Source organism: Vibrio sp. 1580 (assembly GCF_033340055.1).
Map to the genome: position 1 here is coordinate 115,344 of NZ_JAWOVT010000010.1, position 102,044 is coordinate 217,387.

At 43.4% G+C, this 102,044-nt stretch carries 84 protein-coding genes (1 of these 84 only partly in view); 40 read left to right on the top strand and 44 right to left on the bottom strand.

What is annotated here, in order from left to right:
* The 4 genes in view from mobA to R7093_RS16805 are tightly spaced (at most 50 nt apart) and all read right to left on the bottom strand, a layout consistent with a single transcriptional unit that may run on beyond the window.
* Positions 1 to 459 carry the 5' portion of a molybdenum cofactor guanylyltransferase MobA gene (gene mobA / locus R7093_RS16790; RefSeq protein ID WP_005377572.1) on the bottom strand. Its footprint begins 129 nt before the window's first position, so only the first 459 of its 588 coding nucleotides appear in the window; its start codon is at positions 457 to 459; its stop codon lies off the left edge, out of view.
* Positions 437 to 1,156, bottom strand: coding sequence for an energy-coupling factor ABC transporter ATP-binding protein (locus R7093_RS16795; protein WP_025766658.1), 720 nt, complete (start codon positions 1,154 to 1,156; stop codon positions 437 to 439). The genes mobA and R7093_RS16795 overlap by 23 nt, the downstream gene beginning before the upstream one ends.
* Before the next feature lie 50 nt (positions 1,157 to 1,206).
* Positions 1,207 to 1,905: an ABC transporter permease gene (locus R7093_RS16800; RefSeq protein ID WP_005389524.1), complete on the bottom strand. Its 699-nt coding sequence runs from the start codon at positions 1,903 to 1,905 to the stop codon at positions 1,207 to 1,209.
* Positions 1,906 to 1,911: 6 nt separating this feature from the next.
* Positions 1,912 to 2,730 (bottom strand): substrate-binding domain-containing protein, encoded by an 819-nt coding sequence (locus tag R7093_RS16805; protein ID WP_005389522.1) that lies wholly within the window; start codon positions 2,728 to 2,730, stop codon positions 1,912 to 1,914.
* 334 nt (positions 2,731 to 3,064) lie between these two features.
* Between R7093_RS16805 and R7093_RS16810 the strand changes: the two genes are divergently transcribed.
* The 3 genes from R7093_RS16810 (at position 3,065) to R7093_RS16820 (ending at position 8,354) form a co-directional block, all read left to right on the top strand.
* Complete coding sequence (locus tag R7093_RS16810) at positions 3,065 to 4,516, top strand: sigma-54-dependent transcriptional regulator (protein ID WP_017820677.1); 1,452 nt, start codon at positions 3,065 to 3,067, stop codon at positions 4,514 to 4,516.
* Positions 4,506 to 6,545 (top strand): cache domain-containing protein, encoded by a 2,040-nt coding sequence (locus R7093_RS16815; RefSeq protein WP_318146747.1) that lies wholly within the window; start codon positions 4,506 to 4,508, stop codon positions 6,543 to 6,545. Before R7093_RS16810 ends, R7093_RS16815 begins: the two co-directional genes overlap by 11 nt.
* 216 nt (positions 6,546 to 6,761) lie before the next feature.
* The gene (locus tag R7093_RS16820; RefSeq protein ID WP_025766654.1) at positions 6,762 to 8,354 is read left to right on the top strand and encodes an ABC-F family ATPase; all 1,593 of its coding nucleotides are present in this window, start codon (positions 6,762 to 6,764) and stop codon (positions 8,352 to 8,354) included.
* Between the two features lie 240 nt (positions 8,355 to 8,594).
* Here R7093_RS16820 and R7093_RS16825 read toward each other — a convergent pair whose 3' ends face one another.
* Positions 8,595 to 9,419 (bottom strand): formate dehydrogenase accessory sulfurtransferase FdhD, encoded by an 825-nt coding sequence (locus tag R7093_RS16825; RefSeq protein ID WP_005377552.1) that lies wholly within the window; start codon positions 9,417 to 9,419, stop codon positions 8,595 to 8,597.
* Between the two features lie 323 nt (positions 9,420 to 9,742).
* On the opposite strand from R7093_RS16825, the gene R7093_RS16830 reads away from it, so the two are divergent.
* The 12 genes from R7093_RS16830 to R7093_RS16885 all read left to right on the top strand — a co-directional run bounded on the left by R7093_RS16830 (position 9,743) and on the right by R7093_RS16885 (position 25,933).
* Complete coding sequence (locus R7093_RS16830; RefSeq protein WP_033905271.1) at positions 9,743 to 10,207, top strand: DUF3305 domain-containing protein; 465 nt, start codon at positions 9,743 to 9,745, stop codon at positions 10,205 to 10,207.
* Positions 10,197 to 10,823, top strand: coding sequence for a DUF3306 domain-containing protein (locus R7093_RS16835; protein WP_238844448.1), 627 nt, complete (start codon positions 10,197 to 10,199; stop codon positions 10,821 to 10,823). The genes R7093_RS16830 and R7093_RS16835 overlap by 11 nt, the downstream gene beginning before the upstream one ends.
* Before the next feature lie 311 nt (positions 10,824 to 11,134).
* Complete coding sequence (locus R7093_RS16840) at positions 11,135 to 12,796, top strand: 4Fe-4S dicluster domain-containing protein (protein WP_318146748.1); 1,662 nt, start codon at positions 11,135 to 11,137, stop codon at positions 12,794 to 12,796.
* Between the two features lie 9 nt (positions 12,797 to 12,805).
* Positions 12,806 to 13,432: a molecular chaperone gene (locus R7093_RS16845; protein ID WP_033905274.1), complete on the top strand. Its 627-nt coding sequence runs from the start codon at positions 12,806 to 12,808 to the stop codon at positions 13,430 to 13,432.
* A gap of 73 nt (positions 13,433 to 13,505) precedes the next feature.
* Complete coding sequence (locus tag R7093_RS16850; protein WP_005377542.1) at positions 13,506 to 13,706, top strand: twin-arginine translocation signal domain-containing protein; 201 nt, start codon at positions 13,506 to 13,508, stop codon at positions 13,704 to 13,706.
* A 10-nt stretch (positions 13,707 to 13,716) separates the two neighbouring features.
* Entirely contained in the window at positions 13,717 to 16,572 is a 2,856-nt protein-coding gene (locus tag R7093_RS16855) for a formate dehydrogenase subunit alpha (protein ID WP_005377539.1), read from the top strand.
* Positions 16,573 to 16,583: 11 nt separating this feature from the next.
* Positions 16,584 to 17,192: a formate dehydrogenase FDH3 subunit beta gene (gene fdh3B / locus R7093_RS16860; RefSeq protein WP_005377536.1), complete on the top strand. Its 609-nt coding sequence runs from the start codon at positions 16,584 to 16,586 to the stop codon at positions 17,190 to 17,192.
* A 14-nt stretch (positions 17,193 to 17,206) separates the two neighbouring features.
* Complete coding sequence (locus tag R7093_RS16865) at positions 17,207 to 18,259, top strand: formate dehydrogenase subunit gamma (protein WP_005377534.1); 1,053 nt, start codon at positions 17,207 to 17,209, stop codon at positions 18,257 to 18,259.
* Positions 18,243 to 18,659 carry a membrane protein gene (locus R7093_RS16870; protein WP_005377532.1) on the top strand — a complete coding sequence of 139 codons (417 nt, stop codon included), beginning with the start codon at positions 18,243 to 18,245 and terminating at the stop codon, positions 18,657 to 18,659. Before R7093_RS16865 ends, R7093_RS16870 begins: the two co-directional genes overlap by 17 nt.
* A 423-nt stretch (positions 18,660 to 19,082) precedes the next feature.
* A complete protein-coding gene (locus tag R7093_RS16875; RefSeq protein WP_047102283.1) occupies positions 19,083 to 23,453 on the top strand; it encodes an RHS repeat-associated core domain-containing protein in 4,371 nt (1,456 codons plus the stop codon).
* Positions 23,454 to 23,470: 17 nt separating this feature from the next.
* Positions 23,471 to 24,370, top strand: coding sequence for an immunity 49 family protein (locus tag R7093_RS16880; protein ID WP_047102285.1), 900 nt, complete (start codon positions 23,471 to 23,473; stop codon positions 24,368 to 24,370).
* Positions 24,371 to 24,712: 342 nt separating this feature from the next.
* Entirely contained in the window at positions 24,713 to 25,933 is a 1,221-nt protein-coding gene (locus R7093_RS16885; protein ID WP_318146749.1) for an ammonium transporter, read from the top strand.
* Between the two features lie 32 nt (positions 25,934 to 25,965).
* Here R7093_RS16885 and R7093_RS16890 read toward each other — a convergent pair whose 3' ends face one another.
* Complete coding sequence (locus R7093_RS16890) at positions 25,966 to 26,139, bottom strand: hypothetical protein (protein ID WP_005377524.1); 174 nt, start codon at positions 26,137 to 26,139, stop codon at positions 25,966 to 25,968.
* A 118-nt stretch (positions 26,140 to 26,257) separates the two neighbouring features.
* Between R7093_RS16890 and cobB the strand changes: the two genes are divergently transcribed.
* Entirely contained in the window at positions 26,258 to 26,989 is a 732-nt protein-coding gene (gene cobB / locus R7093_RS16895) for a Sir2 family NAD+-dependent deacetylase (RefSeq protein WP_005377522.1), read from the top strand.
* Positions 26,990 to 27,077: 88 nt separating this feature from the next.
* Here the strand turns inward: cobB and R7093_RS16900 are convergent, their stop codons facing one another.
* The 5 genes from R7093_RS16900 to potA all read right to left on the bottom strand — a co-directional run bounded on the left by R7093_RS16900 (position 27,078) and on the right by potA (position 32,225).
* Complete coding sequence (locus R7093_RS16900; RefSeq protein WP_025766646.1) at positions 27,078 to 28,115, bottom strand: extracellular solute-binding protein; 1,038 nt, start codon at positions 28,113 to 28,115, stop codon at positions 27,078 to 27,080.
* A 249-nt stretch (positions 28,116 to 28,364) separates the two neighbouring features.
* Positions 28,365 to 29,396, bottom strand: a complete 1,032-nt coding sequence (locus R7093_RS16905; protein WP_047102288.1) for an extracellular solute-binding protein — start codon at positions 29,394 to 29,396, stop codon at positions 28,365 to 28,367.
* Between the two features lie 102 nt (positions 29,397 to 29,498).
* Positions 29,499 to 30,269, bottom strand: coding sequence for a spermidine/putrescine ABC transporter permease PotC (potC, locus tag R7093_RS16910; RefSeq protein ID WP_318146750.1), 771 nt, complete (start codon positions 30,267 to 30,269; stop codon positions 29,499 to 29,501).
* The gene (gene potB / locus R7093_RS16915; RefSeq protein ID WP_005377512.1) at positions 30,269 to 31,129 is read right to left on the bottom strand and encodes a spermidine/putrescine ABC transporter permease PotB; all 861 of its coding nucleotides are present in this window, start codon (positions 31,127 to 31,129) and stop codon (positions 30,269 to 30,271) included. Before potB ends, potC begins: the two co-directional genes overlap by 1 nt.
* Positions 31,110 to 32,225 carry a spermidine/putrescine ABC transporter ATP-binding protein PotA gene (potA, locus tag R7093_RS16920; protein WP_047102297.1) on the bottom strand — a complete coding sequence of 372 codons (1,116 nt, stop codon included), beginning with the start codon at positions 32,223 to 32,225 and terminating at the stop codon, positions 31,110 to 31,112. The genes potB and potA overlap by 20 nt, the downstream gene beginning before the upstream one ends.
* A gap of 400 nt (positions 32,226 to 32,625) precedes the next feature.
* Between potA and R7093_RS16925 the strand changes: the two genes are divergently transcribed.
* The 4 genes from R7093_RS16925 (at position 32,626) to ttcA (ending at position 36,020) form a co-directional block, all read left to right on the top strand.
* Complete coding sequence (locus R7093_RS16925; protein WP_005377508.1) at positions 32,626 to 33,423, top strand: hypothetical protein; 798 nt, start codon at positions 32,626 to 32,628, stop codon at positions 33,421 to 33,423.
* Positions 33,416 to 34,252, top strand: a complete 837-nt coding sequence (locus R7093_RS16930; RefSeq protein WP_017634900.1) for a glucosaminidase domain-containing protein — start codon at positions 33,416 to 33,418, stop codon at positions 34,250 to 34,252. Before R7093_RS16925 ends, R7093_RS16930 begins: the two co-directional genes overlap by 8 nt.
* Before the next feature lie 13 nt (positions 34,253 to 34,265).
* A complete protein-coding gene (locus tag R7093_RS16935; RefSeq protein WP_025766641.1) occupies positions 34,266 to 34,928 on the top strand; it encodes a DUF2987 domain-containing protein in 663 nt (220 codons plus the stop codon).
* Positions 34,929 to 35,126: 198 nt separating this feature from the next.
* Entirely contained in the window at positions 35,127 to 36,020 is an 894-nt protein-coding gene (ttcA, locus tag R7093_RS16940; RefSeq protein WP_005377502.1) for a tRNA 2-thiocytidine(32) synthetase TtcA, read from the top strand.
* Positions 36,021 to 36,160: 140 nt separating this feature from the next.
* On the opposite strand, the gene uspE is transcribed toward ttcA, so the two are convergent.
* From uspE to ccoN, 10 genes are all read right to left on the bottom strand, one after another.
* Positions 36,161 to 37,108: a universal stress protein UspE gene (uspE, locus tag R7093_RS16945; protein ID WP_005377500.1), complete on the bottom strand. Its 948-nt coding sequence runs from the start codon at positions 37,106 to 37,108 to the stop codon at positions 36,161 to 36,163.
* Between the two features lie 180 nt (positions 37,109 to 37,288).
* Positions 37,289 to 38,035: an FNR family transcription factor gene (locus R7093_RS16950; RefSeq protein ID WP_005377497.1), complete on the bottom strand. Its 747-nt coding sequence runs from the start codon at positions 38,033 to 38,035 to the stop codon at positions 37,289 to 37,291.
* A 90-nt stretch (positions 38,036 to 38,125) separates the two neighbouring features.
* Positions 38,126 to 38,806 (bottom strand): sulfite exporter TauE/SafE family protein, encoded by a 681-nt coding sequence (locus R7093_RS16955; protein WP_318146751.1) that lies wholly within the window; start codon positions 38,804 to 38,806, stop codon positions 38,126 to 38,128.
* Between the two features lie 8 nt (positions 38,807 to 38,814).
* The gene (gene ccoS, locus R7093_RS16960; RefSeq protein WP_005377493.1) at positions 38,815 to 38,979 is read right to left on the bottom strand and encodes a cbb3-type cytochrome oxidase assembly protein CcoS; all 165 of its coding nucleotides are present in this window, start codon (positions 38,977 to 38,979) and stop codon (positions 38,815 to 38,817) included.
* 15 nt (positions 38,980 to 38,994) lie between these two features.
* Positions 38,995 to 41,358 carry a heavy metal translocating P-type ATPase gene (locus R7093_RS16965; RefSeq protein ID WP_047102300.1) on the bottom strand — a complete coding sequence of 788 codons (2,364 nt, stop codon included), beginning with the start codon at positions 41,356 to 41,358 and terminating at the stop codon, positions 38,995 to 38,997.
* 4 nt (positions 41,359 to 41,362) lie between these two features.
* Positions 41,363 to 41,839, bottom strand: a complete 477-nt coding sequence (locus R7093_RS16970; protein WP_005377489.1) for a FixH family protein — start codon at positions 41,837 to 41,839, stop codon at positions 41,363 to 41,365.
* A 105-nt stretch (positions 41,840 to 41,944) separates the two neighbouring features.
* Positions 41,945 to 42,919: a cytochrome-c oxidase, cbb3-type subunit III gene (gene ccoP, locus R7093_RS16975; RefSeq protein WP_005377487.1), complete on the bottom strand. Its 975-nt coding sequence runs from the start codon at positions 42,917 to 42,919 to the stop codon at positions 41,945 to 41,947.
* A complete protein-coding gene (locus tag R7093_RS16980; RefSeq protein WP_005377485.1) occupies positions 42,919 to 43,092 on the bottom strand; it encodes a cbb3-type cytochrome oxidase subunit 3 in 174 nt (57 codons plus the stop codon). Before R7093_RS16980 ends, ccoP begins: the two co-directional genes overlap by 1 nt.
* A 9-nt stretch (positions 43,093 to 43,101) precedes the next feature.
* Positions 43,102 to 43,722, bottom strand: a complete 621-nt coding sequence (gene ccoO / locus R7093_RS16985) for a cytochrome-c oxidase, cbb3-type subunit II (protein WP_318146752.1) — start codon at positions 43,720 to 43,722, stop codon at positions 43,102 to 43,104.
* A gap of 12 nt (positions 43,723 to 43,734) precedes the next feature.
* Positions 43,735 to 45,162 (bottom strand): cytochrome-c oxidase, cbb3-type subunit I, encoded by a 1,428-nt coding sequence (gene ccoN / locus R7093_RS16990; RefSeq protein ID WP_005396488.1) that lies wholly within the window; start codon positions 45,160 to 45,162, stop codon positions 43,735 to 43,737.
* Positions 45,163 to 45,419: 257 nt separating this feature from the next.
* On the opposite strand from ccoN, the gene R7093_RS16995 reads away from it, so the two are divergent.
* The 3 genes from R7093_RS16995 to R7093_RS17005 all read left to right on the top strand — a co-directional run bounded on the left by R7093_RS16995 (position 45,420) and on the right by R7093_RS17005 (position 48,782).
* Positions 45,420 to 45,776 carry a hypothetical protein gene (locus tag R7093_RS16995; protein WP_005377473.1) on the top strand — a complete coding sequence of 119 codons (357 nt, stop codon included), beginning with the start codon at positions 45,420 to 45,422 and terminating at the stop codon, positions 45,774 to 45,776.
* Positions 45,777 to 45,889: 113 nt separating this feature from the next.
* A complete protein-coding gene (locus tag R7093_RS17000) occupies positions 45,890 to 47,071 on the top strand; it encodes an FIST signal transduction protein (RefSeq protein WP_017634895.1) in 1,182 nt (393 codons plus the stop codon).
* Positions 47,061 to 48,782 (top strand): ATP-binding protein, encoded by a 1,722-nt coding sequence (locus tag R7093_RS17005; RefSeq protein ID WP_047102304.1) that lies wholly within the window; start codon positions 47,061 to 47,063, stop codon positions 48,780 to 48,782. The genes R7093_RS17000 and R7093_RS17005 overlap by 11 nt, the downstream gene beginning before the upstream one ends.
* Positions 48,783 to 49,135: 353 nt before the next feature.
* On the opposite strand, the gene R7093_RS17010 is transcribed toward R7093_RS17005, so the two are convergent.
* The 3 genes from R7093_RS17010 to matP all read right to left on the bottom strand — a co-directional run bounded on the left by R7093_RS17010 (position 49,136) and on the right by matP (position 50,350).
* Positions 49,136 to 49,459, bottom strand: coding sequence for a hypothetical protein (locus R7093_RS17010; protein WP_065274540.1), 324 nt, complete (start codon positions 49,457 to 49,459; stop codon positions 49,136 to 49,138).
* Between the two features lie 114 nt (positions 49,460 to 49,573).
* Positions 49,574 to 49,885 (bottom strand): DUF3634 family protein, encoded by a 312-nt coding sequence (locus R7093_RS17015; RefSeq protein ID WP_005377468.1) that lies wholly within the window; start codon positions 49,883 to 49,885, stop codon positions 49,574 to 49,576.
* Between the two features lie 15 nt (positions 49,886 to 49,900).
* Positions 49,901 to 50,350 carry a macrodomain Ter protein MatP gene (gene matP, locus R7093_RS17020; RefSeq protein ID WP_005396497.1) on the bottom strand — a complete coding sequence of 150 codons (450 nt, stop codon included), beginning with the start codon at positions 50,348 to 50,350 and terminating at the stop codon, positions 49,901 to 49,903.
* Positions 50,351 to 50,560: 210 nt separating this feature from the next.
* On the opposite strand from matP, the gene R7093_RS17025 reads away from it, so the two are divergent.
* Entirely contained in the window at positions 50,561 to 52,201 is a 1,641-nt protein-coding gene (locus R7093_RS17025; protein WP_005377458.1) for a Lon protease family protein, read from the top strand.
* Between the two features lie 70 nt (positions 52,202 to 52,271).
* The gene (gene fabA, locus R7093_RS17030) at positions 52,272 to 52,790 is read left to right on the top strand and encodes a bifunctional 3-hydroxydecanoyl-ACP dehydratase/trans-2-decenoyl-ACP isomerase (RefSeq protein WP_005390081.1); all 519 of its coding nucleotides are present in this window, start codon (positions 52,272 to 52,274) and stop codon (positions 52,788 to 52,790) included.
* A 140-nt stretch (positions 52,791 to 52,930) separates the two neighbouring features.
* On the opposite strand, the gene rmf is transcribed toward fabA, so the two are convergent.
* The 14 genes from rmf to R7093_RS17100 form a co-directional block, all read right to left on the bottom strand.
* The gene (rmf, locus tag R7093_RS17035) at positions 52,931 to 53,104 is read right to left on the bottom strand and encodes a ribosome modulation factor (protein WP_318146753.1); all 174 of its coding nucleotides are present in this window, start codon (positions 53,102 to 53,104) and stop codon (positions 52,931 to 52,933) included.
* Between the two features lie 181 nt (positions 53,105 to 53,285).
* Positions 53,286 to 55,019 (bottom strand): DUF3466 family protein, encoded by a 1,734-nt coding sequence (locus tag R7093_RS17040; protein ID WP_005390080.1) that lies wholly within the window; start codon positions 55,017 to 55,019, stop codon positions 53,286 to 53,288.
* Between the two features lie 7 nt (positions 55,020 to 55,026).
* Positions 55,027 to 56,946 carry an ABC transporter ATP-binding protein gene (locus R7093_RS17045; RefSeq protein ID WP_005377449.1) on the bottom strand — a complete coding sequence of 640 codons (1,920 nt, stop codon included), beginning with the start codon at positions 56,944 to 56,946 and terminating at the stop codon, positions 55,027 to 55,029.
* A complete protein-coding gene (locus R7093_RS17050) occupies positions 56,924 to 57,166 on the bottom strand; it encodes a glutaredoxin family protein (protein WP_017821808.1) in 243 nt (80 codons plus the stop codon). The genes R7093_RS17045 and R7093_RS17050 overlap by 23 nt, the downstream gene beginning before the upstream one ends.
* A gap of 21 nt (positions 57,167 to 57,187) precedes the next feature.
* Positions 57,188 to 59,308 carry a bifunctional 23S rRNA (guanine(2069)-N(7))-methyltransferase RlmK/23S rRNA (guanine(2445)-N(2))-methyltransferase RlmL gene (rlmKL, locus tag R7093_RS17055; RefSeq protein ID WP_053350765.1) on the bottom strand — a complete coding sequence of 707 codons (2,121 nt, stop codon included), beginning with the start codon at positions 59,306 to 59,308 and terminating at the stop codon, positions 57,188 to 57,190.
* 486 nt (positions 59,309 to 59,794) lie between these two features.
* On the bottom strand, positions 59,795 to 60,337 hold the full coding sequence (locus R7093_RS17060; protein ID WP_005377444.1) for a cell division protein ZapC: 543 nt from the start codon (positions 60,335 to 60,337) through the stop codon (positions 59,795 to 59,797).
* Between the two features lie 168 nt (positions 60,338 to 60,505).
* A complete protein-coding gene (gene pyrD / locus R7093_RS17065; protein ID WP_017634281.1) occupies positions 60,506 to 61,516 on the bottom strand; it encodes a quinone-dependent dihydroorotate dehydrogenase in 1,011 nt (336 codons plus the stop codon).
* Positions 61,517 to 61,827: 311 nt separating this feature from the next.
* Complete coding sequence (locus R7093_RS17070; protein WP_047102322.1) at positions 61,828 to 66,669, bottom strand: NAD-glutamate dehydrogenase; 4,842 nt, start codon at positions 66,667 to 66,669, stop codon at positions 61,828 to 61,830.
* Positions 66,670 to 66,870: 201 nt separating this feature from the next.
* Entirely contained in the window at positions 66,871 to 67,089 is a 219-nt protein-coding gene (locus R7093_RS17075) for a DUF2835 domain-containing protein (protein ID WP_005377440.1), read from the bottom strand.
* Between the two features lie 65 nt (positions 67,090 to 67,154).
* Positions 67,155 to 69,761, bottom strand: coding sequence for an aminopeptidase N (pepN, locus tag R7093_RS17080; protein ID WP_047102324.1), 2,607 nt, complete (start codon positions 69,759 to 69,761; stop codon positions 67,155 to 67,157).
* Positions 69,762 to 69,987: 226 nt separating this feature from the next.
* Positions 69,988 to 70,653 carry a hypothetical protein gene (locus tag R7093_RS17085; protein ID WP_005377438.1) on the bottom strand — a complete coding sequence of 222 codons (666 nt, stop codon included), beginning with the start codon at positions 70,651 to 70,653 and terminating at the stop codon, positions 69,988 to 69,990.
* A gap of 194 nt (positions 70,654 to 70,847) precedes the next feature.
* Complete coding sequence (prc, locus tag R7093_RS17090; protein ID WP_017634279.1) at positions 70,848 to 72,854, bottom strand: carboxy terminal-processing peptidase; 2,007 nt, start codon at positions 72,852 to 72,854, stop codon at positions 70,848 to 70,850.
* 17 nt (positions 72,855 to 72,871) lie between these two features.
* Complete coding sequence (gene proQ / locus R7093_RS17095) at positions 72,872 to 73,498, bottom strand: RNA chaperone ProQ (RefSeq protein WP_005377435.1); 627 nt, start codon at positions 73,496 to 73,498, stop codon at positions 72,872 to 72,874.
* Positions 73,499 to 73,595: 97 nt separating this feature from the next.
* Positions 73,596 to 74,069 (bottom strand): GAF domain-containing protein, encoded by a 474-nt coding sequence (locus R7093_RS17100; RefSeq protein ID WP_005377433.1) that lies wholly within the window; start codon positions 74,067 to 74,069, stop codon positions 73,596 to 73,598.
* Between the two features lie 92 nt (positions 74,070 to 74,161).
* Between R7093_RS17100 and R7093_RS17105 the strand changes: the two genes are divergently transcribed.
* The 4 genes from R7093_RS17105 (at position 74,162) to rsmF (ending at position 81,461) form a co-directional block, all read left to right on the top strand.
* Positions 74,162 to 75,958 carry an ABC transporter ATP-binding protein gene (locus R7093_RS17105; RefSeq protein WP_005377431.1) on the top strand — a complete coding sequence of 599 codons (1,797 nt, stop codon included), beginning with the start codon at positions 74,162 to 74,164 and terminating at the stop codon, positions 75,956 to 75,958.
* A gap of 24 nt (positions 75,959 to 75,982) precedes the next feature.
* Entirely contained in the window at positions 75,983 to 77,233 is a 1,251-nt protein-coding gene (locus R7093_RS17110) for a paraquat-inducible protein A (protein WP_005377429.1), read from the top strand.
* Positions 77,226 to 79,874: an MlaD family protein gene (locus tag R7093_RS17115; protein ID WP_047102327.1), complete on the top strand. Its 2,649-nt coding sequence runs from the start codon at positions 77,226 to 77,228 to the stop codon at positions 79,872 to 79,874. The genes R7093_RS17110 and R7093_RS17115 overlap by 8 nt, the downstream gene beginning before the upstream one ends.
* 150 nt (positions 79,875 to 80,024) lie before the next feature.
* On the top strand, positions 80,025 to 81,461 hold the full coding sequence (gene rsmF, locus R7093_RS17120) for a 16S rRNA (cytosine(1407)-C(5))-methyltransferase RsmF (protein ID WP_047102329.1): 1,437 nt from the start codon (positions 80,025 to 80,027) through the stop codon (positions 81,459 to 81,461).
* A 283-nt stretch (positions 81,462 to 81,744) separates the two neighbouring features.
* On the opposite strand, the gene R7093_RS17125 is transcribed toward rsmF, so the two are convergent.
* On the bottom strand, positions 81,745 to 82,578 hold the full coding sequence (locus R7093_RS17125; RefSeq protein WP_017633794.1) for a S1 RNA-binding domain-containing protein: 834 nt from the start codon (positions 82,576 to 82,578) through the stop codon (positions 81,745 to 81,747).
* A gap of 192 nt (positions 82,579 to 82,770) precedes the next feature.
* On the opposite strand from R7093_RS17125, the gene R7093_RS17130 reads away from it, so the two are divergent.
* Positions 82,771 to 84,123 carry a hypothetical protein gene (locus R7093_RS17130; protein WP_318146754.1) on the top strand — a complete coding sequence of 451 codons (1,353 nt, stop codon included), beginning with the start codon at positions 82,771 to 82,773 and terminating at the stop codon, positions 84,121 to 84,123.
* Positions 84,124 to 84,156: 33 nt separating this feature from the next.
* Here R7093_RS17130 and R7093_RS17135 read toward each other — a convergent pair whose 3' ends face one another.
* Positions 84,157 to 84,654 (bottom strand): DUF4442 domain-containing protein, encoded by a 498-nt coding sequence (locus tag R7093_RS17135; RefSeq protein WP_005377418.1) that lies wholly within the window; start codon positions 84,652 to 84,654, stop codon positions 84,157 to 84,159.
* Positions 84,655 to 85,026: 372 nt separating this feature from the next.
* Between R7093_RS17135 and R7093_RS17140 the strand changes: the two genes are divergently transcribed.
* Positions 85,027 to 86,085: a 3-deoxy-7-phosphoheptulonate synthase gene (locus R7093_RS17140; protein WP_005390197.1), complete on the top strand. Its 1,059-nt coding sequence runs from the start codon at positions 85,027 to 85,029 to the stop codon at positions 86,083 to 86,085.
* Between the two features lie 21 nt (positions 86,086 to 86,106).
* A complete protein-coding gene (locus R7093_RS17145; protein WP_005377415.1) occupies positions 86,107 to 86,589 on the top strand; it encodes a YajQ family cyclic di-GMP-binding protein in 483 nt (160 codons plus the stop codon).
* 102 nt (positions 86,590 to 86,691) lie between these two features.
* On the opposite strand, the gene R7093_RS17150 is transcribed toward R7093_RS17145, so the two are convergent.
* Positions 86,692 to 87,612, bottom strand: a complete 921-nt coding sequence (locus R7093_RS17150) for a bifunctional precorrin-2 dehydrogenase/sirohydrochlorin ferrochelatase (RefSeq protein ID WP_206970814.1) — start codon at positions 87,610 to 87,612, stop codon at positions 86,692 to 86,694.
* A gap of 460 nt (positions 87,613 to 88,072) precedes the next feature.
* On the opposite strand from R7093_RS17150, the gene R7093_RS17155 reads away from it, so the two are divergent.
* The 5 genes from R7093_RS17155 to R7093_RS17175 all read left to right on the top strand — a co-directional run bounded on the left by R7093_RS17155 (position 88,073) and on the right by R7093_RS17175 (position 93,309).
* Positions 88,073 to 89,101 carry an amino acid ABC transporter substrate-binding protein gene (locus R7093_RS17155; RefSeq protein ID WP_047102335.1) on the top strand — a complete coding sequence of 343 codons (1,029 nt, stop codon included), beginning with the start codon at positions 88,073 to 88,075 and terminating at the stop codon, positions 89,099 to 89,101.
* Between the two features lie 218 nt (positions 89,102 to 89,319).
* The gene (locus tag R7093_RS17160; RefSeq protein ID WP_005377402.1) at positions 89,320 to 90,525 is read left to right on the top strand and encodes an amino acid ABC transporter permease; all 1,206 of its coding nucleotides are present in this window, start codon (positions 89,320 to 89,322) and stop codon (positions 90,523 to 90,525) included.
* 1 nt (position 90,526) lies between these two features.
* Positions 90,527 to 91,624, top strand: a complete 1,098-nt coding sequence (locus R7093_RS17165; protein ID WP_318146755.1) for an amino acid ABC transporter permease — start codon at positions 90,527 to 90,529, stop codon at positions 91,622 to 91,624.
* A gap of 23 nt (positions 91,625 to 91,647) precedes the next feature.
* On the top strand, positions 91,648 to 92,397 hold the full coding sequence (locus R7093_RS17170) for an amino acid ABC transporter ATP-binding protein (protein WP_005377400.1): 750 nt from the start codon (positions 91,648 to 91,650) through the stop codon (positions 92,395 to 92,397).
* 249 nt (positions 92,398 to 92,646) lie between these two features.
* Positions 92,647 to 93,309: a Bax inhibitor-1/YccA family protein gene (locus R7093_RS17175; RefSeq protein ID WP_025766607.1), complete on the top strand. Its 663-nt coding sequence runs from the start codon at positions 92,647 to 92,649 to the stop codon at positions 93,307 to 93,309.
* 76 nt (positions 93,310 to 93,385) lie between these two features.
* Here the strand turns inward: R7093_RS17175 and R7093_RS17180 are convergent, their stop codons facing one another.
* Positions 93,386 to 93,760: a chromosome partitioning protein ParB gene (locus R7093_RS17180; RefSeq protein ID WP_047102337.1), complete on the bottom strand. Its 375-nt coding sequence runs from the start codon at positions 93,758 to 93,760 to the stop codon at positions 93,386 to 93,388.
* Between the two features lie 908 nt (positions 93,761 to 94,668).
* Here R7093_RS17180 and R7093_RS17185 point away from each other — a divergent pair.
* Positions 94,669 to 94,998 (top strand): TusE/DsrC/DsvC family sulfur relay protein, encoded by a 330-nt coding sequence (locus R7093_RS17185; protein WP_005377396.1) that lies wholly within the window; start codon positions 94,669 to 94,671, stop codon positions 94,996 to 94,998.
* A 2-nt stretch (positions 94,999 to 95,000) separates the two neighbouring features.
* Here the strand turns inward: R7093_RS17185 and yccX are convergent, their stop codons facing one another.
* On the bottom strand, positions 95,001 to 95,273 hold the full coding sequence (yccX, locus tag R7093_RS17190) for an acylphosphatase (RefSeq protein ID WP_017634611.1): 273 nt from the start codon (positions 95,271 to 95,273) through the stop codon (positions 95,001 to 95,003).
* Between the two features lie 90 nt (positions 95,274 to 95,363).
* On the opposite strand from yccX, the gene R7093_RS17195 reads away from it, so the two are divergent.
* Both R7093_RS17195 and R7093_RS17200 read left to right on the top strand, forming a co-directional pair.
* Positions 95,364 to 96,767 (top strand): methyl-accepting chemotaxis protein, encoded by a 1,404-nt coding sequence (locus R7093_RS17195; RefSeq protein ID WP_033905337.1) that lies wholly within the window; start codon positions 95,364 to 95,366, stop codon positions 96,765 to 96,767.
* A 161-nt stretch (positions 96,768 to 96,928) separates the two neighbouring features.
* Positions 96,929 to 98,122: a class I SAM-dependent methyltransferase gene (locus tag R7093_RS17200; RefSeq protein WP_047102342.1), complete on the top strand. Its 1,194-nt coding sequence runs from the start codon at positions 96,929 to 96,931 to the stop codon at positions 98,120 to 98,122.
* 52 nt (positions 98,123 to 98,174) lie between these two features.
* Here the strand turns inward: R7093_RS17200 and R7093_RS17205 are convergent.
* Positions 98,175 to 102,044: VWA domain-containing protein (locus tag R7093_RS17205; protein ID WP_318146756.1), on the bottom strand; the 3,870-nt coding region annotated here is incomplete at its 5' end.

The window sequence follows — 102,044 nt, forward strand, 5'->3', positions numbered from 1 at the left end:
GCCACGTTCTAAAAATGCGGTGAGTTTTGGCAGTACGCGCTTGTGGTAGAGCGTAAAAACAGGTTGCTGATGGTCACCATCATGCGCGACCAAAATATCGCTGTCTTCTTTGACGAACTGGCAGAAACGCTCGACAAGGTCGGTGTTGATTTGTGGGCTATCGCAAGGTACAAATCCGACCCAGTCAGTTTCAGCATGCATCAAACCCGCGTGAATACCGCCCATAGGCCCAGGGAAATCTTTGAATTGATCACTAAATACGAAACCAAATTTGCTGTACGCATCTTGGTTTCGGTTGGCATTAATTAAAATGCGTGGAGTTTGTGGAGATAAACGTTCAATAACGTGCTCGATGAGTGGCTTCTGATTTAACTCAATCAGACCTTTATCTTTTCCACCCATACGGCTGGCTTGGCCACCAGCCAAAATGACCCAACTAGTTTGTGTTGGTTGAAGCATATGCATTCTCTTGGGATGTTTCTTTTGGTATGACATACAACAGAGGAGACTCTATCAAAGTCTTGTCTTTAATCCACCACTGTTTTTTACATAAGTCGGTCAGTGCGTTGGCCTGATGGCTTGTCACCACGATACTGGAACCACGATCCAAAAGATCTTTCGCCATCACCACCAATCGTTCAATGGATTCTTGGTCTAAAGACGCACTTGGCTCATCCATCAACAAAATCGACGGTTTTAAGATCCAAGCCCTTGCCATGGCAACGCGCTGTTTTTCACCGCCGGACAACACGGAAATATGTTCGTCCGCTAAGGTTTCTAAACCTACCATGCGCAGCGCGTGAATAACTTGAGCTCGCTTATCTTTTTGCGTGTCTTGTTGATATTTCACTCCATAGACTACGTTTTCATATACAGTGCCGTCAAAAAGGTAAGGGGATTGGTGGAGATAAATCACATCGACACGACCATTGCGACGCGTCAGTCTTTTTAGCCACGTATCTTTTGGCGCAACAACATCACCAGTAGAGGGTTTGAGCAAGCCAGCAAGGATTTTGAGTAGGGTAGTTTTGCCCACACCATTGTCACCCTTGAGATAAATGGCATCATTTGGGCCGATGGCTAACTCAGGGATGTGGAAAAGCACACGCTCTTTAAAGCGCATGGATAACTGTTCGGCGGTGATTTTTATAGTCATAATTCGCCTCGACATGGGGTTAATGGTGAGTCGTTTGTTTGCTTCATGTTCTATGTTCTGAGGTAGCCTTTGCCTCTCATGCTTGATAAGAAGAAGTTTAGAGCCAACGCTAAAGATAGTAATACAATTCCTAATGCAACTCCTTGCGCAAAAGCACCTTTACTGCTTTCCATTGCGATAGCCGTGGGAATATTTCGCGTCACGCCCATAATGTTCCCACCAACCATCATTGAGCAGCCCACCTCGGTCACGATACGTGAAAACCCTGCAATGATAGCCGCAAGTAGAGGAAAGCGGGTTTCCCAAATCATCGTAGCTGCCAAGCGCGGAATGGAGACGCCCAGCGTGATGGCAGTTTCCACTGCACGACGGTCGCTAGATTGTAATGCACCATGCATCATCGATACCAAAACAGGGAAGCAGATCACCATTTGGCCGAAGATCATTGCCTTCTGAGTGAACAGCATTTGCCAGTCTCCCCAAGGGCCAGCACGCGACAGCAACATGTACAGCAACAGGCCAATCACCACGGTAGGGACCGCTTGCAGCGTATTTACGATCGACAACAAAAACCATTTACCGCGAAAGTCGGTATACGCCAGTACAAAGGACATCAAAATAGCCGGCAATACCACTAGGGATATTGCCGTGATAGAAACACTAAAGGAGACCGCAACGATCTCCCATAGGTCTGCATCAAAATTCACCAGTAAGCGAAGCGCTTCCAGTGTTGTATCAGCAAGATTCATATTGCGTTATTTGCTCTCAGCATTCGCAACAAACAGTTGTTTACCGTTTAGGCGGAAACCATTGATAAGTTCCTGTCCGCGAGGGTTTACCAACCAATCACTGAATGCCTTCGCACCTTGGTAGTTAATCGTTGGGTAACGCTCAGGGTTAACAAGAATAACTTGGTACGGGTTAAACAGTTTTTCATCGCCTTGGAACAGAATTTCTAGATCCAATTTGTTTTGGTAAGCCAGCCATGTGCCGCGATCCGTCATGGTGTAGCCTTGCATTTCAGACGCCATGTTTAGAGTTGGGCCCATACCTTGACCTACGCTACGGTAGCCACCAAAGTTCGGTTCGATTTTAGTTTGAGCCCAGAAGCCCATTTCTTTTTTGTGTGTACCAGAATCATCGCCGCGAGAGATGAACGTTGCGTTTTTGTTTGCGATCTCTTTGAATACATCTAACACGCCTTCGTCATTTTTGATTGTTGCTGGGTCAGCTTTCGGGCCTACAATCACAAAGTCGTTGTACATTAGCTTGCGAGGTAAAACGCCGTAGCCTTTCTCAACAAATGCGCCTTCAGCTTTTGGTGCATGTGTCATCACCAAATCTACGTCACCGTTTTCGCCCATTTTTAAGGCTTTACCAGTACCTGCAGCAATAACATCGACTTTGTAGCCCGTGTCTTTTTCAAATTGTGGAAGCAGGTAATCAAGTAAACCTGAATGGTAAGTACTGGTTGTGGTTGCAAGGCGAACGTGTTCTCCGTCTTGAGCAGAAAACGCAGAGTAACTTACAAGCGTGATTGACGTTGCAGCCAGAGTTAGCGCAATTTTTTTCATTTTTATGTGTTCCTTTCCAATGATTCTTTGGAATCTCTCCAGGTTTTAGGGAGAAGCCTTTTTGGACGAGAGCGATTAGCGTAATACGCAAGTTGTCTCAGGGTGTTGGAATAAGCAAACATCAACATCCTGAGATCACTTAAATGCGCTCCGTATCCACCTTATAGCAAACAAGATGCCAACCTTTTACAAGCTTAAAGTGCTTGGTTTATGCACTAAATCATGGGGTTATTTGCATAAAAGTTTGCGTTGGTACAAAATGTCGCACTTTTTGTAGGGTATCTCTGTTTAAACTTGGTACACTCTGTCCCATCGAAATCCATCTGGGGTAAATATGTCTACTCAATCCCATCTTAGTACAAACCAACAATATAGCGCCTTTTCCGTACTGGTCGTCGATGATGAATTAGGCATGCAAGCCATCTTGAAAAAGGCATTGGGTAAGCTTTTTTCACATGTCGATACAGCTGGTAGCATCGAAGAAGCAGAACAACTGCGTAATTCTCGACATTATGATCTGATCTTACTGGATATTAATCTGCCAGGGCGTTCTGGAATTGAGTGGGAAGAAGCGTTTGAAGATGATGACAAACGTGCCGATGTGATTTTTATGACGGGTTATGCGGATTTAGAAATTGCCATTCGAGCGCTACAGCTCGGTGCTTCCGACTTTATCCTCAAACCATTCAACCTTGAGCAGATGTTAAAAGCGGTCAGTCGCTGTATGGATCGCCGTTTGAACGAACGCATGCAGTACGCCATGACACGCGATTACCAACGTCACAATACCTCAGAGATCATCGGCGGCTCAGAAAAAACGCGCCTGCTTAAGCAACTTATTAACCAATTTGCACCATCACGCGCTTCTGTTTTGGTGGAAGGTGAGTCGGGTACGGGTAAAGAGCTAGTTGCACGAGGTATCCACCAGGCGAGTGGGAGAACGGGCCCGTTTGTGCCAATCAACTGCGGCGCGATTGCACCTGAGCTTTTAGAGAGTGAGTTGTTTGGTCATACATCGGGCGCGTTTACCGGTGCAAAAAAATCGCGTGAAGGTTTGTTCCGTGTTGCTAACGGTGGCACCTTATTTCTTGACGAAATCGGGGAGATGCCACTTGCAATGCAGGCATCATTATTACGTGTGTTAGAGCAGCGTACGATTCGCCCTGTCGGTTCAGAAAGAGAGATCAGTATTGATGTCCGTATCGTAGCGGCAACCAACCGAAACCTGCAAGAAGAGGTCAATCAAGGTAATTTCCGCAGTGACCTCTATTACCGTTTAAACGTTCTGAAAATTGAAGTGTGTCCGCTGCGAGAGCGCAAAACCGACTTATTTGAGTTGGTGCCATTTTTCAGCAACATGCTGACGCGCGAGCTCGGTATGCCTGCGCCCAAATGGGCGCACGAGGACATGGAAGCCATGAGTGAGTACGATTGGCCGGGAAACATTCGTGAGCTGAAAAACTTGATTGAGCGTTGTATCTTGCTTGGCAAACCACCTGCACACTATTGGCGAGAGCTGAATGGCGGGCATTCACTGCCTAATGTATCGATTACTGTTTCTCACTCTGCTGAGTTACCAACCTTTAGAGAAGGCAAAGAATTTACTGGCGAAGGCTATCCAAACAGCTGGACGTTAAAAGAAGTCGAGAAAGCACATATTAAACAAGTCGTTAACTTGCATGAAGGCAATAAGTCTGCTGCTGCTCGTGACTTGGGCGTAGCTCGCAAGACCTTAGAACGTAAATACAAAGAATGGGATTCTGAGGATGAGGAATATGCCGACTAACGGCCCACAGTACAAAGGATTGTCAAAATGGACGCACCGTTTTAAAACCATGGTGCGTTATCGCTTGTTATTCTTAACCTCTGCGCCGATTTTCCTCACATTGTTAGCTCTGATCGGCATTACCATTTATTGGTCTATTCATTACACGTGGCAAAATGCGCTGCTTGATGTCTCGGAGCGTCTTGGTGTTGCAAATAACAGCGTAACGTTGTTACAGCAAAAGCAAGCCAATTACGTGCGGGCGTTTGCCGATTCGTACGATTTCCGTATTCGCATTAATCAAGGAACGCCACAAGGTGACCTGCAAAAGTGGGTCACAGAGCAGAAGAAAAGATATGCTTTAGATTTTCTCTCTTTCCAACGCGTTAATTCCATGGAAAACAAATTCCGCTTTATGGATCTCACCAAGCGCGAATCGTTTTTTGATGTACTTAATAAAGAAGAACTCGAACGCCTCGATCCTGAACTCGCCAAACGAGCAGAAGTGCCTATTCTTGCTGATGGTGACAGGGAGGCGCGTGGGTTAGTCAGTCGAACCGTGATTCCGGTATACAGCCAAGCGAACGATTTGATCGGCTTTCTTGATGGTGGTTTGCTCCTTAACAACAGCACAGTGCTGGTGGATCAAATCCGCGATCTCATTTACTTAAGTGATAATGACCGCCTTCGCCCTGTGGGTACGTTGACGGTATTTCTCGATGATTTGCGTGTGAGCACCAACGTTCCTTTAGACAGCGATCATAGACTAGGGCGCGCTATAGGCACTCGCGTGAGCGCCGAAGTGTATAACCAAGTACTTTCTAAGGGTGAACAGTGGGTTGATCGCGCTTATGTGTATGACGCTTGGTATATTACGGCGTATCAACCAATCAAAGACCAATACGACAATGTTATTGGTATGCTTTATACCGGTTACCTCATGTGGCCATTCGTTAAAGCCTACATGACCAACATTGCCGAAATCAGCTTGATTACGGTTATGTTATTGCTGGTTTCTGGCGTGATGGTATATCGCGGTTCTTATGATCTGTTTCGACCGATCGAACGCATTCACAAAGTGGTGAAGCAGGTCCAACAAGGTAAAGAAAAACGGATTGGCCCGTTAGGATTAGATGCCGATCATGAACTTGCGCAGTTAGCCAGACAGTTTGATGATATGTTAGACGCGCTAGAAGAGCGCAAAATTGAACTGAAAAACTCCGCAGCTCAACTTGAATGCAAAGTTCAAGAGCGTACGGCAAGCCTGAGAGAAAAAACCCAAGATCTTGAACTGCATATTCAATTGCTCAACCAAACCCGCGACAAACTCGTTGTTCATGAAAAACTGGCAGCGCTGGGAGAACTCACCGCGGGGATTGCTCACGAAATTAATAACCCAACCGCCGTGATTCTTGGCAACGTAGAATTGATCCATTTTGAATTGGGTGACGATGCAAGTCGAGTACAAGAAGAAATTGATGCGATTCACGCGCAAATTGATCGTATCCGCAATATCACACGCAGTTTATTGCAATACAGTCGCCAAGGCGGTGTTCAAGATGAAATCACTTGGCAACATGTCAATCCTATTATTGATGAAAGCATCACCTTGGTTAAAACTGGCACCAAGAAACGCGACGTTGAGTTTGTGACTGACCTACAAGCGCATACGTCCGTTGAGATAAACCGTCACCACTTGCTACAAATCTTAGTTAATTTGCAAATGAACGCCATTCACGCAATGAGCGGTAAAGGAACTTTAACAGTAGTCAGTGAAGACTGGATTGAAGAGGGTGAAGTGAAAGGAGCTGCGATTCATGTTATCGATGAGGGCTGCGGTATTAAACCAGAAAACTTGAGTCGAATCTTCTCGCCATTTTACACAACGAAACGAGAAGGCACAGGGTTAGGGCTATCGGTCTCCCAAAGTATTCTCAGCCAAACGGGTGGTGAGTTAAAAGCTGAGTCTGAATGGGGAACAGGCAGTAAATTCAGTATTTATTTACCTAAAAAAGCCGAACTGATCCTAGAGGTGACGAACATCGCTTAGTCACTTTTTTGAAGCATTAATGGAAAAAGAGCCACTGACGATAGTGGCTCTTTTTTGTATTTAATGACGCATTTATGTTTACGCTTTTGCTTCTTAGAAACCTTACAATGATTTCACTTGGAGTGAATTAATAAAAACAACACTTGCAGTATGTAGCATGAACAAGTACCGTTGCCCGGTTTTTCTAAATACACCCCAATTGCTAAGGTAAAGGTTTTGATCTCCACAGCGAATATTACTCAACAATTCGGCGCTAAGCCGCTATTCGAAAACATTTCAGTTAAGTTCGGCGAAGGCAATCGCTATGGCTTAATTGGAGCTAACGGTTGTGGTAAATCAACCTTTATGAAGATCCTCAGCGGCGAGCTTGAGCAAACCAGCGGTAACGTAAGCTACGATCCAAACGAGCGCGTTGCAAAACTGAACCAGGACCAGTTCGCTTACGAAGAATTTACGGTAATCGATACCGTCATCATGGGCCATAAAGAGCTATGGGAAGTGAAGAAAGAGCGTGACCGCATCTACTCACTTGCTGAGATGAGCGAAGAAGACGGCATGAAAGTGGCTGACTTAGAAGTTCAGTTTGCTGAAATGGACGGCTACATGGCAGAAGCCAAAGCGGGCGAGCTTCTTCTTGCTGTAGGTATCCCAATGGAGCAACATTTCGGTCTAATGAGTGAAGTAGCACCAGGCTGGAAACTTCGTGTGCTTCTAGCGCAGGTTCTATTCGCAGACCCAGATGTGATGCTTCTTGACGAACCTACCAACAACTTGGACATGGACACAATCCGTTGGTTGGAAGACACGCTAAACGCGCGTAACTGCACAATGATCATCATTTCGCACGACCGTCACTTCCTAAACTCAGTATGTACACACATGGCTGACTTGGACTACGGTGAGCTACGCGTTTACCCAGGTAACTACGACGAGTACATGACGGCGGCTTCTCAAGCTCGCGAACGTCTACTAAACGACAACGCGAAGAAGAAAGCACAAATCGCTGAGCTACAAACGTTCGTTGCTCGTTTCTCTGCAAACGCATCGAAAGCAAAACAAGCGACATCTCGTGCTAAGCAAATCGACAAGATCAAACTGGATGAAGTTAAAGCGTCTAGCCGTCAAAACCCATTCATTCGTTTCGAACAGTCGAAAGAGCTGTTCCGTAATGCTCTGATTGTTGAAAACCTAAGCCAAGGATTCGAAGAGGACTTGTTCTCAGACTTCAATGCAATTTTTGAAGTGGGTGAGCGCGTTGCGATCATCGGTGAGAACGGTGTGGGTAAAACAACACTTCTAAACACGCTTGCTGGTGTACTTGAACCGCGTGCTGGTGAGTTCAAATGGTCTGAAAATGCAAACATCGGTTACTACGCGCAAGACCACGCGCATGACTTTGCAGAAGATATGAATCTAACGGATTGGATGGGTCAATGGCGTCAAGAAGGTGATGACGAGCAAGTCGTTCGTGGTTTCCTTGGTCGTATGCTGTTTGGTCAAGATGACATTAAGAAGTCAGTAAAAGTACTGTCTGGTGGTGAGCAAGGTCGTATGCTGCTTGGTAAGCTAATGATGCACAAGCCAAACATGCTGCTAATGGACGAACCAACCAACCACATGGACATGGAATCAATTGAATCTTTGAACACGGCGCTTGAGCAATACAAAGGCACGTTGTTCTTCGTCTCTCACGACCGTGTATTCGTAGACTCGCTAGCAACGCGTATTATCGAAATCCGCGATGGTAAAATCACAGACTTTAAAGGCACTTACTCTGAGTTCCTAAAATCGCGTGGCGTTGACGCGTAATTACTCGCAAAGCGTTTAAAAAGCAAAAGCCTCGCTATTTAGCGAGGCTTTTTTAATATTTGGCCTTAATCCTTAAACTGACCGGTTATATACGCATAGATTCCGACTACGCCAAAGGTAATAATCATAGAAAGCATGATACCGCTGGGCGTAAGCAGAAAATTCCACAATTGGTCATTATTCATAGTCCACATCCTCTGTGAATCCGCATTATTGGTTTTAGTTTACACTGAAAAGGTGTTATTGGTTGCCTTTTACATCAAATTCAACCTTGTCGGCTCCTGTAAACACTTGGAAGCGCAAACCTTTCGCACGTGCAATGGTCGTAATACCAAATTGCTTCGCTAGATCTAACCCCATTTGAGTAACGCCAGAGCGAGAAAGCAGAACAGGAATGCCCATTTGAGCCACTTTAATCACCATCTCTGATGTAAGGCGACCAGTTGTGTAGAAAATTTTATCTTCACCTGTTTCTTCTTTGAGCCACATCTCACCTGCAAGTGTATCCACTGCGTTGTGACGGCCGACATCTTCCACAAATGACAACACTTCATTACCTTTGCAAACCGCACAGCCGTGTACTGCGCCCGCTTTTTTGTAGGTGTCGTTGTAATGAGTTAACGCTTCCAGCGCAGAATAAATTTCTGACTGCTTAAGAGAAACTTGAGGCACTTGATAATTTTCAAGCTGCTTCATCACGTTGCCATACATAGTGCCTTGGCCACAACCTGAGGTGACGGTTTTCTTTTTCAGGGCGCCTTCTAAGTGTTCAGTGTTTTCTTTAGTAATCACCGCTGCGGAATGCGTTTCCCAGTCAATAATAACGGATTCAATCGCGGCTGGATCGGACAGGAAGCTTTGGTTTTTTAAATAACCCAGTACTAGTGCTTCTGGACGCGAACCTAGCGTCATGAGCGTGACCACTTCTTTCCAGTTCAGCATGACCGTAAGAGGACGCTCGCAAGCGATTTGCTTCGTGAGCTTTTCGCCGTACTCGTCGTACACATCGACTTCAATGGTTTGCAGGGGATTTTCACTGGTTTTAATAATATTTGGTTTCAGCACAGTCGTGTCCTAGTGATTAAGAGCGTTAGGTTGCTACGCATTTTAGCTTGTTAAGTGGCTAGCAAATCTCATTCCAAAATAGCGGTTCCCACAGAAATTGCGAGGTTTTATGTCAACAATGCATTAAAACTGCGAGTTCGCAGTAATGACACATCAATACATTTGAGTTTCGTCTAGTTTGGTACTTATAGCCTGAGGGAGTATATAGACTAAGTTATATCAGCTTGGCGCGTTTATTGCTTCGAAGACAATAAAAATGGTCGAAAACGGGGGCAAAATCTCTTGTGTGTTTTCAGGCCAAAAATAGAAAGACTGGGTGAGTTATGTCGGATAAGAAAGATTTCGAAAAAAATTACGAAAAGACTGAGGATACATGGCCAATCGGCGTAGAGCTTGTTGAGCATGAGATCAGTACAGGGATTTGGGTGACAACCCAATGGCAGTTGACAGGATTTGCGCTGAATCCGACGGAAGAGACTCCAGATGTTTGTCCGTTGCAATTACATAAAGATGAACGTACAGACTACCGCTTTAACTTAAGCTCTCAGAAACCTAAACTCTTTTTAGTGATGGATAACGTCGAGTCTGGTGAAAAACCAGCGATACAGTTACTGACGGCTTCACAATCTGTTGCGGCGCAATATATGGATGGTGATAACCTTGTACTATCTAACGATATGCCGTTAGCCGTTCAGGCTTGGATGGAAGCCTTTATTGGTCGTCACGGTGAGTTGTTAGAAGTAAGACGCAAGAAACGCAAAGGAGCAGGCAGAGCAAATGGCAACTAGTTTTTTAAGCCGTTGGTCGAAACGTAAATTAGAAGAATCTTCCCAATATGATGAAGAGATCACGCCGATAGCAGAGACGGAGCAATCCGAAGATAGTGTCACAGCGCTTTCAAACGCTGACGAAAGCTCAGATGCTTTGAACGTCAATGAGGATAGTCAGTCTCCAGACATTACCGCGAGTGTAGAGGCTGAAAAAACCGAAGAAATGTCTGTGGCGCAACTGCTGGTTTCTGAAGCTTCAGAAAGTGTTAAGAAAGCCGCGCTGCGCAAAATGTTCTTGTCCGAAGAATTTAACGTGCGTGACGGCCTAGACGATTACGATGATGATTACAGTAACTTAAAGTCACTTTCTCAAGACGTCGCTGAGACGCTGCGTGATTGGGTTAAAGACAAAGTGGAAGACGAACCAGACGCTGAAACTGCGCAAGGGTCTGAGCTTAACGCTAACGATATCGCATCTGAGGTAGTTGAAGACGCAGAGTCAAACACCGACAAAAGTGGCCAAATTACTCAAGATGAAAATGAACTGTATATAAATACAGTATCTGGCGAAAGTGATACTTTTGCTGAAGAATCACAGCCTAACGAGGTGAGACAAAATATACCACATAAATAATAGGTACATTTTGACTAAACACTCAATGAGCCGGCTGAGACAAAATGTCTCAACCGGTTTTTTTATCCCTACTATTTGTCAGTAAAATTGATAACCTATTGATTTTAAGTTGATATTTTATTGGCATGACACTTGCTATTTGTTGCTCAATACCAATCTGGTTGAAGTTAGTACGGACGCACTGCGTAGTATTCATCGCCTATAGATGGCGGAATAAGAATTCTCATTGATAAGTTAATCAGCAGAATCTCCGGCGCTAACTACACTAAGAGATGGAAAAGACTATCCATGTTCATAAATGGAATTGAGCAATGCTGAAACAATTATTAGAACAAGCAACTTCCAATAACGGTAAAGCGAGGCTGTACGCTTTCGAAAATACCGTAGAGTTGACCAATCTTATTCCACCAACCGTAAGCTATGAAAGCGGCGGTAATACTTTGATTGTGGGCCCAACAGCAATCATCGAAAGTGCGGCAGCGCAATTGTCGCAAATGAACAGCCTAACGCTGCTTTCTACCGATGGCGAAAAGGGCACAAATCCCGAGCTTTATTACGCCAATTCGGTTCAGGTTTCAGGGTTCTTAGGTACGTTTGAAGTTCTGATTGAAAATCATGGTTTGACCAACAATCTTGCCAAGGTCGCGATCAATAGCGATTGTTTCGATATCGTACTCGATCTTTGCCTTAGCAGCTGCATGTCGGAAGAAGTCCCAGTACCGGGCTACTACCCAGTAGGTCGTGGCTATCCGAAACTGGCTGAAGCGTTGGAAGAGATTCCAACCTTAATGGGGACGTTCGATAAACCGAAATTCTTCCGTTTAGATACCGATTTATGTGCACACAGCTCTCGTGGCGTAAAAGGTTGCGAACGGTGTGTGGATGCTTGTCCGGCAGGGGCACTATCGAGTGAAGGCAGCGACAGAACGGGCCATCGCATCGAGATCAACCCATACCTATGTCAAGGCGTGGGTACTTGTGCTACAGCGTGTCCGACAGAAGCGATTCATTACGCACTGCCAAACCCTGAAGATACGCAAAAGTTTATTGAACGTACGCTCGCCAACTATGAGCAAGCGGGTGGTTTAGATCCTATCGTATTGATTTGTAGTTCTCGCCACGAGAGCTACAACGTGATGGCACTAAAAGCACTGCCAGATAATGTGATTCCAATTGTGGTGGAAGAACTGCCTTCGGTTGGTATTGATACTTGGTTCGCCGCGCTTGTGAATGGTGCTACTCAGGTGCTGTTTGCGGCTTCACGTTTTATGCCTCAAACCATTATTCGCGTGCTTAATAGCGAAGTAGGTATTGCTCAAGAGCTGCTCGGTCAGCTTGGTATCGCCAAAGAAACCATCGACATTCTGTATCTAGAGTCACTACGTGAAGGTGCTCCGACACTTTGTACTGAGTCTTTTGATTTGGCATTAGGTGATTTGCAAGGTAACAAACGTCAGCGTCTATTTACGGCGTTGGATGCGTTGTCCGCATCACGTATTCCAGTTGAGAACATTGTTGAACTTCCAGCGAACGCACCTTACGGCACAGTCTCTTGTGAAAGTAAAGGTTGTACGTTGTGTATGAGCTGTGTGGCGGTGTGTCCAACACGTGCATTGCATACGGACGGTCGATCTCCGTCGCTTAAATTCGTCGAGCAAGACTGCATTCAATGTGGGCTGTGCGAGAAAGCGTGTCCAGAGAAAGTGCTGACGCTTACTCCTCGTATGAACTGGGTGAAAGAAGAACGCCAGAAAGCGGTTGTGATTCATGAAGAAAAGGCAGCCGAGTGCATTCGTTGTCACAAGCCTTTTGCTCCGCAATCGATGATCGACATGCTACAAAACAAGTTACGCGGTCACTCTCATTTCTCTGATGAAGCGGCGATCAATCGTATCGCGATGTGTGAAGACTGCCGTGTGATCGACATGTTTGAGTCGATGGCAGAAGACCCAATGAAACAATTGAAATACTAGGAGCTCGCAGTGGACACACAACAAGAACAAACACTGAGAACAGACATTTATCTCGTTCTATCTGCACTTTTTCGTAGTGCGCCTAGTGATGAAATGCTGACGTTCCTGAAATCGCTAGAAATTGAACCGTCTGAGAGCGCGATGCAAAAAGCTTGGCTCGCACTGCAACAAGCCGCGAACGAAGCGCAGCGAGAAGCGTTAGAAGAAGAATATCAAGATCTGTTTATTGGCATTGGACGTGGTGAAGTTGTGCCATTCGGATCTTGGCATCGCACTGGCTCGATGATGGAAAAACCGTTAGCGGAAATTCGTCGCGATTTGGATCTTTTAGGCATCGAACGAGAAGAGAACGTGAAAGAGCCTGAAGACCATATTTCTGCACTGTGCGAAGTGATGGCAATGCTGACAGGTGAAGAGGAAGAACTTCAACAAGCGGTGTTTAACAAACACATCGCCCCTTGGTTCCAATCTTTTACGCGCCAACTAGAGAGCGCAGAAAGCGTGAACTTCTACAAGCCAGCTGCACAGCTTTGCGATGCGTTTTTAACGTTAGAGCAAGTGCGCTTTAGCGTGAACACCAAAAGCAGTAAGAACAAATTAAAAATTGATGTGAAAAACGTCACTGATTACGAGTAATCGAGCAGTACTTGGTCATATCGATAGAGAGGCATGAGTCTCCAAAGATCTACCGTAAGGTAAGGAAGCAATGATGAAAGATAATAAAGAAATAAACACAAGCCGTAGGGATCTCCTAAAAGGCTTCACAACCGCTGCCGTTGCCGGTGCTGTTGTTGCGGGAACCACGAAAGTGGCCGTTGCTTCAGAAACGGTTGAGCCTTCTGAAAACGACGTGAAGAAGAAAGGGTATCGTGAAACTCAACACATTCGCGATTACTACGACACACTTTAGGAGATAACGGATGAAACTTGTCAAACGCTCCGACAGTGTGAGCAAAGAAACGAACCAGCTTGGCGTATCTCGTCGTGCATTCATGAAAAACACTTCGCTTGCCGCTGGTGGTGCAGTGGTTGGTGCTAGTCTATTCGCACCGGGAATGATGAAAAAAGCGCAAGCAAAATCAGTCGATCCAGAAGCGAAAACAGAAGTAAAACGTACTATCTGTTCTCACTGTTCAGTGGGTTGTGGTATTTACGCAGAAGTTCAAAATGGTGTTTGGACGGGTCAAGAGCCTGCATTCGACCACCCATTTAACGCCGGTGGTCACTGTGCAAAAGGCGCAGCACTGCGTGAACATGGCCACGGTGAGCGCCGTCTTAAATACCCAATGAAGCTTGAAAACGGTAAGTGGAAAAAGCTTTCTTGGGATCAAGCGATCGAAGAAATCGGTAACAAGGTGATGGACATCCGCAAAGAGTCTGGGCCTGATTCGGTTTACTTCTTGGGAAGCGCAAAGCACAGCAACGAACAAGCGTACTTGTTCCGCAAAATGGCATCACTTTGGGGTACGAACAACGTTGACCACCAAGCGCGTATTTGTCACTCAACAACCGTGGCGGGTGTAGCGAACACTTGGGGGTACGGTGCGATGACCAACTCTTTCAATGACATGCACAACTGTAAGTCGATGCTATTCATTGGTTCAAATCCAGCTGAAGCACACCCAGTAGCGATGCAGCACATTCTGATCGCGAAAGAGAAGAACAACTGTAAGATCGTCGTAGCGGATCCTCGTCGTACACGTACGGCAGCAAAATCGGATCACTATGTATCACTTCGTCCTGGTTCTGACGTAGCATTCATTTGGGGTGTGTTGTGGCACATCTTCGAAAACCAATGGGAAGATAAAGAGTTCATCCGTCAACGTGTATTCGGTATGGATGAGATCCGTGCTGAAGTGGCGAAATGGACGCCAGCAGAAGTTGAGCGCGTAACAGGCGTAAGCGAAGAAGACGTTTACCAAACAGCAAAACTGCTTTCTGAAAATCGCCCGGGCTGTATTGTTTGGTGTATGGGTGGTACTCAGCATACTACTGGTAACAACAACACACGTGCTTACTGTGTGCTTGAGCTAGCGCTTGGAAACATTGGTAAATCAGGCGGCGGTGCAAACATCTTCCGTGGTCACGATAACGTACAAGGCGCAACCGACCTTGGCGTACTTTCTGACACGCTACCGGGCTACTACGGCCTTTCTGAAGGCGCTTGGCGTCATTGGTCAAAAGTGTGGGAAATCGATTACGAATGGATCAAAGGTCGTTTCGATGACAACGCTTATAGCGGTCAGAAACCAATGCACAGTGCAGGTATTCCTGTATCTCGTTGGGTTGATGGTGTACTGGAAAACAAAGACAACATTCGTCAACGCGAAAACATCCGTGCAATGTTCTACTGGGGACACGCAGTTAACTCTCAAACACGTGGTGTTGAGATGAAAAAAGCGATGCAGAAGTTGGACATGATGGTGATTGTGGACCCTTACCCAACGGTTGCTGCGGTAATGAACGACCGTACCGACGGCGTTTACCTGCTTCCTGCAACAACACAGTTTGAAACACACGGCAGCGTTACCGCATCTAACCGCTCTCTACAATGGCGTGATCAGGTGATTGAACCTTTGTTTGAATCAAAACCAGACCACGAAATCATGTACCTGCTTTCGAAGAAACTGGGCTATTCAGATCTTCTGTTCAAAAACATCCGTGTTGAAAACAACCAGCCGGTGATTGAAGACCTGACGCGTGAATTCAACAAAGGCATGTGGACGATTGGTTACACAGGCCAAAGCCCAGAGCGTTTGAAAGCGCACCAACAAAACTGGCATACGTTCCACAAAACCACATTGGAAGCGGAAGGTGGCCCTGTCAACGGTGAAACCTATGGTCTACCTTGGCCATGCTGGGGCACACCAGAAATGAAACACCCAGGTACACACATTCTGTACGATACGTCTAAGACGGTTGCAGAAGGTGGCGGTAACTTCCGTACGCGCTTTGGTGTGGAATTTGAAGGCAAGAGCCTTCTTGCAGAAGACAGTTATTCGAAAGGCTGTGAAATCAAAGACGGTTACCCAGAGTTCACTGACAAGTTGTTGAAACAACTTGGTTGGTGGGACGACCTAACTGCTGAAGAGAAAGTGGCAGCAGAGGGTAAAAACTGGAAGACTGACCTTTCTGGCGGTATTCAGCGTGTCGCGATCAAGCACGGTTGTATTCCATTTGGTAACGCGAAAGCGCGTGCGATTGTTTGGACGTTCCCAGACCGTGTGCCACTGCATCGTGAACCACTTTACACACCACGTCGTGACCTTGTAACGGACTACCCAACTTGGGAAGACAAAGATGCAATCTTCCGTGTTCCTACGTTGTATAAATCCATTCAAGAGCAAGACAAATCGGGCGAGTACCCAATCGTTCTGACTTCTGGCCGTCTGGTTGAATACGAAGGTGGTGGTGAAGAGACGCGTTCAAACCCTTGGCTTGCCGAGCTTCAACAAGAAATGTTTGTTGAAGTGAACCCGAAAGACGCGAACGATCTTGGCTTTAGAGATGGTGATGATGTTTGGGTTGAAGGTGCAGAGAAAGGACGAATCAAGGTGAAAGCGATGGTAACACGTCGTGTGAAACCTGGTTTGGCGTTCATTCCGTTTCACTTTGGCGGTAAGTTCGAAGGTGAAGACCTACGTCCTAAATACCCAGAAGGTACACAGCCTTACGTTGTTGGCGAATCGGCTAACACGGCAACCACTTACGGTTACGACCCGGTTACCTTGATGCAGGAAACCAAAGTAACCCTATGTAACATTCGTAAAGCGTAAGGAGTCTGACAATGGCACGAATGAAATTTCTATGTGACACCAAACGCTGTATCGAGTGTAACGGCTGTGTTACTGCATGTAAGAACGAAAACGACGATGCGCTTGAATGGGGCATTCAACGTCGCCGCGTGGTAACACTAAACGACGGTGAAGCTGGTGAAAACTCTATCTCTGTTGCTTGTATGCACTGTACCGATGCGCCTTGTATGGCAGTTTGTCCAGCTGATTGTTTCGAGCATACCGAAGACGGCATCGTTCTTCACAATAAAGATCTGTGTATCGGTTGTGGTTACTGTTTGTTTGCTTGTCCGTTTGGCGCACCTCAGTTCCCTAAACAAGAAGCGTTTGGCGAACGTGGCAAAATGGATAAATGTACTTTCTGCGCGGGCGGCCCAGAAACAGAGCCTGGCTCTGAGGAAGAGCGCCAAAAATACGGTGCGAACCGTATCGCAGAAGGCAAGTTACCGATGTGTGCATCGCTTTGTTCAACCAAAGCGCTGCTTGCGGGTGACGCAGAGAAAGTCTCTGACATTTTCCGTCAACGTGTGGTAGAACGCGGCGCGAAAAACGCAGGTTGGACAGACGGAAACGATCTTTCTTACGATGCGACGAAAAGCTAAGTAAGGAGAGGCACATGTTAAACACGCTTAAACGTGCATCTCTAGCAATGCTGTCAATGATGACGGCATTGCTGCTGACTTTTGCAATGCCTGCTTCAGCAGAGGAACAATCTTCTAAAGTTATTCAACAGGAGATCACGCAACTCGCCGGGGCAGACTATTGGCGCGAAGTCAGAGAGGGGCAAGAAGGCTACACCACGTCTCAATCGCCAGAACATGGCGTATTGATCAGTAAACCCGGTGAGACTTGGTACATTCTAAAAGAGAAATGGATGTCTCCTGCTGGTGCTGTCGCGATTTTCGGCAGTATCGCGATGGTTATCATGGCTTACGTATTTGTTGGCCCTTTGATGCTAAGTAAGCCTCGTACAGGCAAAAAGATGAAGCGTTGGTCTCGTTTAGACCGCGCGCTTCACTGGAGTATGGCGTTTACATTCTTAACGTTGGCATTCAGTGGTTTGATGCTGGTTTACGGTAAGCACTTCTTAAAACCGTACGTTCCTACTGAGTTCTGGGGCTTTATCGTCATGTTGGCGAAGCAGTACCACAATTACATGGGACCATTGTTCTTCATTTTACTGATGCTCGTGCTCTTTAAATGGTGGCGCAAGTCGATTCCAAACATGACAGATGTTCGTTGGTTTATGAAAATGGGCGGCATGGTTGGTAAACACAAAGGCACACATCCGTCAGCTGGTTTCTCAAACGGTGGTGAGAAGGCAATCTATTGGTTGTTAATCTTCTTTGGTGCTATCGCGGCAGTGAGTGGCTTAGTTCTGGACTTTCCTATCTTTGGCCAAACTCGCCGTGACATGGAGCTTTCTAACTTAGTTCATGCGATTTCGGCGCTGATTCTAATCTGTGGCTTTATCTTCCACATCTATATTGGTCTATTCGGTATGGAAGGTGCGCTAGAAGGCATGGTGACAGGTGAAGTTGATGAAACATGGGCGAAAGAGCATCACGATCTTTGGTATGAGGAAGTGAAGTCCAAAGAAGCGATGGGTGAAACAGATACGGCACAAACGGAAGTAAAAGGAGCGAAAGCGAATGAACAAACCTCATAACGGGATTTGGGTTGCGTACATCCTGAGCTGTCTGACCCCGTTTACGTTTCTGATCTCAGGCGTTATCGCAATTATCTATGCGGGTTACCGATTAGATAAGGGAGAAGACAGCGACGTAGTGATTTCTCATTACTACGGTTTAATTCGCACCTTCTTTCTCTACCTGACGTTTTTTGTTGTGTTGATCGTCACCGTCGCGACTTCTAACGGTGTACTCGTTGGCGTGAGTGATTATTGGTTGCATAGTACTTTGCTTGAAACCATCGCTTACTTTATTCCTTGGGTAGGGATGGTGTTTGCTGCATTAGCCATCTTGGTGTGGTTTATGCGAATGTTTCAAGGGATGCAGCAACTGCTCAATAACCAACCACACAGACCATCGACAGGTCCAAACCTTTAATCAGTATTCTTTAAGCAAAACCGCCGTAATAGGCGGTTTTTTTGTTGCTGTTTTGTCTCAAATATGAAGCGTTGAGTCGCAGTGGTGATACTTGATGCAACTTATTGAGTGAATTTACGTAACTGGGCAGAAAATCATAGTTAAGTAAGAAACATGTAAAAAAATCGCGTCACGATGAGACATTAGTCTCACTCACGCTATTGTTCATTTACTCAGGATTCATCGTCCCGTTAAAGTACGCTGCGCTCAGAAATTCAAAGAGTTGCATACGTGAAAATTGCCATCAATACATTCAGTCTACGCATACAGAGGAATCTCTATCGGAGGATGTTTGATTAAGGCATCTTGCTCTCACAAATAAAAAGAGCGAAACGAGCATTAAATGATGCGGCAAGGTAAGAAAAGGACAAACACGTTACGGCTATGATCCCTCAATTCGTCATTCCTATCACGAATCGCTTTGGCGAAAGTTATCACTTCTCTGGTCAGTTACTTACTAGCGGCGAACCTAAAACATTCGTGACCAAACAAGAGGCAATAGAGTTTCTTGAGAGCTTTGGTGAGCTTGACCTTCGCTCTGTCGAGGACTTGTTCTATACGATTGGTCAATTCAAGCCAAACATACCTGACGGTGAGCTTACTTCCCAACACTATAATTCAACGTTTGCCAATGCTTTGGTGAACGGTGATTTGCATGTCGCTCGAATTGTACCTACCGGCGAAAACTACGCACTCTCGTCAGCGGTTACGCCTCCACCGACTCAAAATACCGTCAATGCAAAACCATCGAAGGGAAAGGGGAAGTCGAATAAAAAGAGTGGCAGAAGTGCCGCATCCGCCAAGCCTCAGCAACAAAGCAGCGAAAAACATGAGAAAGCCGGTGATCCTGTATCACTTGTGACGGGTGAAGAAATTCTCGAACTCTATGATATCGAGCTACAACAAGGTACTACTTGGCAGCGTACTTACCGCTCTTCGCAGTCGGATGTAAATCATGGAATGGGCTTTGGTTGGCGACATGCATTTCAGTTTGAATTACGCGAAAAGACGAACGAGAAAGACAATGTTATCGCTTGGGAGTTTGTTGACGATAAGGCCGATATCACAGAATTTGAGCCAGTAGATATTGGAGCAACAAGTTATCAAATATACGCTGGTGCGAGCTGTTATTTCCTGAGCTCAACAACTCGGATTGTAACGCTCGCTAATGGGCATCAATATCGGTTTGAGCAAAAAGATGATCGCTGGCTTGTTAAACAAGTTAGAAATGGCACGTTTTCAACGTTTCAATTGCAGTATTCTCGAAACCATCGATTGATCGAGATCGCATATAACAAGCGTCCGGTTCTTGAATGTCAATATGATAAGCAAGGACGCCTTGTAGAACTGCTTAATGCAAAGTCCCAAAAAGTTCTGACAACTTATACCTATGATGAGCACGATGATTTGGTCAGTGCAACTAATCATTTAGGCTTAAAGGAACAGTATCAATACCGCGGCCATTTAATTGTTAAGCGTGTACGACCAACTGGCTTTACTCATTATTTTGAATGGGATGGCGAAGGTGCTAACGCGAAATGCATCAGGAACGTTGGGGACGCAGGAATTTATGACTATCGCTTCCATTATCAGGGAAATCACTCTTCTTATTCTGACTCGTTAGATCATCAATGGTCTTTCTTGCATGACGAGCAGGGTAACTTACTCGAGAAAATAAGCCCCACAGGTAAAACTTGGCGATGGCAATATGATGAATTAGGAAGAAAAGCACAAGCTATCTATCCTGATCAGTCAACGGTCAATTATCAATATAATCAGCATGGTCAATTGGTTTCTAAGTTTCATTCCTCTGGCAAAGAAATTCAATATGGCTATGACGGCTTAGGTAAGTTAGTTAAAACGGTTTCGCCAGATGGGGATATCGAGAAGGCTTACTACAATAGCCTCGGTCAAAGAGTTTGGGATACCGACCAGTTTGGCTGTGTCACGGAATATGATTACGATAAACACGGGCAAGTCGTCAAAAAAGAGTCTGAAGATGGTAAGAAAAGTCAATGGTGGTGGGATGAACAACAAAGACTTATCGCGAATGAAATAGACGGTACATTACTTCGTTACAGCTACAATGAAGAAGATTTAGTGAATGGCGTTGCTTATCCCGATGGGTGTATTGCTCAACTCGCTTATGATCAATTTGGCAGGCGTACATCAGTTCGTTATTTTAACGACGAAGACAAAGTCGGTTATAGCGAAGAATATTCTTACGATGAGCACAGTCGTGTTGCTCAGATTCGGACGCCAGCAGGCATTACCTCGTATCAATGGGGAGCACTCGCGCAACAAGAAGCAGTCATCTTTCCCGATGGCAGCCATATTTCTTACGAATACGATCAACAACGTAACCTGACTAAATTAGTTCGGAGTGACGGCTTAGAGTTCGAATTCCTGTATGACGATGAAGGCCAGCTATCAGGAACTATTGGGTTTGATAATCTACAAAGCCAATTTGATTATGATCATATGGGGCGGCTCCATCGTAAGCAAGTCGCCGATAGAACGGTGCTGTATCGCTATGACGCTGCGGGTTATCTCATGCACGTCAAAGCAGGAAATGGTAGCAGTATTGTAGAGAACCACTTCAATTATACGCTTGGTGGGCGACTTACTTTAGCATCCAATCGCCATCAAACATTGCAATACCAATACTCTTCATTTGGGCATTTAACAAAGCGCATTCAAGGCCAGTTTGAGATAGCGCAGGAGTTTAACAGAGTTGGCCAACGCGTATCTCAGGTACTGCCAGATAATACGGAACTGAACTTCTCTTACGATCGATATGGGCGTTTTTCAGCGATTCGGTTTGGAAACCTAGATTTACCTCAAATCAAATTTCATTACGATGAAATGGGACGAGTTTCCCAAATTGAAACGGCATATTTTAATGAGCGCATCATTTATGATGGTGTTGGTCGTTTGGTTGAACAGCATTGGCCAGATAGAGAGAAAAAGTACGTTTACAACGCACAAAACCGTATTTCATCAATCATTGATAATACGGCAGGAGCAACGCACTATCAGTACGATACCTTAGGGCAACTTAAACGAGTCAATGCTTCCGGAGATGTGACTAAATTTGAATACGATAGTTTTGGCAATCCTACTTTGCCAACTTCAGATGTATTCGCTGATCGTATTGAAGTACACGATGATGTACGGTTCAAATATGACGCGCAAGGAAACCAGACAAAACGTGAGGGGCAAGGACACGTTCAGACTCGCGTATTTGATGCGTTAAATCAGCTCATTGAAGTTCACACCGACGATGGTATCAGTCAATATGAATATGATGCATTAGGGCGCAGAACGAAAAAAATTACACAAAAAGGCGTTAAGGAGTTCCTGTGGGAAGGTGAACGTTTAATTGGTGAACGCTCTTCAGGTGCTTTCCGTTGGTACCTATATCAACCCGAAACTTACACGCCAGTGGCACTGCTAGAAAATGACGTTATTTATTGGTACCAGTGCGATCAAGTTGGTAAACCAGAGCGACTAATCGATTGCGAAGGGAATGTTGTATGGAGTGCCAGCTACGATGCTAACGGCTTTGCTCATGTACATATTGAAAATGTAGCAAATCCACTGCGTTTTCAAGGACAGTACTTCGATCAAGAAACCAACTTACATTACAACCTCGCTCGGTATTACGATCCTAAGCTAGGACGCTTTATCCAACAAGATCCGATATCTATTGCTGGTGGTATTAATCATTACCAATATGCAGTCAACCCAATTCAATGGATTGACCCAACAGGTTTCCTATGTGAAGAAGGGCTAAAACGCTTGGGTCAAATGTTGGCAGAGTATCAGGCGCAAAGCGACGTCCCCCAAGAGGTTTGCGATCAGATTTTAGAGGCAGCAAAAGAGTCATCCGTCGGAGAAGATGGCGTTCGCTCGCAAGTCAAAATCCGAAAACCCAAAGGTAAAAATCATATTCGATATGAATACGATTTAGACCATATTGATTGCGAAAGAAACGAGATTACTTTTTATCGTCATATCAATCATTCAGATGGCAGCCGACACGAAGTGCAGTATGTTGTTGGGATTGAGGAGTTTGTCAATGCGCATGTTTTTGACTCAGAGAAAGTTGGCGGGGAAGAAGGTTGCACGATCTTTACTGAAGATCTTGTGCTAAATAAAGCAGAGTATAAAGAAAACTCTGAACTCAATACGAGTGATTATGAGCTAACAGAAAGAAACAAAGCAAAAATTGATGAATGCTTGAAAGAGCGTCAAGAGGCAATGGACGCTCGATCTGGCGAAGAGGGATATAACGCTCAAATTGGTAATATTAACCAACAGTCTGCAAAAATAGGTGAGTTGGCCGCGGATGACTTTGTCCGGAGTAAACGTCCTAATGCTAAGCTGCTTCATCCCAAAGATATTGGAACCTCAATTTCGAAGCCGGGCGACTTTGATATGGTTTACGAGGTGGAAGAGCCACCACCAGGTGAAATTATCATTGTTGAGGCCAAAGGGGGGAGCAGTCCTTTGGGTAGTAGAAAAATTGGAAACGAAGCGTATCAGCAAGGGACTAGTAAATATGCTGAAGAAATCACTAAGCTAATGTCTGAAAACGAAGATGAAACGACAGAAAAAATAGCTGCGAAAAAAATCAGAGATGCATCTTCATTCGGTATTCCGATACGGTATATTCACACCAAGGCGAGTATTCCGGAAACAGGTGATGCATCAGATATAAAAGTAGGAATAGCTGAGTTTAAAATTGATTAAGAAGGGTTAGTTCAACAATGCAAGGTAAAAAGCCAATCAAAATTATAGAGCGTACAGCAAGGCCCAAGTTAGATGATAATAGCATTGCTTCTGAGAAAGATTATATCAATCGAATCTTAGATAAAAGAAAAGAAGGGCTCAAAATTAGGCGAGAGAACTTGATTAGCTTTGGAGATTATGCATTCGAGCAAGTGCGCTGGTTTACGTGGTATCAAGCTTCATCTGAAGACGAAAAAATTTGTACATTACGCCTTTACGAAACTTCGTTGATGAATGCTTGTTATCATAGCCTTGCAATACATCCCAGTGATGAATTAACCATAAAGATCCTCGGCTATCCTGAAGTAACATGGAAAGGCGAAGGTATTTTAAAAACAGGCTTCATTTGTCCTTCAATGTGGTTAGATGCCTATTTTACCTCTGTCATCGTCCGTGACAAAGCTAGCATGGATGTGTTGGCAAACTTTCCTATTTCTTTGATGAGACAGAGCTCTACCAAAGCGGGTGAGCTGTCTTATATGCTAGTAGACGTCATTCAGTCGTTCCACAATCGCACATCAGATTATCCTGATAAGCTGGTTTCAGCAATGGACGCGGCGGTAGCTCAAGGAGATAACTGGGCGTTGGAAATTGCGATGGGGATCCTAGAAACCTTCGCAGCGCTCACTACTAATATTGGTTATGATTTTGAGGAAGCGCTCGTTAAAAACCTACAGTTCCAAGAGAAATATCATCTTAGAGAATTAGGACCAGATAGGATAGGCATCAGAACTTTTATCAACTTCCCTCTGCTTGGCATGGCTTGCATGTGGTACGACAAAGGCAACCGTCTATCTGTTGAAACTGGTTGGCTTCCTCCCTATCTTGTCGAAGGACGTTGGTTAGAAGATGTAAAAGCAGGGAAGATCACTCGATAAACCCCTTTAGTTAGCAATTCCGTATATGAGCCACCTCTCATGGGGTGGCTTTTACGTTTATGGTAGAGAGTTTGCTGTTTGTTGAACCATATAGTGCGCATTGTGTTGGTGCACTAAAACCATATTGGTGCATTTATTAGCATGTTAAACACCATTTCAAGAATACGTAATTTTATTAAAGTTCATACAAAACAATAAATTAAAGCGTAAGTGTTAGAAATATAAATTATGGAATGAGAATTGCTCTGTTAGACGCTCTATAAATTAAGTTCACCAAATTGGTGATGAGCCTAACTTTGATGCACAGGATAAGTGCGCTACAGATCAACGGAGACAATCATAATGAGTGTAACTGCCAATCAGGTACACGGCGCTGTACAAACTCTCACGCAAAGTTCCGACACACTTTTCTTACTACTTGGCGCAATCATGGTTTTTTTGATGCATGCTGGTTTTGCTTTTCTTGAAGTAGGAACCGTGCGCCAAAAGAACCAAGTTAATGCTTTAGTTAAAATCTTGGCCGATTTCGGTATATCCGCCATCGCGTATTTTTTCATTGGATACTGGGTCGCTTATGGCGGCACCTTCTTCGCTGATGCTGAGACATTATCTCAAGGCAATGGTTACGAGTTAGTGAAGTTCTTTTTCTTGCTGACCTTCGCTGCAGCGATTCCCGCTATTGTTTCAGGTGGTATCGCAGAACGAGCTCGTTTTTATCCGATTTTAATCGCAACATTTTTCACTGTCGGTATTGTATACCCACTATTTGAGGGAATGATCTGGAACGGAAACTTTGGTGTTCAAGCTTGGTTTGAAAATACCTTTGGTTATGGCTTCCACGATTTTGCAGGTTCAGTCGTTGTGCATGGTGTTGGCGGCTGGATAGCGCTTGTTGCCGTCGTGTTTTTGGGCATGAGAAAAGGCAGAGTTCGAGCAGGAAAGCACACCAACTTTGCACCTTCGAATATTCCGTTTTTGGCTTTGGGAGCTTGGGTCTTATGTGTGGGGTGGTTTGGCTTCAACGTCATGTCAGCTCAAACTGTGTCAGGCATAAGTGGCTTGGTGGCTATGAACTCATTGATGGCAATGGTCGGGGGCATTGTCGCGTCACTGTTGGCTGGTAAGAATGACCCTGGCTTTATTCATAACGGCCCACTAGCTGGCTTGGTTGCTGTATGTGCGGGCTCAGACTTAATGCATCCTATCGGTGCTTTAGTGACAGGTGCGATTGCTGGCGTGCTATTTGTTTATCTTTTTACCCACCTACAAAACAAAACCAAGATTGATGATGTGCTAGGTGTCTGGCCTTTACACGGTGTATGTGGCGCTTGGGGTGGTATTGCCGCTGGGATTTTTGGTCAAAGCGCATTGGGTGGGCTAGGTGGCGTGAGCATTATCGTTCAGCTTCTAGGAACGCTTTTGGGCCTTTCCATCGCAGCGCTTGATGCACTTGTAGTCTACGGTGCGATTAATACCAGTATGGGACTGAGGCTTTCAGAAGAAGACGAATTCAATGGCGCTGACCTAGCCATTCATAAAATATCTTCGACCAACGAGGATTGAGGCCAATATGGGAGCGGCATAAAGCCGCTCTTTTAGCAATTGTCTTTCTTGGCTTGGCCCGGAGGACAGAAATTACCATTACCTCGATGGTCATCATCATTGGTGCTGACTCTTACCTTTACATCATCGACTTCGCCTTCAACATTGGTAAGTTGACAGCCTGCCAAAGTCAGAAGCAATGTAAACGTTAGAGATACTTGTCTCATTGCTGTTCCTCTTAAATTGTAATTCTAATAGTGACCATTACGACTATGGTCTAATCCATATTACTACTGTTGCTATTCTTTCAGTGTTAAGCTAATGAAAAAACAGCAAGGATGAGTTATGAATTTCCCTTATAGAAATATTGTAGTACTTACTGGTGCAGGTATCTCGGCCGAATCTGGTATTCAAACATTTCGTGCGCAAGATGGCCTATGGGAGAATCACCGTATCGAAGATGTAGCAACGCCTGAAGGGTTTGCTCGCGATCCGGACCTTGTTCAAGACTTTTACAACCAACGCCGCAAGAAACTTCAAGATAATGCGATAAAGCCTAATGCAGCGCATGAAGCATTAGGTCGTTTAGAGGCTGAGTTAGAAGGTAAAGTGACGGTCATCACTCAAAATATAGACAACCTTCACGAAAGAGGCGGCAGTCAGAATGTGATTCACATGCATGGTGAGTTGCTCAAGGCGCGCTGTAGTGAATCTAACCAAGTAGTAGAGCACAATGAGGACATTAAGACAGGCGAACTTTGTCACTGTTGTCAGATCCCTTCACAAATGCGACCACATATTGTTTGGTTTGGTGAAATGCCACTGCGAATGGGTGATATCTACGCGTCATTAGAAGAAGCAGATTTGTTTATTTCTATTGGGACTTCTGGCGTTGTGTATCCCGCAGCAGGTTTTGTTCATGATGCAAAAATGCACGGCGCACATACCATTGAAATTAACCTAGAACCTAGTGCGGTAGAAAGTGAATTTGAGGAAAAACGCTACGGAAAAGCAAGCGTTGAGGTTCCAAAATTAGTTGACGAGATACTGGCTCTAGAAGGAAAAGAAAGAGCGTAATAACTTCAACAGGAAGAGTTTTTGTCTTGTCATTAAGAACAAAAAAGCGGCTCATGAGCCGCTTTTTCATATCTTTAAAACTAACGAATTAGTTGTTCACTTTTAGCTTTTGGAAGTACTCATCGTACATTACGCTCGCTTCGCCAACTTCATCTTGCCAAGTACCGCTGTCCATCACTTCTTGTGGTGGGAAGATGCTTGGATCATTAGCAAATTCTTTCGGTAGCAGATCGTGTGCCGTTTTAACTGGCGTAGGATAACCAATCTCTAGTGCAATCTTAGCTGCGTTCTCAGGACGTAGTAGGAAATCGATCATCTTATGAGCTGCGTCAACGTTCTTCGCACCAGCTGGAATTGCTAGGCTGTCCATCCAGAAGATAGTGCCTTTTTCTGGCCAGATGATGTCGATGTTCGCACCTTCTTGACGAGCCATGTATGCAGAACCGTTCCAAAGCATGCCTAGTGAAACTTCACCCGCAAGGTAAGGGTTTGCAGGAAAGTCTGAGTTAAATACTAATACGTTTGGCATTAGCTTTTTCAGTTCTTCGTAAGCGGCTTTGATTTCTTCTGGGTTAGTCGTGTTTGGTGAGTAACCAAGCTTAGTCAATGCAATGTGGAATACTTCGCGAGAATCATCCATCAGCATTAGTTGACCTTCCCACTTACTATCCCAAAAATCATCCCACTTAGTAACCGATGATTTGTCTAGCATGTCAGCATTGATACCAATACCGGTCGCACCCCAAATGTATGGGATAGAGTAGTTGTTGTTCGGATCGAACGGTTTGTTTAGGAAGTTAGTATCAAGATCGGCAAAATGAGATAATTTCTCTTTGTCGATCTGTTGTAGCATGCCTTCTTTACGCATTTTAGAGACGAAATAGGTAGACGGTACTACCAAGTCGTAACCAGAACCTTGAGTTTTTAGTTTTGCGTACATACTCTCGTTAGATTCGTATGTAGAGTAAATAACTTTGATTCCGGTTTCTTTTGTAAAGTCTTCAAGAACTTCGTTTGGAATGTATTCCGACCAGTTGTAGAAATACAGTTCTTGATCAGCAGCCATTGCAGGGGTAGCGATGAGCGTCGCTGCACATAGAGCGCTTGCGTAGAATTTACTTTTCATTTGTTTTCCGTTTTGTTTCGCGATTGGACAAGTCAATACTAGCTGGAGTTATCGAGTTGAGCCAAATCGCAGTAAGCACAAATATGTTCATTTAGCTTGAATATCGTTGTCTCCTTGTTATGAGACGATAAATCTATGATACCAAGACAAATAAACCTAGCAACGCGCGATTATATCAGCCTAAGACAAAAATAGGCAGCGTATTGCTGCCTATTTTCCTATGGTTGATGACTTGTTACACAAGCTAGATTATTGTCCCGCTTTCAGCTTGAGGAAATAATCTTCGTACTTAACGGTTAGATCACCAACCGCATCTTGCCATTCAACACGGTCAAGGTCTTCTTGAGAAGGGAACAGTGGGGCAACGTCTTTAAACTTAGCATTCGATTCTTCCACCGCCGTTAGGTAGCCAGTATCACGAGAGATTTGCTCTGCGATTTCTGGGCGCAGTAGGAAGTCAATCATCTTGTGAGCGGCTTCTACGTTCTTCGCACCGGAAGAGATAGCGAAGTTATCAACCCAGCCGATACCGCCTTCTTTAGGAAAAACGAGTTTAAGGTTCAGGCCTTCACTTTGTGCCGCTGCGGCGCTACCGCTCCAAAGCATACCAACGCCCACTTCACCAGACATGTAAGGTGCGCCAGGGTTGTCAGAGTTGAAAACTAAAACGTTAGGCATCAACTTTTGTAGCTCAGCGTACGCTTCATCGATTTGCTTAGGGTCTTTTGAGTTACCTGAGTAGCCAAGTTTACGCAGAGCGATATGGAACACTTCACGAGTGTCGTCCATCAACATTACTTGACCTTCAAGCTCAGGCTTCCATAGGTCAGCCCAGCTTTGGAAGTCGTTTGGATCGTACATATCTGCGTTAACCGCTAGGCCTGTAATCGCAACAACGTGTGGGATAGAGTAGTCGTTACTTGGATCGTAAGGCTTGTCTAGGTAGTTTTTATCTAGGTTGCCGAAGTTTTTCAGCTTAGTCTTATCGATCTTTTGTAGCATGCCTTCGTCACGCATCTTCGCCACGAAGTACGTTGAAGGTACTACTAGGTCATAACCTTGGTTATGAGTTTTTAGCTTTGCATACAAAGTTTCGTTCGACTCGTAAGTCGAGTAGATCACTTTGATGCCAGTTTCTTTAGTAAATTGCTCTAGGATATTACTGTTGATGTAAGGACCCCAGTTCATAAATACTAGTTCTTTATCATCCGCTGTCGCTGTACCAGAGAACAGAGAAAGCGCACATGCACTACCAGCTAATAGAGTAGCCCATTTTTTCATTGACGTTAGCTCCAAACCAAACGTTGTCCAATTTTGGACGATAGATAGAAAAACAGAATGGCATGTAACCATTCTGTTTCGTGATGTTAACAGGTGCGGATTCTACTTCACTTTTTCTCTTGCTAGCAACTGAGAAATTACTACCAAGACCAAAGAAACAATCAACATCACCGTTGCTAGGGCGTTCACTTCCGGTGAAATGCCCACCTTAACCATGGAGTAAATCTTCAATGGCAAGATTTCGTATGTTGGACCCGTTACAAACGAGCTGATGATCACATCGTCCAAAGACAGGGTAAAGCTCAATAACCAACCTGCGGCAACCGCTGGTTTAGCGAGAGGAAGGATGATCTGTTTCAAGATAACCCACTCGCTTGCACCAAGGTCTTTTGCTGCTTCCAACATTTTCACATCAAAGCCATTTAAGCGACTGTATACAGTTACCACAACGAATGGTAGACAAAAGGTGATGTGAGCAATCAATAGAGTAAAGAAGCCTAGCTGTGCGCCCAATACAAGGAACAGAGCAAGTAATGAAATCGCCATTACGATATCTGGAGACATCATTACGACAAACAGCATGCCGTTTACCGCGCCTTTACCTTTGAACGAGTAACGGAATAAAGCAACAGCCGTCAAGCTACCAATAATGGTTGCAGCTGTCGCTGAAAATACCGCTACGCTCAATGAATGCCATGCAGCCTGCATTAGGCTGTCGTTATTTACTAAAGTTTCGTACCATTTCGTGGTGAAACCGCCCCATTTCATACCAAATTTATTGGCATTAAATGAGTTAACAATTAAGACGATGATTGGCAGATACAAAAATGCATATACCAGCGCCATAAAGCTAAATCTAACTGTGCGTCCCATTAGTCTAGCTCCACTTTCTTATTCAATAGTTTGCCTGCTCTGTAGTAAGCGTAAAGCATCACAGCCATTGCGAAGGTGAGGGCGATACTGGTCGCAGCACCAAATGGCCAGTCACGAGCGTTCAATACTTGGCTCTTAATAACGTTACCAATCAGTAGGTTCTTCGCACCACCAAGAAGGTCAGAGATGTAGAACATACCTAGTGCTGGTAGCAGAACCAACAAACAACCACCGATAATGCCAGGCATTGTAAGAGGTAGAATCACTTTCGTAATGGTTTGGAACTTGTTCGCACCAAGATCTTTCGCCGCCTCGATATAAGTGTTGTCCAACTTCTCGATTGCCGAGTAAAGCGGCAGAATCATAAATGGAAGCAGGATGTACACAAGACCAATCATTACTGCTGTTTCGGTGTACATAATACGTAATGGCTTATCGATGATTTCCATCGCCATTAATGATTTGTTCAAAATACCTTGTGTACCCAGAACAATCTTCAGGCCGTAAGTACGGATAAGAGAGTTTGTCCAAAAAGGTACGATAACTAAGAACAACATGAATGGGCGCCATTTCTCTGGCATTTTCGCTATGATGTAAGCAAATGGGTAACCAATTACTAAACACAACAACGTCGCCACAATCGCCATGTAGAACGAGTGCATCAGCACTTTCGCATACAAGGGATCGAGTAGACGTAAGTAGTTGTCGAAAGTAAATGTCATTTCGATTAAGTTTGCTTCATCACGCGTTAAGAAACTCGTACCGATAATCATCACATTTGGTACCAACACGAAAAGTGTTAACCAACCGACGATTAAGGTAATGATCGCGTTTTGAAGATTAATCTTCTTGCTTATCATTGAGGACTACCTCCCAGCTCTCAACCCAAGTGATAGCGACTTTCTGGCCAAGTGAGTGGTCCACATCAGGATCATCTTCGTTAAAGAATTCGCTAACCATTACACGCATGCCTGAATCCAATTGGATAACTGAATCAAGCGTCATACCTTTATAGGTACGCTCTGTTACGTGACCTACGATGCCTTTTTCTTCAGACTCTTTGATCTCTTCGATACGTAAGTCTTCTGGGCGAAGTAGTACTTGCAGTTTTTCACCTGCTTGCGCTTCCTGATCGTAGTAAACAACAGACTCGACACCTTCGATTTCTGCACGGATACGTTTCTCGTCGATACGCTCTAGCATGGTTGCGTTGAATACGTTGATCTCACCGATAAAGCGAGCAACAAATAGGTTCTTCGGCTCTTCGTAAATCTCACGTGGAGAACCATCCTGCTCGATAACACCATCGCGCATTACAATAATGCGGTCAGACATCGATAGGGCTTCTTCCTGATCGTGCGTAACGAAGATAAAGGTAATACCAAGCTGACGCTGAAGCTGTTTAAGCTCGATTTGCATTTGCTTACGCAGTTTGTAATCAAGTGCAGATAGAGATTCATCTAGCAGCAGTACTTTTGGCTTGTTCACAACCGCACGCGCAATGGCGATACGTTGTTGTTGACCACCAGAAAGTTGGTGAGGCTTACGCTGTGCCATTTTTTCTAGGCGAACCATGCGAAGCGCATCCATAACTCGTGGCTCGATCTCTGCTGCAGGTGTTTTCTGCATGCGAAGACCAAAAGCAACGTTTTCAAATACGGTCATATGAGGGAAGAGTGCATAACTCTGAAATACCGTGTTGACGTGCCTTTGCTCTGCAGGAACCTGTGTTACATCCTGGTCATCCAAAATAATTTGACCGTTATCTGCCGTTTCAAAACCTGCAATCATGCGTAAAACTGTTGTCTTACCACAACCAGAAGGCCCGAGAATCGTCAGAAATTCACCATGATTAACATCCAGATTTAAATTACCGATGATTTCCTTCCCATCGAAACTTTTACTAATACCAGATAAACGAATAACTGGCTTTCCTGCTTGCGGTTTTGCGTTCAACGTCTGTATTTCCCCCACGTTCAAGCCGGGATTATCCCAGCTGATGTGACACTAACCATTCACTTTTGAGGCGCGCATCATAATCACCAAAAGTGTGAAATTAAAGCATTTTCTTATCTTGAAACAGAAATAATTTTGCAGGAAAAAGCCATCATTCCTTACCATACTGTTTTTATGAGATTAATTGGCATCTAGACACAGTTTGATAGCACTAAACTTTGTTCAACAATTGTTTCAATTTCATGACCTTGAAAGTGGTCAATTATCAACCATACAGTTGAGATTGCAAGGATTGTAGGTGAGTTGTGATGTTAGATGTGGAAAGATTTCTTTATAATGACGATTACATTAATTGACTGGAATTCCAGTCAAAATTTTACAAGTTAGTCTTGGATAAACTATGAACGACGATTTTGAGAAAGATTTCAATCTTGGGGGGAGTGTAGAGCGAGCTTTGTCTGGCAACTACGAGCTTAAAGCTGGCGCGGTTTTTAACGAAGCTTGGCGAGCAACCATCCAGCACTTTTTATCATTTTCTCCTGCCATTATTGTATTGCTTTTTGTCCAGTTAGGTATTTTCTATATTGCATTAAAACTGCAGTTGGGCGATTTGACCGTTATTCTTGATGCGTTTGAGAACCCAGAGTCGTTCACAAACGATATTGTGTCTTCTATTTATGTCGCGAATTTCAGTTATGAGGTGATTAGCGCCCCAATTTATGCGGGGATAAGTTTGATGGCTATGAGTCATGTCGCTGGCCTGAAGACTAAGTTGCGCCATGTTGGAAAGGGGTTGCAGTTCACCATTCCTGTTATCCTAGCAACGCTCATGAGCTTGATGCTACAAGGTGTGGTTGGTATGATTTTTCCTTTACTGTCGCTGTATCTTTCCTTGGCATTTAGTCACTCTATCTTGTTGATTTGTGAGAAAAGGGTGCCACCAATGCAAGCGTTGCTGTTATCACTTCGCGCAATCAACAAGAAGATTTTTGTGGTCGCGGGGCTTTACTTAGGCGTGATGTTAATGTTTATTATTGCAGCAATGTTCTACGGTATTGGCTTGATTTTTGTGCTGCCATTCTTCTTCCATTTGAAAGGCATACTCTACCGCGAAATGTTTGGAATTAAGCTTAAGATCGTTACAACACAGAAAAACGATAATGATCACGATGGTAACTCACAGGTGTTTGATGCCTAATTCTTTGAAATCAATAAGTTTACGAGTGGCGGCAACCTGTATAGCCGCCACTTTCATTTCTATAGGCCCATATTTACACTACGAGAAACAGTTTAAATATGTGGAAAATCCTGACGTACTCTCTGGCAAGATTAAGCATGTCGATTTATCACACTTGCCATACATCGGTGATATCCCAGACTTCAATTCAATAAAAGATACGAAAGAGAAAAAAGCTGCTTTTTTTGATTTTTTAAGGCCTAAAATTGCTCTTGAGAATCAACGAATTCGTCATGAGCGGGCCTTTCTTACCTCTTTAAAGGTGGGACAAGTGACGCAAGAACAACAAGAGTATGCTCAGCGGTTATCATCTCTGTATTCGTTGCCCTTGAGTAACGATAAGATTGATCAAGCATGGCTAGACGAGATGCTTGTGAGAGTGAACGTCTTACCAGAAGCGTTGGTTCTAACTCAAGCGGCAAATGAATCTGCGTGGGGCACTTCTCGTTTTGCTACTCAAGCAAACAACTTGTTCGGCCAATGGTGTTATAAAAAGGGCTGTGGAATTGTTCCAGCGCAACGTGGCGCTAACAAAGTTCATGAAGTTGAAAAATTCGATTCTGTACAACAGTCTGTTCATGGCTACTTTATGAATGTTAATCGAAACCCAGCGTATGCAGACCTGCGTGAAATCAGAACATCTCTGGCTGAAAAGAACAAGGGCTTGTTAACGGTCGCAACCGCGTCAGAGTTAACGCATGGGTTGCTAGCCTATTCTGAACGTGGCATCGCCTATGTACACGATCTTCGCGCTATGATTCGTCATAACAACGCCTACTGGACGCAATAAAATAACGGATAAAATGAAAAAGTTAAGCCTAAGTCTGTTGGGAAGTGCGGCGCTAATTCTTGCATCGCCGATAACCCAAGCTCAAGAGTACATGTTCACGTACTCAAAGTTATATACTCAACTAAAAAACAACAATAAAGAAGGGCATGACGATGTGAAAGTTGGTGTCTTTTTTGTGGACGCAAAAACTAAACAAATTTGTATGATAGAAAAAGCTTGGATGGAAAAAGAAGAGCACTATGAAGAGTTTGTTATCCCTGCTTCACAAGAGTTGCCTTTACCTGTTGATAAAAACTTAAAGTCAGCGAATCCGTTGGTTTTTGTCGATACCCCAAAAGATACACGTTGCGATTACTCACTTGTTGTGATGACCAAAGAACCATTACAGGGTAACGTTTCTTACGACCAACTTAAGCCTCTTCTACCTCAAATGCAGACGATGCTGGAAGATTTAGGCGGTATGTTTGCGGGTTGGTTTACACCGGAGGTTCAAGGTGTGACGATGGAGTTTGCAAATCAACTGAATGATAAAGTGATTTTCTCAAACGGAACCGAAAAGCCAATTGTCAATGGCAAGATACAAGTCGCACTAAGTGAAATAGGGCAAGGTGGCACAATGACACTACCAGAACCGACGATGCGAGTGTTACCTTATCTACCTAACGCAAAGAAATGAACACTGAACGTTTAGAAAGGGCTGCAATCGCAGCTCTTTTTTAATTTTGACCGTAACTAAAGTATCTTTCACACTCTTTTCTTAAAGACTCAATAAGACAAACATTTAATCCTGCGTAAAAAGCTCGTATAATCCACGCCCCAAAGAAACCCATGTTAGGAAGTCCTAGTCGATTTATCGGCGATGTGAGAGCCCGCAATGAACCAAATAGATACAAGAAAAGAAACCCTAGAATTCAACAAGCTTCAGAAACGCCTAAGAAGACATGTTGGAAATGCCATTACTGATTACAACATGATCGAAGAAGGCGATGTTGTAATGGCATGTATTAGCGGTGGTAAAGATTCATTCGCGATGCTTGATATCCTGCTGAATCTTCAAAAAGCCGCACCGATCAAATTTGAAGTGGTTGCGGTAAACCTAGACCAAAAACAACCGGGCTTCCCTGAGCACATTCTGCCAGAGTATTTCGAAACACTGAATATCCCTTACTATATCGTCGATAAGGACACGTATTCCGTCGTAAAAGAGAAGGTACCAGAAGGCAAAACCACTTGTGGTCTGTGTTCACGCCTGCGACGTGGTACGCTGTATTCATTTGCAGAGAAGATTGGTGCAACTAAGCTTGCGCTAGGTCATCACATGGATGACATCGTCGAAACAATGTTCTTGAATATGTTCCACGGCTCTCGCCTTAAAGCGATGCCACCAAAGCTACGCTCTGATGATGGTCGTAACGTGGTCATTCGTCCATTGACTTACTGTCGTGAAAAAGATCTGATCAAATACGCTGAGCACAAGGATTTCCCAATTATTCCGTGTAACCTTTGTGGCTCTCAAGAGAACCTTCAGCGTCAATCTATAAAAGCAATGTTGATTGAATGGGATAAGAAGACGCCAGGGCGTGTGGAAGCGATTTTTAAATCAATTCAAAACGTAAGCCCAAGCCAACTAGCAGACCGCGAATTGTTCGACTTTGTTAACTTACCGCTAGATCGTGAAGGTAACCGCGAAGAGTATGAATTTAATGAGGCTGTCGTTTCTTCGACGAATATTGATGAATCAATGTTCATCGATGTTACGAACATCTAACTCGTAAAAAAGGAGGTCAATTAGACCTCCTTTTTTGTACCCAACGCTTTAACTGTTCCTAAACAAAAATCCCCCCTGTATTGGGGGATTTATTAGCGCTTATTTGAAAGCGCTCAATACATAACAATACTAAAGAGAGATTAGGTTGCTGTATTTGGGTCGAGAGGGCTAATGTAGCCTTTTGGTTTTAGAGCCAACACGTCGCAATTTATTTTATCAATTACGTGCTCCGCTGTATTACCAATAAAGACAGCAGAAAGCCCTGTTCGCCCTGTGGTACCTAAAATAACCATTGCAGCATTCAAGCGCTCTGCAGCTGCCGGAATGACATCTTCAGGTAAACCTTGCTCAACTATCGTTTGTTCTTCATCAAGACCATGTTTTTGGCGTAGTGCTTTCATAGCCGTTAAATGATGACCTCGCACTGCATCGGTATAAGTCGTTGGGTCAAATTCAGGAAGTTCAATCGTAATGTTCGCCGGTGTAACGGGGTAGGCGTTAACAAGATATGGCTTGGCCTCAAGCCGAGTGGTGATTTCTTTTAATCGCTCGACCATCGTATCGTTGAGATCAATATGAGTCGGGTTTTCTGAGCCCACATGTACTGAGGCAAGGATACTTGCTTGTTCCGGCCAAGCAGCATTCTTAATAAGAAGCACTGGAATAGGGCATTTTCGCAACAAGTGCCAATCTGTCGGTGTAAAAATGACAGACTCTAAAACATCATGCTTACGTGTGCCTTTGATGACTAGGTCATGATTGCCTGCGTAGACTTCAGCAATAATCGCCTCATAAGGACGGTTGTGCCAGACAACACAAACATCAAAGTCGAAGCCATCGTTTAGGTATGGTTGAGCAATTTTACGCATCCACTGCTCACGCTGATGAATGACACCTCGACGCATAGCATCTCTTTCATCCACTGATAGCATTGACGTCATGTCATACGAGAAATCGTAAATGGATAAAAAGAAAGTGATTCGGCTTCTAGATACACTTTTCTGAGCTAATTGAACAGCTCTTGCAAGTGCGGGCTGCTCATCATTATTGATGTCAGCTACAACAAGGATCTTACTGTATATACTCATAACTAAGCCCACTTCTATTGCAAAACCAGATACTGAATGTAAATTAAATCAGTATTTTGGAGTACTCACCGTACATTTTTACTGTAGCTTAGTTTGGAGAACTTTTTGAGGACTTTCGAAAGGAATTTATGAGAAATATGATGTAGCTCATTTTCGAGCTACATCAATAATTAGGGTGTATTATTCTTTAGTTACACCAGCAAGTTCCATCAATGCATCGTGGTCTAAGATAGTGATATATTTACCTTTTACGCTTAGGATCTCAGATTTCTGGAAACGACCTAACAAACGACTGATCGTTTCGACTGTAAGACCAAGGTAGTTGCCAATATCACCACGAGTCATAGTTAAACGAAACTCTCTAGGGCTGAAGCCACGCTGAGAAAAACGCGTTGATAGGTTGTAAAGGAAAGCAGCTAGTCGCTCTTCTGCGTTCTTTTTAGAAAGAAGCAAAATCATTTCCTGATCACCTTTAATTTCGTTACTCATCAAACGCATGATTTGCTGGCGAAGCTTAGGCATTTTACCCGATAGATCGTCTAAAATTTCGTATGGGATTTCACATACCATCGACGTTTCGAGTGCTTGAGCAAAGCTAGGGTGGGAGTCACCAGTGATAGCATCGAAACCGACTAAGTCTCCAGCTAAGTGAAACGCTGTGATTTGCTCATCACCTTGCTCTGTGATCGTATAGCTCTTGATGGTACCAGAGCGGATAGCGTATAGCGATTTTAGCTCATCACCGGCCTTAAAAAGCTCTTGTCCTTTTTGAATAGGCTTCTTACGTTCGATGATTTGGTCAAGCTGGTCAAGTTCTGCCTCATTTAGAGTGAACGGGATACACAGTTGACTAATGCTACAATCTTGGCAATGAATGGCGCAACCGCCTGATTGGATACGCTTTGTTGCAGGTTTTTCAGAAATCATAACAACCTTTCACTATTTGATATACATCAATATTTTAGCATCGCTTAATCCTAAAGGGTAGCAAAAATGTCACCTCAATAGAGTTTAACGTTATATGAAACCGAGTAATGCTAAGGCTCCTACAGCGGTATACGTACCATAGCCAATAAGGATTAATGCTGAAATATTTCTAAATATTAATGATTTTTGTAATTTCTGAAAATGATTGGCACCGTATCCAATAATAAGCATTGCAGGTAGCGTTCCGAGCCCAAACGCAAGCATAATTAGGCCGCCGTTCATCGCACTACCAGAAACCGCCGACCAAGTAAGCGCTGAATAAACTAAACCACATGGTAACCAACCCCAAATAAAGCCAAATGGCAACGCGTGAAGAGGATGCTTTAATGGCAACAAACTCTTCCCTGCCGGCGAGATAAAGCGCCAGAGATACTGCCCTAGCTTTTCTATTAAAAGTAAGCCTTGCCACCATTTAGCAATATACAGCGCGACCAGAATCATGAATAACGCAGCAATCAGCCTTAACCAAGCAAGAGAATTTGTTAACCCACTAAGCTCAGATAAACCTGATATAGCACCACCCACTAATGCTCCTATTAAGGTATAACTGATCAATCGTCCGAGGTTGTAGAAGAGGGGGATAAGAGGGGTGGTTTTATTTTTAGCAGAAGAGCCCATGGTAAGCAGAGACGCGATACCACCACACATACCCATACAATGACCGGCTCCTACTAAGCCGATCATCAACGCACCGATAAAATCAGGAGTCATAAAGGTCGCTACTTTTTATCACTATTAGATTGGTCTTCTTCGTCGAGAAGAATGTTGTGCCCTTGCCGTTCAAGATCTTCAAACTGATCGCTTCTTACCGCCCAAAGAAAAACGGCGACAGCAACACAAACGAGAACGATAGCGATGGGAATCAATATATAAAGACTTTCCATGTTTGCTTTCTCTACTTATTTCTCTTTGAGCAGGCGCAAAGAGTTAGATACAACGATAATTGAGCTTGCAGACATGCCAACTACTGCAATGTAGGGAGCCACTAAACCTGCGACCGCCAAAGGCAAAATTAACAGGTTGTAACCCAAAGACCAAGCCAAGTTTTCTCGAATAATCTTTCTTGTACGCAGTGCAAGCAAACGTGCTTCTAGTAGCTTTTCGAGATTATCCCCAAGTAACGTCATATCTGCAGAAGCTTTAGCGACATCTGTACCACCGCCCATTGCGACAGAAAGGTGAGCTCCGGCGAGAGTCGGCGCGTCATTGATTCCATCACCAACCATCATAGTGATACTGTTTTCGTCCAAGCTCTTAAGGTATGCAAGCTTATCTTCTGGCTTTGCTGACGCGACGATGTGATCGATACCAATTTCATTCGCCACTGGTTGGGCGTTTGAGAGAGAATCACCAGTTAGCAGGGTTGTCTTAATTCCAGCGTCAGCAAAACGTTGAATAAAGGCTTTGCTTTCTTTTCGGATAGGGTCGCGGTAGTAAAAGCTAGCGACATGCTTGCCATCAACCGACAGATAGACCGCCTGGCTTTCACCACTTTCTTTGCCTTGAACAAAAGCCGCACTGCCTATCTTAACGATTTTGCCATTCCATATCCCTTCAATCCCTGACCCAATCACGTTTTGCACATCAGACACGATAAAGTCATCATTGGTGAAAGTTGCAAAAGAACGAGCGATAGGGTGGTTTGCATGAGCCTCTAAAGCTGCAGCTAGTGATAGACAATCTTTCTGTGGGAGATCACTAAGTACCTTTGTTTCACAGATCTCAATATCACCTTTCGTTAGAGTGCCTGTTTTATCTACAACTAAGTGGTTGATCTTACATAATGTCTCAAACACATGGCCTTTACGAAGTAAAATGCCAAAATTACCCATTCTAGAGGTAGCACAAGTGAGTGCGGTCGGTGTGGCCAGAGATAGCGCACATGGACACGTAGCGACTAACACAGACAGCATGATCCAAAACGCATCATCTGGTTTTGTTTGATGCCAGTAAAACCAAGTACCAGCAGAGATGATAAGAATCACACCAACAAAGTAACGGGCGACAATGTCTGCAATTTCCGCAATTTTAGGTTTGGAGTGTTGAGCTTCATCTTGTAAACGCACGATGTTAGAAATCATTGAATCGGCCTTTGAGCTTACTACCTCAAGTTCAAATGATTCGTCTCCGTTTAGCGTTCCCGCATAAACAATATCGCCTTCTCGTTTCACAACGTGCACTGACTCACCCGTTAGCATGGATTCATCAATATGAATACGGCCTGAAATAACTTTACCGTCAGCGGGGATATGTTCACCAGGTAGAACGCGGATACGATCGCCAACTTTTAGCGTCTTCACGGGTATCTGATCACCGTCCAGCGTTGTAGCAATTGCCGGAATCAACTTAAGAAGGTTACCACTCGCTGCAGCAGCTTTGCGACGAGCGCGCATCTCTAAGAATCGACCTACTAACAAAAAGAAGGTAAACATCGAGATAGATTCAAAGAAGACTTCGCCTTGTTCAGTTACTGTTGCAACTAAACTTGCAACATAGGCAAAGATCAACGCGATAGAAACCGGGACATCCATACCAAGGGTTCGGCCTTTGATACTGCGCCATGCGTTTAAGTAAAATGGAAGAGCGGAATAAAGCAAAACAGGAGTAGCAAAAATCAAACTTACCCAACGAAAGTAACTTTTAAACTCTGGCTCTAAATCACCAAAGACTTCGAGATACAGTGCAACGGCGAGCATCATGACCTGCATGGTTGCTAAACCTGCAATACCTAGCCGATATAGATATTGCTTCATCATTCGATGGTAAGAGGCTTCTTGCTTATCTGCTTCAAAAGGTGCAGCTTTGTAACCAAGTTTATGTATAACGGAAAGGAGCTCGCTTAACCGTACCTGAGTTTTATCCCAGGCTAGTAACGCTCGATTGGTGGTTGTATTAACACGGATAGATACCAACCCGGCCGTATTAGAAACTTGCTTTTCGATTAACCACGCACAAGCGGCACATGAAACGCCTTCCAAAGAAAGGGTTACTTCAGAAACATTTTCGCGATTTCGTACGAATTCAGATTGTACATCCGGATTGTCATAATGAATTAAAGCTTGGAGTTGCTCTGGTACTAGATCTGCCTTTTCTGCAGGCGCAGTGCGGTATTGGTAATATGAGACAAGACCACTATCGACAATAGTCTGCGCCACAGTTTCGCAGCCCGGACAACACATGTCGCGAATTTCACCCAATATTTCTACTTTGAAATCCGTGTTGGCTGGTACATCTTCACCGCAGTGATAACAGGATTTACACATATGCTTACTTCATTAACGGTGTTGAAGAGGCAGGAAACTCAACTTTACCTTGGATCATCCATTGCTTGTCGTGTGGTTGTAGTTCAACAAACCATGGTCCTTGAATAGATTCCTCAGCTTTTAGTCGGTAATTACCAGATGCATCCGCTGTTACAAGCTTTGTGAAGTCACGATCAGGAAGAGTACGATGAGTGAAAGTGGCCGTTAGAGCAGGGTAATGAGGTAGCTTCCCTTTAGCGAAAACAATCACAACATTGTTATTTTCAGAGGAAATCTCAGCGTTAAGACCTAGGTCACGAGCGACATTCATTTTACTAATGTCGATATTAATGCCTTTGCCTTTTTTATAGTAATCCTCGGCGACTAAAGAAACAGAGTTGTTCGAGAAAACGACCACAGTAATCACAGTCCAAACTACGACAGTAAGAGGAAGGATGATTAGGAACCACGGCCAAAATTGTTTATACCAAGGCTTTACCATAAAAAAGTTCTCAACAGCTAAATGAAAAAATGTAAGGCGTTAAATTTAAAGGAAAGACAGCCCCTATGAAAGGGGCTGTTATTGCTATGTTACGTAATATCTCAGTTACTTACTCTCTGAGTTACTTAAACTCCAGACATATGAGGCAACGAGCTGAACTTTATCTTCACCCAAAATGTCTTTCCACGCAGGCATTACGCCTGAGCGTCCGTTCATTACGGTTTCTGTTACAGCTGCACGAGAGTCACCAAATAACCAGTCTTGGTCTGTAAGGTCAGGCGCACCGACTGCAGGGTTACCCTTACCATCGGTACCATGACAAGCTGCACACACTACGAAGCGTGCTTTACCTGCCGCGGCTTCACGAGCATTTACTTTACGACCAGATAGACTAAGTGTGTAACTTACAACTTCTTGAACACCTTGCTCACCAAGGGCATCTTTCCATGCTGGCATTTGACCAATACGGCCGTGCATGATGGTTGTAACGATCGCTGCTGGCTCGCCACCATATAGCCATGCATCATCAGTCAGGTTAGGGAAGCCTTTCTGACCACGTGCATCAGAGCCATGGCATTGAGAACAGTTTTGCAAAAACAAACGCTGACCAACTTTTAATGCTTCAGGATCTTGCGCAATTTCAGGAATTGGGCGTAGACCACTGTCATTGTGCGCAAGTTTACGGAATGCTTCGCCGAAGTAAGCGTCGGCATCATCCAGTTCTTTTGCATATTGGTTTAGTTGCTTGTTCTCTTGTGCTGCAGCGATGGCTTCTTTTGACTCTTCTAGTGAGCGAACGGTTTGAGCCGAACTCTGCCAGTTTAAAAAGCCCTTGAAGCTACCTAGGCCTGGGAATAGGGCAAGGTAAACTGCTGCGAACACAAATGTGCTTACAAACAGGTAAGTCCACCACTTTGGTAGAGGGTTGTTTAGCTCGCGAATACCATCGTACTCGTGGCCCATGTCTTCCCCTTCCTCGACGCCCATTTTATCTTTAGCGCACCAAGTCAGGAGAATCGCACAGCCTACTAGCGTACCGACAGTAATCACGATAATCCAGAGACTCCAGAATGTAGTCATTACTTCTTCACTCCTTGGTTATTAGGGGTCTTTTGTTCTTCGTCAGCAAACACCAAGTTGGCATCTTCTTCAAAGCGTGCTTTACGCTTTTTACTAAATGCCCACCATACGATGCCAATAAAACTAGCGAAGAGTACAACGGTATAAATACTATGAATTGTACCGAAATCCATATGATCCCCTTACTTCATTGCATGACCAAGAGACTGAAGGTAAGCGATGATTGCATCCATCTCTGTTTTACCTTCTACTGCTTTAGCCGAATTCGCGATCTCTTCATCAGTGTATGGAACGCCGAACTGATCACGAAATAGCTCAAGTTTCTTCTGAGTTAGCTTACCGTCTAAAACGTTTTCAGCTAGCCACGGGAAACCTGGCATGTTTGACTCAGGTACAAGCTCACGAGGATCTAACAGGTGAACACGGTGCCATTCGTCAGAATAACGACCACCAACACGAGCTAAATCCGGGCCTGTACGCTTAGAGCCCCAAAGGAATGGGTGTTCCCAAACACTCTCACCAGCAACAGAGTAGTGACCGTAACGTTCAGTCTCTGAGCGGAAAGGACGAACCATCTGGCTGTGACAAACGTTACAACCTTCACGGATGTAGATATCACGGCCTTCCATCTCCAAAGGAGTGTAAGCGCGCAGATTTTCTACAGGTTCAGTCGTTTGCTTTTGGAAAATCAGAGGAGTGATCTCTACAAGAGCGCCCCAACTGATAGCAAACACGATAAAAATAGCCAACAAACCGACATTACGTTCTAAGATTTCATGGCGATTATTAGAATTATTACTCATTCTTAAATCTCCTTATGCCGGATGTGGGATAGCTTTTAGGCTTTCTTTTGGTGCACTTACCGTTTTGTACGTGTTATATGCCATTAGGAACATACCAGATAGGAAGATAAATCCGCCTAGGAAACGTACAAAGTAGAACGGATAAGACGCTTCTACAGACTCAACAAAGCTGTAAGTTAGCGTACCGTCAGAGTTAACCGCGCGCCACATAAGACCTTGCATTACACCAGAGATCCACATCGCAACGATGTAAAGAACGGTACCGATTGTTGCTAGCCAGAAATGCACATTAACTAGACCAACAGAGTACATACGCTCTTGGCCAAATAGGCGAGGTACCAAGTGATATACAGAGCCGATAGAAACCATCGCAACCCAACCTAACGCACCAGAGTGAACGTGACCAATGGTCCAGTCTGTGTAGTGAGAAAGTGCGTTAACCGTCTTAATCGACATCATCGGGCCTTCAAAGGTAGACATACCGTAGAACGACAGTGAAACGATTAGGAAACGTAGGATAGGGTCATAACGAAGCTTATGCCATGCACCAGATAACGTCATAATACCGTTGATCATACCACCCCAAGAAGGAGCAAATAGAACCAGCGACATAACCATACCTAGAGACTGAGTCCAGTCTGGTAGCGCTGTATAATGAAGGTGGTGAGGGCCTGCCCAAATATATAGAGAAATAAGTGCCCAGAAGTGAACGATAGATAGACGGTAAGAATAAACAGGACGTTCAGCTTGTTTAGGAACGAAGTAGTACATCATACCTAGGAAACCAGCGGTCAGTAGGAAACCTACCGCATTGTGTCCATACCACCACTGAACCATCGCATCCACTGCGCCCGAGTAAATCGAGTAAGATTTACCAAGTGACACAGGAATAGCCATGCTGTTCACGATGTGAAGTACTGCTACTGTGATAATAAAGGCACCGAAGAACCAGTTTGCCACATATATGTGTGACGTGTTTCGTTTCACCAGTGTGCCGAAGAACACCACCGCATATGATACCCATACTAGCGCAATTGCGATATCAATAGGCCATTCTAGCTCAGCATACTCTTTACCCGATGTTAAACCGAGAGGCAAAGTAATGGCTGCTGCCAGGATGATTGCTTGCCAACCCCAAAAGGTGAAGGCAACGAGTGGGCCACCAAAAAGACGTGTTTGACATGTGCGCTGTACAACATAATAAGACGTTGCGAACAGAGCACTGGTACCAAACGCAAAAATTACCGCATTAGTATGCAGTGGACGTAAGCGACTGTACGTCAACCACGGCGTATCAAAGTTTAGCTGTGGCCAAACTAATTGAGCGGCAATCAAAACACCAACAGCCATACCAACTATGCCCCATAAAATGGTCACAAGGGTAAATTGGCGAACGACTGTATAGTTGTAGTTTTGTTCAAGCTGCTTTACTTGGCTCATTTGCATGCTTCCAATTTCTAATTAACTACACTTTTACTTCCAACACGACTTGCGTCGTAACACCACCCAAGTAAACTCTAGAATTCAAGTGTTATCATCACCTTATTTCCATTGCTGACTTTAATAAAAAGTGGCATTTTCAGCGTGACACTATACTTGAATTAACAATTCAATGACAGGGTAGTAACCTTACTGGACCTCTGGAAATCATTTTTTATTTAAAAAGTTTGAAGTTTGTAACAAGGATATTAGTAATTATGCCTGCACAAAAGTTAACAAAGGCGCGACTTGCACAAATCTTAATCATGCTCAGTGTTTTAATAGGCGCATTTTTCTGGCGTACCTTTACACACGAGAGTGTTAATAGCGTTGACTGTTCACAAAAAGAACGATGCGATGTAACAATTGAAGGAGAAATAATCACGATTAATCGTGACTCAATGGGAATTTCGCTCGAAACGACAGAAAGTAGCACTCTAAAAATTGATCTAAATCAATCTGGTAATTTTATCAATCTCAACGAAAAGCATAAGTCAGTAGAATGGGACATCATGCCTGAATCGAAAAAAATCACCTTTAAAAAAGGTGAAAACATTGTTGTAGTTCAATTATAAATACGATCTATCACGAGATAATCGTAACTTATTAATGAAATTAACACCTTCTTACCTAGAGAAAATTGGTTGGAATGGTATAACAGCAGAGTGATATCCAATTATAAAATCGTATGCATTGCCAATCAGTTTTTACTCATATTAAAGATGAAGACTCAGCGATAAAAACGCTCAGGTCCGAATTGACACAACAGAACTTGTCTTACGTGATGTGTTACTACACGGAAGAATACAATTTCGAGTTGATTCGAGAAGCGTTTCTTGCGCATTTTCCTGGTGTGCCTTTTCATGGCGCCAGTTCATGTCAAGCCGTAATGACAGATCAGGGCTTTCATACAGGACCAGTAATTGCGGCACTTGCTGTTTATGATACAGGTCCTCATGCTTATGGTACTGGTATTTCTAATCACAACTCAGGTGACAGCGTCACCAAGGCTTTGGATATGGCCCTTGAGAACGCAAACCGTGTAGGAGAGGTACCAAACTTAATTCTACTTCATGCTACACCAGGGCAAGAGGAATCAATCATTGCGTCTATAGATGAAAGATTTGGAACTCTAATTCCAATTATTGGTGGTTCGGCCGCTGATAATAACATCGCTGGGAAATGGTCTGTGATAACCGCCCAAGGCTCTCAAACTTCAGGTTTAAGCTTAACTCTCTTTTACTCCTCTCAACCTGTTGATATCGCTTTTAGCGCTGGGCATACACCAACTAATATCAAAGGTGTTGCAACCAAGACCAACGATAGATGCTTACTTGAAATTGATAATGAACCTGCGCTCAATGTTTATAGAAGGTGGACAAATCACCAGGATAACCAAGTAGGTAAAGATAATATGCTGTTTACAAACTCGAGTGCTTATCCATTAGGGCGGATCGCAGGTCATCTCTATGATCGCCCATATTACAAGTTATCCCATCCGATCCGTGAGACGCCAGATGGTGGAATCGAGTTGTTTACACGAATAGAAGAGGGTGACGAGCTCACATTAATGAAAGGAAGTCGTGAGCATCTCGTTGCGCGCGCTGCAAAAGTCGTCAATGCCGCTTTTAACCAAAAATTAGAAGAGTCTCGAAAAATTGGAGTGATAAATATCTTTTGCGCAGGTCCCATGTTGCACTTAATGCAAGACATGAATAGCGTTTGTGAACAAATTAACCAAGAACTAGAACATTTGCCTTTTATTTGCCCTTTTACTTTCGGCGAGCAAGGTAGATTTATTGGTGGTGAGAATGGACATGGAAACCTGATGATTTCATCGGCTATATTCCATAAACCTTATGAAAGATAAATACTTAGACATATATCAACAGGAAGCGCTTCAAGAAGCGTTAGTTGAGCTAAAGCAGGCTAGACAAAGAGAACGACTACTCGCTGATGAAAACAAGGCCATTCTTTCCGCGATATCTGCGATGAGTGAGGCAAAGAATCGGCATGAGATATTTACGGGATTAAACAATGTCCTCAAAAAGTACATCAACTTCGATGATTTTATTGTACTGACTCGTGATGGTGAACGATATCCCTTCAAGACATTGATATCAACTAATAGCGTATTTGATAATGTATCCTGGTTACACGGTAACACCTATCAAAGAGCTCTCAATGGTGAATGCATTCTACTGTTCGAGCCAGATAAACTCGCTGAGTTTGTTAACTTAAACAGCTTTATAAAAAGCCATGTAAACTCGGTCGTTTTAACTGGTATACGTTCAGAAGTAACGCAAACCGTAATCCTACTTATTGGAGCTCAGAAAGGGCACTTTAGCATAGAGAATAAGGAAACCTTGAGGCGGTTTCGTCCCTTAATTGAAAGGGCGGTCATTGATATCGAGACCAAAGAGAAGTTACAACGTATCGTTGAAGTAAGAACAACTCAGCTCGCTAAAGCAAGAGAAGAAGCAGAGCTTGCGAACCGCTCTAAGTCGGAGTTCTTAGCGATGATGAGCCATGAAATAAGAACCCCTTTAAATTCCGTTCTTGGAATGCTAGATATACTGAAGCAATCAACCTTGTCAGAAGAACAAATTGATGCTTTGAGCCAAATGGAGTGCTCTGCAGAGTTACTTCTCGCGATAATCAGTGACATTCTTGATCTTTCTAAAATCGAGTCAGGTCGCTTTCAGCTCAATGAACAATGGATTAACTTAAGAGACACTGTCACTTTTGTTATTTCTCAGCAAAAACAAATCGCTAAGAAGAAAAATCTTAAATTCAAGCTCAACTGTACTGTCACTAATGACAAACAATTTTGGATTGACTCCACGCGGTTATCTCAAATTCTGTTTAATCTAATAGGGAATGCAATAAAGTTTACAGACGAAGGTGAAGTAAAAGTTTCTGTATCTGAGCAAGATGCTGAACTTGTGATCTCAATATCTGACACTGGAATTGGTATATCTAAAGCAAAGCAAGAGCACTTGTTTACGGCATTTCATCAAGGAGACCGTTCCATCACGAGACGCTTCGGTGGTACAGGACTGGGGCTCGCAATAACCAAGCATTTAGTTGAAATGATGCGTGGCAAGATTGCCGTTAAAAGTGATGAGCATGTTGGTTCAACCTTTACGATTTCGATTCCAGTTTTGACTCGTTGCAATCAAAATCGTCCAGTTAGAATCGAAACCAATCAACCGACAAAAGCAATGGAACTTCTCGTCGTAGAAGATACCGAGTCGAATCAGTTCGTAATAAAGCTTATCTTAAATAAGCTTGGCCATAATGTTCATATCGCAAGCCATGGAGCAGAGGCATTAACATTTTTAGAGGAGAATGAGGATTTAATCGATTTGATTCTCATGGATGTCTCGATGCCAGTGATGGATGGAATTACCGCAACAAGACTTATTCGAGATAAAGGCCTCAAGACTCCAATTATAGCGTTAACTGCACATGCGCTAGAAAGCGATAGAGATAAATGCCTGGATGCCGGGATGGACGGATTCATTTCCAAGCCTGTTAGAAGACAAGATATCTTTGAAGCTATACGGTCATTTCAATAAGTAAAAAGGCGTTAATATAGATCTTAACAATCGATAGATTATTAAGATCTATATTAAGTATTTTATGGTAAATAACCATTATGTTTAATGCTAAAGCCCTTAAATTTAAAATCTGCAGGGGAATAGGAGCATACTCAGACAACATTTAGCGTACAGCAATACGTAATTTAACGTAACACATATAATGCGCACCAAGGGGTGAGATCTCAAAGCAATAATGTCCGGTTTTAGCTACTTTAAAATGTCCTCCTAAGATTAACAACATTGTTTGCTTTTGAGGCTTTAACCGACGCTCTAATCGCTCCGCAACGAAATCTGCCAAAAATCACGAGCTCAATTGCGTTCTGAAACATTTATAAGCCTGTGGTTATATGGAGGCGAATGTACTTTTCGGGGTATTTGTAACGATAGCGTTTTCCTTTCTTCAAGTTGGACTTAACGTACCTACACACTTTTTGGTCACCACTGCCCGTTACTCTTTTTATTACTGCGTTTTTACTTTTGTGCTCCATTTCTATCATGACGTCACAATACCCTTGGTAGCCATCAAACTTATTGTCTACTTTCTTTTGAAGCTTAGTCTTAATCTTTTTAGCCAACAGGTTCGTTTCTGAATCGTCAGCAAAAACTGAAGTACTTGCAAAGATCAGTATCATTAAAGTTACAACGTATCTCATCGTTTTGGTCCGTTTATGTTGTTGATTGTTCGATGATAAGTAATTTTTCTGTAGATACGAAAATGGGACGCCACATTGCGTCCCATTTAACATGATGAAGTAACTGATATGTAATTAAGCGCGCTTCTTGCCTTTGTTTGCTTTGAAGCCCTGGTGCGGAAAAACGTTACGAATCCTCTGTTGAACTTTTTTGGGAATGCCTTTGGAAAAACTTAAGCGCATTCCTGTTCGTTGGCTATACACCTTCATTTCACCAGTAAACGGGTTATGCTCACTAATATCCTGTAAGTTGTGTTTGAAAGAAGGAGGTAGATGCCCTTTTACGTTACTAATATGGCCATTATCGAACTTTACTTTTAACACCGGCCTATCGACTGCGATCAACCAAAAGATCACGATGGCTGCAATTAAGATTACATATAACATTTGGCACTCCCTATCCTAGCTAGATAGCAATTTACTCAAATCCTCTTTAATTGAGGTAACTTTTTGACTCGCTTTTTCACTTCTCGACGCTTCGGAAAGCAAATATTCAATTGCGTCAGATAACGTACAACCAAGTTCATTCGCTCTACTAGAAAGCTTTTCCCAAACTCGGTAATCTAAATCAATGGATTTCTTCTTTGTATGGACTTGCTCTGCATTGAAGTGACGTTTCCGTTTCGCTCGGATAGCCTGCTTGAGTTTATTATCTAACTCTTCTGACATGTGGTTTTCTATCCAAGCTAAGACAAGTGTAGGCTCGTGTTCAAGGCGTTTTAGTTCTGCGACCGCTGCATCTGCTTCGCTTGTATCAATATGTCGGGTAATCGCTTCACCATCTTTCCATTTTTTGATGAGATACTTCCATTTCCACCCACATTCTAGATTCTCAAGCTGCTGATATTTCATTTGTTCCGACCCATAAACATAACCTAGTGACAGCGTAACCCAGATGGTTTACTTGGGCAAATAAAACTCTTAGAAGTATCGATGTTGATCACTCATTTGTCTAAGTATTGTTCATTGAGAGATGAATGCCGAGAGCAAACCAAATTGGTGCTAGGGTGTTATAGTCCGTTTCGTTATAATGTCGGCAAGATTGAATTACGATGAATTTTAATGAACCAACTTAATTGGCAAGACGTAACACCTTCACTTGAGCAGTACGAAGCACTTTTAAAGTCTGCACCTTCGTTACCAAAGAAGTCTTTTACTGATCTCCAACCGAGAATGTCGGCAACGATATCTCGTTTTTCAAAAATTTCCGGATTGACGCGAGTACTACTCATTAACTGCGTAGATAATTCTGTATATAGAGAGTTCATCAGTAAAGCTCTTCAGAGCCAGTCTAACGCTGCGATAGTTTTTTCGGAATCACTTGATGCCAAACGTTTATTTGACCGTTACAGTGTTGATGTAAGTGGTGATATTGCCTTCCAACCTGGTTTAATTTCACAGGCAGATAACGGTTACTTAATTGTACCGGCTAATCTAATTTTGGCTAACCCAGGACTTTGGCCAAATATAAAGTCTGCAATTCAACAAAACCTTATCGAACCACTGAACCTAAGCCCTACTCGTTTACCTACTTCAGTACCGCAAGCTAAAGCTTATGATGTAAAACTGATTGTAACAGGAGAAAGAAGTCAGTTAGCAGAGCTAGAATACATCGATGAAGACTTCTGTTCTGGCTTTGCCATGTATACGGAAGTTGAAGAAGATATTCATCTGTCAGAGCAGAATTTGACAGATTACTTTGGTTTAGTGAACTGGATATGTTCTCAATATCAGCTGCCTCACTTAACTGAATGTGGTTTTAGAAGATTGTTGCTGGCCGGTATGAGATTTACTGAAGATCAACATTATCTGCCTTTAGGAGTAATGTGGCACTCTCAACTTCTAACGCTTGCTAGCCAGTTCAGTGATGGCCACGCATTAGATTACAAGTCGTTAGATAAAGCGATTGACGATAAGTATTACCGAGAATCTTACCTTCCTCAGCGTGCCGTGTACGATATTTTAGATGGACAAGTCATCATTGAGACAACTGGGGAACAAGTTGGTCAAATCAATGGCCTAACCGTTATTGATATGGCTGGGCACCCTGTCAGCTATGGTGAGCCTGCGCGAATATCTTGTGTAATTCATTTTGGTGATGGCGATGTTTCCGATGTTGAGCGCAAAGCTGAGCTTGGAGGCAATCTACATGCAAAAGGCATGATGATTATGCAAGCTTTCTTGAGCTCTGCTCTGAAACTGGATGAACCACTGCCTTACTCAGCCTCCATCGTATTTGAACAGTCTTATAGTGAAGTTGATGGTGACAGCGCATCTCTTGCAGAACTTTGTTGCTTGGTAAGTGCTTTATCTGAATCTCCAATTAATCAACAAGTTGCGGTTACAGGGGCTGTTGATCAGTTTGGTCGAGTGCAAGCCGTTGGTGGCTTGAACGAAAAAATTGAAGGTTTTTATCAGGTTTGTAAACATCAAGGTTTTACAGGAAATCAAGGTGTTGTGATGCCAAAATCAAACCTTAAACACCTTGCATTACATAAAGATGTAATAGAAAGCATTAAAAATGGTGAGTTCCATATTTGGTCCGTTTCTACCGTAGATGAAGCTATTCCGATTGTAATGAATAAACCTTTTAGAGGTGAAGACGATAGCATTATTGGCAAAATAGCGGAACGTATTGAAAACTTTGAAAGACATGAGCATCCAGAAGGAATTGTGCAGCGCATCAAAAACTGGTTTGTCTAGTACTGATCGGAGTTGTTTAGCGTACACGTGTTCACTAAGATGCAGCTATCAAAAATTGGAGTAATTGATAATGCAAAACAAACGTGATTCTTATAACCGTGACGATCTACTTGCTTCTAGCCAAGGCGAACTGTTTGGGCCTGGTTACCCTCAGCTTCCTGCGCCAAACATGCTAATGATGGATCGTGTTACTAAAATGTCTGAGACTGAAGGCGATTTTGGTAAAGGTTTGATCTTGGCGGAATTGGATATTACTCCAGATTTGTGGTTCTTTGACTGCCACTTCCCTGGCGACCCTGTAATGCCGGGTTGTCTTGGCCTTGATGCGATGTGGCAACTTGTTGGTTTCTTCCTTGGCTGGGTTGGTGGCAAAGGAAAAGGTCGTGCTCTGGGTGTTGGCGAAGTGAAGTTTACAGGTCAGATCCTGCCAACAGCGAAAAAAGTGACGTACGAAATCCACATGAAACGCGTTGTAAACCGTAAGCTTGTGATGGGTTTGGCTGACGGTCGTGTATGTGTGGACGGCAAAGAAATCTACGTAGCAAAAGATTTGAAAGTTGGCTTGTTCCAAGACACTTCAAGCTTCTAATCACGATTTTAATCGATTTATTAAGGCTCCTATTTAGGAGCCTTTTTGTTATCGAGTGTTAACCTACTTCCCTATGTCCCTATAATGTAGAAAAGGCTCCGTAGAGCCCTTTCGAATCCTTCTTTTTGTATGTGGAGAGTTTATTTGTAGAGACCAGATTGTCTTTCATCTCTGGCATCACGCCAACCACCTAACCAATACGACCGAGCATCAACTTGTTGATATGGGCAAGCCTCTTGAGGCCTTCCATTCAATCCAGCTTTGTAGCCTTGAGATTGAGCTCGTTCTAGGCGATCACGCTTTTGTCTCTTCATAGTTAATTCCTCATACAGGTCCATTTACTAACGTACAGCTGTTATTGTGAAACTTTGATGGAGTTTTTATGACTCCACTTATAAGAATCGATCAAAGTAGGCAATTTCTCAAGGCATAAAAAAAGCAGAGACTCAAATGTGTGAGCCTCTGCTTGATTTAAAAATTACTGACGATTTTTAACTATTTTCTACGGAACCCAAACAATCCAAGCATGGTCAAAGCTAACCAACCAAGGCCTGCACCTTGACGCTCTGTCGTCGTTGAGTCAATGCTTCGAGATACGATGTCGTCCTTAGTTGCGTCAGCAATAGGTACTAGTTTGACTGCTACAATTTGCTCTTCAGAGCTACATGTCGCATTGTTTGCTGTTGTGCTATAACCACCTGCACATTTCATAGCAGTACCAGAGATCACACCTGCATCATTGATATCAGTTGCGTCGATAATACGGAACTGATTGTTTTGTTCAGAGTAATCACCGCCATTAGTCAAACTGTCTAGGAACCAAGCTTTTCCATTAAACAATGTTGCAGCACGTTCACTAGTCTCGCCACCTAGGCTATATGGATAGATAAAACCGCGCTTACGACGTGGCTTGCCATCGTCTTCACGAGTCGTTTCCGCATCAAGTTGCCCGACGATTTCATTGTAAGAGTTGATACCGCCCATCTTACCGCCCGCACCGCTAAAGAAAATGCCAGTAGTTGGGTAAAAAGCGCTAATAGAATCCTTACGAACATCATCTACGATAAAGAGACGATTCGGAGCAGAGCCCGTTGGCATTAAGTATCCGCCCGAACGTTTCGCTTCACCAATAGCAACAAAATTAGAGTTAACGTCGGTTAAGCGTGAGTTTGTATGAACCGTATCATCACCTTCGCGCTGTCTAGCTCCTACAACAACTTTATTTTTCCAAGTTGCGTTTTCAACGCTACCTTCGGCTTCTAGAGTTCCGACAAAAACAGTCGCATTCAGGTAGTTATCATCACTGTAAGTGTTGTAACCTACGCCATAGACCGTTGTTCCATCAGTGACAAGGTCACGCATGCTCCCTTGAGCTAACCTTTCTCCATCTTTAGATGTGCCACTAGGCCAAGCCAATTCACTGACGGTTCCGCTTTGATCCCAAATCGCTGCTTTTGATGTGTGGTGAGAACCATTGGTATTGCTTGCTGTTCGAGAAACACTGCCAACAGTAAAAATGCCGTCTGTGCTCCAAGCATGGCTTTGCACAACACTTGCGTCACTATCGCCAGTAAGAATATTTGGCTCTACTGGTGCAACTACGGTATTTCGTGTTTCTAATGTAGAAGTATTTTCTGTGCTAACTTTACTCTGATTACCGACAGCTGCACCACCCTCGGTAAGCTGGTTGATAACATTGTTATATTCATTTTTATAAGCAGCAGAATCTTCTTCTATGAACGCTAACGCATTAGAAGTAAAGTCTTTACTACGTTCTTTATTCCACGGCGTCCAGTTTACTGAAGCCCATGAGTCACAGGTGGAATAGCGAAGCTGGTTGTAACAGTAACGCTCAAAGTCTTTGAGTTCTTGGATGTAATAAAAGCCAGCGTCTAATCCGAATGGGATTTCTTCACGATAGCTGTTCCCATCCACGGCTTGTGTCGCTGAAATCGGCGTAGTGCGAGTTTCCATTGCAAGTTTAAACTGCTCTGGCGTGCAGTTTGCTGCTGCATCAAAGCAGCCTAAAGCGAAAGGTGAACCTGTTGAAGGATCTGTACCTGCATCGCCCTGTTGAATTGCAACCCCGTAAGCCGTTTGGTAGTCACCGTTTGAACCATGATCCTGAGGTGAAACCTCAACAACTTGATACAATGCCGCCTGTGCGTTCATTGTGGTACCAACCATCATTGCAATGGCGGTCAATTTGAATTTATTACTACAATTCATTGAATTCTTAACTATCCTGTTGCATTGCTTCGAGTTCTTCCCATCTCTCGAATGCGATTTCCAACTCCTGCTCTAGTGCAGCAAGCTGTTCCAATACCGGCTGAGTTTGCTCTACAGGTTTAGCAAAGAACTCTGGATCGTTCACTTGCTCCTGAAGGCTCTCGATATCCGACTCTAATTGTTCAAGTTTAGCTGGTAGAGCCTCTAATTCTCTTTGCAGCTTATACGATAACTTCTTCGAATTGTTCTTAGGTTGCGTAGTTTTGGGAGTTTCCTCAACCACTTTCTCTTTCTTCGTTGGTTTTTCAACCTGACTGCGCGAAGCAAGAACTTGGTCACGCTGCTGTTTAGCATCATGATAACCACCAACGAACTCTTCGATTATACCGTTACCCTCAAAAATCCAGCTGGTTGTTACTGTGTTGTCTACGAACTCACGGTCGTGACTCACTAACAATAATGTACCCTGATAATTGGCAAGCATTTCTTCTAAAAGTTCCAACGTTTCGATATCCAAATCGTTAGTTGGTTCATCAAGAATAAGTAAGTTGTTTGGTTTCAACAAGATACGGGCTAGCAATAATCGGTTTTTCTCACCACCAGAAAGTGCCTTAACCGGGGTTCTGGCGCGCTTAGGTGCAAATAAGAAGTCTTGAAGATAACTCAGCGCATGACGCTGACGTCCCCCAACCATTACTTCTTGTTTCCCATCCGCTAAGTTATCGATCACTGTCTTTTCTGGATCCAAAATCTCTCGGTACTGATCAAAGTACGCGACTTCTAATTTTGTTCCGCAGTGTAAACGACCAGACTGCGCTTCCAATTGCCCCAATAGCAATTTAAGTACCGTACTCTTACCGCAGCCATTTGGTCCGATAAGTGCAATACGGTCACCACGCATGATGTTAAAGCTAAAGTCGTCGACAATTGTCTTGCCTTCGTAAGCAAAAGATACATTTTCTGCTTCAAATACAATCTTACCTGAACGAGAAGCATCATCGATGTTTAGGTTAACTTTACCTTGAACTTCACGGCGGTCACGACGCTCTTCACGAAGTTTTTTAAGGGCTCGAACACGGCCTTCATTACGAGTACGACGTGCTTTAATGCCTTGACGAATCCACACTTCTTCCTGAGCTAGTTTCTTATCGAACTCAGCATTTTGCATTTCTTCGACGCGAAGCATTTCTTCTTTGTCATTCAAATACTGTTCGTAATTACCAGGGAAAGAAGCTAATTGACCGCGATCTAAGTCAACGATGCGTGTCGCCATCGACTTGATGAATGCACGGTCGTGAGAAATAAAGATGATCGAGCCTTTGAAGTCTTTTAAGAAGTTCTCTAACCATTCGATCGTTGTCACATCGAGATGGTTTGTTGGTTCATCAAGAAGCAATACATCAGGATCACAAACCAGCGCACGAGCTAAAGCAGCTTTACGTTGCCAGCCACCGGATAGATCGGTCAGTTTGGTTTCTGGGCTTAGTTTTAAAGCGCCAAGTACGTTCTTAACACGGTCATCAAAGCGCCAAGCATTAGAATGATCAAGTTGCTCTTGAACTTTCGCCAAACGGTTAATGTTCTTCTCACTTGGGTCTTGAGCAACAAGATCGAGAAGATCGTGATAAATCTTCAATTGTTCGCCGATTTCAGCCAAACCGCCAGATACGTATTCGTAAACCGTACCCTCTTGATTGCGCGGTGGATCTTGTTCAAGCCGAGAAACTACTACGTCTTGAGTTATTTGAATCTTGCCATCATCCAACAAAATGTCGCCGGCAAGCACTTTCATTAACGTGGACTTACCTGCTCCGTTACGACCAACTAAACAAACGCGTTCGTTTTCTTGAAGAGCGAACTCCGCTTTGTCTAGCAATGGGTGGTCACCAAATGCAAGTTGTGCGTTATGAATGGTAAGTAATGCCATTATTATCCAACCAATGTGTGAGTTGTTCTAAGTCAAACGGCCAGTTCAACTCAGAATCTTGATATTTTAATACGGGTATTGTGACGCCGTAACGAGAAAATAGTACATCATCGAACGCAATATCAATGATATCTGTTTGCTCGGCCAAACCGACTTGGTCTACTAGAGCAAATGCCATCTCACAAAGATGGCATCCCTCCGTGCTATACAATATCAGCACGTATTAATCCTTTTGTTTATACTACGCGTGCGTTACTAGCCAACAGTTATGAATCTGTTTATTACGCGCAAAATCTAATGGTAACGTTTGAGAAGAAATATTCTGAGCCTTCAAACCCAATTCAGCGAGTGATTCTTCATCCATCTTGAAGTGACGTTTGTTATTTGAAAATACGATTGTGCCTTCACTTCTCAGTAAACGTTTGAGGTTCTTCATTAGCTTAATGTGGTCACGTTGTACATCGAATGATGTTTCCATACGCTTAGAGTTAGAGAACGTAGGTGGGTCAATGAAGATCAAGTCGTACTCACCTTTTGCGTTTTCCAGCCATTGCAAACAGTCCGCTTGTTCATATTTATGTTGGCGCCCTACACAGCCATTAAGCTGCATATTGTCTTTCGCCCAGTTCAAGTAGGTGTTTGACATATCGACAGTTGTAGTGGAACGCGCCCCACCAACTGCAGCGTGCACTGTTGCACTACCAGTGTAAGCAAACAAGTTAAGGAAATCTTTACCCTGTGCCATTTCGCCAAGACGACGACGAGTGATCTTATGATCCAAGAACAGGCCTGTGTCTAGGTAGTCATGAAGGTTAACGATCAGCTTCACACCGTACTCGTTTACTTCGAGCGTCTCTGATACCTGACCTAATTTTTGGTACTGGCTTCGACCTTTCTGCTTCTCACGAACTTTCAGTACAACTTTGTTCGCTTCGACACCGGTCACCTGAATCGTCGCACGGATAATGTCCGTTAGACGACGCTTGGCTTTTTCTTCAGGGATGTTCTTAGGTGCTGCGTACTCTTGAATCACAATTTGATCGCCGTACACGTCGATCGCTACGTTGTATTCTGGAAGGTCTGCATCGTAGATACGATAGCAGTCTAGTTTCTCTTTACGCGCCCACTTGCCAATCTTGCCAATGTTTTTCTTCAAACGGTTTGAGAAGTCTGGTGCGATTTGAACGTTAGTATCTGCACCTTTCACTTCATCAGCGCTGCGCTCGGCAATGCTGTAGTTCTTTTGGTGACACGGTAACGCACCATTGTTCAATTTAAACTGTTTATCAGCGCGCATACGAAGGCAACTCAAGAGCTCGTCTGAGCTAGAGAAGATAGATGCTTTACATCCGCCAAACTCAGATTTTAGCTGTCCACCGAACGCGGTATAGAGCGCAATCAGCCCCGGCTCAGTTCCTAGACGCTCACCGTAAGGTGGGTTTGAAACGATAACACCGTGTTCAAATCCTGCGGGACGAGTAATAGTTGCAGCATCACCTTGCGCAAACTCAATCAACTCTTCAACACCTGCTCTGCGGGCGTTTTCTTGAGCGACTTTTAATACTTTGGGGTCGTTATCGAATCCAAAAAACTTAGCGTCAACTTTCTTGACACCTCGTCTAGCTTGAACATTAGCCTCTGATTTAATCTCAGCCCAGGTCTCCGGTTCAAAGTCTTCCAAAACTTCGAAGCCCCATTGTTTGCGCTTAACGCCAGGTGCCATGTTGGCTGCCATCATTGCCGCTTCAATAAGCAAAGTACCAGAACCACACATTGGATCGAGTAATGGTTGATGCCCATCCCAGCCACAACGCATGATAATCGCAGAAGCAAGCGTTTCACGTAATGGCGCACGACCCGATTCTGGTCGATAACCACGCTGATGAAGACCACTACCTACCATGTCTACCCCAAGCAACGCTTTATCTTTATGCAAACGAACGTGAATACGAATATCTGGGCGTTCTTTGCTGATATTAGGACGTGGCAAGCCTTTGTTCTCAAAGCAATCTACGATGCCATCTTTGACCTTCATAGCTCCGTATTGGCTATTTCTAATCTCACGGTTTGTGCCGTTAAAGTCCACAACAAAGCGTTTAGAGCTATGAAATTGGTTAACCCAGTTAATAGTGGAAGTGGATAGATACAAGTCCATGTCGTTGTTACACGTGAACTCAGATAAAACACGTACAAATCGAGACGCTAAACGGCTCCACAAACAACAGCGATAAACCTGTTCGTTTGTCGCTTTAAATTTTACGCCTGCCTGTACTGGTTTCGCATTTTCAATGCCTAGTTTAGTCAGTTCTTCAACAAGCAAATTTTCCATGCCATTTGAAGTTACCGCGAGATATTGATTCATAGTGTTCTTTCGCTGATAAAAAATGGCTTCAATTATACCTGACTTTACGATCAATGCCTCGTTTTTAAAGGTATTTTCCCACCCGTTAGTTCAAATCATCACCACTCAAATGATCTAAAACTTTCAACATCTTTAGTTTGAATGTTTTTCATTCATGAACGTATTTTGTTTCCTTTAGAAGAAGTGAATACTTATTTACATGCATTTTGGTATATACCAGTCTGGATTGGTTGATGTAAATTACTTACAAATACCCTTTATAGGGGAATAAATAGGGTTGTTTTAGGCGCTAGGTTGCCTAATTAAAGGAGTAATCAAATTGAAATAAGTAAAATAAAAGTGACCAGCTTCATGTTTGCATGCATAGAAAACAAACAGTTTCATGGTCTTTCGGATTGGAGTGTCAGAGGAAAGGACAAAAAAAATCGACCCAATAAGGTCGATTAAGGCAAACAAAGGAACGAAATAAAGAAAAATTAAACAGCTTTAACCCACCATTGCCATAGGGGTCATTGCAAAGAGGTGATTTGCACAAGCCATGCGATCATGCATTACTTTAATCGGCTGCCCAAATTGAAGCGCCTTATTGCCATCAAGAACAAAGGCTTCTTGGTTAACATAAGCACATAAGCTCGATGTTTCGCCTGGTTCTAGAACGATGAACATACCATCAGAATATTGATTTGTGAGAAAGACCATGTCCCCTTCTTGAGGTTCATAATCAGAGGACTGTGCATCGAAGAACCAGCTCTTAGGCTGTACAGGTTTATGAAAACGCTTTGCAGCAACACAATATAGTGTTAATTCAGCTTGGCGATATTCACTGATATCGAGACAACGAATGCGCTCATTAAACGTTTGAAATGCGCTGGCGTCATCAACGGTAAATTCACTGTTTGAGAAGGCACAGTTAACCAACAATTTTCGGGATAGATTGGTTTGGAAAATCATTTCCTCCCCCAGATCCAGCATTAAGCAAGCTTTTTGCTCGTCAAAATACCAATTCCATTTGTCGCTGGGTTTAAGCATTATTCCGTTCTCTCTTGACTAGTTAAATCAGTGGTAAAGAGGTAAGACGCTTAATTACCTACTCGTGATTTTTAAATTCTACAAACGAACGGATAAAAAAAAAGAGGAAACAAAGTCCTCTTTTTTATGTAACAGGTACTGATTTTTCAGTAGTTTTTGATGTATATGTTAAAGATTCTTAACAATATCACGTACGAGACCTGGGCCGTGGTAAATAAAGCCAGTGTAGACTTGAACAAGTTTAGCGCCTGCCATGATCTTTTCTTTGGCTGCAACATAGGAATCTACACCACCAACACCGATAATTGGAAGTTTGTCTCCAAGCTCTTCATGAAGCTTACGTACGACCTCCGTAGAGCGTGATTGCACAGGGCGACCACTCAAGCCACCTGCCTCATTGGCGTGTTTCATCCCTTCTACGATCGTGCGATCCAAAGTTGTGTTAGTCGCGATCACACCATCTATATTGTTTTTCAATAAAGAATCGCAGATTTGGCAGATTTCATCGTCACTTAAATCTGGCGCAATCTTTAATGCTAACGGGACATACTTGTTGTACTTCTCTGATAACTCCGCTTGTTTCGCTTTTAATTCGGAAAGCAGTTCATCAAGCGCTTCACCATATTGAAGTGAACGAAGGCCTGGAGTGTTTGGCGATGAGATGTTTACTGCAATATAGCCAGCATACTCATACACTTTTTCCATACAAATCAGGTAGTCCTCTGCCCCTTTCTCAATTGGCGTATCTTTATTTTTACCGATATTAATTCCGAGAACACAATTGAATTTTGCTCGTTTAACATTCTCGATCAAATTATCAACGCCTAGGTTATTAAAGCCCATGCGGTTGATGATCCCTTCTGCTTCCACTAAACGGAATAGGCGTGGTTTATCATTACCTGGTTGTGGTCGTGGCGTTACAGTGCCGACTTCGACAAAGCCAAAGCCCATGGCATCAAATGCTTCAATACATTCGCCGTTTTTATCTAAACCAGCCGCAAGACCAACAGGGTTACGGAATGTTAGACCCATACACTCAACTGGACGAGTTGGTAACTGTTGGCGGTAAAAGAGATCAAGTGGTGTGCCGTTAAAGCGTTGGAAGTTCTTGATTGCAAGATCATGTGCCTTCTCGGCATCGAGTTGGAAAAAGCCAGTTCTGGCTAGACGGTAAAGCATTGTGCCTCCGAAAGAAAAAAGCCCCGTATAAACGGGACAATATTATTTACCGTTTTTCATCGTAATTCAATGAAAATGAACGTAATAAGTAAAAACCTATATCTTTATAAGATTTTTAAATATAAAACAAACAATTACAATCAAATTTCTGCGATAAAAATCGTAACTAACCGCTTAAAAGCAATCGATTTCACTCTGTTTTAATTTCAACTCAATGTGACAATGTAACTATTTTTGTTCCAAATGTGAATAATAGATAATAAAAAGCCCCGTTAAATAACGAGGCTTTTACTTATGACTTGATTATTCCACTACTCTTTCGATGAGCAGTTGAGGTTTAAAAGTACTAGCTCTCGAAGTGCTACAGAGAACTTAGCAAATTCGTGTACTGAGCCAACTTTGAACTCGTTTAAGATACTCTCCCAGCGGTGCAACGATTGCTCGTTAGTTTCCATCCAATCTTCTAACGCAGCCATCACGTCAAGCTCTTCGGTTGAGCAGCCACAAGTCAGTACCTGAGCGGTAAGTTGACGTTGTTGCCAGTCCAGATCTTCACGGAATGCCGCTCTAGCAAGTGCTTGCCAGTTGTTATCAACGGCTTGGCTATTAATTTGCTTCAAGAACCAATGCAACGATAAACGGTCACCCAAGTTAAAGTAGAGTTTCGATGCTTGCTCAACCGTTTTACCTGTTTCACTTGCTACTGATGAAATATCCAGTGCAGATTGCAAGCTTGATAAGCGGGCAACTTGGTGAGCGAGTTTCTCTTCAACCCCTTTCTCTATCCAACCTTGAGCCAAGTCATTGTGTTCTTCAACTTCAGACTCAACTAACATAGTGTCTAGGGTTTCAGTGATAACATTGACATCTTGCTTGTAGATAGCAATCAACTCACCGACCGTGCATTTGCCGCTACGGTTACGAAGCAACCAGCGTGCAATTCGACGCAGTGCTCGGCGCACGTAAAACATAATTTCGTATTGAGCTTGCGCTGTCGCAACGTTATCAAGTTTGCGAGTTTGCTTGAGGATTGCTTCTAAATCAAAGATTTCTCTAGCCGCACTGTAAGCATTGGCAATATCGACAACACTTGCACCAGTTTCTTCTTGCAAACGAGTAACGAAGTTACAGCCCATTTCATTAACCATCTGGTTAGCCAATGCTGTAGCGATAATTTCAGCTCGCAGTGGGTGATTAACCATTTGATCTTTATAGTTACGTCGTAACGCACTTGGGAAATATTCAACAAGTTGTTTTGCATGGAATTCATCATTTGCGATTTCATCCGTAACAAGTTGCTGTTTAAGTACCATTTTACCGTAGGCAACTAACACTGATAGCTCAGGGCGAGTCAGACCTAGTCCCTGTTTTTCACGCTCGATTAGCGTTTCATCATCAGGAATGTATTCGAGAGCACGATCCAAGTACCCTGCTTTCTCCATAGTGTGGATGAATCGAATTTGCTCCTTAACAATGCCAACACCTTGCTGTTCAGTAACAGAGATCGACTCCGACTGACGGTAAGCATCATCCAAGACAATTTCACCCACTTCGTCTTCCATAGACTCTAGAATTTGGTTACGTTGCTTAACCGTAAGATCGCCATTTGAAACCAGTCCATTGAGGAAGATCTTGATGTTGACTTCATTATCCGAACAGTCAACGCCACCTACGTTATCAACGAAGTCCGTGTTCACTCGACCGCCAGTTAGTGCGTATTCGATACGACCAAGCTGAGTCATACCCAAGTTACCACCTTCGCCAACCACTTTGGCTCTTAAGTCACGGCCGTCAATGCGCAGCATGTCGTTAGCACGGTCGCCAACATCTGTATGAGTTTCTGTCGATGATTTAACGTAAGTGCCGATACCACCATTCCAAAGCAGATCGACTTTCATTTTCAAGATCATCTTTATCAGATCGTTAGGCGCTAAAGATGCTTTCTTAGTACCTAACATTTTCTGAATTTCTGGCGTCAACTGGATCGATTTTGATCGACGAGAGAAGATGCCACCACCTTGAGAGATCAAGTCTTTGTTGTAATCTTCCCAGCTTGATCTTGGCAGATTAAACAAGCGGTTACGCTCTTCCCAGCTGCTGGCTGAATCTGGATTTGGATCAATAAAGATATGCATGTGGTTAAACGCAGCTTGCAATCGAATATGCTTCGATAACAGCATACCGTTACCGAACACGTCACCTGCCATATCACCTACACCGATTGCAGTAAAATCAGTGGTCTGACAGTTGATGCCCATTTCACGGAAGTGACGTTTAACAGATTCCCAACCACCTTTTGCGGTGATTCCCATTGCTTTGTGATCATAACCGTTTGAACCACCTGAAGCGAATGCGTCACCTAGCCAGAAGTTGTATTCTGCAGAAACAGAGTTTGCCAAATCTGAGAAGGTTGCTGTGCCTTTATCGGCAGCCACTACTAGATATGGGTCATCTTCATCGTGACGAACAACGTTTTGTGGTGGTACCACCTCTCCTTCAATGATGTTATCTGACACATCTAGCAGTGCACGGATAAAGCGTTTGTAACAACGCTGACCTTCCGCAAAAATTTCATCACGAGTGGTGAGAGATGGCTGGCGTTTACAAACGAAGCCGCCTTTTGCACCCACTGGTACAATTACAGTGTTCTTAACCTGTTGCGCTTTTACTAAGCCAAGAATCTCCGTACGGAAGTCTTCTTGACGATCTGACCAACGCAAACCACCACGAGCCACTTTTCCACCACGAAGGTGAACACCTTCAATATCTGGTGCGTAAACAAAGATCTCGAATGCAGGTACAGGCTGCGGAATCTCAGGAATATCGCTTGGCTTCATTTTCAAAGATAACCAAGGCTTAGGCTGCTTATTCTCGTCTACTTGGTAGTAGTTGGTACGAAGCGTCGCCATGATCATTTCAATATAACGACGAATAATACGATCATCATCCAAGCTCTCTACACGATCCAACTGCTCTGTTAGCTTTTTAATTAGATCGTTTTGGCCTTTCTCGCTGCCTTTGTGTTTTGGATCAAATCGCTTGGTGAATAGCTTGACTAGACCTGTCGCTAAGTCTGGGTAGTGGCTTAGCGTGTCTTCGATGTACTGCTGACTGAATGGGAAGCCTACTTGGCGCATGTATCGTGCGTAAGCACGAAGAATGGAAATCTCACGGCCAGATAACGACGCACCTAATAACAATCGGTTGAAACCATCACTTTCAAGATTACCCGCCCAAATGGCAGCAAATGCTTGTTGGAAACGATCACGAGCTTCACGAAGGTCAACGGTTTTCTCGCTCTTATGCAGCATAGAGAAGTCAAGGATCCAGAAAGTCTGCCCGTTGTTTTTCTCGATCTCATATGGCGATTCGCCAATCACACGCAAACCAAGGTTTTCCAACATCGGCATTACGTCAGAAAGGTGAATTGGTTCATCGCGATGGTATAACTTTAAGCGGACAGCTTTGGAATCTGCACCCTCTTCTTGAGGTCGGTAGAACAACATGCCAAGTTTATTATCATCACTTAACGCTTCTAAGCGCTCGATATCTGCAACCGCAGAACCTGGCATCATGTCCTCTTTGTATGAGCGAGGGAACGCACTCATATATTCTTTTGAAAGAGGAAGGCCTTTACTTTCACCAAAGTTAGCAATGATGGATTCTTTTAGTCTGTCATCCCAAGAGGTAGAAACTTCCATTAGATTTTGCTCGATCTTTTTCACGTCTACGTCAATGTTGTTATTGTCTACACGAACAATGTAATGTGTTCTCGCTAGTGGGCTTTCTGAGAAGTACGTTGTAAATTCAACCTCTTGCTCGCAACCAAAGTACTGCTTAAGAATGCGTTGAGTTTGACGACGCAATTCTGTGTTGTAACGATCTTTAGTGACATAAACCATGCAACTGAAGAAACGACCAAATGGGTCTTTACGAACAAACAAACGCAGCAAGTCACGATCTTGCATTTGTACAACACCCATTCCCACCTCAAGCAGCTCTTCTTCATTAGCTTGAAGCAACTCGTCGCGTGGGTAGTTTTCTAAGATATTGTGCAATGCTTTGTATGAGTATGATCCGTGACGGTATCCACTTGCTTCAAGGATACGGTCAACTTTTTCACGGATCAAAGGAATACTTTGTACCGCTTGGTTGTAAACGGCGGAGGTATATAAACCAGTAAAGCGATGCTCACCTATTACTTTACCGTTTTCATCAAACTTCTTAATACCGATGTAATCAGTATAAGCTGGACGGTGGATACGAGATGCTTTGTTACCTTTGGTGATGATCAGAGCGTATGGTTTTTTCGCTTCTAATCGCGCTGAATCTGATAATTCAGAGAGCTTGACGCTACGCACGCGCTTGTCATCAGCAAACAGACCTAGTCCTTTTTCTTTAGCAGGAACAAGTTCGGTATCACCATTGACCTCTTTTAAGTCATAATCTTTATAACCCATAAAGGTAAAGTTATGATCTTCTAGCCAACGAAGAAATGCGATCGTTTCATCCATACGATCAGTTTGGATAGAAACACGATCTTTATTTTTCTCAAGTTCATCAGTAACAAACTTAAGCTTATCAACCATCTGCTTCCAGTCATCAACGACTAAGCGAGTATCAGATAGAATTCTTAACAGCTCTTCTTTAAGCGCTTGCATCTCGTCTTTACTAGTAAGGCGGTCTACCTCTATGTGGAAAAGTGATTGAAGAACACCACCCTCACCGTTTACGTCTGTAACTTGGCCTTTTTTATCACGCTGAATCTGTGTTGGGTTATTCAACATTAGGTGACAAACAAGATCCAAACGTGCTAAAGCCATTTTGACTGAGTCCACTAAGAATGGACTATCTGGAACAACAATTTCTACGATTGTGTGTGTGGATTGCCAGCCTTGACGACTTACGGTCGGGTTAAATACTCGAACCGAAATCTCTTCTGGTTTTTTTTCATTGATATGGTGCCAAAGGCTAACGACAGCACCATAAAGGTCGGATTCGTTTCGCTGAATTAGATCATCATCAGCAATGTTACTGAATAAGTGTTGAGCAAGTTTAGTTACAAGCGTTTGGTGAGAAAGCTCGAGTTTGTCTTGAATCAGTTGGTAAACCTTTTCAAGCAGAACCGGCACTACATTTTCACGCGCGGTCATATTCACACTCCACATTAGAATTGTTGTTTTGTAGGGGGACTTAGTAGCTAGGTTGTTACCTTAGAAACTAAGCATAGGTAATGCATGTGCCCATTGTAAAAGCATAATTACAAATGTTTAACAACTAATCGTAGTGGTAAGAGGTGAAATGTCCGATTCTGTGACTAAGATTCCTATTTAACTCTCTGCAAATACAATACATCACAGAGTTTCTAACTTAAGAAACTTATTATTTTGGTCAGTTGTTAGTCTAAACTGGCCTCTAACGCCCAATTGACTAAGAAATGGTCTAAATCTCGCGGCGGGTAACTGCAAACGCAAACCGTTGTGTGTGACAACTTGAACAACACTTGCCGCACCAGAATAATGAGATAAAAACGTTTGATATGAAATGTTGAGATTGAAATAGTAATAGTTCATGAAGTGAAAACTAAGTGACATAAACAAATAAGGTGGCCTTAATGACCACCCTATTGTGTTGTTTACTATTCGTCTAGTGCTTTAGTCACTTTTTCGAATAGATCTTTAGCAAGATTATCCATTGCTTTGAGCTTTTCAAGTTCTGCACGAATCATTGCTTGGCGAGCTTCATCGTATTTACGGAACTTAAGCAAAGGATCAATCATTCGAGAAGCTACTTGTGGGTTCGAATCATTTAGTTGGCGAAGAATTTCACCGGCAAACTGGTAACCTACACCGGATTTATCATGGAAACGTACAGGGTTCGCACTTAAGAACGAGCCAATTAAGCTGCGCGTACGGTTCGGATTTTTCAAACTAAATGCTTCGTGGTTCATGGTTGCTTTTACTTTTTCAAGAGCATCCTCTGCAGGATTGCTACCTTGCAGTGCAAACCACTTATCCATAACCAAACCATCATGCTTCCATTTATCGCTGTAATCAGCCATAAGTGCTTCACGACACTCGAGCTGAGCGTTATTTGCAGCACTCATCGCAGCAATCGTATCTGTCATGTTATTTGCAGATGCGTATTGTGCGTTGACTAAATCATTACCTTTTTCCGTATATGCTAGGTACTGAAGGCAACGGTTACGTAAAGCACGCTTGCCAATTGCAGCATGGTCGATCGTATACTCTGTTTGCTTAAGCGTGTGATAAGTCGCACTTAGCTCATCTTCTAATTCCTTAGAAAGTGACACTGTAATGCTGTTTAGCACTTTGTCTACGGCATCGATATCAATTTGCTGGTACCAACCAGTAATCTCATTGATTGAAGGCATAGAGAAAACTTGAGCAATGAAAGCTGGCTCAAGCGTTTCATCCAACAGCACACCGCGGAAAGCATCTATCAGACCTTCAGAAAGTGATACTTCTTGTCCCGCTTGAACATTTTTCACATTCTGACGAATGTATTTAGCCAATAGCATTTGGCTAGCGTCCCATCGAGCAAAATCGTTCGTTGCGTGCTTCATCAAGAAGACTAACTCGTCATCGCTGTAATCGTATTCTAATTTGACTGGTGCCGAGAATTCACGCAACAAAGATGGCACTGGCTGTTCTTCGACATTTTCAAATACGAACGTTTGCTTATCTTGTTTAATATCCAGCACGTTATGAACAGATTCACCGTTAATCACCAGTGGGATAACTCGACCTTTCGAATCATACAACTCGATATCGAACGGAATATGCAGCGCTTGTTTTTCTGCTTGGTCTTGCGTCGGCTCCGTAAATTGCTCTACCGTTAGTGCGTAAGTTTTTGCATCAGCGTTGTATTCGCTATTTACGCGTAGCGTTGGTGTACCCGATTGGCTGTACCACAAACGGAACTGTTTTAAATCAACACCGGTGGCATCTTCCATTGCAGAAACAAAGTCTTCACACGTCGCGGCGGTACCATCGTGACGTTCAAAATAAAGTTTCATTCCTTTTTGGAAGCCCTCTTCGCCAAGGAGTGTATGGTACATGCGAATAACTTCGCTGCCCTTTTCATACACCGTTAGCGTGTAGAAGTTATTCATCTCAATGACTTTGTCAGGACGAATCGGGTGAGACATTGGGCTTGCATCTTCCGCAAATTGAGGACCACGAATAATACGTACGTTATCAATACGGTTATCAGCACGAGAACCTAAGTCAGAAGAGAATTCTTGGTCACGGAATACGGTTAAGCCTTCTTTTAGACTTAGTTGGAACCAGTCACGACAAGTGACACGGTTGCCAGTCCAGTTGTGGAAGTACTCATGACCGATCACAGCTTCGATACCTAAATAGTCACGATCTGTCGCAGTTTGATCGTTCGCCAGAACATATTTTGAGTTAAAAATGTTCAAGCCTTTGTTTTCCATTGCACCCATGTTGAAGAAATCAACAGCAACGATCATATAAATATCCAGATCGTATTCCAGGCCAAAGCGTTCCTCATCCCACTTCATCGAGTTGATCAAAGATGTCATCGCATGACCTGCACGATCTAAGTTACCTTTATCAACAAAGATTTCTAAATCAACACTGCGACCTGACATCGTTGTATATTTGTCACGCAATACATCAAAGTCGCCTGCAACAAGGGCGAACAAGTAAGCTGGTTTTGGATGCGGATCCTGCCATTGAACCCAATGACGACCGTTCTCTGCATCACCTTCTGCAATTCGGTTACCATTGCTCAGCAAATATGGGTAAGCCGCTTTATCTGCGATCACTTTTGTTGTGTATTTTGCTAGAACATCCGGACGGTCTAGATAGTACGTGATACGGCGGAAGCCCTCAGCCTCACACTGAGTACAAAATGCGCCGCCTGATTTGTACAAACCTTCGAGTGCTGTATTCGCTTCAGGATCAATTTTGGTGACGATTTCAAGTTCAAACTCGGATGGAAGATCGGTCAGTACCAGCGATGACTCCTTCACCTCGTGATGAGCCCAATCCTCACCATTTACTTTTACAGCGCGTAGCTCAAGCCCTTCGCCATCGAGTTCTAGCGTTGTTGTATCGCCTTTTTGAGCAACTTTTGATACCGCCGTAACGATTGTGTCATTGTCATATAGATCAAAAGTAAGATCGATATCAGTAATCGCATGAGATGGCTCTTTATAATCTTTACGATATTTGGCCTGGGGAGCTTGAGACATGAGCATAAATCCTTGTATGTCGAACAACAAAAATACCAGACTGCATGATCAAAAATGCAGTTCTGGTATCACTATATAAGCTATTTGTAGGGGTTGTGGTATCAGAATACAAGTCTTTCCATCAAAAAACGGAGCTTTTAGTGCTCTAGCTCCGTTTTTTGATTAATATTTGAACAACATTAATGACTTACCGTACGCACGCGTAATTTGGCGCATGTTAAAGGCATCATGGCGTAACTCTATTGAGTACGGCGTACATATCACCATTGGAATCTTCGATCGTTAGCTCATTCTTGTTGAGCTTATACGTGGTTCCATGCTCGCCATTTTCATACAACAGAACCAAAAACTCATCTTCTGTGTAAAACACACCTTGTTTGATGGACTCATCCCCTTCTTCGTTCGAAACCCTAAACATGAACACGAAATCAGGTTGAAGTATCAAATCCATCTGATTAATGTTGTTGGCCACTAGACCGTCGCCAGATACGTGAGAGCTAGACCAAATACCTGCAAGTGAATTGGATAATCCCTTAGTGAATGTTACACCATTAAGATCAAGCGTATTATGGTTGTTGCGATAGGCATAAATTTGAGGCTCGTCGGTGTTTAAACCAAGAACGATGGTGTCTTCATTTGCGTTATACAGCCCTTCCCAATGGTCAACGGAATAGTCTTTCTTTTGAATATCAATAGAAAAGCTGTAGTCAGAACCTAATGAGAGTTTGATCGCACGAAAGTTTTCAGCCGACTCTTCGGGGTTTGGGTTCATCAAATACCAGTCTCCGATGAGAAACGGCGTGTCAAAGTGACTTAATTCATCTTCTCTGGTGTTTTCTCCACCAAACACACTAAAGCAGCAAAAGCTAAGTAAAATAAAGAACCACTTCATATCGGCATCCTTATCGTTTTCTTTTAGCTTAGCCAGTAGTCCTCACTTTCGCGAAATTTTAGATGTAGATCACGTAAATTATTGGGGGAAAATAAGCGAATATCTTGCTCGATATCGAGACAGCGGAAGACAAAAAGGCATAAAAAAAGAGTGAATCTGAAAGACTCACTCTTTTTATTCTAAATTGCCAGTTATTATGACTGATTTTCCTGCTTAAGTAGATCGACCATAATCGCGACAGACTCATCTAAATAAACATCAGGAGCCTCGTAATCTTTTGGTATGTCATCCAATGTTTTGAATGCTTTTTTACCCAAAGCAACTTGACGTTCATTTATGCGTTGTAATCGAAGGGCTTCCGCTTTATCCGATTCAGCTTTACGAACTTTTTCGTTCAAAGACAAAGTATTATCGTCTTTTTCTTTACGATATTTCTCGATGTCTTCATTGATAAAGCGGAACTCCATTTCATCAGAAATACGCTTGTTATGAAGAGCAGTAAGTTTTTCAACTAAGGCGTCGTTACTTGGAAACGTTTGATATTGTGCTTTATCAATCTGATCCCAAGGTAAAGCATTGTCTTCAACACTTTCACCTGTTTCAGAAGCCTCAATTGGCGTTGGGTACGAAATATCTGGTGCAACACCACGATTTTGCGTACTTCCACCGTCAATACGATAAAACTTCTGAATCGTGTACTGAACGTAGCCTAGCTCTTTATCGAAAAGATCGTAAATATGATTCAGTGAACGATGTTGCTGAACTGTACCTTTACCGAAAGAGTTTTCACCTAAGATGATTGCACGATTATAATCTTGCATTGCCGCTGCAAAAATTTCAGATGCTGAAGCACTGTAGCGGTTAATCAACACCGTCAATGGGCCATCATAACTCACTTTTCCATCGGTATCGGCATTCACCTTGATGCGGCCATAGCTGTCACGAACTTGAACTACAGGACCTTCTTTAATGAATAAACCTGTCAATGCCGTCGCTTCTGTTAGCGCACCACCACCATTGTTACGTAGATCAACGATTACGCCGTCAACGTTTTTGGTTTTCAACTCAGCTAGTAATTTATCGGTGTCTTTCGATAAGCCGACGTAGAAACTTGGTACTTCTAAAATACCAATCTTCTTACCGTCTTTTTCGATGATTTCTGACTTAACCGCACGATCTTCTAAGCGAACTTTGTCACGAACAATTGTGACAATGTAACTCTTAGCATCGTTACCTTCTGGCAAGATCTGTAGATTAACCTTTGTGCCTTTAGGGCCTTTGATTAACTGAACAACATCATCCAGACGCCAACCGATCACGTCGACAATTTCTTCACCGTCTTGTCCAACACCAGTGATTCGGTCCCCTTCACCAAGTTGCTTACTCTTTGATGCCGGACCGCCAACAACAAGTGAACGAATTACTGTGTAATCGTCTGTCATTTGCAAAACGGCGCCGATGCCTTCTAGAGAAAGGTTCATTTCCGATTGAAATTGCTCGGCATTACGTGGAGAAAGGTAGCTTGTATGAGGGTCAACCTGTCGCGCGAAGGCATTCATATATAACTGAAATGCGTCTTCATTGTTGGTCTGTGTGATGCGCTTCATCGCGTTGTTATAACGCTTCTCTAAAACTTCTTTAATCTCTGGCCACTCTTTGCCAGTCAGTTTCAGATTTAACGCGTCATATTTCACACGCTTGCGCCACAACTCGTTGAGCTCTGCTTCGTCTTTTGGCCATGCGGCTTCAGAGCGGTCTAACTCTATCTCGTCATCGGTATCAAACTTGATCTCTTCATCGAGTAGAGTTAACGCATAAGCAAAACGATCGAAGCGCTTCTGCATTGAGAGGTTGTAAACATCAAAAGCAATTTGGTTGTTGCCCGATTTAAGCTGATCATCAAGCTCGACTGACCAATTTTTAAATGAATCGATGTCTGCTTGAGTGAAAATATTTCTATTGTAATCAAGCAACTCTACATAGCGTTCAAAGATCGCTTTAGAGAAATCATCATTGAGGCTGAAGTGCTTATAATGAGAGCGGGTAAATCGCGAGGTGACTCGTTTGCTAGCTGTTTCATGCTGAACTTCAGGAGAAAGAACCGGCAGGTCATCTTTATGTAGTTTGGCTTCAAGAGCCTGAGCTGATGCTGCTAGCCATAAGCTAGCAGCAATCAGGGTCACTTTTGAACGGCAATTCATGCGTAGGAGTATCTCCTTTATGCGCGCAAGTGCTCCGCTTTCACAACCATTTGTAGGCCGTTAGCAAGTTGAACACGTACATCATCCTTATTGATTTCAACAATGGTCGCTGCCATGTTTCCTTTGCCCATGTTCACGTTAACTGCGTTACCTACTGTGATTTCATCAGCATTTAGAGCGCGCGTTTCTACAGGCTTAGTTGGTTTTTGTACTTTTGGTTTATTAGTACGACGAGGCTGTTGAGGCTTTTTAGCCGCAGGTTTCGCTTTCGCCTTACCCTCTTCACGAGCTTTTTGTGCTTGTTCTTTACGACGAGCCTGAACTTTCGCCTTGCTTTCTGCAAGTGTCGCTTTCGCGTGTTCAACGTGCTCTTCTTCTAGCTCACCACAAGGGTTGCCATCTAGGTCTACACGTACTGCACCTGGTTTTACACCGTGTAGGTAACGCCATGATGAAGTGTACTGTCTTAACGCTGCACGAAGCTGTGTTTTGCTTACTTTTTCGTCTTCATTTAGACGTTCCGCAAGATCTTGAAAAATACCAATTTTCAGAGGTTTTGCTTCACCTTCTAAAGTAAAGCACTTAGGGAAACATTCAGCAATATATGCAATAACTTCTTTGCTGTTTTTTAACTTTTCAGTCATGAGGGGTCCTGATTTGAGCGGATTTCCGCGAGCATTAAGAAAAAATATTCTCGTATTATAGTGACATGCCAAGGAAAAACCACACTCGAAGGCTAATTTATGCGTCGTTCGCGTGTGAATTAAGCAGCTTTTCTACTTCAACCATGAAATGAGTGAGACCTTCTTCGTCTGTTTCATTAAATCGGCCAATACTTGGACTATCAATATCAAGTACACCAACCACCTTTCCATTAATAGAAAATGGAATCACAATTTCTGAATTGCTCGCTGCATCGCACGCAATATGCCCCTCAAATTCGTGAACGTCGTATACTCTTTGTATAGTATTAGTTTGTGCAGCAGTACCGCAGACGCCTCGACCCATTGGGATACGAACACAAGCTGGTTTTCCTTGGAACGGACCAAGAACAAGCTCTTCACCTTTTGTTAGGTAAAAGCCTGCCCAGTTAAGATCGTCAAGTTCCATGAAAAGCAATGAGCTCAAGTTTGCTAGGTTCGCAATAAAGTCTGGTTCAGACTCAATTAGAGCAACAGCTTGTTTGGTTAGTCTTTGGTATTGTTCTAAGTTCATATTAACTTCCTACTTACTATAAAAGCTTCCATTCTCAATGTATGGCGCTAAAATGCAGCCCTACTTTATAATAGGACTTATTCTCAATTACAATGCTTCTGAAAAATGACACTATTAGCCGTTCTTGGTTGATAACACAAGTAAAAAAGCACAAGTCCAAGCTGATCATAGCGAACTTGATAGCGGTGCTTGCAACCTTGATTAGTGTTCCAATTCCCCTCCTCATGCCTTTGATGGTTGATGAGGTCTTATTGGACCAACCTGCAAAAGGCTTAGATGCCATGAATGCCATTCTCCCTGAAGCGTGGCACACTCCGACAGGCTATATTTTCTTCACCCTGTTCTTGGTTGTTCTTATGCGAGCTGCGAGCCAAGGATTAAATATCCTTCAAAGCCGACAATTTACGCTTGTTTCAAAAACCATCACGTTTGAGATGCGCAGTAAAATGATCGACAAACTCGGCCGTATCAGCATCCGACAATACGAAACCAAAGGTAGCGGAGGAATCAACGCACACCTTATCACTGACATTGAGACCATTGATAAATTTATTGGTTCTACGTTAGCAAAATTCGTTATCAGTTTTCTGACTGTTATTGGTACTGCTATCGTTCTACTTTGGCTCGATTGGCGACTTGGTCTGTTTATCCTGTTAGTTAACCCTATTGTCATTTACTTCTCACGTAAACTAGGCAGTATGGTTAAACATCTGAAACGGAAGGAAAATCATTCTTTTGAAATTTTCCAAAACCGTTTAGTTGAAACATTAGATGGAATCTACCAACTACGCGCGGCCAATAAAGAGCGAGAATTTCTCCAGCAACTCAAAGACAGTGCGAACCAAGTTCGCGTTGATGCAGACAAGTATGCTTGGCAATCTGAAGCGGCTGGTCGCGTTTCTTTTCTTCTCTTTTTGATCGGCTTTGAATTATTCAGAGCTGTCGCAATGTTAATGGTCATGTTCAGTGACCTTACTATTGGCCAAATATTTGCCGTTTTTGGTTACCTATGGTTCATGCTTTCTCCTGTTCAAGAGTTGCTTGGGATTCAGTTTTCTTGGTACAGCGCTAAAGCCGCATTAAAACGCATCAACGACTTATTAGAGTTAGAAGAAGAGCAGAGACCGGTTCCTAAGGTAAATCCTTTCAAAGAAGGTAGAGAAGTTGATGTTAAAGTAGAAAACATTAATTTCTCTTACAATAATGAAAACAAAGTCCTAGATAATCTTTCTTTACATATGCCGGCAGGAAAGAAAGTGGCGTTGGTTGGTGCAAGCGGCGGTGGTAAGTCAACCTTGATACAATTACTTATTGGGGTTTACCGTCAAAACTCCGGTAGCATTCGCTTTAATGATGAATTAACAGAAGATATTGGTTTTGAAGTAATTCGCGACAAAATTGCCGTGGTATTACAGCAACCTATACTATTTAACGATACCTTGAGGCATAATCTAACGCTTGGTGGGAATTTTGACGAAATGTCACTTTGGCGTGCGCTTGAAGTGGCTCAGCTGCATGATGTAATTTCTCAACTTAACCACGGCTTGGATACTCAAGTTGGTCGTAATGGCATTCGTTTGTCAGGAGGTCAACGACAACGGCTTGCCATTGCTAGAATGGTGCTGAGTAATCCTCAATTTGTTATTTTAGACGAAGCCACGTCTGCGCTAGATACCGCTACTGAAGCGGCTTTACACAAAGCACTGACCGAGTTCTTACGTGGTAGAACAACATTAATCGTTGCGCACCGACTATCCGCTGTGAAACAAGCCGATTTGATCTACGTGCTTGAAGATGGGAAAGTGACGCAAACAGGTACTCATGGTGAGTTAGTTGAGCAAGAAGGCTTATATCAAACCTTATATGGGGGCATACAGTCCCACGCTTAAATCGTTCAAGCTAGAGAGGTCGTTATGACCTCTCTGTCTAAGCACGCCATGCAACCCAATAACGTACGTTTGTGCCAAGGTTGTGAATTGCCTGTCGACATCGTCGACTTACCCCATGGCAAAAATGCACACTGCCCTCGTTGTGGTACACAATTATATCGCGGAGGTAGCCCTAGCCTCTCTGGTAATCTAGCCGTCGCGATAACCTGTATCCTACTATTTATTCCATCGCACTTTTTTAACTTTATTAGCATCCGACTCTTTGGTGTGATGATTCCGGCAACCCTGCCTTCAGGGATGATCACATTGATGGAAGAAGGATTTGTTCTTCTTTCATTGCTCATTCTATTTTGTAGCTCTCTAGCGCCACTGACGGTTTGTGTTTCAGTGGTAACGGCGCATATTTCTTTACATCAACGATGGTTCCGTGGGCTTCGTATCTCACTGTGGCTAATTCAACATTTGAAGCATTGGGTTATGTTGGATGTGTTCTTAGTTAGCATCGCCATTTCCTGTTTTAAACTCCAAGATTATTCCGACATTTTCGTCGGCCCAGGGTTAATTGGTCTGGTTCTTTTGCAGATATTTACCGTTTTGTTAGTTTCAAGAATCAGCGTGCGTCGTTATTGGGAAGCTTGGAAACCAGAAAGTTTATATGCTTTTGAGCATAAAGATGTGCATTGCCATGAATGCCACTTGTCCCAGCCTGAAGGTGACCATTGCCAGCGTTGTCATCACGAGTTATATCATCGCAAGCCAAACTCCATTCAGAAAACATGGGCTTACCTCATCGCAGCAACGGTCGCCATCTTCCCCGCTAACCTGATCCCTATTTCCATCTTGCTTACCAATGGTAAGCGTTTGGAGGACACTATTTTTTCAGGCGTGGCTGGTTTGGTAAAAAGCGGCATGTATGGAATCGCTGCGATCATTTTTGTTGCCAGTATCGTTGTCCCGGTGATTAAAATACTTGGGCTCGCCTACATCATGCTTTGCATCCAATTCAAACGTTCGGTGTTTAAGAGACAACGAATGATGGTTTACTTTGTTGTTAAATGGATCGGTAAATGGTCTGTGATGGATTTGTTTGTTATTTCTATCATGATGACGTTAGTCGATCGTGGTCAGATACTGGATTTCACACCAGGATATGGCGCGGTAGCATTTGGTGTTGTCGTTGTATTGACCATGCTTGCAGCAGAAAGTATTGATCCAAGGCTAATCTGGGACCAAACAAGCCCAAAACAATCAGAAAAAGAGTCAATGAATGAGTGATCAGAACAGTTCTCAAACGTCATACGTACCAGATGTAAAGCGGAGTAAAGGCATATCTCCTCTTTGGCTGTTGCCAATTTTGACCATGGTCTTAGCTGGCTGGCTTGTTGTGAAGTCGATACACGATGCAGGACAACGAGTGCAAATCTATTTTTCTGATGCCGCTGGTCTTGTCGCCGGCCGAACCACTATCCGTTACCAAGGATTAGAAGTCGGCATGGTAAGAGACATTAACCTCACCGAAGATCTCGGCAGTATTTATGTCGATGCTGATATCTATCCTGAAGCTGCAAAGTTACTGAACGATAAAACACGCTTTTGGTTAGTAAAACCAACAGCTAGCCTAACGGGAGTTTCCGGACTGGATGCGCTCGTCTCAGGTAACTACATCTCGATTCAACCCGGAGATGGTCAAGAGTTTGAGACAACATTCCATGCGTTAGATTCTGCCCCAACAGATTTACGCGTTTCTCAAGGTTTGAATATTAAGCTCAAAAGCCGTGATTTAGGTGGTGTATCGGTTGGCTCTCAAATTGTTTATAAGAAAATCCCAATCGGTGAAGTGTACAGTTACCAGCTAGATGAAGATGCAAAATCTATCACTATTCAAGCCAACATTCAGGATCAATACCGACATATCATTAACAACCGCAGTCGATTCTGGAACGTCAGTGGAATTGGTGCCAGCATCGGTTTTGAAGGTGTCGATGTAAGACTAGAAAGCATGAGTGCCTTACTAGGTGGCGCCATCGCCGTCGACTCTCCGGATGATGGTGAGCCTGTAGAAGAGAACACCGAGTTCCGCTTGTATAAAGATTTGAAAACTGCTGGTCGAGGCATCGCGGTTAAAATCGTCCTACCTGATGACAGCAAGATCAGCGGAGAAGGCGCTCCAATTATGTATCGCGGAATCGAAATTGGCCAAGTTACGGACTTGAGCCTTTCCGAAGGCCGAGAAGTGATATTGGCGTCAGCGGCAATTCAACCCGCTTTTAGTGACATGCTGACGACAGGCACTCGATTTGTCTTAGAAGAAGCAAAAGTGTCCCTTTCAGGTGTTGAAAACATTGCTAATTTAGTGCGAGGAAACTTCTTAACGATCGTGCCGGGCGCGGGTGAACGCTCTCGCCGCTTTACTGCCATTCGTAAAAACGTGTTTAACCAACAGCAAGAAAAGTCCATCGCGATTCGTTTGGTATCCGACAATTCGTTTGGCCTAGATAGCGGTGCCAATGTACTTTATAAAGGCATCGTTGTTGGTTCAATCATCAAAGTGGGCCTAGTCAAGGAAGATAAAAAATCACAACACGAAGTATTTATGGATGTTTTGATTGACCATGAATACAAACATCTGATCAAATCAAACAATCGTTTTTATGTAACCGGCAGTGCGTCAGCAGAGTTAACTGAATCGGGGCTCAGCGTTACCGTTCCTCCAGCAAAGCAGTTGTTAACCGGGTCAATTAGTTTTGTGAGCGAAGGCAAGCAGGATATTCAAAAAGAGTATCAACTGTTCCAAAATGAATCATTGGCTGAATTGGCGCAGTACAATCAAAGTGGCTCTAGGGCTCTAACACTATTTGCTTCTGAATTGCCGCCGGTTTCCAAAGGCAGCCCTCTACTCTATCGTAATCTTCCAGTTGGTAACGTCTCCGATTTCCAACTAGTTGATGGCGGAGTACTAATTAAGGCTACTATCGAAAACCGCTTCGCTTATCTTGTAACGCCACAAACCGTTTTTTGGAATCGTTCAGGGATTGAGATAGATGCATCATTAGCTGGCGTCAGTGTGAAAGCACACCCTTTGAAATCGTTAATAGAAGGTGGCATCGCTTTTGACTCCGTGCCAGGCGTTGAAAACAAAATCGGAGAAAACTGGAAGCTGTATTCTGATCAAAAAACCGCTCGCAAGTTTGGGCGCGTCATTGCTTTAGAAACCGACGGTTCGCAAGAGATTGCTAAAGGAATGCCGATTGAATATCAAGGTGTTAAAGTTGGTGAAATCACTCTGGTTGTACCGAATTTTCGTCGTAACATGGTTGAAGTCACTGCAAGGATCCTACCTGAATACGTAGAAAACATTGCGGTTGAAGGCTCACATTTTTGGCTAACTGAACCAGAAATTGGTTTAGGTGGTGTTAAAAACCTCGGGGCGTTGGTGTCGAAATCCATCAGTGTTGAACCAGGTAAAGGTAAAGCTAAATTTGATTTTCAATTAGAAAATAGTTCAGAACGCGTGCATGGAATCATGTTTACGTTACAAAGTGAACAAAGAGGCTCAGTACAAGTCGGTACACCTATTCTTTACCGCCAGATGGAAGTTGGCCAAGTGACCGACGTAAGCCTAGGAGAATTTGCTGATCGCATCGTCACGACTATCAAAATACAGCCTGAATACGCTTACCTCGTTCGTCAAAACAGTGTGTTCTGGAATGTTTCAGGAGTAGATGTTTCCATCGGGCTTACCGGCGCTAACATCAAAGCGGGAACCTTTGATAGTTTAGTTCGCGGAGGAATTGCGTTTTCAACGCCAGAGCAATCGACTATTCCACCAGCGGCAAAGAGTGGGCAATCTTTCTTTTTGTATCCACAAGCTGAAGAAGGTTGGACTCAATGGCGTACAGCGATTCCTAAGCCGTAGAATAAAGCTCAATTCACGTACAATTGAAGTTTGATCACTTTAAAAGAGCAGCAATCGCTGCTCTTTTTTATTGCTCGGCCCTTGTCACTATTCGTTTCTGCTTCGCTTTCGTATATTATTTGCTACAAATTCTGCAAACGAGATCCCACATTGCATCCTAATGTTTACATCCCAGACGCGTTTCTGGAAAAAATCCAAACTATCCTTCCTGCTCACCTCAACATGGAAGACTTTATCGCGTCGTGCCAAAAGCCACTGCGCAAAAGTATTCGAGTTAATACGTTGAAGATCAGTGTTGAAGCGTTTCTAGAACGAGCAGAAACAAAAGGCTGGAAGCTTTCTCCTGTGCCTTGGTGTGACACAGGTTTTTGGATTGAAGCGGATGAGTCAGTTGTACCATTAGGCAACACAGCAGAACACATGTCTGGCTTATTCTACATTCAAGAAGCCAGTTCGATGATGCCGGTATCTGCTCTGTTTATGAATGATGAATCTTACGATGCCGTGTTAGATACCGCAGCCGCTCCAGGCTCAAAAACCACTCAAATTGCAGCTTTAATGAACAACGAAGGTGTACTTGTGGCCAATGAATACGCCGCAAGTCGTGTAAAAGTACTGCACGCTAATGTGGAACGTTGTGGGGTACGTAACGCCGCACTAAGTAACTTCGATGGACGCGTTTTTGGCGGTTGGCTACCAGAACAATTTGATGCGGTTTTGCTCGACGCGCCTTGCTCTGGAGAAGGCACCGTTCGCAAAGACGAAGATGCGATGAAAAACTGGACGCAAGCTTCCGTACTCGACATCGCTGACACGCAGAAAGATCTTATTGAAAGCGCCTTCCATGCATTAAAGCCCGGTGGTGTGATGGTTTACTCAACATGTACGCTCAGTACAGAAGAAAACCAACAAGTTTGTCATCACTTGAAAGAAACCTTTGGGGATGCTGTAGAGTTTGAAAGCCTTGAGAACTTGTTTGAGAACGCAGAGGCAGCTCTAACTGAAGAAGGCTTTTTGCATATTTTCCCGCAGGTCTACGACTGTGAAGGGTTCTTTGTTGCAAGAATTCGCAAACTGGCTGCTGTTGAGGCGCCAGAAGTCAAAAAGCGCATGGGGAAATTCCCCTTTGCTAAAACTTCAAAAAAAGAATCGACAGAAATTGCTCAACAACTCCAAAGCGCGTTAGGTATTAAACTTCCAAATGACAGTTCTGTATGGCTTCGCGATAAAGATGTCTGGTTATTCCCTAATGCTTTAGAACCGATGATCGGCGAATTACGCTTCTCCCGTATGGGTATAAAGATCGCGGAAGCCCATAAAAATGGCTACCGTTGGCAACACCAAGTCGCGACTGCCCTGGCGACAGGTTCTGAAAGCAACGCCATTGAACTCAGTATTGAAGAAGCGCGCGAATGGTACATGGGGCGTGATGTTCGCCCACAAACCATTCCTGAGGGAATGAAAACAGGTAAAGGCGAAGTACTTGTCACCTATCAAGGCGCAGTTATTGGCCTTGGCAAGTGGGTAAGCAACCGAATAAAGAATGGTCTTCCTCGCGAATTAGTACGAGATAAGAACTTATTTTAAAGAAGTAGCGAATCATAAATAAATGAAAAGCCATCGTATTTGCGATGGCTTTTTAATTCGTAAGTATGAAAGCAACTGGGCTCGCTAGCGATCCGGATACGCTGTACTAAACTAGTTGTATCAAAGTAATGCTTTGATGTGGCATTTCTCTCTATGTTCACCAACAAAATTATTGTTGGACAAGTTTAGCGCAGGCTCTGCGGAGCCGTTTCCCCTAGGCCCAAAAAAAGGAAAAGTTTGGGCCGTTTTTTTTGGCTGTAGTTCCACTATACGTGAGTTTGGACTACGCTAGACGAATACCGTCTTTCTCAATGACAATTTTACCCTGCTTGTATAAGCCACCGATGGTCTTTTTATAAGTCCCTTTACTTGTGCGGAAAGCATCAAAAATCGCTTCAGGAGAAGACTTGTCATTCAAAGGCAAAAATCCGCCTTTCTTCTCTAGCAAGTCAAGGATCTTACTAGAAAGATCGTCCATTTTCGCCACACCGACTTTTTGTAGAGCAAGGTCGATTTTGCCATCTTCACGAATGTGCTTAATAAAGCCTTTCAGCTTTTTACCGATGTAAAGCTTACCAAAAACATCCGATGGGAAAATCATGCCCCAATGCTTACCATTAACGATAGCTTTATAACCAAGTTGACTACGCTCTGCGATGATCAAATCAACTTGCTCGTTAACTTCATAATTCGCTGGAGTTTTATCTAACCATTTATTGAACTTAGTCGTACCAACAATGCGACCTGACGCTTTGTCGGTATAAACATACACTAAAATGGTTTGTCCGGCAGAGAAGCGAGTGCGTTGCTCACTAAAAGGAATCAGTAAGTCCTTTTCTTTGATGCCCCAATTTACAAAAGCACCTGTCGCATTCACACCCTCAATCTTCATTAAACCCCATTCACCCACTTGGGCAATTGGTCTTTCAATGGTCGCAGCAAGTTGGCTTTCTGAATCGAAGTACAGAAATACGTCTACATGCTCACCAATTTCAGTACCCTCTGGTACATACTTACTAGGTAGTAGAACAGAACCGTAATCATCGCCATCCAGAAATACGCCAAAATCAGCCTTTTTAATGACTTCTAAGCTGTTAATTTGACCAATTTTAATCATTGATTTTGTCTCTTTTTAAATTTACGTGGAATTATACCTAAACTAACAAGAAAATCAGAGAGAAAAGCATAGTGCTCTGTTATGCTGTTGTCGTTCAGCTATATGCCCCAGTCACTCTTTTAGCACTCTTATACTTACCTGCTCAACGGAACGCATAAGTTAAGAATGCTTTAGCAAAGTCAGGAGCTTTCTTTGGTCACCGTCGATAAACAAGACTCAATAACATTAAAAATCAGTCATGCACTCGCAAAGAGCAAAAGTGTCGACCTAGATATTTACTTTTTTATACCTGGTGAGCTTGGTTTAAACGCCGATATCATCAGTGAATCCGAATTTTATTACACCTCGATCACACAGCAACGATCTTATTACAGTACTGAAATCCTTCTTCCGCTAGTACACAGTCGACTTGCCAAACGTGGACGCCTGTCGAATCAGCAATACCGAGTAAGTTTGAGTTTGTTCGCTTACCAATACGTTATCGCGCTAGACAAAGCGGTAGCAAGTTTAAACAAGCATGAGAACAACTCCGTAACGGAAGATGAAGTGGACGAAGTTATCGAGCTCACGCTTGAGATCTTAAAGCGCTTGCGGCGTTCTATTCCTTATGAAGAGAACTTAAAACGCTACTACGTTAACATCGATAACTATCTGTCTTGGTATACCGAGCAAAAGTTCCTGTCACTGGTGGCCCATCTACCACGTGAAGGCGACTATGGCACGATCAAAAAGCGTCTGCTCACGCTATGTGAGAAAGAGCAAGCCCATCGTAAACTCAACAAATACAACTCATCAAGAGTCGTTGAAGACGTTACTCGCCTATCTAACAAAATGCGCTTGCTAAGGCGATTGATTGAACACCCTATCGTGCTTCGTGAAGAAACCATATCGATGGGTAACAACATTAAGCGCGCTATCAAAGGTATTGCAACCGGTTTAGTGATGGTTGTCGTGACCTCGACCGTGATTCTCGCTCGCGATTATCTGGGGGAAATTTCTGCCTCATTCATTATCGCGATGTCTTTTATTTACGCTTTACGAGAAATCTTTAAAGATGATTTACGCGATGCCATGTGGCGATGGATCCGTAAAGGCAAACCAAAATGGCGTAAGAAGTACGTTGATCCAACGACGAAAAAAGTGGTTGGCAAAAAATTGGAGTGGCTCGATTATCGTACCTTAAGTAGCTTGCCGGATAAGATTCAAAGAATACGTAAAAAACGCGTCGTTCAACGTGAAGAGCAGATTCTTCATTATCACGAGAAAACCGAAATGGCGACCTCTCTTTTCTTGAGTGGTTACGAACAAACGAGAGAAACATTGAACATCAGTTTGCGCCCTATCATCCGCTTGATGGATAAAAGCTCAAACCGAGTTTACCGTTTAAATGAAGGTCAAGTAACCAAAGAGTCAGTAGAGAAACGTCATTTGCTCAATGTGATTGTCAAAGAGGACAACCACACCGATGAGCCTGTTTATTACCGCTGGAAAGTGGTCTTAAATCGCTCCAAAATCGTCTCTATCGAGAAGATTGAACTCAATTAAGCCAACGCCTTTAAACAAACGAGCCACAAACCACTAGGCAGCCTCTTTTCTTTGTTGGGCTGCTTTTTTTATCGAAAGAGTAAGCGAAAATTCAGCCATTGGCTCGTCACCATGTAAGTTAGGACACAGCGCGACAATTTTTACGTCACGATTTACTCGTTCACCCGTTGCCAAGGTGTGCTCGAGCATCTCATCAATGACATGACCATCGTTACAAACAAAGTGCACATCGGCTTCCGGGCGCTTTAAAAACTCGGCTTTCACACCTTTAAATGCTAGCGAGATCGCTTCTCCCTTTTCTTGCGCTTTACTCATAGCAAGAAAACCACCAGCAACATCAGCGCCAACGGCTAAAGCGCCGAAATACATGCTATTCAGGTGGTTCTTCGTTCTTCTGCGCAATGGGATACGAACCTCAACATGCTTGCTATCTATCGCAATGATTTTAGGGTGGCAAAGCCAAATCAGCGGCACTTTCGAAAAGCCAAACAGATTTAGATACAAATTCGCACGACGTAGAGCTGATAACATTTTGGTCTCCTTACCAATCTAGTCAGACCAGTTAATCAACGAAAGAAATAGATGTCAAAGAAATGTTAACAAAAGCTCGATCTCACGAGTTATTTAACCCTCATGAAGTGACGGCGTCACCCGTGAGGTATGAAGTTTATCGCAGTTACTTAGATTACCTTACAGCGAGATAGATAAAATGGTTATAAATTCAAATGTATATATATTGATTTAATGATCAAGTTTTGTCATTTATACATAAGTCATTTAAATGAATACCTACACCTTTGTATACAATTCGGTATTTCCTGGCGAAGATTCCCGTGAAACGGTTTATTCCTGCCTGTAATTCCGTTATCTTTACCCCTTCGCAATAGAGAATAAAGCTATAACATGCCTATAAAAACAGATGAATTGAGAACCCAGCCTTTGGGTCCAATGCCTACCCCAGCAGAGCTAGGTAGTGTACATCCTATTACGGATGACGTTGCAGACCGTATCGCTCAATCTCGTCGTCAGATTGAAAACATTTTATCGGGTGAAGACGATCGCCTTCTTGCGATTGTAGGTCCGTGTTCTGTTCACGACACTGAAGCTGCCATTGATTACGCCACTCGCCTGAGTGAAATCCAAGACAAGTACAAAGACGAACTGTTTATCGTGATGCGTACTTACTTTGAAAAGCCTCGTACAGTAGTTGGTTGGAAAGGTTTGATTACGGACCCTAACCTAGATGGTTCTTACGCACTTGAAGCTGGTCTTCATAAAGCTCGTAAACTACTACTGGATATCAACAAGCTTGGTCTTGCGACTGCTACTGAGTTTCTTGATATGATCACTGGCCAATACATCGCGGATTTGATCACTTGGGGCGCGATTGGTGCTCGCACAACGGAATCACAAATTCACCGTGAAATGGCGTCGGCACTATCTTGCCCAGTTGGTTTCAAAAATGGCACAAATGGCAACGTAAAAATTGCAATTGATGCAATTCGCGCATCGAAAGCATCGCATTACTTCTACTCGCCAGATAAGAACGGTCGAATGACGGTTTACCGCACAAGTGGCAACCCTTACGGTCATATTATTCTGCGCGGTGGAGAAAAAGGCCCTAACTTTGATGAAGCATCAGTCAAACAAGCATGTGATGCTTTAGCTGAGTTTGGATTGCCACAACGTTTGGTTGTGGATTTCAGCCATGCAAACTGTCAGAAGCAACACAGAAAACAAATCGACGTAGCTCAAGACATTTGTAACCAAATTAAGTCAGGCAGCACTCGTATTGCGGGTATCATGGCAGAAAGCTTTATTCTTGAAGGCAATCAGCCAATGACTGACATCAATAACCTAACGTATGGTCAGTCTATTACAGATCCATGCCTAGGTTGGGAAGACACTGCTACAATGCTAGATATGCTGGCAAGCGCTGTTAAGTCCCGAAAGTCCCTATAACAAAATAATCAAGGAATCTTCATGCCATCGTTTGATATTGTTTCTGAAATCGATACGGTTGAACTACGTAACGCCGTTGATAATGCTAACCGTGAATTGTCTACTCGTTTCGATTTCCGCAACGTAAATGCGAGCTTTGAGCTAGTAGAAGAAAACGTAAAAATGTCTGCGGAAGGTGACTTCCAACTTAAGCAAATGCGCGACATTTTACGCGGCCACTTAGCGAAGCGTAACATTGACGCGAACGCAATGGATGCACAAGACCCAGACGTTACTGGTAAAAACTGGCACCAAACTCTGCTTTTCCGCCAAGGTATTGATACTCCAACGGCGAAAAAAGTAGTGAAACTTATCAAAGACGCAAAGTTAAAAGTACAAGCTTCTATTCAAGGCGACAAAGTACGTGTTACCGGTAAGAAACGCGACGACCTGCAAGCGACAATGGCAGCGATTCGTGAAGCAGAGATGGGTATCCCATTCCAGTTTAACAACTTCCGTGATTAATCAATCTGAGAAGTAAATAAAAAACGCCAGCGCATAATCCGCTGGCGTTTTTTATTGGCTTTAGTGTAACGAACTACGTATCCACTTTAGCATTTGGCATTGCTAGATAACTAAGTCCTGCCCTTGCAGCAATACGAATTCGCTCGTTCCTTGTGGTATGAACACGCAAATTCGAAGCTTTTCAGCTTTAGCCTTGGCCAGCATATCCGAAAGCTCAGCTGCGCTCGAGAAATCTTCTCTTTCTGCATCTCTTCGTATTAGTTCTAACACATTCGCTTCACATCGAGTTGAGTACAGAGCCAGCTCCGCTTGTTGCATATAGCGTACGGCTTTTATTGGCAACATCTCAACATCTTTCCCAACATGAACCCAAGTACAACTTCCCTTTTCATCTAAAGGTGTTGCCATGGTCGCTTGGTAAATTGCTTCTAACTCACGATTATCTCGCGCGTTTTCCACCTCTGGATTCGAGAAGAATTGCTCCCAAAACTTGCGGCGTAAATCGACACTAGGCAGCGCCTCTTTAATTGAGTTTCGCTTTGAGTTAGCAAAATCCGCCATCAACCCCAAGTTTTGTGGCAGTATCGATTCAAGTTTTTCACGGATGTTTCGAATTAAAACTGGCGAAGCTCCACCACTAGAGATAGCGATTTGGATGCGGCCACGATTAATCATAGACGGCGTGATGAAATCACAATAAGGCTTATCATCCACAACGTTAACCAAGATGCCTAGCTCTTTGGCATCTTTGTACACTTGGTGATTTAGCTCAGGATTGTCTGTCGTCGCCCACACTTGAACAAAGCTTTTAGTGACAATGTCACTCGAATAGAAACGTTGTACCCAGCGCAGTTGATGCTCAGAAGCAAGCTTAGACAGAAAATCAACCAACGTCGGAGAAACGATAGTCACATCCGCCCCAGCCTTTAGCAACGCTTCCACCTTTCGGCTTGCCACCTCACCGCCACCCACGACGAGAACGGGTTTATCAATTAAATCTAAGAACAGAGGAAAATATCGCATTTCAATCCATGATTACTCTAATTAGCTGTTGTAGACCATGCTACCAAAAATGGGGCAAGCTCATCACCCTGTTTCGGTATCACAAATAATTTTTGTTTGAATTTTTACTGAACTTCACCTTGCTCAGCTAATGACAGTTTTGATAACAACTTTTTATTCTTTTGTATTGTTCACTCTTCTATTGATTGTTCTGATGCACCAAATTGTCCATGAATTGCACTATTTACAAACAATTAACATTTCGTCATTCTAAATCTCAAGGCACTTTGTAAGTTCTCTCAAAACTTCATTTAAATTATATATTTGAGAATTAACAGATCCTTTCCTACGCTTATAACTGGTTGATCTATCGAATGCCGTTTCTTCGAAAATCAATCACGTAGGACGATAACTCTAACGAATTGGACACGTTATTTCAGGTCACTCCTGATTAAACATGGATCATACAGGAAGGATACAAATGGCAAATAAACTCACAGTTCTTGCTTCCGTCGTAGCGGCTTCTACTGCGATGATGGCAACATCAGCTCAAGCAGCAGACACTACTCTGGACAAAGTCACAAAACAAGGCTTTCTTACTTGTGGCGTAAGTACCGGTCTACCTGGTTTCTCTAACCCTAACTCAAAAGGCGAATGGGAAGGTATCGACGTAGAATATTGCCAAGCACTGGCTGCAGCCGTTCTTGGGGATAAAACGAAAGTTAAATATGTACCCCTAACCGCAAAAGAACGTTTCACTGCGCTTCAATCTGGTGAGATTGATGTGCTTTCCCGTAACACGACCTGGACTCTCCACCGTGACACTGCACTGGGCCTAAACTTCGTAGGTGTGAACTACTACGATGGTCAAGGTTTTATGGTGAAGAAGGAACTTGGTATCTCAAGTGCTAAAGAGCTTGATGGTGCGTCGGTATGTGTTCAATCAGGTACAACAACCGAGCTAAACCTTGCAGATTATTTCCGCAACCAAGGCATGGCGTACAAACCAGTGGTATTCGACACAGCGGCGCAAACTTCGAAAGGTTTTGATGCGGGACGCTGTGACGTATTAACAACTGACCAATCTGGCCTTTATGCACTACGTTTGAATTTGAAAGATCCGTCCTCTGCGGCCGTTCTTCCAGAAATCATCTCTAAAGAGCCACTAGGTCCAGTCGTTCGTCAAGGCGATGATCAATGGTTTAACATCGCTAAGTGGACATTGTTTGCGATGATTAACGCTGAAGAATACGGTATTAGTTCGAAGAATGCGGATGAAATGCTGAAGTCAACAGATCCAAACATCAAGCGTATCCTCGGTGTTGATGGCCCTAAAGGCAAAGGTTTGGGTATCCGCGACGATTGGGGCTACCAAGTTATCAAACAAGTTGGTAATTATGGTGAAAGCTTCGAACGTACAGTCGGTACTGGTTCGCCGTTAGAAATCTCTCGTGGCGTTAATGCGCTATGGAATGCAGGCGGCTTTATGTACGCGCCACCAATCCGATAGAAAGAGTTAATCAGGGCGGTGCATGCCGCCCTTTTTCTTGATTATATCTCACTGTATGAGTAAGGATCGCTCATTGGATGGCGAAAAGCGCTCGCTTTGTGGAACGGCTTTAAAGGTTCGTAAGCCGCTAGACATGAGAGCGTTATTCTTTAGCCAGCAAGGACGAAACTTCGTTATACAGGCCGATATCTATAACTAAGGTTTGAGGTTATCGCTGTATGAAACCGACACAAGATGCATCGCCAAGTACGATGTCCAAACCAAGCGGAAGCAAGAGCCTGATTTATAATCCTGCCTTTCGTTCTGCTATTTTCCAGATCATTGCCATTGCTGCACTGGTATTTTTCTTTTACACGATTGTAAACAACGCTCTCAATAACTTAGATGCTCGTGGTATTGCAACGGGCTTCGGTTTTCTGAATCAAGAAGCCGGGTTTGGTATTGGGTTAACATTAATTGAATACGATGAAACGTACTCTTACGGTAGAACATTTATCATCGGCCTTCTTAATACGGCGTTAGTCTCTGTATTAGGTATTATTCTGGCTACTGTGATTGGCTTTACCATGGGGGTTGCCCGCCTTTCTTCTAACTGGTTAGTTAGTCGTTTAGCGGCAGTTTATATCGAAACTTTCCGAAATATCCCCCTTCTTCTGCAAATATTCTTCTGGTATTTCGCTGTTCTTCAAGCATTACCCTCACCACGCCAAAGCTTAAGTCTTGGTGAAGCTATTTTCCTGAACGTTCGTGGCTTATATTTCCCTGCACCGACTATGGAACCTGGCAGTAGCTACGTTATTGCCGCGTTAATCTTCGGGGTAATCGCAAGCTTATTAATTAATGTATGGGCGAATAATAAGCAACGTCTCACTGGGCAACAAACCCCAATGGGAAGAATAGTTTTGGGTTTAGTTGTTGGCCTTCCATTGGTTGTGTACTTCCTTGCTGGTATGCCAATTTCACTGAATTACCCTGAACTAAAAGGGTTTAACTTCCGAGGTGGTATTAGCATTATTCCTGAATTGGCTGCGCTACTTTTGGCATTAAGTGTTTATACAGCTTCTTTCATTGCTGAGATTGTTCGCTCTGGTATTAATGCGGTTAGCCATGGTCAAACCGAAGCAGCGATGTCGCTAGGCTTACCACGCTCGAAAACTTTAAAGCTTGTTGTCATTCCTCAAGCGTTACGAATTATTATTCCACCTTTAACCAGTCAATATCTCAACCTCACCAAAAACTCATCGTTAGCGATGGCGATTGGTTACCCAGATCTTGTCTCTGTGTTTGCTGGTACTACCCTGAACCAAACGGGACAAGCGATAGAGATCATTGCGATGACGATGGGCGTGTACTTGACATTAAGTCTGATTACGTCTGCATTAATGAACTTGTATAACCGTAAAGTCGCGCTGGTGGAGAGATAATATGAGTACTCATCAATTTCAACCGGATCTCCCACCACCCGCCAATACTGTAGGCTTCGTTGGTTGGATGCGGAAAAATCTATTTAATGGCCCTATCAATTCCATTGTTACTGTCATTCTTGCGTATATTGTCGTAACTGCAATATGGTATATCGTGGATTGGGCGTTTATTAACGCAGACTGGATTGGCTCAACGCGTGACGACTGTAGCCGAGATGGTGCTTGCTGGGTATTTATCAGCGTGCGCTGGGAGCAGTTCATGTATGGTTTTTATCCAGAGTCCGAACTATGGCGCCCTCGCCTGTTCTATATCACATTAGCCATATTTACTGTTTTACTCGCGTATGAGAAGACACCGAAACGGATGTGGATTTGGCTTTTCTTCGTAAACATCTACCCATTCATCATCGCTGGACTTTTATACGGTGGTGTCTTTGGACTAGAAGTGGTCGATACACACAAATGGGGTGGACTACTCGTTACGCTCATTATTGCGTTAATTGGTATCGTAGTTTCACTGCCAATTGGTGTGGTGCTTGCGCTTGGTAGACGTTCAGAGATGCCGATCATTCGCAGCATTTGTACCGTCTACATTGAAGTTTGGCGTGGCGTTCCGCTGATTACGGTTTTGTTCATGGCTTCGGTTATGCTTCCATTATTTATGTCTGAAGGTTCAGAGACAGATAAACTGATTCGCGCCCTTATCGGTGTGGTTATGTTTGCCTCCGCTTACATGGCAGAAGTGGTACGCGGTGGTCTACAAGCCATTCCGAAAGGTCAATATGAAGCCGCTGATGCGCTTGGGTTAAGTTACTGGAAAAAGACTGGGCTGATTATCTTGCCACAGGCGCTAAAGATTACTATTCCTTCTATCGTGAACACCTTCATCGGTTTGTTTAAAGACACCAGTTTGGTACTCATCATTGGTATGTTTGACGTACTCGGTATAGGGCAAGCAGCAAACACCGACCCTGAATGGTTAGGCTTTGCTACAGAAAGTTATGTATTTGTCGCGTTAGTGTTTTGGGTATTTTGTTTTGGCATGTCACGCTATTCGATATGGCTTGAAAACAAACTTCATACCGGTCACAAACGATAACTCATCAAGATCAAGGACGTATTATGACGCAACAACAAGATTACATGATCCAATTGAAGGACATGAATAAATGGTATGGTGAGTTTCACGTACTAAAAAATATTAACCTCGACGTTAAGCGCGGCGAGAAAATCGTTATCTGTGGCCCATCTGGGTCGGGAAAATCAACGATGATTCGCTGTATTAACCGCCTTGAAGAGCACCAAGCAGGCAGCATTTACGTCTCTGGCACGGAATTAACTGAAGACTTAAAGAACATTGAAGCAGTACGCCGAGAAGTGGGCATGTGCTTTCAACACTTTAATCTCTTCCCTCATTTAACCGTACTGGAAAACTGTACGCTCGCGCCTATCTGGGTGAAGAAGATGCCAAAAGATGAGGCAGAAGCAGTTGCAATGAAATATCTGGAACGTGTAAAAATTCCAGACCAAGCGGAGAAGTATCCCGGTCAGTTGTCTGGTGGTCAGCAACAACGCGTGGCGATTGCTCGCTCTTTGTGTATGAACCCTAAAGTCATGCTTTTTGATGAGCCAACATCTGCACTCGACCCGGAAATGGTTCGCGAAGTACTGGATGTAATGGTCGAACTCGCCGAGGAAGGCATGACTATGCTATGTGTGACACATGAAATGGGCTTTGCTAAAGAAGTTGCCGATCGCGTGATATTCATGGACGCAGGAGAGATCATCGAAGAAAACAACCCTGTTGATTTCTTCGAAAATCCTCAATCGGATAGGACCCAAAATTTCCTAGCGCAAATCTTACACCACTAAGATTTAGCCGAATCGACATAAAAAAGCACTGGTTTCTATGAAGCCAGTGCTTTTTGTTACTAAATTCAAAAATCTGTGTAAGAATCAATATAGCTATGCTAGTCAGTAATATTGTGTTACAAGTTGCCAAATACATAACATCTTATTTCTATTATTATTTTATCTAAGTTACGTATGGTTAGGGCTTGATTTTTTGAACTTTCAATCCCATAAATGTACTTAAAAGAAAGTCTCTTATCGAGGAAGATTATGAACAGTCCAATGTTTACCCGCACTTCAACTCAAGAAAGTGCTCTACAAACGAACAAAGTATTGCGTAATACTTACGCTCTACTTTCAATGACACTTTTATGGTCGGCAGTCGTTGCTGGCGTTGCAATGGCATTTAACCTTCCACATCCAGGTATCATCCTAATGCTGGTTGGTTTTTACGGCCTACTATTCTTAACAGAGAAAAACCGTAACAACAGTCTTGGCCTTGTGTTTACGTTCCTATTTACTGGCTTCTTAGGTTACACCGTTGGCCCTATTCTAAACATGTACATTGGTGCAGGCATGGGCGATATCGTATTAACCGCACTCGGTGGTACGGCACTATCTTTCATGGCAGCATCGGCATACGCACTAACAACGAAACGTGACCTATCGATGATGGGTGGCTTAATGCTATCACTATTTGTTGTGCTGGTTGTGGGCATGATTGCAAGCTTCTTTATTCAATCAACCCTCTTACACTTGGCGTTGAGCAGCTTGTTTATCATTTTCTCTACTATGGCGATCCTGATGACAACACAAAGCATTATTCGTGGCGGTGAAACAAACTACATCTCTGCGACAGTAACTTTGTATGTATCAATCTACAACATCTTCATCAGCCTACTAAGCATTCTAGGTATTATGAACGACGATTAATCGTTTCTCGTTAAGTAGAATAAAAAAGCCCGAAGGTAATTCCTTCGGGCTTTTTCTTTGTGTGCAATTCAGTGTATTACGCCTGCTCTACTGACAACTCGATAACTTCGTCAGCTTCTGGATTTTCTCTAAAGCGTCTCACTTTGATCGTTTCCTCTCCTAACATGATTTGCTTGGCGATTCGGTGCATACCGTCAAAAACACGATAGTCACTGGTTAAGATTACCGGATACGACAAATCAGCATTGTTGATTCGTTGGCAATGTTTTGCAATTTCACGGCAGGTTGGCCGTGGCCCTTCATGACTAAACCAAGTCACTTCATTTGGGCCTTTTATATCATCAATCGCAATTTCTTCTACAGGTAAGGATTCTGCTAGTTGCCAAATTCGCTCGATGGACCAAGTGGATTTTACATTGTCATTAATCTCAATGTAACGTTGTTTCGACATGACTAACTCCTTGTCATCATTGTTGTTTCTAACCTGAATACAGGCTTTCATTAATCCAATGAGAATATCGGTCTATGAAAACAAACACAACGTTTAAGCTATTAATTCTCAAACAATCGCTATATCGCTTGTATGAGCGCTTTATAATCACCTCTCTCAGTTTGTAAACTGATTTCAGGGTATAACTTGTCTTAATTCAAACCGCGACTTCGCAATCGCTCATCGACTGATGACAAGAAGCAAAATACTCCAAACGCAACCCACCAATAACCGAACATCTTGAGCGCGGGCAACCAGACTACTGATTTACCAGCTACGCTAAAAAATATGTAGGCCGACATCATCGGTGTCACTAACATGACTCCCCAAGTCAAAAAAAGTAACGGCCCATAGATGTACTGCAACCAAGCATACTTCGGTTTTATAGGATTATGTTTTACAAATCCCGTCAGACATAGAAAAGAGAAAATGCTAAAGCATGCTTGCAGTACCGCCCATCCAATGGAAACGAAAAGATTCGACCACTCCATACACTCCTGAATTGCTCCGTGTTGTTGTTAAGCATGGGTGAACATAACGATTTTTTTCAATTTATTCTTTTGATTTAAAACTAGTTTATATTCGTTGTGATCGAGCTATCTAAAACAATAAATATAACTGACAAATCAATCACACCAAGCGAATTGCATAACAATGCAAAACCACCGATATCAACCCCGAAAATTTTCTAACAACACGAATAAAAAAACAAATTTATGCTTAAAATATAATTTAAGAGTATTCAGTTATAGGCCACTACTTTGTACGCTTTTGCTTCGCTCGATACGACTTCGAGATTCTTTTGTTGAGAACATTCTCGGCTGTCGCTAATCTATAAACATCCATGTTTACTTAACGGATAAAACGTTATGTTCGTTTACAACGGCAAAGAAATTGAAACGGATGCTCAAGGCTACTTATTGGATCATACTCAATGGGAAGAAGGTATGATTGAGCTTTTAGCAAAAGAAGAAGACATCGAGCTTACGGATGCTCATTTGGAAGTTGTGCATTTTGTGCGAGACTTTTATGAAGAGTTTAATACCTCCCCTGCAGTGCGTATGCTTGTGAAAGCGATGGAAAAAGCGCACGGCCCAGAAAAAGGTAACAGTAAGTATCTATTCAAGCTGTTTAAAAAGGGACCAGCCAAACAAGCAACCAAATTAGCCGGCCTACCAAAGCCAGCTAAATGCTTGTAGATTCATAAAATTTTAAAACCGCGTAACGGCTTATACGACGCAGGCTCCTGCATCACATGCTCTACTGTTGCCGTTCGCGGTCCTTCTTGTAACCATTCCGAAAACGCAACTATTTGCGCGTCTGTTCCACACGCCATCACTTCAACATCGCCATTGTTTAGGTTCTTCGCATAACCTGTTAACCCTAGCTTCAATCCTTGATGGGAAGTATGGTAACGAAAGCCCACGCCTTGAACATGACCTTTTACTATAAATCTCTCACACTTTACGTTCATCTTTGTACCGCTTCTTTTTACTGAGTGATATATTCTTTTCGTCTATTCACCCCACTAAGGATAGTGGGTTTTTGCACGGTTATTATAATTATGAAAGAAATTCCATTCCGCTGGATTGATAAGTATCTCATTCACTTAAAGATTCAAGAAAAGTTCTATTTGCTCTTCGTTCTCCCTCTTCTTGCTTTAGTCATTCTCACTCTCGTCCTTAATAGCGCGGCTAATACACTGATCTCAAGTATGTACCAAGAAGAGCTCATGCTTATGAAAGGTCTGATAGAGGCAGGCAATCTTTCTCAATCTCAAGTAGCAAGCCTCATAGCGGGTTCAGAAACCGTTTCTATTGGCTCTGGTCCGCAATCCGTGTCTGTTTTAAATGGTGCGTACAGTTTGGTTGCGAACCATGAACTTTCTTTATGGACTGCCCTATCAACGACTCAAGTGAGCATCATCTGTGTGAGCTTGTTTATTCTCGCTCTTGGTGTTTACTACATCATGACGTTTATTGGCGGCGCGATGTTCACGATGAACAAAGCATTAAACACTCTTGCTGGTGGCGACTTAACTGCTAGAATGAACTTCTTCCCTGTTCGCGACGAGTTTAGTGAAATTGCTATTACGATAGACAAAGTTGCAGAACGAGAGCAACAAATGGTGCTGTCGATTCAAGAGTCTGTGGCGTTAATGCAACAAATTAGCTCAGACCTGAATCAATCGATTCATCACAGTTCAGATATTTCAGCGACTCAGCAGGAACACCTCAACTCTCTTGCGAGTGCAACTGAACAGATGGCATCAACGATTCGAGAAGTCGCGACACTAGCTCACGATTCAAGCACGCAAACCGATGATGCACGTAACGTGGCTCAGTCTGGACAAGTGAAAGTTGAGAATACGCTTCACTCGATTTCGAACCTCTCTAATGAGATTCAATCTGCGTCTCAAGCAGTAGCGGAGTTAGATGCTAATGCCGCACAAATTGATGAAGTCGTGACAACCATTAATGGGATTTCCGAGCAAACTAACCTACTTGCATTGAACGCAGCCATTGAAGCAGCACGTGCTGGAGAACAAGGTCGTGGATTTGCGGTCGTTGCGGATGAGGTTCGCGCTCTTGCGGGACGCACTCAGCAAGCGACAGTTGAAATCCAAACGATGATTGAATCGTTACAGCGTAACAGCCAGTCGCTTACTAAGCTGATGGAAGTGACAGTTAATAATGCAAATGAGGGACAAAACCTCATGACGGAAGTGAATCACGAAATCGGCTCTTTGGCAGATAAAAATCAAACTATCTCCGACAGTAGCATTCAAATTGCAACAGCAGCTGAAGAGCAAGGTGTAGTCGCGGACAATATCGCCTCAAGCGTTGAAGAAATTCGAGTTCAAGCAGATAACGTGTGCAATATGATAAGCACGACTTCACAAAACGTTGATCAACTGCGTAAGCAAAGCGACACAATGGAGTCGCTACTGACTGGACTTAAAGCATAGCAACGGAATCTGTTACAGCAAATTCAAATAAAAGGGTCACTTTAGTGACCTTTTTTGTATTTAAAAGTCACTACAATGTACTGGATTGCCGAGGGATATTGCTTTTACCATTCACATCCCGGACAATACGCCCCTTTCAAAATTCAACAAGAGCTAATGAAATGACAGCTGCTATCTATTTGGTTAAAGGTCGTGAGAAATCGGTCAAGCGCAAGCACCCTTGGATCTTCTCTCGAGGCATCAACAAAGTTGAGGGCGAACCTGCTCTTGGCGAAACGGTTGATGTATTCACTCACGACGGTAAATGGCTAGCTAAGGCGGCATATTCGCCAGCTTCGCAAATTCGTGCTCGTATTTGGAGTTTTGATAAAGAAGAAATCGACACCGCGTTTTTCGTTAAACGACTTAAAGACGCACAACTTCTTCGTGAAGACATTATCGAACGTGATGGCCTTACGGGTTATCGCCTTATCGCAGCAGAGTCTGACGGCTTACCAGGCGTTACGATCGACCGTTACCAAAATTTCTTTGTGTGCCAACTTCTCAGTGCTGGCGCAGAACACAATAAGCAGGCTATTGTTGACGCTCTGGTTGAGTGCTTCCCTGATTGTAATGTGTACGAGCGCTCTGACGTGGCCGTTCGTAAAAAAGAAGGTTTAAAAGAGATCACGGGCGTCTTGCACGGCGAAGAGCCACCTAAATCGGTCGTCATCGAAGAAAATGGCGTAAAGATTAGTGTAGATATCGTTGGCGGACACAAAACAGGTTTCTACCTAGATCAACGTGATAGTCGCCAGCAAGCGATGAAATATATGAAAGGCAAAGAAGTTCTTAACTGCTTCTCTTACACAGGTGGCTTCGGACTTTACGCTCTAAAAGGTGATGCAAAGCGTGTGATTAACGCTGACGTGTCGCAACCTGCTTTAGATACCGCAAAATTCAACGCAGAGCTAAACGATTTTGATATTTCGAAGAAGCGTGCCGTGTTCCTAAATGCAGACGTGTTTAAGCTGCTTCGTGAGTATCGTGATCAAGGAACTCAGTTCGATGTGGTTATTATGGACCCACCGAAGTTCGCAGAGAGCAAAGCACAACTAAACGGCGCATGTCGTGGTTACAAAGACATCAACATGCTAGCAATGCAAATTCTAAAACCGGGCGGCACTCTACTGACCTACTCGTGCTCTGGCTTGATGGATCAAGTTCTGTTCCAGAAAATCATCGCTGATGCAGCCGTAGACGCTAACCGCCAAGTAAAGTTTGTGGAGCGTTTTGAGCAAGCCGCTGACCACCCAACCGATACAGCATATCCAGAAGGCTTCTACTTAAAAGGTTTTGCATGTAAAGTGCTTTAGGCTACGAATAAGTAAGACAAAGCAGAAGAAAAGGGCCTACTGGCCCTTTTCATTATGGCTCTAAGTTAACCTTAGTTAGTGCGGATAACACATCTCTCTCAAAGTCCGCATTTCCCACGATTAAATCACTAAACTCTGTCGCCCCGTTTTCTATTACGATAGTTTGAATTGAGTTTCCATCGTTATGGGTTATTTCTAGAGATAAGTCATCGCCATCAATGTTCAAGTCAATACTATTAAGAAGTTCTTCTATCGTATTGTGCCCTGCATCTTCAACGACTTCACTCAGATCTAAGGTGTCCAAATCTCTCTCAAAACCTCTAATTAGATCTGTTCCTGTATCCAAGGAGTCGTTGACCCATTTAAAGACATCTGCCTCGTTATCATTACCGATCAAGATGTCATGACTTACGTCTACTTCAGCTTCAATAATATTTGCAGAGCCATTACTTGAAGCATTTACTCCTCCGTTTTCATCAATAACGAATTGCAGGGTATTCTCACTTTGATCGCCATCGTTATCCGTCAATACATAATCGAAGTCTAACGTTTCAACTGTATCACCCACCGCACCATAAAATGCATACGCACCATCGTTTAGGTCGATTTCCAGAGTATGTTTGCTGTCGATATAGATAGTAAGCAGCATCGTTGTGTCGTCAAATGCATGCGAAATACCATCGTTAGTGTCAGTTACTATTAGGTCTGTACCATCAAACGAATAAGTGACACCGTCATGTTCTATTTCGCTAATATAACCACCATCTGCACCAATACCTGTATCTGGAGAAGTGGTATACATCAAGTTCCCCCCAACAGGTTGAATCACTGACTGCAACATAACCGGAGGTAATTGAGTTACGTCAGGAACCACAACACCATCAAGGTCTTGATTCAAAAAGCCATCATATGCTACGCGATCTAATTGCTCCGGCATAAGATTAACGCCCATACCATACGCTAGGGCTGTTATCTGATTATCAGGATCGGTTAGGTGATCAATCCAACTCTGCTCGCGAGCGTCGTTTATAAATGATGACGCAGGGTTTGGCTGACCATCTGACAAGAAGTAACTAACATTCGACGCACTGGTTAACTTACCTACATCATCCCATGACTGTTTTGCTTCATTTAGCGCGTTGTTATAGTTAGTCGCGCCACCCGCAGTTAGCGTCTCAATATACGCTTTGGCCTCCTCGACCGTCAGCCACGTCGCAGCACCTATAGCGTAAGTGGATGCTGTACTGCTATAAGTAATAATTTGAACTCGCGTTTGACCGATAGACTCATATTGATTCAATAACTGAGTTGCCGAATCTTTCATTATCTGCAAGCGATTATCCGTTCGCATAGAACCCGAGACATCCATTATGAGCTGAACGTTGGCACTTTCTTTAGTTTCTGCAACTACATCGTGAATAATAGATGCAGAATCTGGTGAGTCATCTTCCACAATAACGTTGACCGTTGTGGAGTTAGTAAGACCACGAGCATTCGAGACAAGCACAGGCACCTCAATATTTAAGGTGTCTTCTCCAGATGGGTTGGAGTGATCAATCGGACCAAGAAGCTCCGTAGATACCACTCCAGTATCATTGACTGATATTTTGATAACCTCTTCACCGTTCGCTGAACCGATAAGCATTTGGTCGTTATTTGATAACGTCCACGTTACAGAGATACCGTTACTAGTAAGAGCTGTAGATGGTTCACTGAGCGTAACAGAATCAACGGTTTGACCCAGCGTCAATTGTTCTACATCAGTACTCGAGTCAGTTGTGTCATCAAAGCCGTTTAGAGCAGAGTCATCAGCAATGGCGTTGCTTAAGCCTTCCTCAGAAACGTTTAGAGTTACACCTTCTACGATTGGTGGGGCGTAAGGGTTGACAGAAAAGTACCCCGTTTTACTGTCTCCATCATTATCAGTAATCGTGTAGTTAAAATCGATATCCCCATCGCCATAAGGTGAGGTCAAAGGCAAGTATTGGAAGAACTCCCATTTTCCAGTGCTAGGTGTAAGTTGAACTTCGAATGCAAGCTCTCCATCAGCCTCTGCAATCAGTCTATTAGAGTTTTGTGGATCGACGTATATCAACACGTCTTTACCATCTAGAGTCTCTAAACCAGCCTCACCTCCATTTAAGACTATAGAACCAGGGCCATCAGCTCCATATACAGCACCGAGGTTCCCATCCGCACTAGCAATTGGCACGCCAGAGTACGCACCTGTAAAGGTTATTGATTTAACGGTAAAGTCACTGTTGTCTTCAGTATCCGGGCCATTGCCATTACTGGTCGCCTCGAGGATGATTTTATCAAAGCCTCCCTGTTGAACATTGAAATTTGCCGCGTAATCACCACTGCTTGCGTCAGAGCTGAACGATTGCTGAGCAATTAATACACCATCTCTATAAAAAGATGCGATTCCTTTCTCAAGTTCACCACCAAACATTTTCTCAAATTCTATTTCTGCTCCGTAAGCAACTTTATTGCCTAAGTCTATGATTAACTGCTCTGATACACCCTCATTACCCGCGAATCGATAATCGACTTCGTTTTCTAATTGGAAGCCGTTGTTACCAGAACTTTTAACGCCAATCCCTTCTGATGATTGATTGATTTCAGCTGTTCCCAGCATCACAGATTCGTCAGACACAAAACCGTTTGCAGTCACAACAACATCCCCAAATGTTCGACTGGTTGCGTCTGCCTCACTTCCTGCAAAATCTATGCGCCCTGTCAGAACGTTAGGTGCACCAGTAAGCGACACATCGACGGGTTGAACAACAACAGGCACGTATGGGCAATCATCTTCAACGGCCACATTTAAGCTTTGAGATGTTGTTGTTTGTCCATCACTTACAGAAATCTGTAAATCAAAGTTGATGATGTCTTCCACATCATTAACAGGATGATCAAGTGGCTCAAACAGAGTAATAGTATAGTCCCAAGAGCCTTGACCTGAAGCTGAAGGCTCGCTCAGCACAACAGTAGCAACAACGCTCAGGTGAGCAGTTTTCGCAGTCAGCGTTTGAGTACTGTTGTCCCACGTCCACGATATAGGCTCCCCTCCTGATGTTAGGTTGTTAGGGCCTGCCAATACCACTGAAACATTCGCCGTGTCTGGATCGGCAACTGTGAATGTTCCTGAGAAACTTGCGGAGTTAGTGGTGTCTGAAGGTGATCCTGTATTATCAGGGATACCATTAGCTAAACCTTCTTCCGAAACAACTGCATTCACAACATTTGAAATAGAAGGAGGAGCATCATTATCAATAATCGTTGCCGTACCGGTATCGCTGCCTTGTACTGCGCCAATGCCGGTCACCGTGACACTGAAATCTTCTGGGCCTTCATAAACGGCGTCATCAATGGAAGCAATGCGCACATCAAATTCGGTTTGCCCAGCTGGCACCGTTACCACGCCATCGTTTGGCACTGCAACCCAACCGGAGCCTGTGTTGTATTCTAAGGTGCCTAAGTCTCCAACTTCGGTGTCACCTAAGTTCAGGCCTAGCTCGACTTGAACAGTGGACTCGGAGGCATTCGACAGCGTCACTTTGAAGTTGGCTGTCTCACCCTCATTGATGGTGCCAGCATCTGAAATAGTCACGCTTGGACGGTCATCATCCGGATCGGGACCCGGACCCGTACCATCATCCACTATCGTTGCCGTACCCGTATCGCTGCCTTGCACCGCCCCAATGCCAGTCACCGTCACACTGAAATCTTCTGGGCCTTCATAAACAGCATCATCAATGGCAGCGATGCGCACATCAAACTCAGTTTGCCCTGCCGGCACGGTCACCACACCATCGTTTGGCACTGTCACCCAACCGGAGCCTGTGTTGTATTCTAAGGTGCCTAAGTCTCCAACTTCGGTGTCACCTAAGTTCAGGCCTAGCTCGACTTGAACAGTGGA

Coding starts and splice junctions, on each gene's coding strand:
- R7093_RS16795 (WP_025766658.1), bottom strand. CDS start 1,156: ATGACTATAAAAATCACCGCCGAACAGTTATCCATGCGCTTTAAAGAG.
- R7093_RS16800 (WP_005389524.1), bottom strand. CDS start 1,905: ATGAATCTTGCTGATACAACACTGGAAGCGCTTCGCTTACTGGTGAAT.
- R7093_RS16805 (WP_005389522.1), bottom strand. CDS start 2,730: ATGAAAAAAATTGCGCTAACTCTGGCTGCAACGTCAATCACGCTTGTA.
- R7093_RS16810 (WP_017820677.1), top strand. CDS start 3,065: ATGTCTACTCAATCCCATCTTAGTACAAACCAACAATATAGCGCCTTT.
- R7093_RS16815 (WP_318146747.1), top strand. CDS start 4,506: ATGCCGACTAACGGCCCACAGTACAAAGGATTGTCAAAATGGACGCAC.
- R7093_RS16830 (WP_033905271.1), top strand. CDS start 9,743: ATGTCGGATAAGAAAGATTTCGAAAAAAATTACGAAAAGACTGAGGAT.
- R7093_RS16835 (WP_238844448.1), top strand. CDS start 10,197: ATGGCAACTAGTTTTTTAAGCCGTTGGTCGAAACGTAAATTAGAAGAA.
- R7093_RS16840 (WP_318146748.1), top strand. CDS start 11,135: ATGCTGAAACAATTATTAGAACAAGCAACTTCCAATAACGGTAAAGCG.
- R7093_RS16850 (WP_005377542.1), top strand. CDS start 13,506: ATGAAAGATAATAAAGAAATAAACACAAGCCGTAGGGATCTCCTAAAA.
- R7093_RS16855 (WP_005377539.1), top strand. CDS start 13,717: ATGAAACTTGTCAAACGCTCCGACAGTGTGAGCAAAGAAACGAACCAG.
- fdh3B (WP_005377536.1), top strand. CDS start 16,584: ATGGCACGAATGAAATTTCTATGTGACACCAAACGCTGTATCGAGTGT.
- R7093_RS16865 (WP_005377534.1), top strand. CDS start 17,207: ATGTTAAACACGCTTAAACGTGCATCTCTAGCAATGCTGTCAATGATG.
- R7093_RS16870 (WP_005377532.1), top strand. CDS start 18,243: ATGAACAAACCTCATAACGGGATTTGGGTTGCGTACATCCTGAGCTGT.
- R7093_RS16875 (WP_047102283.1), top strand. CDS start 19,083: ATGATCCCTCAATTCGTCATTCCTATCACGAATCGCTTTGGCGAAAGT.
- R7093_RS16880 (WP_047102285.1), top strand. CDS start 23,471: ATGCAAGGTAAAAAGCCAATCAAAATTATAGAGCGTACAGCAAGGCCC.
- R7093_RS16885 (WP_318146749.1), top strand. CDS start 24,713: ATGAGTGTAACTGCCAATCAGGTACACGGCGCTGTACAAACTCTCACG.
- R7093_RS16890 (WP_005377524.1), bottom strand. CDS start 26,139: ATGAGACAAGTATCTCTAACGTTTACATTGCTTCTGACTTTGGCAGGC.
- cobB (WP_005377522.1), top strand. CDS start 26,258: ATGAATTTCCCTTATAGAAATATTGTAGTACTTACTGGTGCAGGTATC.
- R7093_RS16900 (WP_025766646.1), bottom strand. CDS start 28,115: ATGAAAAGTAAATTCTACGCAAGCGCTCTATGTGCAGCGACGCTCATC.
- R7093_RS16905 (WP_047102288.1), bottom strand. CDS start 29,396: ATGAAAAAATGGGCTACTCTATTAGCTGGTAGTGCATGTGCGCTTTCT.
- potC (WP_318146750.1), bottom strand. CDS start 30,269: ATGGGACGCACAGTTAGATTTAGCTTTATGGCGCTGGTATATGCATTT.
- potB (WP_005377512.1), bottom strand. CDS start 31,129: ATGATAAGCAAGAAGATTAATCTTCAAAACGCGATCATTACCTTAATC.
- R7093_RS16925 (WP_005377508.1), top strand. CDS start 32,626: ATGAACGACGATTTTGAGAAAGATTTCAATCTTGGGGGGAGTGTAGAG.
- R7093_RS16930 (WP_017634900.1), top strand. CDS start 33,416: ATGCCTAATTCTTTGAAATCAATAAGTTTACGAGTGGCGGCAACCTGT.
- R7093_RS16935 (WP_025766641.1), top strand. CDS start 34,266: ATGAAAAAGTTAAGCCTAAGTCTGTTGGGAAGTGCGGCGCTAATTCTT.
- ttcA (WP_005377502.1), top strand. CDS start 35,127: ATGAACCAAATAGATACAAGAAAAGAAACCCTAGAATTCAACAAGCTT.
- uspE (WP_005377500.1), bottom strand. CDS start 37,108: ATGAGTATATACAGTAAGATCCTTGTTGTAGCTGACATCAATAATGAT.
- R7093_RS16950 (WP_005377497.1), bottom strand. CDS start 38,035: ATGATTTCTGAAAAACCTGCAACAAAGCGTATCCAATCAGGCGGTTGC.
- R7093_RS16955 (WP_318146751.1), bottom strand. CDS start 38,806: ATGACTCCTGATTTTATCGGTGCGTTGATGATCGGCTTAGTAGGAGCC.
- ccoS (WP_005377493.1), bottom strand. CDS start 38,979: ATGGAAAGTCTTTATATATTGATTCCCATCGCTATCGTTCTCGTTTGT.
- R7093_RS16965 (WP_047102300.1), bottom strand. CDS start 41,358: ATGTGTAAATCCTGTTATCACTGCGGTGAAGATGTACCAGCCAACACG.
- R7093_RS16970 (WP_005377489.1), bottom strand. CDS start 41,839: ATGGTAAAGCCTTGGTATAAACAATTTTGGCCGTGGTTCCTAATCATC.
- ccoP (WP_005377487.1), bottom strand. CDS start 42,919: ATGACTACATTCTGGAGTCTCTGGATTATCGTGATTACTGTCGGTACG.
- R7093_RS16980 (WP_005377485.1), bottom strand. CDS start 43,092: ATGGATTTCGGTACAATTCATAGTATTTATACCGTTGTACTCTTCGCT.
- ccoO (WP_318146752.1), bottom strand. CDS start 43,722: ATGAGTAATAATTCTAATAATCGCCATGAAATCTTAGAACGTAATGTC.
- ccoN (WP_005396488.1), bottom strand. CDS start 45,162: ATGAGCCAAGTAAAGCAGCTTGAACAAAACTACAACTATACAGTCGTT.
- R7093_RS16995 (WP_005377473.1), top strand. CDS start 45,420: ATGCCTGCACAAAAGTTAACAAAGGCGCGACTTGCACAAATCTTAATC.
- R7093_RS17000 (WP_017634895.1), top strand. CDS start 45,890: ATGCATTGCCAATCAGTTTTTACTCATATTAAAGATGAAGACTCAGCG.
- R7093_RS17005 (WP_047102304.1), top strand. CDS start 47,061: ATGAAAGATAAATACTTAGACATATATCAACAGGAAGCGCTTCAAGAA.
- R7093_RS17010 (WP_065274540.1), bottom strand. CDS start 49,459: ATGAGATACGTTGTAACTTTAATGATACTGATCTTTGCAAGTACTTCA.
- R7093_RS17015 (WP_005377468.1), bottom strand. CDS start 49,885: ATGTTATATGTAATCTTAATTGCAGCCATCGTGATCTTTTGGTTGATC.
- matP (WP_005396497.1), bottom strand. CDS start 50,350: ATGAAATATCAGCAGCTTGAGAATCTAGAATGTGGGTGGAAATGGAAG.
- R7093_RS17025 (WP_005377458.1), top strand. CDS start 50,561: ATGAACCAACTTAATTGGCAAGACGTAACACCTTCACTTGAGCAGTAC.
- fabA (WP_005390081.1), top strand. CDS start 52,272: ATGCAAAACAAACGTGATTCTTATAACCGTGACGATCTACTTGCTTCT.
- rmf (WP_318146753.1), bottom strand. CDS start 53,104: ATGAAGAGACAAAAGCGTGATCGCCTAGAACGAGCTCAATCTCAAGGC.
- R7093_RS17040 (WP_005390080.1), bottom strand. CDS start 55,019: ATGAATTGTAGTAATAAATTCAAATTGACCGCCATTGCAATGATGGTT.
- R7093_RS17045 (WP_005377449.1), bottom strand. CDS start 56,946: ATGGCATTACTTACCATTCATAACGCACAACTTGCATTTGGTGACCAC.
- rlmKL (WP_053350765.1), bottom strand. CDS start 59,308: ATGAATCAATATCTCGCGGTAACTTCAAATGGCATGGAAAATTTGCTT.
- R7093_RS17060 (WP_005377444.1), bottom strand. CDS start 60,337: ATGCTTAAACCCAGCGACAAATGGAATTGGTATTTTGACGAGCAAAAA.
- pyrD (WP_017634281.1), bottom strand. CDS start 61,516: ATGCTTTACCGTCTAGCCAGAACTGGCTTTTTCCAACTCGATGCCGAG.
- R7093_RS17070 (WP_047102322.1), bottom strand. CDS start 66,669: ATGACCGCGCGTGAAAATGTAGTGCCGGTTCTGCTTGAAAAGGTTTAC.
- R7093_RS17075 (WP_005377440.1), bottom strand. CDS start 67,089: ATGAACTATTACTATTTCAATCTCAACATTTCATATCAAACGTTTTTA.
- pepN (WP_047102324.1), bottom strand. CDS start 69,761: ATGTCTCAAGCTCCCCAGGCCAAATATCGTAAAGATTATAAAGAGCCA.
- R7093_RS17085 (WP_005377438.1), bottom strand. CDS start 70,653: ATGAAGTGGTTCTTTATTTTACTTAGCTTTTGCTGCTTTAGTGTGTTT.
- prc (WP_017634279.1), bottom strand. CDS start 72,854: ATGAATTGCCGTTCAAAAGTGACCCTGATTGCTGCTAGCTTATGGCTA.
- proQ (WP_005377435.1), bottom strand. CDS start 73,498: ATGACTGAAAAGTTAAAAAACAGCAAAGAAGTTATTGCATATATTGCT.
- R7093_RS17100 (WP_005377433.1), bottom strand. CDS start 74,069: ATGAACTTAGAACAATACCAAAGACTAACCAAACAAGCTGTTGCTCTA.
- R7093_RS17105 (WP_005377431.1), top strand. CDS start 74,162: ATGCTTCTGAAAAATGACACTATTAGCCGTTCTTGGTTGATAACACAA.
- R7093_RS17110 (WP_005377429.1), top strand. CDS start 75,983: ATGACCTCTCTGTCTAAGCACGCCATGCAACCCAATAACGTACGTTTG.
- R7093_RS17115 (WP_047102327.1), top strand. CDS start 77,226: ATGAGTGATCAGAACAGTTCTCAAACGTCATACGTACCAGATGTAAAG.
- R7093_RS17125 (WP_017633794.1), bottom strand. CDS start 82,578: ATGATTAAAATTGGTCAAATTAACAGCTTAGAAGTCATTAAAAAGGCT.
- R7093_RS17135 (WP_005377418.1), bottom strand. CDS start 84,654: ATGTTATCAGCTCTACGTCGTGCGAATTTGTATCTAAATCTGTTTGGC.
- R7093_RS17140 (WP_005390197.1), top strand. CDS start 85,027: ATGCCTATAAAAACAGATGAATTGAGAACCCAGCCTTTGGGTCCAATG.
- R7093_RS17145 (WP_005377415.1), top strand. CDS start 86,107: ATGCCATCGTTTGATATTGTTTCTGAAATCGATACGGTTGAACTACGT.
- R7093_RS17150 (WP_206970814.1), bottom strand. CDS start 87,612: ATGCGATATTTTCCTCTGTTCTTAGATTTAATTGATAAACCCGTTCTC.
- R7093_RS17155 (WP_047102335.1), top strand. CDS start 88,073: ATGGCAAATAAACTCACAGTTCTTGCTTCCGTCGTAGCGGCTTCTACT.
- R7093_RS17160 (WP_005377402.1), top strand. CDS start 89,320: ATGAAACCGACACAAGATGCATCGCCAAGTACGATGTCCAAACCAAGC.
- R7093_RS17165 (WP_318146755.1), top strand. CDS start 90,527: ATGAGTACTCATCAATTTCAACCGGATCTCCCACCACCCGCCAATACT.
- R7093_RS17170 (WP_005377400.1), top strand. CDS start 91,648: ATGACGCAACAACAAGATTACATGATCCAATTGAAGGACATGAATAAA.
- R7093_RS17175 (WP_025766607.1), top strand. CDS start 92,647: ATGAACAGTCCAATGTTTACCCGCACTTCAACTCAAGAAAGTGCTCTA.
- R7093_RS17180 (WP_047102337.1), bottom strand. CDS start 93,760: ATGTCGAAACAACGTTACATTGAGATTAATGACAATGTAAAATCCACT.
- R7093_RS17185 (WP_005377396.1), top strand. CDS start 94,669: ATGTTCGTTTACAACGGCAAAGAAATTGAAACGGATGCTCAAGGCTAC.
- yccX (WP_017634611.1), bottom strand. CDS start 95,273: ATGAACGTAAAGTGTGAGAGATTTATAGTAAAAGGTCATGTTCAAGGC.
- R7093_RS17195 (WP_033905337.1), top strand. CDS start 95,364: ATGAAAGAAATTCCATTCCGCTGGATTGATAAGTATCTCATTCACTTA.
- R7093_RS17200 (WP_047102342.1), top strand. CDS start 96,929: ATGACAGCTGCTATCTATTTGGTTAAAGGTCGTGAGAAATCGGTCAAG.